Origin of the sequence: Streptomyces sp. NPDC055966, assembly GCF_042269865.1 — a bacterium.
Lineage (GTDB): Bacteria > Actinomycetota > Actinomycetes > Streptomycetales > Streptomycetaceae > Streptomyces.
Window position 1 is genome coordinate 1 of sequence record NZ_JBHJYK010000022.1, and the last position, 110,025, is coordinate 110,025.

The 110,025-nt window shown below is 68.5% G+C and carries 117 protein-coding genes, 5 tRNA genes and 3 pseudogenes (1 of these 125 only partly in view); 39 read left to right on the top strand and 86 right to left on the bottom strand.

What is annotated here, in order from left to right:
* From ACFC8N_RS36645 to ACFC8N_RS36815, 35 genes are all read right to left on the bottom strand, one after another.
* Positions 1 to 476, bottom strand: a 476-nt coding sequence (locus tag ACFC8N_RS36645) for a DNA-directed RNA polymerase subunit alpha (protein WP_376293316.1), incomplete at its 3' end; no start/stop codon positions are given.
* Between the two features lie 128 nt (positions 477 to 604).
* On the bottom strand, positions 605 to 1,009 hold the full coding sequence (gene rpsK, locus ACFC8N_RS36650; protein ID WP_003956432.1) for a 30S ribosomal protein S11: 405 nt from the start codon (positions 1,007 to 1,009) through the stop codon (positions 605 to 607).
* 66 nt (positions 1,010 to 1,075) lie between these two features.
* A complete protein-coding gene (gene rpsM, locus ACFC8N_RS36655) occupies positions 1,076 to 1,456 on the bottom strand; it encodes a 30S ribosomal protein S13 (protein ID WP_020135802.1) in 381 nt (126 codons plus the stop codon).
* A gap of 191 nt (positions 1,457 to 1,647) precedes the next feature.
* A complete protein-coding gene (rpmJ, locus tag ACFC8N_RS36660; RefSeq protein ID WP_003998809.1) occupies positions 1,648 to 1,761 on the bottom strand; it encodes a 50S ribosomal protein L36 in 114 nt (37 codons plus the stop codon).
* A 58-nt stretch (positions 1,762 to 1,819) separates the two neighbouring features.
* Entirely contained in the window at positions 1,820 to 2,041 is a 222-nt protein-coding gene (gene infA, locus ACFC8N_RS36665) for a translation initiation factor IF-1 (RefSeq protein WP_003948620.1), read from the bottom strand.
* A gap of 304 nt (positions 2,042 to 2,345) precedes the next feature.
* Positions 2,346 to 3,182 carry a type I methionyl aminopeptidase gene (gene map / locus ACFC8N_RS36670; protein WP_362823165.1) on the bottom strand — a complete coding sequence of 279 codons (837 nt, stop codon included), beginning with the start codon at positions 3,180 to 3,182 and terminating at the stop codon, positions 2,346 to 2,348.
* Positions 3,183 to 3,288: 106 nt separating this feature from the next.
* Complete coding sequence (locus tag ACFC8N_RS36675) at positions 3,289 to 3,951, bottom strand: adenylate kinase (RefSeq protein WP_356027337.1); 663 nt, start codon at positions 3,949 to 3,951, stop codon at positions 3,289 to 3,291.
* On the bottom strand, positions 3,951 to 5,264 hold the full coding sequence (gene secY, locus ACFC8N_RS36680) for a preprotein translocase subunit SecY (RefSeq protein ID WP_356027340.1): 1,314 nt from the start codon (positions 5,262 to 5,264) through the stop codon (positions 3,951 to 3,953). Before secY ends, ACFC8N_RS36675 begins: the two co-directional genes overlap by 1 nt.
* A 244-nt stretch (positions 5,265 to 5,508) precedes the next feature.
* Positions 5,509 to 5,964 (bottom strand): 50S ribosomal protein L15, encoded by a 456-nt coding sequence (gene rplO / locus ACFC8N_RS36685; RefSeq protein WP_023547373.1) that lies wholly within the window; start codon positions 5,962 to 5,964, stop codon positions 5,509 to 5,511.
* Between the two features lie 2 nt (positions 5,965 to 5,966).
* On the bottom strand, positions 5,967 to 6,149 hold the full coding sequence (gene rpmD, locus ACFC8N_RS36690) for a 50S ribosomal protein L30 (protein WP_003974250.1): 183 nt from the start codon (positions 6,147 to 6,149) through the stop codon (positions 5,967 to 5,969).
* Positions 6,149 to 6,754 (bottom strand): 30S ribosomal protein S5, encoded by a 606-nt coding sequence (gene rpsE / locus ACFC8N_RS36695; protein ID WP_015658456.1) that lies wholly within the window; start codon positions 6,752 to 6,754, stop codon positions 6,149 to 6,151. Before rpsE ends, rpmD begins: the two co-directional genes overlap by 1 nt.
* Positions 6,755 to 6,793: 39 nt before the next feature.
* Entirely contained in the window at positions 6,794 to 7,177 is a 384-nt protein-coding gene (rplR, locus tag ACFC8N_RS36700; RefSeq protein ID WP_071373345.1) for a 50S ribosomal protein L18, read from the bottom strand.
* 3 nt (positions 7,178 to 7,180) lie between these two features.
* Complete coding sequence (rplF, locus tag ACFC8N_RS36705) at positions 7,181 to 7,720, bottom strand: 50S ribosomal protein L6 (RefSeq protein ID WP_067299853.1); 540 nt, start codon at positions 7,718 to 7,720, stop codon at positions 7,181 to 7,183.
* Positions 7,721 to 7,744: 24 nt separating this feature from the next.
* Positions 7,745 to 8,143, bottom strand: a complete 399-nt coding sequence (gene rpsH, locus ACFC8N_RS36710; protein WP_007384075.1) for a 30S ribosomal protein S8 — start codon at positions 8,141 to 8,143, stop codon at positions 7,745 to 7,747.
* 212 nt (positions 8,144 to 8,355) lie between these two features.
* Entirely contained in the window at positions 8,356 to 8,541 is a 186-nt protein-coding gene (locus tag ACFC8N_RS36715; RefSeq protein ID WP_003948630.1) for a type Z 30S ribosomal protein S14, read from the bottom strand.
* Between the two features lie 5 nt (positions 8,542 to 8,546).
* Positions 8,547 to 9,104, bottom strand: a complete 558-nt coding sequence (gene rplE, locus ACFC8N_RS36720; protein WP_015658460.1) for a 50S ribosomal protein L5 — start codon at positions 9,102 to 9,104, stop codon at positions 8,547 to 8,549.
* On the bottom strand, positions 9,104 to 9,427 hold the full coding sequence (rplX, locus tag ACFC8N_RS36725) for a 50S ribosomal protein L24 (RefSeq protein ID WP_030930498.1): 324 nt from the start codon (positions 9,425 to 9,427) through the stop codon (positions 9,104 to 9,106). Before rplX ends, rplE begins: the two co-directional genes overlap by 1 nt.
* 2 nt (positions 9,428 to 9,429) lie before the next feature.
* A complete protein-coding gene (gene rplN, locus ACFC8N_RS36730; protein ID WP_003998823.1) occupies positions 9,430 to 9,798 on the bottom strand; it encodes a 50S ribosomal protein L14 in 369 nt (122 codons plus the stop codon).
* Positions 9,799 to 9,898: 100 nt separating this feature from the next.
* Entirely contained in the window at positions 9,899 to 10,183 is a 285-nt protein-coding gene (rpsQ, locus tag ACFC8N_RS36735) for a 30S ribosomal protein S17 (protein WP_018543912.1), read from the bottom strand.
* The gene (gene rpmC / locus ACFC8N_RS36740) at positions 10,183 to 10,407 is read right to left on the bottom strand and encodes a 50S ribosomal protein L29 (RefSeq protein WP_055632347.1); all 225 of its coding nucleotides are present in this window, start codon (positions 10,405 to 10,407) and stop codon (positions 10,183 to 10,185) included. The genes rpsQ and rpmC overlap by 1 nt, the downstream gene beginning before the upstream one ends.
* Positions 10,407 to 10,826, bottom strand: a complete 420-nt coding sequence (rplP, locus tag ACFC8N_RS36745) for a 50S ribosomal protein L16 (protein WP_030788270.1) — start codon at positions 10,824 to 10,826, stop codon at positions 10,407 to 10,409. Before rplP ends, rpmC begins: the two co-directional genes overlap by 1 nt.
* A gap of 5 nt (positions 10,827 to 10,831) precedes the next feature.
* Positions 10,832 to 11,650, bottom strand: a complete 819-nt coding sequence (gene rpsC / locus ACFC8N_RS36750; protein ID WP_055706471.1) for a 30S ribosomal protein S3 — start codon at positions 11,648 to 11,650, stop codon at positions 10,832 to 10,834.
* On the bottom strand, positions 11,650 to 11,997 hold the full coding sequence (gene rplV, locus ACFC8N_RS36755; protein ID WP_019329637.1) for a 50S ribosomal protein L22: 348 nt from the start codon (positions 11,995 to 11,997) through the stop codon (positions 11,650 to 11,652). Before rplV ends, rpsC begins: the two co-directional genes overlap by 1 nt.
* A gap of 43 nt (positions 11,998 to 12,040) precedes the next feature.
* Entirely contained in the window at positions 12,041 to 12,322 is a 282-nt protein-coding gene (rpsS, locus tag ACFC8N_RS36760) for a 30S ribosomal protein S19 (protein ID WP_023547380.1), read from the bottom strand.
* A 12-nt stretch (positions 12,323 to 12,334) separates the two neighbouring features.
* Positions 12,335 to 13,171, bottom strand: a complete 837-nt coding sequence (gene rplB / locus ACFC8N_RS36765) for a 50S ribosomal protein L2 (RefSeq protein WP_020941674.1) — start codon at positions 13,169 to 13,171, stop codon at positions 12,335 to 12,337.
* A 40-nt stretch (positions 13,172 to 13,211) separates the two neighbouring features.
* Entirely contained in the window at positions 13,212 to 13,631 is a 420-nt protein-coding gene (rplW, locus tag ACFC8N_RS36770) for a 50S ribosomal protein L23 (RefSeq protein WP_356027348.1), read from the bottom strand.
* Positions 13,631 to 14,287 (bottom strand): 50S ribosomal protein L4, encoded by a 657-nt coding sequence (rplD, locus tag ACFC8N_RS36775; protein ID WP_071385019.1) that lies wholly within the window; start codon positions 14,285 to 14,287, stop codon positions 13,631 to 13,633. Before rplD ends, rplW begins: the two co-directional genes overlap by 1 nt.
* A gap of 8 nt (positions 14,288 to 14,295) precedes the next feature.
* Positions 14,296 to 14,940: a 50S ribosomal protein L3 gene (rplC, locus tag ACFC8N_RS36780; protein ID WP_062706771.1), complete on the bottom strand. Its 645-nt coding sequence runs from the start codon at positions 14,938 to 14,940 to the stop codon at positions 14,296 to 14,298.
* A 16-nt stretch (positions 14,941 to 14,956) separates the two neighbouring features.
* Positions 14,957 to 15,265: a 30S ribosomal protein S10 gene (rpsJ, locus tag ACFC8N_RS36785; protein WP_003948644.1), complete on the bottom strand. Its 309-nt coding sequence runs from the start codon at positions 15,263 to 15,265 to the stop codon at positions 14,957 to 14,959.
* Between the two features lie 449 nt (positions 15,266 to 15,714).
* Positions 15,715 to 16,719, bottom strand: coding sequence for a hypothetical protein (locus tag ACFC8N_RS36790; protein ID WP_376293330.1), 1,005 nt, complete (start codon positions 16,717 to 16,719; stop codon positions 15,715 to 15,717).
* 32 nt (positions 16,720 to 16,751) lie between these two features.
* On the bottom strand, positions 16,752 to 19,046 hold the full coding sequence (locus tag ACFC8N_RS36795; protein WP_376293332.1) for a hypothetical protein: 2,295 nt from the start codon (positions 19,044 to 19,046) through the stop codon (positions 16,752 to 16,754).
* Between the two features lie 46 nt (positions 19,047 to 19,092).
* The gene (locus ACFC8N_RS36800; protein ID WP_376293335.1) at positions 19,093 to 19,497 is read right to left on the bottom strand and encodes a hypothetical protein; all 405 of its coding nucleotides are present in this window, start codon (positions 19,495 to 19,497) and stop codon (positions 19,093 to 19,095) included.
* A 168-nt stretch (positions 19,498 to 19,665) separates the two neighbouring features.
* Positions 19,666 to 20,907 (bottom strand): hypothetical protein, encoded by a 1,242-nt coding sequence (locus ACFC8N_RS36805; RefSeq protein ID WP_376293336.1) that lies wholly within the window; start codon positions 20,905 to 20,907, stop codon positions 19,666 to 19,668.
* 119 nt (positions 20,908 to 21,026) lie between these two features.
* Entirely contained in the window at positions 21,027 to 21,206 is a 180-nt protein-coding gene (locus ACFC8N_RS36810; protein WP_376293339.1) for a DUF397 domain-containing protein, read from the bottom strand.
* Entirely contained in the window at positions 21,203 to 22,051 is an 849-nt protein-coding gene (locus ACFC8N_RS36815; protein ID WP_376293341.1) for a helix-turn-helix domain-containing protein, read from the bottom strand. The genes ACFC8N_RS36810 and ACFC8N_RS36815 overlap by 4 nt, the downstream gene beginning before the upstream one ends.
* Before the next feature lie 138 nt (positions 22,052 to 22,189).
* Here ACFC8N_RS36815 and ACFC8N_RS36820 point away from each other — a divergent pair, with 138 nt between their 5' ends.
* From ACFC8N_RS36820 to ACFC8N_RS36830, 3 genes are all read left to right on the top strand, one after another.
* Entirely contained in the window at positions 22,190 to 22,711 is a 522-nt protein-coding gene (locus ACFC8N_RS36820) for an ATP-binding protein (RefSeq protein ID WP_376293343.1), read from the top strand.
* 140 nt (positions 22,712 to 22,851) lie between these two features.
* A complete protein-coding gene (locus ACFC8N_RS36825) occupies positions 22,852 to 23,766 on the top strand; it encodes a helix-turn-helix domain-containing protein (RefSeq protein ID WP_376293346.1) in 915 nt (304 codons plus the stop codon).
* A complete protein-coding gene (locus ACFC8N_RS36830) occupies positions 23,720 to 24,295 on the top strand; it encodes a Uma2 family endonuclease (RefSeq protein ID WP_356027372.1) in 576 nt (191 codons plus the stop codon). The genes ACFC8N_RS36825 and ACFC8N_RS36830 overlap by 47 nt, the downstream gene beginning before the upstream one ends.
* A gap of 142 nt (positions 24,296 to 24,437) precedes the next feature.
* Here ACFC8N_RS36830 and tuf read toward each other — a convergent pair whose 3' ends face one another.
* The 4 genes from tuf to rpsL form a co-directional block, all read right to left on the bottom strand.
* Positions 24,438 to 25,631 (bottom strand): elongation factor Tu, encoded by a 1,194-nt coding sequence (gene tuf, locus ACFC8N_RS36835; protein WP_356027374.1) that lies wholly within the window; start codon positions 25,629 to 25,631, stop codon positions 24,438 to 24,440.
* A gap of 154 nt (positions 25,632 to 25,785) precedes the next feature.
* A complete protein-coding gene (gene fusA / locus ACFC8N_RS36840) occupies positions 25,786 to 27,912 on the bottom strand; it encodes an elongation factor G (RefSeq protein WP_356027376.1) in 2,127 nt (708 codons plus the stop codon).
* A gap of 39 nt (positions 27,913 to 27,951) precedes the next feature.
* Positions 27,952 to 28,422, bottom strand: coding sequence for a 30S ribosomal protein S7 (gene rpsG / locus ACFC8N_RS36845; protein WP_003992340.1), 471 nt, complete (start codon positions 28,420 to 28,422; stop codon positions 27,952 to 27,954).
* A gap of 2 nt (positions 28,423 to 28,424) precedes the next feature.
* On the bottom strand, positions 28,425 to 28,796 hold the full coding sequence (gene rpsL / locus ACFC8N_RS36850) for a 30S ribosomal protein S12 (RefSeq protein ID WP_003948652.1): 372 nt from the start codon (positions 28,794 to 28,796) through the stop codon (positions 28,425 to 28,427).
* Positions 28,797 to 29,250: 454 nt separating this feature from the next.
* Here rpsL and ACFC8N_RS36855 point away from each other — a divergent pair, with 454 nt between their 5' ends.
* From ACFC8N_RS36855 to ACFC8N_RS36880, 6 genes are all read left to right on the top strand, one after another.
* Entirely contained in the window at positions 29,251 to 30,018 is a 768-nt protein-coding gene (locus ACFC8N_RS36855) for a Crp/Fnr family transcriptional regulator (protein WP_356027379.1), read from the top strand.
* A 123-nt stretch (positions 30,019 to 30,141) separates the two neighbouring features.
* Positions 30,142 to 31,044, top strand: coding sequence for a hypothetical protein (locus ACFC8N_RS36860; protein WP_376293351.1), 903 nt, complete (start codon positions 30,142 to 30,144; stop codon positions 31,042 to 31,044).
* Entirely contained in the window at positions 31,041 to 33,293 is a 2,253-nt protein-coding gene (locus tag ACFC8N_RS36865) for a hypothetical protein (protein WP_356027382.1), read from the top strand. Before ACFC8N_RS36860 ends, ACFC8N_RS36865 begins: the two co-directional genes overlap by 4 nt.
* Before the next feature lie 52 nt (positions 33,294 to 33,345).
* The gene (locus tag ACFC8N_RS36870) at positions 33,346 to 34,836 is read left to right on the top strand and encodes a hypothetical protein (RefSeq protein ID WP_376293355.1); all 1,491 of its coding nucleotides are present in this window, start codon (positions 33,346 to 33,348) and stop codon (positions 34,834 to 34,836) included.
* Positions 34,833 to 35,366, top strand: a complete 534-nt coding sequence (locus tag ACFC8N_RS36875) for a Pycsar system effector family protein (protein ID WP_356027387.1) — start codon at positions 34,833 to 34,835, stop codon at positions 35,364 to 35,366. Before ACFC8N_RS36870 ends, ACFC8N_RS36875 begins: the two co-directional genes overlap by 4 nt.
* A gap of 50 nt (positions 35,367 to 35,416) precedes the next feature.
* Positions 35,417 to 36,667 carry a M48 family metalloprotease gene (locus ACFC8N_RS36880; protein ID WP_376293358.1) on the top strand — a complete coding sequence of 417 codons (1,251 nt, stop codon included), beginning with the start codon at positions 35,417 to 35,419 and terminating at the stop codon, positions 36,665 to 36,667.
* 56 nt (positions 36,668 to 36,723) lie between these two features.
* On the opposite strand, the gene ACFC8N_RS36885 is transcribed toward ACFC8N_RS36880, so the two are convergent.
* The 10 genes from ACFC8N_RS36885 to ACFC8N_RS36930 form a co-directional block, all read right to left on the bottom strand.
* The gene (locus ACFC8N_RS36885) at positions 36,724 to 40,623 is read right to left on the bottom strand and encodes a DNA-directed RNA polymerase subunit beta' (RefSeq protein ID WP_356027392.1); all 3,900 of its coding nucleotides are present in this window, start codon (positions 40,621 to 40,623) and stop codon (positions 36,724 to 36,726) included.
* A gap of 102 nt (positions 40,624 to 40,725) precedes the next feature.
* Positions 40,726 to 44,214, bottom strand: coding sequence for a DNA-directed RNA polymerase subunit beta (gene rpoB, locus ACFC8N_RS36890; RefSeq protein WP_356027394.1), 3,489 nt, complete (start codon positions 44,212 to 44,214; stop codon positions 40,726 to 40,728).
* Between the two features lie 612 nt (positions 44,215 to 44,826).
* Positions 44,827 to 45,210, bottom strand: coding sequence for a 50S ribosomal protein L7/L12 (rplL, locus tag ACFC8N_RS36895; RefSeq protein ID WP_107471362.1), 384 nt, complete (start codon positions 45,208 to 45,210; stop codon positions 44,827 to 44,829).
* Between the two features lie 107 nt (positions 45,211 to 45,317).
* The gene (gene rplJ / locus ACFC8N_RS36900) at positions 45,318 to 45,848 is read right to left on the bottom strand and encodes a 50S ribosomal protein L10 (protein ID WP_071385035.1); all 531 of its coding nucleotides are present in this window, start codon (positions 45,846 to 45,848) and stop codon (positions 45,318 to 45,320) included.
* Positions 45,849 to 46,150: 302 nt separating this feature from the next.
* Positions 46,151 to 47,086, bottom strand: coding sequence for a hypothetical protein (locus tag ACFC8N_RS36905; protein ID WP_362823181.1), 936 nt, complete (start codon positions 47,084 to 47,086; stop codon positions 46,151 to 46,153).
* Between the two features lie 164 nt (positions 47,087 to 47,250).
* Positions 47,251 to 47,976, bottom strand: a complete 726-nt coding sequence (gene rplA, locus ACFC8N_RS36910; RefSeq protein ID WP_071385037.1) for a 50S ribosomal protein L1 — start codon at positions 47,974 to 47,976, stop codon at positions 47,251 to 47,253.
* A gap of 100 nt (positions 47,977 to 48,076) precedes the next feature.
* Positions 48,077 to 48,511: a 50S ribosomal protein L11 gene (rplK, locus tag ACFC8N_RS36915; RefSeq protein ID WP_018543896.1), complete on the bottom strand. Its 435-nt coding sequence runs from the start codon at positions 48,509 to 48,511 to the stop codon at positions 48,077 to 48,079.
* A 169-nt stretch (positions 48,512 to 48,680) separates the two neighbouring features.
* Positions 48,681 to 49,550, bottom strand: a complete 870-nt coding sequence (nusG, locus tag ACFC8N_RS36920) for a transcription termination/antitermination protein NusG (protein WP_356027400.1) — start codon at positions 49,548 to 49,550, stop codon at positions 48,681 to 48,683.
* Positions 49,551 to 49,630: 80 nt separating this feature from the next.
* Positions 49,631 to 49,918 (bottom strand): preprotein translocase subunit SecE, encoded by a 288-nt coding sequence (gene secE, locus ACFC8N_RS36925; RefSeq protein WP_356027402.1) that lies wholly within the window; start codon positions 49,916 to 49,918, stop codon positions 49,631 to 49,633.
* A gap of 108 nt (positions 49,919 to 50,026) precedes the next feature.
* Positions 50,027 to 50,099, bottom strand: a tRNA-Trp gene (locus ACFC8N_RS36930).
* A 273-nt stretch (positions 50,100 to 50,372) separates the two neighbouring features.
* On the opposite strand from ACFC8N_RS36930, the gene ACFC8N_RS36935 reads away from it, so the two are divergent.
* Positions 50,373 to 51,599: a pyridoxal phosphate-dependent aminotransferase gene (locus ACFC8N_RS36935; protein WP_356027405.1), complete on the top strand. Its 1,227-nt coding sequence runs from the start codon at positions 50,373 to 50,375 to the stop codon at positions 51,597 to 51,599.
* 127 nt (positions 51,600 to 51,726) lie between these two features.
* The gene (locus ACFC8N_RS36940) at positions 51,727 to 52,767 is read left to right on the top strand and encodes an adenosine deaminase (protein WP_362823183.1); all 1,041 of its coding nucleotides are present in this window, start codon (positions 51,727 to 51,729) and stop codon (positions 52,765 to 52,767) included.
* On the opposite strand, the pseudogene ACFC8N_RS36945 reads toward ACFC8N_RS36940, so the two are convergent.
* Both ACFC8N_RS36945 and ACFC8N_RS36950 read right to left on the bottom strand, forming a co-directional pair.
* A pseudogene (locus ACFC8N_RS36945) lies at positions 52,712 to 53,267 on the bottom strand (hypothetical protein); the annotation flags it as partial. The gene ACFC8N_RS36940 and the pseudogene ACFC8N_RS36945 overlap by 56 nt on opposite strands.
* Before the next feature lie 19 nt (positions 53,268 to 53,286).
* Positions 53,287 to 53,904: a TetR/AcrR family transcriptional regulator gene (locus ACFC8N_RS36950; RefSeq protein WP_356027409.1), complete on the bottom strand. Its 618-nt coding sequence runs from the start codon at positions 53,902 to 53,904 to the stop codon at positions 53,287 to 53,289.
* Between the two features lie 106 nt (positions 53,905 to 54,010).
* Between ACFC8N_RS36950 and ACFC8N_RS36955 the strand changes: the two genes are divergently transcribed.
* Positions 54,011 to 54,652: an NAD(P)H-binding protein gene (locus ACFC8N_RS36955; RefSeq protein WP_356027412.1), complete on the top strand. Its 642-nt coding sequence runs from the start codon at positions 54,011 to 54,013 to the stop codon at positions 54,650 to 54,652.
* Positions 54,653 to 54,661: 9 nt separating this feature from the next.
* Here the strand turns inward: ACFC8N_RS36955 and ACFC8N_RS36960 are convergent, their stop codons facing one another.
* The 8 genes from ACFC8N_RS36960 to ACFC8N_RS36995 form a co-directional block, all read right to left on the bottom strand.
* A complete protein-coding gene (locus ACFC8N_RS36960; RefSeq protein ID WP_356027607.1) occupies positions 54,662 to 55,747 on the bottom strand; it encodes a UDP-N-acetylmuramate dehydrogenase in 1,086 nt (361 codons plus the stop codon).
* 259 nt (positions 55,748 to 56,006) lie between these two features.
* Positions 56,007 to 57,488: a DHA2 family efflux MFS transporter permease subunit gene (locus ACFC8N_RS36965; RefSeq protein WP_356027414.1), complete on the bottom strand. Its 1,482-nt coding sequence runs from the start codon at positions 57,486 to 57,488 to the stop codon at positions 56,007 to 56,009.
* Positions 57,489 to 57,576: 88 nt separating this feature from the next.
* Positions 57,577 to 58,146 carry a TetR/AcrR family transcriptional regulator gene (locus ACFC8N_RS36970; RefSeq protein WP_362823185.1) on the bottom strand — a complete coding sequence of 190 codons (570 nt, stop codon included), beginning with the start codon at positions 58,144 to 58,146 and terminating at the stop codon, positions 57,577 to 57,579.
* Between the two features lie 136 nt (positions 58,147 to 58,282).
* Complete coding sequence (locus ACFC8N_RS36975; protein ID WP_376293366.1) at positions 58,283 to 58,723, bottom strand: MaoC family dehydratase; 441 nt, start codon at positions 58,721 to 58,723, stop codon at positions 58,283 to 58,285.
* Between the two features lie 7 nt (positions 58,724 to 58,730).
* A complete protein-coding gene (locus tag ACFC8N_RS36980) occupies positions 58,731 to 59,183 on the bottom strand; it encodes a MaoC family dehydratase N-terminal domain-containing protein (RefSeq protein WP_071373380.1) in 453 nt (150 codons plus the stop codon).
* A 192-nt stretch (positions 59,184 to 59,375) separates the two neighbouring features.
* Complete coding sequence (gene rpmG / locus ACFC8N_RS36985; protein WP_003948671.1) at positions 59,376 to 59,540, bottom strand: 50S ribosomal protein L33; 165 nt, start codon at positions 59,538 to 59,540, stop codon at positions 59,376 to 59,378.
* 90 nt (positions 59,541 to 59,630) lie between these two features.
* A tRNA-Met gene (locus tag ACFC8N_RS36990) sits at positions 59,631 to 59,703 on the bottom strand.
* Positions 59,704 to 59,749: 46 nt separating this feature from the next.
* Positions 59,750 to 59,822, bottom strand: a tRNA-Thr gene (locus tag ACFC8N_RS36995).
* A gap of 690 nt (positions 59,823 to 60,512) precedes the next feature.
* On the opposite strand from ACFC8N_RS36995, the gene ACFC8N_RS37000 reads away from it, so the two are divergent.
* Complete coding sequence (locus ACFC8N_RS37000; protein WP_376293370.1) at positions 60,513 to 61,778, top strand: hydrolase; 1,266 nt, start codon at positions 60,513 to 60,515, stop codon at positions 61,776 to 61,778.
* 213 nt (positions 61,779 to 61,991) lie between these two features.
* Complete coding sequence (locus ACFC8N_RS37005; protein ID WP_356027422.1) at positions 61,992 to 62,648, top strand: SDR family oxidoreductase; 657 nt, start codon at positions 61,992 to 61,994, stop codon at positions 62,646 to 62,648.
* 99 nt (positions 62,649 to 62,747) lie between these two features.
* Here the strand turns inward: ACFC8N_RS37005 and ACFC8N_RS37010 are convergent, their stop codons facing one another.
* The gene (locus ACFC8N_RS37010; protein ID WP_376293371.1) at positions 62,748 to 62,960 is read right to left on the bottom strand and encodes a hypothetical protein; all 213 of its coding nucleotides are present in this window, start codon (positions 62,958 to 62,960) and stop codon (positions 62,748 to 62,750) included.
* Between the two features lie 42 nt (positions 62,961 to 63,002).
* Positions 63,003 to 63,227, bottom strand: coding sequence for a hypothetical protein (locus ACFC8N_RS37015; protein WP_356027610.1), 225 nt, complete (start codon positions 63,225 to 63,227; stop codon positions 63,003 to 63,005).
* A gap of 170 nt (positions 63,228 to 63,397) precedes the next feature.
* Here ACFC8N_RS37015 and ACFC8N_RS37020 point away from each other — a divergent pair, with 170 nt between their 5' ends.
* Entirely contained in the window at positions 63,398 to 63,628 is a 231-nt protein-coding gene (locus ACFC8N_RS37020; RefSeq protein ID WP_376293373.1) for a hypothetical protein, read from the top strand.
* Between the two features lie 113 nt (positions 63,629 to 63,741).
* Here ACFC8N_RS37020 and ACFC8N_RS37025 read toward each other — a convergent pair.
* Positions 63,742 to 63,818: transfer RNA gene (locus ACFC8N_RS37025), tRNA-Tyr, on the bottom strand.
* A gap of 517 nt (positions 63,819 to 64,335) precedes the next feature.
* Between ACFC8N_RS37025 and ACFC8N_RS37030 the strand changes: the two genes are divergently transcribed.
* Together ACFC8N_RS37030 and ACFC8N_RS37035 are read left to right on the top strand one after the other, a co-directional pair.
* Positions 64,336 to 64,938, top strand: coding sequence for a hypothetical protein (locus ACFC8N_RS37030; RefSeq protein ID WP_376293376.1), 603 nt, complete (start codon positions 64,336 to 64,338; stop codon positions 64,936 to 64,938).
* A 2-nt stretch (positions 64,939 to 64,940) separates the two neighbouring features.
* The gene (locus tag ACFC8N_RS37035; RefSeq protein WP_376293378.1) at positions 64,941 to 66,422 is read left to right on the top strand and encodes a hypothetical protein; all 1,482 of its coding nucleotides are present in this window, start codon (positions 64,941 to 64,943) and stop codon (positions 66,420 to 66,422) included.
* A 131-nt stretch (positions 66,423 to 66,553) separates the two neighbouring features.
* Here the strand turns inward: ACFC8N_RS37035 and ACFC8N_RS37040 are convergent, their stop codons facing one another.
* The 4 genes and pseudogenes from ACFC8N_RS37040 to ACFC8N_RS37055 form a co-directional block, all read right to left on the bottom strand.
* On the bottom strand, positions 66,554 to 66,925 hold the full coding sequence (locus tag ACFC8N_RS37040; RefSeq protein ID WP_376293379.1) for a hypothetical protein: 372 nt from the start codon (positions 66,923 to 66,925) through the stop codon (positions 66,554 to 66,556).
* Positions 66,926 to 67,075: 150 nt separating this feature from the next.
* Positions 67,076 to 67,490 (bottom strand): annotated as a pseudogene (locus tag ACFC8N_RS37045) (NUDIX hydrolase).
* Positions 67,491 to 67,961: 471 nt separating this feature from the next.
* On the bottom strand, positions 67,962 to 69,116 hold the full coding sequence (locus tag ACFC8N_RS37050; RefSeq protein ID WP_376293381.1) for a pentapeptide repeat-containing protein: 1,155 nt from the start codon (positions 69,114 to 69,116) through the stop codon (positions 67,962 to 67,964).
* 29 nt (positions 69,117 to 69,145) lie between these two features.
* Positions 69,146 to 69,637: a YbaK/EbsC family protein gene (locus ACFC8N_RS37055; protein ID WP_376293383.1), complete on the bottom strand. Its 492-nt coding sequence runs from the start codon at positions 69,635 to 69,637 to the stop codon at positions 69,146 to 69,148.
* Between the two features lie 253 nt (positions 69,638 to 69,890).
* Between ACFC8N_RS37055 and ACFC8N_RS37060 the strand changes: the two are divergent.
* A pseudogene (locus ACFC8N_RS37060) lies at positions 69,891 to 70,178 on the top strand (GntR family transcriptional regulator); the annotation flags it as partial.
* A 317-nt stretch (positions 70,179 to 70,495) separates the two neighbouring features.
* Here the strand turns inward: ACFC8N_RS37060 and ACFC8N_RS37065 are convergent.
* The 4 genes from ACFC8N_RS37065 to ACFC8N_RS37080 all read right to left on the bottom strand — a co-directional run bounded on the left by ACFC8N_RS37065 (position 70,496) and on the right by ACFC8N_RS37080 (position 75,472).
* Positions 70,496 to 71,713 carry a NaeI family type II restriction endonuclease gene (locus ACFC8N_RS37065; RefSeq protein ID WP_376293385.1) on the bottom strand — a complete coding sequence of 406 codons (1,218 nt, stop codon included), beginning with the start codon at positions 71,711 to 71,713 and terminating at the stop codon, positions 70,496 to 70,498.
* Between the two features lie 117 nt (positions 71,714 to 71,830).
* On the bottom strand, positions 71,831 to 72,919 hold the full coding sequence (locus tag ACFC8N_RS37070; protein WP_376293388.1) for a DNA cytosine methyltransferase: 1,089 nt from the start codon (positions 72,917 to 72,919) through the stop codon (positions 71,831 to 71,833).
* A gap of 134 nt (positions 72,920 to 73,053) precedes the next feature.
* Positions 73,054 to 73,965 carry an HNH endonuclease gene (locus ACFC8N_RS37075; RefSeq protein ID WP_376293391.1) on the bottom strand — a complete coding sequence of 304 codons (912 nt, stop codon included), beginning with the start codon at positions 73,963 to 73,965 and terminating at the stop codon, positions 73,054 to 73,056.
* Positions 73,966 to 74,239: 274 nt separating this feature from the next.
* Positions 74,240 to 75,472 carry an MrcB family domain-containing protein gene (locus ACFC8N_RS37080; RefSeq protein WP_376293394.1) on the bottom strand — a complete coding sequence of 411 codons (1,233 nt, stop codon included), beginning with the start codon at positions 75,470 to 75,472 and terminating at the stop codon, positions 74,240 to 74,242.
* Between the two features lie 865 nt (positions 75,473 to 76,337).
* On the opposite strand from ACFC8N_RS37080, the gene ACFC8N_RS37085 reads away from it, so the two are divergent.
* Both ACFC8N_RS37085 and ACFC8N_RS37090 read left to right on the top strand, forming a co-directional pair.
* Entirely contained in the window at positions 76,338 to 77,537 is a 1,200-nt protein-coding gene (locus ACFC8N_RS37085; protein WP_376293395.1) for a helix-turn-helix domain-containing protein, read from the top strand.
* A gap of 38 nt (positions 77,538 to 77,575) precedes the next feature.
* Positions 77,576 to 78,226 carry a hypothetical protein gene (locus ACFC8N_RS37090; RefSeq protein ID WP_376293397.1) on the top strand — a complete coding sequence of 217 codons (651 nt, stop codon included), beginning with the start codon at positions 77,576 to 77,578 and terminating at the stop codon, positions 78,224 to 78,226.
* A gap of 568 nt (positions 78,227 to 78,794) precedes the next feature.
* On the opposite strand, the gene ACFC8N_RS37095 is transcribed toward ACFC8N_RS37090, so the two are convergent.
* Together ACFC8N_RS37095 and ACFC8N_RS37100 are read right to left on the bottom strand one after the other, a co-directional pair.
* Positions 78,795 to 79,430, bottom strand: a complete 636-nt coding sequence (locus ACFC8N_RS37095) for an HAD family hydrolase (protein ID WP_376293399.1) — start codon at positions 79,428 to 79,430, stop codon at positions 78,795 to 78,797.
* Between the two features lie 34 nt (positions 79,431 to 79,464).
* Positions 79,465 to 80,331 carry a GntR family transcriptional regulator gene (locus ACFC8N_RS37100; RefSeq protein ID WP_376293402.1) on the bottom strand — a complete coding sequence of 289 codons (867 nt, stop codon included), beginning with the start codon at positions 80,329 to 80,331 and terminating at the stop codon, positions 79,465 to 79,467.
* 767 nt (positions 80,332 to 81,098) lie between these two features.
* Here ACFC8N_RS37100 and ACFC8N_RS37105 point away from each other — a divergent pair.
* The 14 genes from ACFC8N_RS37105 (at position 81,099) to ACFC8N_RS37170 (ending at position 92,246) form a co-directional block, all read left to right on the top strand.
* Positions 81,099 to 81,359, top strand: coding sequence for a DUF6284 family protein (locus ACFC8N_RS37105; protein WP_376293404.1), 261 nt, complete (start codon positions 81,099 to 81,101; stop codon positions 81,357 to 81,359).
* The gene (locus ACFC8N_RS37110; protein WP_376293406.1) at positions 81,356 to 81,688 is read left to right on the top strand and encodes a hypothetical protein; all 333 of its coding nucleotides are present in this window, start codon (positions 81,356 to 81,358) and stop codon (positions 81,686 to 81,688) included. Before ACFC8N_RS37105 ends, ACFC8N_RS37110 begins: the two co-directional genes overlap by 4 nt.
* Positions 81,685 to 82,575, top strand: coding sequence for a DUF2637 domain-containing protein (locus ACFC8N_RS37115; protein WP_376293409.1), 891 nt, complete (start codon positions 81,685 to 81,687; stop codon positions 82,573 to 82,575). The genes ACFC8N_RS37110 and ACFC8N_RS37115 overlap by 4 nt, the downstream gene beginning before the upstream one ends.
* Before the next feature lie 84 nt (positions 82,576 to 82,659).
* Entirely contained in the window at positions 82,660 to 82,998 is a 339-nt protein-coding gene (locus ACFC8N_RS37120; protein ID WP_376293411.1) for an RRQRL motif-containing zinc-binding protein, read from the top strand.
* 52 nt (positions 82,999 to 83,050) lie between these two features.
* Positions 83,051 to 83,548, top strand: a complete 498-nt coding sequence (locus ACFC8N_RS37125) for a hypothetical protein (protein WP_376293414.1) — start codon at positions 83,051 to 83,053, stop codon at positions 83,546 to 83,548.
* A 17-nt stretch (positions 83,549 to 83,565) separates the two neighbouring features.
* Entirely contained in the window at positions 83,566 to 84,159 is a 594-nt protein-coding gene (traA, locus tag ACFC8N_RS37130; RefSeq protein WP_376293417.1) for a plasmid transfer protein TraA, read from the top strand.
* A 16-nt stretch (positions 84,160 to 84,175) separates the two neighbouring features.
* On the top strand, positions 84,176 to 86,227 hold the full coding sequence (gene traB, locus ACFC8N_RS37135; RefSeq protein WP_376293419.1) for a plasmid transfer protein TraB: 2,052 nt from the start codon (positions 84,176 to 84,178) through the stop codon (positions 86,225 to 86,227).
* 171 nt (positions 86,228 to 86,398) lie between these two features.
* Complete coding sequence (locus ACFC8N_RS37140; protein ID WP_376293421.1) at positions 86,399 to 86,851, top strand: hypothetical protein; 453 nt, start codon at positions 86,399 to 86,401, stop codon at positions 86,849 to 86,851.
* 19 nt (positions 86,852 to 86,870) lie between these two features.
* On the top strand, positions 86,871 to 87,011 hold the full coding sequence (locus ACFC8N_RS37145) for a hypothetical protein (protein ID WP_356030954.1): 141 nt from the start codon (positions 86,871 to 86,873) through the stop codon (positions 87,009 to 87,011).
* Between the two features lie 85 nt (positions 87,012 to 87,096).
* The gene (locus ACFC8N_RS37150) at positions 87,097 to 87,825 is read left to right on the top strand and encodes a DNA methylase (RefSeq protein WP_376293424.1); all 729 of its coding nucleotides are present in this window, start codon (positions 87,097 to 87,099) and stop codon (positions 87,823 to 87,825) included.
* The gene (locus ACFC8N_RS37155; protein ID WP_376293426.1) at positions 87,822 to 88,661 is read left to right on the top strand and encodes a DNA primase; all 840 of its coding nucleotides are present in this window, start codon (positions 87,822 to 87,824) and stop codon (positions 88,659 to 88,661) included. Before ACFC8N_RS37150 ends, ACFC8N_RS37155 begins: the two co-directional genes overlap by 4 nt.
* 3 nt (positions 88,662 to 88,664) lie before the next feature.
* Positions 88,665 to 90,149, top strand: a complete 1,485-nt coding sequence (locus ACFC8N_RS37160; protein ID WP_376293428.1) for an ATP-binding protein — start codon at positions 88,665 to 88,667, stop codon at positions 90,147 to 90,149.
* A 526-nt stretch (positions 90,150 to 90,675) separates the two neighbouring features.
* Positions 90,676 to 90,885 carry a helix-turn-helix transcriptional regulator gene (locus ACFC8N_RS37165; RefSeq protein ID WP_376293431.1) on the top strand — a complete coding sequence of 70 codons (210 nt, stop codon included), beginning with the start codon at positions 90,676 to 90,678 and terminating at the stop codon, positions 90,883 to 90,885.
* Positions 90,882 to 92,246: a tyrosine-type recombinase/integrase gene (locus ACFC8N_RS37170; RefSeq protein ID WP_376293433.1), complete on the top strand. Its 1,365-nt coding sequence runs from the start codon at positions 90,882 to 90,884 to the stop codon at positions 92,244 to 92,246. The genes ACFC8N_RS37165 and ACFC8N_RS37170 overlap by 4 nt, the downstream gene beginning before the upstream one ends.
* A gap of 153 nt (positions 92,247 to 92,399) precedes the next feature.
* Here the strand turns inward: ACFC8N_RS37170 and ACFC8N_RS37175 are convergent.
* Positions 92,400 to 92,481 (bottom strand) — tRNA-Tyr (locus ACFC8N_RS37175).
* A gap of 227 nt (positions 92,482 to 92,708) precedes the next feature.
* Between ACFC8N_RS37175 and ACFC8N_RS37180 the strand changes: the two genes are divergently transcribed.
* On the top strand, positions 92,709 to 93,197 hold the full coding sequence (locus ACFC8N_RS37180; RefSeq protein ID WP_356027471.1) for a YajQ family cyclic di-GMP-binding protein: 489 nt from the start codon (positions 92,709 to 92,711) through the stop codon (positions 93,195 to 93,197).
* Positions 93,198 to 93,307: 110 nt separating this feature from the next.
* On the opposite strand, the gene ACFC8N_RS37185 is transcribed toward ACFC8N_RS37180, so the two are convergent.
* A complete protein-coding gene (locus tag ACFC8N_RS37185) occupies positions 93,308 to 93,574 on the bottom strand; it encodes a GlsB/YeaQ/YmgE family stress response membrane protein (protein ID WP_356027474.1) in 267 nt (88 codons plus the stop codon).
* A gap of 164 nt (positions 93,575 to 93,738) precedes the next feature.
* On the opposite strand from ACFC8N_RS37185, the gene ACFC8N_RS37190 reads away from it, so the two are divergent.
* A complete protein-coding gene (locus ACFC8N_RS37190) occupies positions 93,739 to 94,992 on the top strand; it encodes an APC family permease (RefSeq protein WP_376293435.1) in 1,254 nt (417 codons plus the stop codon).
* A 146-nt stretch (positions 94,993 to 95,138) separates the two neighbouring features.
* Here the strand turns inward: ACFC8N_RS37190 and ACFC8N_RS37195 are convergent, their stop codons facing one another.
* The 12 genes from ACFC8N_RS37195 to ACFC8N_RS37250 all read right to left on the bottom strand — a co-directional run bounded on the left by ACFC8N_RS37195 (position 95,139) and on the right by ACFC8N_RS37250 (position 106,699).
* On the bottom strand, positions 95,139 to 95,531 hold the full coding sequence (locus ACFC8N_RS37195; protein ID WP_356027479.1) for a YccF domain-containing protein: 393 nt from the start codon (positions 95,529 to 95,531) through the stop codon (positions 95,139 to 95,141).
* Positions 95,528 to 96,391, bottom strand: a complete 864-nt coding sequence (gene htpX, locus ACFC8N_RS37200; protein ID WP_376293438.1) for a zinc metalloprotease HtpX — start codon at positions 96,389 to 96,391, stop codon at positions 95,528 to 95,530. The genes ACFC8N_RS37195 and htpX overlap by 4 nt, the downstream gene beginning before the upstream one ends.
* Positions 96,392 to 96,582: 191 nt before the next feature.
* A complete protein-coding gene (locus tag ACFC8N_RS37205) occupies positions 96,583 to 98,100 on the bottom strand; it encodes an NADH-quinone oxidoreductase subunit N (RefSeq protein ID WP_356027483.1) in 1,518 nt (505 codons plus the stop codon).
* Positions 98,097 to 99,671 (bottom strand): NADH-quinone oxidoreductase subunit M, encoded by a 1,575-nt coding sequence (locus ACFC8N_RS37210; protein ID WP_356027486.1) that lies wholly within the window; start codon positions 99,669 to 99,671, stop codon positions 98,097 to 98,099. Before ACFC8N_RS37210 ends, ACFC8N_RS37205 begins: the two co-directional genes overlap by 4 nt.
* 6 nt (positions 99,672 to 99,677) lie before the next feature.
* Entirely contained in the window at positions 99,678 to 101,699 is a 2,022-nt protein-coding gene (locus tag ACFC8N_RS37215; protein WP_376293441.1) for an NADH-quinone oxidoreductase subunit L, read from the bottom strand.
* On the bottom strand, positions 101,696 to 102,085 hold the full coding sequence (nuoK, locus tag ACFC8N_RS37220) for an NADH-quinone oxidoreductase subunit NuoK (RefSeq protein ID WP_356027491.1): 390 nt from the start codon (positions 102,083 to 102,085) through the stop codon (positions 101,696 to 101,698). Before nuoK ends, ACFC8N_RS37215 begins: the two co-directional genes overlap by 4 nt.
* Positions 102,085 to 102,753, bottom strand: a complete 669-nt coding sequence (locus tag ACFC8N_RS37225) for an NADH-quinone oxidoreductase subunit J (protein WP_376293442.1) — start codon at positions 102,751 to 102,753, stop codon at positions 102,085 to 102,087. Before ACFC8N_RS37225 ends, nuoK begins: the two co-directional genes overlap by 1 nt.
* Positions 102,750 to 103,301: an NADH-quinone oxidoreductase subunit I gene (locus ACFC8N_RS37230; protein WP_356027493.1), complete on the bottom strand. Its 552-nt coding sequence runs from the start codon at positions 103,299 to 103,301 to the stop codon at positions 102,750 to 102,752. Before ACFC8N_RS37230 ends, ACFC8N_RS37225 begins: the two co-directional genes overlap by 4 nt.
* On the bottom strand, positions 103,301 to 104,269 hold the full coding sequence (locus ACFC8N_RS37235; protein ID WP_356027495.1) for a complex I subunit 1 family protein: 969 nt from the start codon (positions 104,267 to 104,269) through the stop codon (positions 103,301 to 103,303). The genes ACFC8N_RS37230 and ACFC8N_RS37235 overlap by 1 nt, the downstream gene beginning before the upstream one ends.
* Positions 104,266 to 105,651 (bottom strand): NADH-quinone oxidoreductase subunit C, encoded by a 1,386-nt coding sequence (locus tag ACFC8N_RS37240; RefSeq protein WP_376293445.1) that lies wholly within the window; start codon positions 105,649 to 105,651, stop codon positions 104,266 to 104,268. The genes ACFC8N_RS37235 and ACFC8N_RS37240 overlap by 4 nt, the downstream gene beginning before the upstream one ends.
* A complete protein-coding gene (locus ACFC8N_RS37245; protein WP_356027500.1) occupies positions 105,651 to 106,289 on the bottom strand; it encodes an NADH-quinone oxidoreductase subunit B family protein in 639 nt (212 codons plus the stop codon). Before ACFC8N_RS37245 ends, ACFC8N_RS37240 begins: the two co-directional genes overlap by 1 nt.
* On the bottom strand, positions 106,280 to 106,699 hold the full coding sequence (locus tag ACFC8N_RS37250; protein ID WP_356027503.1) for an NADH-quinone oxidoreductase subunit A: 420 nt from the start codon (positions 106,697 to 106,699) through the stop codon (positions 106,280 to 106,282). The genes ACFC8N_RS37245 and ACFC8N_RS37250 overlap by 10 nt, the downstream gene beginning before the upstream one ends.
* Before the next feature lie 243 nt (positions 106,700 to 106,942).
* Here ACFC8N_RS37250 and ACFC8N_RS37255 point away from each other — a divergent pair, with 243 nt between their 5' ends.
* The 3 genes from ACFC8N_RS37255 to ACFC8N_RS37265 form a co-directional block, all read left to right on the top strand.
* Positions 106,943 to 108,124, top strand: a complete 1,182-nt coding sequence (locus tag ACFC8N_RS37255; RefSeq protein WP_376293448.1) for a sensor histidine kinase — start codon at positions 106,943 to 106,945, stop codon at positions 108,122 to 108,124.
* 198 nt (positions 108,125 to 108,322) lie between these two features.
* Positions 108,323 to 109,660, top strand: a complete 1,338-nt coding sequence (locus tag ACFC8N_RS37260; RefSeq protein ID WP_376293451.1) for a sensor histidine kinase — start codon at positions 108,323 to 108,325, stop codon at positions 109,658 to 109,660.
* Positions 109,661 to 109,809: 149 nt separating this feature from the next.
* Positions 109,810 to 110,025 carry the beginning of a response regulator transcription factor gene (locus ACFC8N_RS37265; RefSeq protein WP_356027510.1) on the top strand. The gene runs 474 nt beyond the window's last position, so only the first 216 of its 690 coding nucleotides appear in the window; the start codon lies at positions 109,810 to 109,812; the stop codon falls past the right edge of the window.

Genomic DNA, 110,025 nt, shown 5'->3' on the forward strand with positions numbered 1-110,025 from the left:
ATCTCCTGGCCCACCTGCTTGTTCTGCACGGCCGAGACGTAGCCGCGACCGCGCTCGACGGTCAGCTCCATCTCCAGCTTGCCCTTGCCGTTGAGGGTGGCGAGGACGAGGTCGGGGTTGTGCACCTCGACACCGGCCGGGGGCGCGATGTCGGCGGCGGTGACCAGACCCGGACCCTGCTTGCGCAGGTACATCACGACCGGCTCGTCGTGCTCCGAGGAGACGACCAGCTGCTTGATGTTGAGGATCAGGTCGGTGACGTCCTCCTTGACGCCCGGCACGGTGGTGAACTCGTGCAGGACACCGTCGATGCGGATGCTGGTGACAGCAGCGCCGGGGATCGACGACAGGAGGGTACGGCGCAGGGAGTTGCCGAGGGTGTAGCCGAAGCCCGGCTCCAGCGGCTCGATCACGAACCGGGAGCGGAACTCGTCGACGACCTCTTCGGTCAACGAGGGACGCTGAGCGATCAGCATGGATGAATCCTTCAGTCAGGGGCGCCCGCTATTTGACGCCCGACTCTGTACTGCAAGGGTACGGGCGGTACGGCTTCCTCACAGAGGCCGTACCGCCCGAAACCCCGAAACCTGCGGAGCGCTGTGCGTCAGACGCGGCGGCGCTTCGGCGGGCGGCAGCCGTTGTGCGGGGTCGGGGTGACGTCCTGGATGGAGCCGACCTCGAGGCCCGTGGCCTGCAGGGAGCGGATCGCGGTCTCACGACCGGAACCCGGGCCCTTCACGAACACGTCGACCTTGCGCATGCCGTGCTCCTGGGCGCGGCGGGCAGCCGACTCGGCGGCCATCTGCGCGGCGAACGGCGTGGACTTCCGGGAGCCCTTGAAGCCGACGTGGCCGGCGGAGGCCCAGGAGATCACGTTGCCGGACGGGTCCGTGATGGAGACGATCGTGTTGTTGAACGTGCTCTTGATGTGCGCGTGGCCGTGAGCGACGTTCTTCTTTTCCTTGCGGCGCACCTTCTTGGCAGCGCCCTGACGACCCTTGGGGGGCATCTATAACTCCTACGGGAGGTGGTCGGTCCTACAGCGAAGACCGCTGGACGGCGAGTCCGCTGCGGACTACTTCTTGCCCGGCTTCTTCTTACCGGCGATGGCGCGACGCGGGCCCTTGCGGGTGCGGGCGTTGGTGCTGGTGCGCTGACCGCGGACGGGCAGACCGCGACGGTGACGGAGACCCTGGTAGCAGCCGATCTCGACCTTGCGGCGGATGTCGGCCTGGATCTCGCGACGGAGGTCACCCTCGGTCTTGATGTTGTTGTCGACGTACTCACGAATCGCGACGAGCTGCTCTTCGCTCAGGTCACGAACGCGGGTGTTCGGGTCGATACCGGTCTCGGCCAGCGTCTGCTGCGAGAGCGTCCGGCCGATGCCGAACACGTAGGTGAGGGCGACCTCCACGCGCTTTTCGCGCGGGATGTCAACACCGGAAACGCGTGCCATTCAATGGCTCCTGGTGATCTTTCGGAGGTCTTCCGCAGAACCGGCTCCCGGCCGCCGTACCAGGTACGAACCGGGTCCTCGGCCTCCGAACCGAGGGTGTCGAGCCGACTGGCTCGGGTTCTGCGTATGAACAATTCAGCTCGCGTCGCGCGAATCTCTGCGATAGAGGTGCAGAGGGAGATGGTCGTGCGTCAGCCCTGGCGCTGCTTGTGGCGCGGGTTCTCGCAGATGACCATGACCCGACCGTGACGGCGGATCACCCTGCACTTGTCGCAGATCTTCTTGACGCTCGGCTTGACCTTCATGGTGAGGTTCTCCGGGTCAGTGCCATCACCCCGAGGAGATCCGGGGTGCGGGCAAGATCTACTTGTAGCGGTAGACGATCCGGCCACGCGTCAGGTCGTACGGAGACAGCTCCACCACGACCCGGTCGTCAGGGAGGATGCGGATGTAGTGCATACGCATCTTGCCGCTGATGTGTGCCAGGACCTGGTGGCCGTTCTGGAGCTCGACCTTGAACATGGCGTTCGGCAGAGACTCGACGACAGTGCCCTCGATCTCGATGGCACCTTGCTTCTTGGCCACGCTTCGCCCTTCGAATCGACTACCTTGATCGACCCTCTTGCACGCATGCGGACATGCGGGTGCACGAGAGCCGACGAGTCAGTCTACGTCGGCGCACCCTGAAAGGCGAATCGAGGAAGTCTGCCCTACTCGGGAGATCACTAAGCGAGCGGATCAGGAGCGGCCTGAATGCCGTACTCCGCCAGCTTCGCCCTGCCGCCGACCCGTCCTTGACGCCGCTCTCGCGGGCTCGGCGCCGGGGGCGCCTCACAAGCTTCGAGCGGCTGCGCCGGCCTCCGACCGGCGGTCGTGGCCGGGTCGGTCGTCAGGCGAGCGGATCCGGTGCTGCCGTGATCCCGTACTCCGCCAGCTTCTCCTTGCCGCCGTCGGGGGCCGTCAGGACCAGTGGGCCCTCTGCCGTCAGAGCCACCGAGTGCTCCCAGTGGGAGGACCAGGTGCCGTCCGTCGTGATGACCGTCCAGTCGTCCGACAGGACCTCCGTGCGCGGGGTGCCGAGGGAGACCATCGGCTCGATCGCGAGGCAGAAGCCGGGGACCAGCTTGGGGCCCTTGCCGCGGCGGCGGTCGACGTAGTTCAGCAGGTGCGGGTCCATGTGCATCTCGGTGCCGATGCCGTGGCCGCCGTAGTCCTCGATGATCCCGTACTTGCCGCCGCCCGGCTTCGGCTGGCGGCGGATGTACGTCTCGATCGCCCTGGAGACGTCGACCAGGCGGTTGCCCTGCTTCATCGCCGCGATGCCGGCCCACATGGACTCTTCCGTCACCCGGGACAGCTCGACCAGCTCCGGAGCGTGACCGGAGCCCACGAAGGCCGTGTACGCCGCGTCGCCGTGCCAGCCGTCGATGATCGCGCCGCAGTCGATGGAGATGATGTCGCCGGACTTGAGGACGACGTCGTCGGAGGGGATGCCGTGCACGACGACGTCGTTCACGGAGGTGCAGATGGTCGCGGGGAAGCCGCCGTAGCCGAGGAAGTTCGACTTCGCGCCGTGCTCGGCGAGAACCTTGCGGGCGACCTCGTCCAGGTCCTTGGTGGAGGCGCCGGGCACCGCGGCCTCGCGGGTGGCCGCGTGGATGGCGGCGACGACCAGGCCCGCCGCACGCATCTTGGCGATCTGCTCGGGCGTCTTGATCTGCACCATGGGGGCCTGCGCTCTCCGTCACTCACATCGGCTGGGTTATCTGTACAACACTACGGCCGCGGCGCCCCGGCAGGGCACCGCGGCCGGAAGGCCGGAAACCTTGAGACTACTGCTCGGCCTTCTCGCGCTTGAGAGCCTCCAGCGCCCGCTGCGTGATCTCGTCCACCGGACCCAGGGCGGAGATCGTCACGACCAGACCCTGCGCCTTGTAGTAGTCGATGATCGGCTCGGTCTGCGTGTGGTAGACCTCCAGCCGCGTGCGGACGGTCTCCTCGCTGTCGTCGTCGCGCTGGTACAGCTCACCGCCGCAGACGTCGCACACGCCCTCCTTCTTCGGCGGGCTGTACGTCACGTGGAAGACGTGGGAGGAGTCGTTGCGGCAGATGCGGCGGCCGGCGATGCGCTTGACGACCTCGTCCTCCGGGACCTCCAGGTCCAGGACGGCGTCCAGCTTGAAGTCCTCGGTCTCCAGGAGCCCGTCCAGCGCCTCGGCCTGGTCCACGTTCCGCGGGAAGCCGTCGAGCAGGAAGCCGTCCTCGGCGTCCTGCTGCTCCATGCGGTCCTTGGCCATGTCGATGGTGACGGAGTCCGGCACCAGCTCGCCGCGGTCCATGTAGGACTTCGCGAGCTTGCCCAGCTCCGTCTGCTGGCTGATGTTGGCCCGGAACAGGTCGCCCGTGGAGATGTGCGGAATCTTCAGCTCTGCGGCAAGGCGGACGGCTTGCGTTCCCTTACCGGCACCCGGCGGCCCGACGAGGACGATACGCATCAGCGGAGGAACCCTTCGTAATTGCGCTGCTGGAGCTGGCTCTCGATCTGCTTCACCGTCTCGAGACCGACACCCACGATGATCAGGATGCTGGTACCGCCGAACGGGAAGTTGTTCGTCGCCCCGAACCCGACCAACGCCATTGTTGGCACGAGAGCAATCAGACCCAGATACAGCGAACCCGGCCAGGTGATCCGGTTGAGCACGTAGCTGAGGTACTCAGCGGTCGGTCGGCCAGCCCGGATGCCCGGGATGAAGCCACCATACTTCTTCATGTTGTCGGCGACTTCCTCGGGGTTGAAGGAGATCGCCACGTAGAAGAACGCGAAGAAAACGATGAGCAAGAAGTACAAGGTGATGTAAATCGGGTGGTCGCCCTTGGTCAGGTTCTGCTCGACCCAGGTCTTCCAGCCCGACTTGCCCCCCGCGAACTGCGCCACGAGCGCCGGAATGTAGAGCAGCGAGGAGGCGAAGATGACAGGAATCACACCCGCCTGGTTCACCTTGAGCGGGATGTACGTGGACGTACCGCCGTAGGACCGGCGGCCGATCATGCGCTTCGCGTACTGCACGGGGATGCGGCGCTGGGCCTGCTCGACGAAGACGACGAGCGCGACCATCACCAGACCCACCAGGATCACGGTGCCGAACTCGATCCAGCCGTCGGCCAGGGTGCCCTGCTTCTTGATGGCCCACAGGGCGGACGGGAAGGTCGCGGCGATCGAGATGAACATCAGGATCGACATGCCGTTGCCGATGCCACGGTCGGTGATCAGCTCACCCAGCCACATCACGACACACGTGCCGGCGGTCATGCAGACCACCATCGTGATCGTCGTGAAGATCGCCTGGTCCGGGACGATGCTCGACGCGACCGAGCAGCCGTTGAAGAGCGCGCCGCTGCGGGCGGTGGCGACGAGGCCGGTGCCCTGCAGGATGGCGAGCGCCACGGTCAGGTAACGGGTGTACTGCGTGATCTTCGCCGTGCCGGCCTGGCCCTCCTTCTTCAGGGCCTCCAGGCGCGGGATGACCACGGTCAGCAGCTGAAGGATGATGCTGGCCGTGATGTACGGCATGATGCCGAGCGCGAAGACCGTGATCTGGAGCAGCGCGCCGCCACTGAACATGTTCACGAGGCCGAACAGGCCCTGGTTGGCCCCCGCCTCGCTCACACACTGCTGGACGGCCTTGTAGTTGACGCCGGGGATCGGGATGTGGGTACCGACGCGGTAGACCACGATGATGGCCAGCGTGAAGAGCAGCTTCTTGCGCAGGTCGGGCGTCTTGAACGCCCGGGCGAACGCGGTGAGCACGGTGCCTCCTGCGACCCCCGCGCAACTGCGTCAAGGGTGACGGTCTTGAGGTTCGACGGATACAGACGAATTACTAACGGTCAACTGCCGCTCAGGGTGCCCCATGGGGAGCGCCCAATGAAAGTAGGCAGTGCTGGCCACCTTACCGGCGAGAGCACTTCCCTAGGAACGACCGACCGGGGATACCCCATATGTGGGGTATCCCCGGTCGGGATCGTTCATGTCATCGAGGGACCTGAGGGACTCAGACCAGCTCGGTGACCGTACCGCCGGCGGCGGTGATCTTCTCCTTGGCGGAGCCGGAGACGGCGTCGACCGTCACCTGCAGCGCCACGGAGATCTCGCCCTGGCCGAGGACCTTGACGAGGCTGTTCTTGCGAACCGCACCCTTGGCCACCAGACCCTCGACCGTGACCTCGCCACCCTCGGGGTAGAGCGCGGCCAGCTTGTCGAGGTTCACGACCTGGAACTCGGTCTTGAACGGGTTCTTGAAGCCCTTCAGCTTCGGGAGGCGCATGTGGAGCGGCATCTGGCCACCCTCGAAGCGCTCCGGAACCTGGTAGCGGGCCTTCGTGCCCTTGGTACCACGACCGGCCGTCTTACCCTTCGACGCCTCACCACGACCGACACGGGTCTTGGCGGTCTTGGCGCCCGGGGCGGGACGGAGGTTGTGGATCTTCAGCGGGTTCTGCTCCGCCATGATCAGTCGACCTCCTCGACCGTCACGAGGTGGCGGACGGTGTGCACCATGCCGCGGAACTCGGGGCGGTCCTCCTTGACGACCTGCGTGTTGATGCCCTTGAGACCAAGGGACCGCAGGGTGTCGCGGTGGTTCTGCTTGCTGCCGATGTACGACTTAACCTGCGTGATCTTGAGCTGTGCCATTACGCACCAGCCCCGGCACGCGCACGGAGAAGAGCCGCGGGAGCGACGTCCTCAAGAGGCAGACCGCGGCGGGCCGCGACCTCCTCCGGACGCTGCAGGCCCTTCAGGGCCTCCACGGTCGCGTGCACGATGTTGATCGCGTTGTCGGAGCCGAGCGACTTCGACAGGATGTCGTGGATACCGGCGCACTCCAGCACGGCGCGCACCGGACCACCGGCGATAACACCGGTACCCGGGGACGCGGGCTTGAGCAGCACGACGCCGGCAGCCTTCTCACCCTGGATCGGGTGCGGGATGGTGCCCTGGATACGGGGGACCTTGAAGAAGTGCTTCTTGGCCTCCTCAACGCCCTTGGCGATGGCGGCCGGCACCTCCTTGGCCTTGCCGTAACCGACACCCACGGTGCCGTCACCGTCGCCCACCACGACCAGCGCGGTGAAGCTGAAGCGACGACCACCCTTCACAACCTTGGCGACGCGGTTGATCGCGACGACGCGCTCAACGTACGCGGTCTTCTCGGCGGCAGCAGCGCCGCCGTCACGGCCCTTCCGGTCCCGCCGCTCGCCGCCACCGGCACCGCCACCGCGGCGCTGGGGTCCAGCCATTGGAATTACCTCTCTCTTTTTCCGCTAGCTACGGCAGGCTCAGAACTTGAGCCCGGCTTCGCGGGCGGCGTCCGCCAGGGCGGCGATGCGCCCGGCGTACTGGTTGCCACCACGGTCGAACACGACAGCCTCGACACCGGCGGCCTTGGCACGCTCGGCGACCAGGGCGCCGACCTGCTTGGCCTGCGCGGACTTGTCGCCCTCGCCACCACGGATCGACGTGTCCAGCGTGGACGCCGAAGCCAGGGTGTGGCCCTTGAGGTCGTCGATCACCTGCGCCACGATGTGGCGGTTGGAGCGGGTCACGACCAGACGGGGACGCTCCGCCGTACCGGAAAGGTTCTTGCGAATCCGGATGTGACGGCGCTTGATCGCGGCGCGCTTGTAGGCGTCGCCCTTGAGGATCTTCTGCCCGTATGCCATGGCTTACTTACCCGCCTTTCCGACCTTGCGGCGGATGACTTCGCCCTCGTACTTGACGCCCTTGGCCTTGTACGGGTCGGGCTTGCGCAGCTTGCGGATGTTGGCCGCAACCTCGCCGACCTTCTGCTTGTCGATGCCCTCGACCTGGAAGCGAGTCGGGGTCTCCACCTTGAAGGTGATGCCCTCGGGCGCCTCGACGACGATCGGGTGGCTGTAGCCGAGCGCGAACTCGAGGTTCGAGCCCTTGGCCGTGACGCGGTAACCGACACCGCTGATCTCGAGCTTCTTCACGTAACCCTGGGTCACGCCGGTGATCATGTTCGCCACCAGCGTGCGGGACAGGCCGTGCAGGGCCTTGTTCTGACGCTCGTCGTTCGGACGGGTGACGTTCAGAACGCCGTCCTCACCCTTGACGATGTCGATCGGCGCGACGACGGTGTGGGTCAGCGTGCCCTTGGGGCCCTTGACCGAGACCGTACGGCCGTCGATGGTGACGTCCACGCCGGCGGGAACCGTGATGGGGAGCTTGCCAATACGCGACATAGCTGTTTCCTCCGTTCCCTTCCGCTACCAGACGTAGGCGAGGACTTCCCCACCCACGCCCTTCTTGCCGGCCTGCTTGTCGGTGAGGAGCCCGTGCGACGTGGAGATGATCGCCACGCCGAGGCCGCCGAGCACCTTCGGCAGGTTGGTGGACTTCGCGTACACCCGGAGACCGGGCTTGGAGATCCGCTTGATGCCCGCGATGGAGCGCTCACGGTTCGGGCCGAACTTCAGCTCGAGAACGAGGTTCTTGCCGACCTCGGCGTCCTCGACCTTCCAGCCCGTGATGAAGCCCTCCTGCTGGAGGATCTCCGCGATGTGCGACTTGATCTTCGATGCCGGCATCGTCACGGAGTCGTGGTATGCCGAGTTCGCGTTCCGCAGACGCGTAAGCATGTCTGCGATCGGATCAGTCATGGTCATGAATTGGCCTTCGGCCTCTCTCGCCGGGGTTTCCTGGTGCGCCATCCCTCTCCCCGATCCGAGACGGGGCGGGTGCGGCGCGGTGGACCTACGGCGTAGTAAGTCGTACGGGCGCGACAGGCGCCCAACCCCGCAAGCCTACGGCATGCGGAGAAGGGCCCCTGCCGACCCAGATGCTTACCGAGAGCTTCCGGAATCCCCTATTACAGGGATTACCAGGAGCTCTTGGTCACGCCCGGCAGCTCGCCACGGTGAGCCATCTCACGAAGGCACACGCGGCAGAGGCCGAACTTGCGGTACACGGAGTGCGGACGGCCGCAGCGCTGGCAGCGGGTGTAGCCACGCACACCGAACTTGGGCTTGCGAGCAGCCTTGGCAATCAGAGCCTTCTTCGCCATCTCGCTCACGCCTCCTTGAACGGGAAGCCGAGGTGACGAAGGAGCGCGCGGCCCTCAGCGTCGTTGGTCGCCGTGGTGACCACGGTGATGTCCATGCCCCGGGTACGGTCGATCTTGTCCTGGTCGATCTCGTGGAACATGACCTGCTCCGTGAGACCGAAGGTGTAGTTGCCACGGCCGTCGAACTGCTTGGGGGACAGGCCGCGGAAGTCGCGGATGCGCGGCAGCGCGAGCGACAGGGTGCGGTCCAGGAACTCCCACATGCGGTCGCCACGGAGCGTGACGTGGGCACCGATCGGCTGGCCCTCGCGCAGCTTGAACTGCGCGATGGACTTGCGGGCCTTGGTGACGGCCGGCTTCTGACCGGTGATGGTGGTCAGGTCGCGGATCGCGCCCTCGATCAGCTTCGAGTCACGGGCGGCGTCGCCGACACCCATGTTGACCACGATCTTGACGAGGCCGGGAACCTGCATGACGTTCTCGTACTTGAACTCGTCACGCAGCTTGCCCGCGATCTCCTCGCGGTACTTCGTCTTCAGACGCGGAGTGGTGGTGGTAGCCATCAGATGTCCTCACCCGTCCGCTTGGCAACGCGGATCTTGTTGCCTTCGTCGTCGAAGCGGTAGCCGACACGCGTGACGACCTTGTTGCCGTCCTTCTCAACGACCAGCTGGACGTTGGAGACGTGGATCGGCGCCTCGGTCGTGACGATGCCGCCGGCCTGCGAACCGCTGGCGGTCGGACCGGCCTTGGTGTGCTTCTTGACCCGGTTGACACCCTCGACCAGGACGCGCTCCTCGCGCGGGTAAGCGGCAATGACCTTGCCCTGCTTGCCCTTGTCCTTGCCGGTGATGACCTGGACCAGGTCGCCCTTCTTGATCTTCATGCTTACAGCACCTCCGGCGCGAGCGAGATGATCTTCATGAACTTCTTCTCGCGCAGCTCACGGCCGACCGGGCCGAAGATACGGGTGCCGCGAGGGTCGCCGTCGTTCTTCAGAATGACGGCGGCGTTCTCGTCGAAGCGGATGTACGAGCCGTCCGGACGGCGGCGCTCCTTGACGGTGCGAACGATGACCGCCTTGACGACGTCACCCTTCTTCACGTTGCCACCGGGGATCGCGTCCTTGACGGTGGCGACGATGACGTCACCGATGCCCGCGTAGCGGCGACCGGAGCCACCGAGCACACGGATGCAAAGGATTTCCTTCGCACCAGTGTTGTCGGCGACGCGCAGTCGCGACTCCTGCTGGATCACGTCTATCTCCTGTTTGTCTGCCGGTTCCCCGGGAGCCGCTCAGCGGAGCGGCTCCCGGAGCCTGGCGGAACTGTCCTGCGAGGGATGCCCCGCAGGAGAATTACTTGGCCTTCTCGAGGATCTCGACGACGCGCCAGCGCTTCGTCGCGGACAGCGGCCGGGTCTCCATGAGGAGGACGCGGTCGCCGACACCCGCGGCGTTCTGCTCGTCGTGCGCCTTGAGCTTGTTCGTACGGCGGATGACCTTGCCGTACAGCGCGTGCTTGACGCGGTCCTCGACGGCGACGACGACGGTCTTGTCCATCTTGTCGCTGACGACGAGACCCTCACGGGTCTTGCGGAAGCCGCGGGCCTCTGCGTTCTCAGTCACGTTCTTCTCGCTCATCAGGCGTTCTCCACCGTTTCGATGCCCAGCTCACGCTCGCGCATCAGGGTGTAGATCCGCGCGATGTCCTTGCGGACCGCCTTCAGACGGCCGTGGTTCTCGAGCTGACCGGTCGCCGCCTGGAAGCGGAGGTTGAACAGCTCTTCCTTGGCCTCGCGGAGCTTGCCCAGAAGCTCCTCGTTGCCCAGCTCGCGCAGCTCGGACGCCTTGGTACCGACCGACATCACGCTTCACCTGCCTCGCGCTTGACGATGCGGCACTTCATCGGCAGCTTGTGAGCCGCACGAGTGAGAGCCTCACGCGCAATCTTCTCGTTCGGGTAGGACAGCTCGAACATGACCCGTCCCGGGTGCACGTTCGCGATCCACCACTCCGGCGAACCCTTACCGGAACCCATGCGGGTCTCGGCCGGCTTCTTCGTGAGCGGGCGGTCCGGGTAGATGTTGATCCAGACCTTGCCGCCACGCTTGATGTGGCGGGTCATCGCGATACGGGCCGCCTCGATCTGGCGGTTGGTCACGTACGCCGGCGTGAGGGCCTGGATGCCGTACTCGCCGAACGCGACCGTCGTACCGCCCTTGGCCTCACCGCGACGCTTCGGGTGGTGCTGCTTGCGGTGCTTGACCCTACGGGGGATCAGCATGTCGGTCAGGCCTCCGTTCCGGTGCTCTCAGCCGGAGCGGCGGGGGCCTCGGCCTTGGGGGCCTCGGCGCCGGCAGCCTGCTGCGGCTTGCGACCGCGCCGCTCGCCACCACGGCCACCACGGGCCGGGCGGTCGGCACCACCACGGGCCGGGCGGTTACCCGCACGGGCCGCAGCGTTCTCGGCGCGGACCTCGGCGATGTTCTTGACGTCGCCCTTGTAGATCCAGACCTTCACGCCGATACGGCCGAAGGTCGTCTTGGCCTCGAAGAAGCCGTAGTCCACGTTCGCGCGGAGCGTGTGCAGGGGCACGCGGCCCTCGCGGTAGAACTCCGAGCGGGACATCTCGGCGCCGCCGAGGCGGCCACCGCACTGGATCTTGATGCCCTTGGCGCCGGCCTTCATCGCCGACTGCATGCTCTTGCGCATGGCACGGCGGAAGGAGACGCGGGAGGAGAGCTGCTCGGCAACGGCCTGGGCCACCAGCTGAGCGTCGGTCTCGGGGTTCTTGACCTCGAGGATGTTCAGCTGGACCTGCTTGCCCGTGAGCTTCTCGAGGTCGCCGCGGATGCGGTCGGCCTCGGCGCCACGGCGGCCGATGACGATGCCGGGACGGGCGGTGTGGATGTCCACACGCACGCGGTCACGGGTGCGCTCGATCTCAACCTTCGAGATACCGGCGCGCTCCATGCCGGACGTCATCATCCGACGGATGGCGACGTCTTCCTTGACGTAGTCCTTGTACAGCTTGTCGGCGTACCAACGCGACTTGAAGTCGGTCGTGACACCGAGCCGGAACCCATGCGGGTTTACCTTCTGGCCCATTACCGGGTTCCTTCCTTGCTGCTGACGACCACGGTGATGTGGCTGGTCCGCTTGCGGATCCGGTAGGCACGGCCCTGGGCACGCGGCCGGAACCGCTTCAGGGTCGGACCCTCGTCGACGTACGCCTCGGAGATGTAGAGGCTGTCGGCGTCGGTGTGGTCGTAGTTGTGCGCGGCGTTGGCGATGGCGCTGTCGAGCACCTTGCCGACCGGCACGGAGGCTGCCTGCGGAGCGAATCGCAGAACAGCCTGGGCCTCCGTGGCGTCCATGCCACGGATGAGGTCCACCACGCGGCGGGCCTTCATGGGCGTGACGCGGATGTACCGCGCCTGGGCCCTGGCTTCCATGGTTGTCCCTTCAGTTACTTACGTGTCTGAATGCGATCCGCTACTAGCGGCGCTTCGACTTCCGGTCTTCCTTGACGTGACCCCGGAAGGTGCGCGTCGGCGAGAACTCGCCGAGCTTGTGGCCGACCATCGACTCGGTGACGAACACCGGGATGTGGGTCTTGCCGTTGTGCACCGCGAGCGTGTGGCCCAGCATGGCCGGGACGATCATGGAGCGACGGGACCAGGTCTTGATGACGTTCTTGGTGCCGGCTTCGTTCTGGGCGTCCACCTTCTTGATCAGGTGGTCGTCGACGAAGGGCCCCTTCTTCAGGCTACGAGGCATCTCAACCCGTCCTTAGCGCTTCTTGTTCGTCTTGCGGCGGCGGACGATGTACTTGTTCGACGCCTTCTTGGGCGAACGAGTACGGCCTTCCTTCTTGCCCCACGGGGACACAGGGTGGCGACCACCGGAGGTCCGGCCCTCACCACCACCGTGCGGGTGGTCAACCGGGTTCATCACGACACCACGGACGGTCGGGCGAACGCCCAGCCACCGCTTACGGCCGGCCTTACCCCAGTTGATGTTGGACTGCTCGGCGTTGCCGACCTCGCCGATGGTGGCGCGGCAGCGGACGTCGACCAGACGGATCTCACCGGACGGCATGCGCAGGTGGGCGTAGGCGCCCTCCTTCGCGAGCAGCTGCACGGAGGCACCGGCGGAGCGGGCGAACTTGGCACCGCCACCGGGACGGAGCTCGATCGCGTGGATCGTGGTACCGACCGGGATGTTGCGGAGGGCCAGGTTGTTGCCCGGCTTGATGTCGGCCCCGGGACCGTTCTCGACGCGGTCACCCTGCTGCAGGTTGCGCGGGGCGAGGATGTAGCGCTTCTCGCCGTCGGCGTAGTGCAGCAGCGCGATGCGCGCGGTGCGGTTGGGGTCGTACTCGATGTGCGCGACCTTCGCCGGCACGCCGTCCTTGTCGTGACGACGGAAGTCGATCACTCGGTAGGCGCGCTTGTGTCCGCCACCCTGGTGGCGAACGGTCACACGACCGGCGTTGTTACGGCCGCCCTTGCTGTGCAGGGGGCGGACCAGCGACTTCTCCGGCGTGGACCGCGTGACCTCGACGAAGTCGGCGACGCTGGCGCCACGACGGCCCGGCGTAGTCGGCTTGTACTTGCGGATTCCCATTTCTCAGTCCTCGTCCGATATCGGACGATCCGGACCGCCCTCAGGCGGTCGGACCGCCGAAGATGTCGATACGGTCGCCCTCGGCGAGGGTCACGATCGCGCGCTTGGAGCCCGCGCGCTGACCGAAACCGGTCTTGGTGCGCTTGCGCTTGCCCTGGCGGTTGAGGGTGTTGACCCCGGTGACCTTGACCGAGAAGACCGCCTGGACGGCCTGCTTGATCTGGGTCTTGTTGGCGTCCGGGGCGACGACGAACGTGTACTTGTTCTCGTCCAGGAGCGCGTAGCTCTTCTCCGAGACGACCGGCTTGAGCAGCACGTCACGGGGGTCCGTGTACGACTTGCTCAGCGGGGTCTCGACGGTGTTCTTGCCCTCGGTGGCGTGGCGCTTCGCCTTGGCGAGGCGCGCGGCCTTGGCGGCCTTGGCCGCCTTCGAGGCGATGCTCGGGTGACGGGTAGCCATCAGACCTCGGTCCCTTCGGTGTCGTTGGCCTTCGGGCCGGCGACGAAGGACTCGAAAGCGGCCTGGGTGAAGACCACGTCGTCCGAGACGAGAACGTCGTACGTGTTCAGCTGGCCCGGCTCCAGGATGTGGACCTGGGGCAGGTTGCGGGCGGACAGCCACGCGGCCTCGTCGGCGCGGTCGACGACCAGGAGCAGGTTCTTGCGCTCCGAGATCTTGCCGAACAGCGACCTGGCGGCCTTGGTGCTGGGGTTCTCGCCCTCGACCACGCCGGAGACGACGTGGATGCGGTTGTGACGCGCCCGGTCGGTGAGGGCGTGGCGCAGGGCCGCGGCCTTCATCTTCTTCGGGGTGCGCTGCGAGTAGTCACGCGGCACGGGACCGTGCACGACGCCACCACCGGCGAACTGCGGCGCGCGGGTCGAGCCCTGACGGGCGCGGCCGGTGCCCTTCTGGCGGTACGGCTTCTTGCCACCACCACGGACTTCGCCACGGGTCTTGGTCTTGTGCGTGCCCTGACGGGCCGCGGCCAGCTGCGCGACGACGACCTGGTGGATCAGCGGGATGCTGATCTTCTCCACGTCGAAGATCTCCGCGGGGAGCTCGACGGAACCGGCCTTCTCGCCCGCCGGCGAAAGGATGTCAACAGTGCTCATCGGTTACCTCAGGCCCCCTTGGCCGCGGTGCGGACCAGGACGAGGCCGCCGTTCGGACCGGGAACCGCGCCCTTGATGAGCAGCAGACCCTTCTCCGCGTCAACGGCGTGGACGGTCAGGTTCTGGGTGGTGACCCGCTCGTTGCCCATGCGACCCGCCATGCGGAGGCCCTTGAACACGCGGCCCGGGGTGGCACAGCCACCGATGGAACCGGGAGAGCGGTGCTTGCGCTGGGTGCCGTGTCCGGCGCCGAGGCCCTTGAAGTTGTGACGCTTCATGACACCGGCGAAGCCCTTGCCCTTGCTCTTGCCGGTGACGTCGACCTTCACGCCGGCCTCGAAGACCTCGGCGGTGACTTCCTGGCCGAGGGTGTACTCGGAGGCGTCCGCCGTACGGATCTCGACAAGGTGGCGACGGGGGGTGACGTCGGCCTTCGCGAAGTGGCCCTTGAGGGGCTTGTTCACCTTGCGCGGGTCGATCTCGCCGAAGGCGATCTGGACCGACTCGTAGCCGTCGACGTCGTTCGTACGAACCTGGGTCACGACATTGGGGCCGGCCTTGACGACGGTGACCGGAACAACACGGTTGTTCTCGTCCCACACCTGCGTCATGCCGAGCTTCTCGCCCAGGATGCCCTTGATCTGCTTAGCCATTCTCAGCCCACCAGCCTCAGAGCTTGATCTCGATGTCGACACCGGCCGGGAGGTCGAGTCGCATCAGAGAGTCAACGGTCTTGGGGGTCGGGTCGAGAATGTCGATCAGGCGCTTGTGCGTGCGCATCTCGAAGTGCTCGCGCGAGTCCTTGTACTTGTGCGGCGACTTGATGACGCAGTACACGTTCTTCTCAGTGGGCAGCGGCACCGGGCCCGCGACCGACGCACCAGTGCGGGTCACCGTCTCGACGATCTTCTTCGCCGAGGAGTCGATGACCTCGTGGTCGTAGGCCTTGAGCCGGATGCGGATCTTCTGTCCCGCCATGGCTACTCAGTAGTCCTGTCTCTTCTTACGCTCTGGAACCCGGCGGATTCCTTCTGCTGCCTGCTCGCCTCCGACCCACGCGGTCGGGCGTGTCGCGCTCTCGCTGACACGGATGTCCCTTGTTCGAACATCCCTGCAGGGAATGCGACGGCCCTTCCGGAACCGCGGACCGGGGGCCTCAGGCCCACCGGGTGCCTGGTCGGTACCGCACCGCACTTCCCGGAAGATTCCCGTACGTCCGCCCCAGCGCTGCCCGCAGGCAGTTAGGGCGACGAGTACTGTGGGACTCGCTTCCGGTCCTCCCGGCGGGAGGCGCGCAGCATCAACACTCGACCGAGCAACTCGGACAGTCTGCCATACGGGGCGGGGGCTCCGCCAATCGAGCCGGAGAGAATACCCCGAAGGTGACGGAGGTCAAACCGGGGCGCCGGGCTCCTCGGCCGCCGCGGTCACCGGAGCTTGTCGAGAGCATCGCCGCGGGCCGCGAGGGCACTGTCCCGGGAACCGTACGCCAGAGCGTCCTGGATCCCGCTGTCGGCGCCGAGCGCCTTGCCCCACACACGGCTCATGTCCATGCTCTGGGTCTCCAGCCGCGCGAGCGCGTCCGTGGCGTCGGCACCCTTCAGCTCCTGCTTCCACGAGTCGATCAGATGGCCGGCGGCGTCCTGGCCGTAGGCGGGCGGGGCGGAGGCCTGTGCCGACAGGCGGGCGGCGACGTCCCCGCCCCACTTCCGCGCCCCGGTCCGTCCCATGGTCCCCGTCACCTTTTCCGCCACCCCGTCCAGCGAGCCGAGGACCCGCCCGCAGAGCTTCGCCCGCAGAGTGAGCGTCTCCTTCCCGGCCGTGGCGGGGGTGGCGGCGAGATCGGCGGCGGCCCGCCGGGTGGCGGCGTCACGGACCGTGGCGTAGGCCTCGGGGCTGTCCGACACCGCCCGTACGACATGGAGCACGGTGTCCACCGACACGGACATGTGGACGCCGGTCCGGTCCTGCCAGGGGGAGGTGGACGACGTGTCCGCGCGGATGTAGTCCACGTTCACCGAGGTGAGGATCTGGTCCGTGTCATCCGCGTAGTCGGCCAGCGCCTGGGCGAAGGGAACGGCGAAGGCGGGATCCACCGTCCGGTCGCCGGCCGCGACCGTGTCGTCCACGGCCGTCAGGAGGTTCTGCATGGCTCGTGCCTGACGGAGGGTGTGCTTGCCCCGCGTCGCTCCCATGGCGGCGTGCTTGACGGCCGCGCCCAGTGCCGGGCAGCTGAGATCGCTCCGGTACTCCGCTCCCAGAGCCGACCGCACCCTCTGGTCCGCCAGGAGCTGCTTCTGGCAGGCGCCGGAGTCGTCGGCGGAGCCGGTCCACAGCCAGGCCCCGATCCCTCCGGCCACGGCCAGACAGACCGCGGTGACGGTGAGCTTCAGGCGGAACCGGCGGGTGCGCGGTGCCGAGAGTGACGACATGTACGTCTGCTTCCTGTGGGGCCCGGTGCGTGTCAGTTCGTGGTGTCGACCAGGTAGTTTCTCGCGTTCGTGATACCGCGGGTCTGGCCGTCGAGCGCCGCCGTGGTCAGGTCCGCGATCCGGGTCTGGGCCTTGGGATCGTTCATGTCGATGTCCGACCGCCCCTCCGCCCAGCCGTTGACCATCAGCGGCAGATCCTTGTTCGCGGACAGGAAGGTGTCGGCGACCTTGGCGTTGGCCTCGTTGTCCGCTTGCGCCTTCCACTGGTTGTCCATGTCCCAGGTCACCGTGTCCACGCCGCGCTGCAGGGCGTCGCCGTAGGCGATGCTGGGGCCCTCCGCGCCGGCCGTGAAGTACAAGGGGGTCAGCGCACCGCCGATCACGTGGTAGGCGACCTTGGCCTTCCAGTCGGCGGCCGCGTACTTGGTCATGCGGTCGTCGTTGATGATGTCTTCCTGGATGACGCTGTAGGTTCCGCGCACCGCTCCGAAGTTCTCGAACTTCGCGTTGATGTCCTGGTGGAGGGCGCCCTTCGGCAACTGGTCCATCTCGTAGTTGATGTGCCGGTCCTCGGCCTTCTGGAGCGTCGCGTAGGCGGAGGGGTCGTCGGAGAGCCCGCGCATGACCTGGGTGAGGGTCTTCGGGTCGACGGACAGGTGGACGCCGTGCCCGTCGGTGAAGTAGCCGTGCCCGTCGCTGACCGAGCCGTCGACGGTGCTGCTCGTGATGTAGTGGGAGTCCACTCCGGCCAGGATGTTGTGCGTGTCCGAGGCGTACTCGCCAAGCGCGTCGGCGACCGGCTGCCGCAGATTCGCGGGAACGGGCGCGTTCGTACCGGAGCTCGGCTTGAGCTGGTCGAGGACGTCGGCCATGACGCGGGTCTGGGCCTCGTCATGGTGTGCCTCGGGCCACGGATCCTGGCCCGAGGTGAGCGGCGGATGCCCCGTCGCCGCGGCCTCCAGGGCCGCGCCGAAGCCCGTGCGGCTGTCGCCGTCCTCCGCCATGACCGGCATGCCGACCGTGGTGCCGCCGGGCGGGGTCGCGAAGTGGTCGACGACGGTGTTCCAGTCCCGCCCGTTCATCAGGTAGTTCAGGTTGTCGCTGTGCGCCGGGTCCAGGTAGGACGTGCAGGTCTTCGGGTCCTGGGACATGATCCCGAGCACGCCGTCGAGGGGATCGTTGGCGAACCAGCCCCGGTCCTTGCCGCTGAACTTGTCCCGCAGCGCCCAGACGGACTGCAGGTTGCCCTTGGCCGCGTACGACTCCTCCGCGTGCCGGATGTCGTCGGCGGTGTCCGCCAGGAACTGCCCGTTGTAGCCGTGGCCCTGCTGCATCAGCGTGACGAGGCTCTGGTAGCCGCGGACCTTCTCGTCCGGGATGGGGCTGAGGCCGTCGACCTTGAACTGCTCGGTGCCGGCCTTCTGCATGTCGGCGCGGAAGTTCTTGTAGAAGTCCGAGTGCGGGTCCTGCGTCGCGGTCGCCAGCGTCATGGCGAGGCTCTTCTGGATGTCCAGGTACTGCCCGCTGTGCTGCTTGTCGCTGTGGTAGGCGAGGCCGTCGAGGCTGTTGGAGAGGTCCAGGGTGCCCTTGGCACCCAGGTCGTCCAGCACGGTCTGGCTGAGCACCTTGTCGCCGGCGCTGTCCCGGAAGACACGCTGCAGTTCCTGGTAGTCGGCCGGCGAGGCCGTACCGGAGTTGACGCGCTGGGCGATGTCCTTGGTCTCGTCCGCCTCGTACTTCTCGATGCTCCCCTGCGCCTTGCCGTTGAAGTCGGGGACCTGGCCGAAGCCCAGGTCGGGGCCCTTCACCACGGCGGTGAAGGCGACCTCCACGCCCTTGTCGGCATCGTTCACGTCCTGCACGCACTGGTCGATGCGGCCCTGCCAGGAGGCGACGGACTTGCGGACGCTGTCCTGGTAGTCGGGGTCGTGCGCCAGCTCCTGCTTGTCCCCCTGGCTGAGCTTCCCGGTGTCGTACGAGACCAGGCCCTGGTCCGACACCTTCATGCCGGCGGCGATCGCCTCGTCCCGCGCCGACTCCAGCTTCTTGCGCAGGGCCACGAACTGGGTGTTCGCTTCACGCAGCAGCGCGGCGACGGCCTTGGCCTCGGTCTGGGCGTTCTGGTACTCGGTGAGCCTGATGCCGAAGCGCCCGTTGGCCGCCTGCTGGCTCTCCCCCACGAACAGGGGGCTCAGAGTGATCCCGTGCACGTCCCGCTGGTACGCGGTCTCCTGCTTGTGGAGTTCCCCGGCCATGCCGTCCCAGCGGTCGGCGGCCGTGGTGAGTGTGGACAGGTCGGTCGTCAGGATCTCGTGATACGTCGGCATGGGTCCCCGTTGGTTTTGACGGCGTGCGAAAGGGCTCGGCTGTCTGTCACTGCCCCGGCGGCAGTGAGTACCCGTCGAACACCGACACCTTGCGCGTCGTGTCACCCACTCCGAAGTCCGTGCCGGTCAGAAACGTGTTGTTGGCCCGGAGGGCCGACTCGTCTCCCGACAGTTGGTTCATGAGGTGCTGGACCTGCTCGCCCCAGGTCGTGTGCATCGTGCCGACGGCACCCGAGGTGAGCCAGCCGTGCCCGTCCTTCGCGTCGAACGCCTTCACCACAGCGCCCGTCTCGTCGTCCGCCCAGGCCCCCGCCGTCCGGGTGGCGGGCTCGATGTCGTTGTGCAGGGTGTTCGCCGCGTTCGTCTTCTGGGCGGGTGAGGACGCGAGGTTCGGCCGCCCGCCACCTGCCGGTCCCCCACCACCCGGGTCCGCCACCTGATTGAGCCGCATTCCCACGGCGCCTTCGCCGTCACTTCCCGTCATGCCGCCTACCCCCGTCCGCCGCTCTGGCGTGCCGCGCCAAGCTAACAAACAGCCTGATTCCACAGGACAGTTGAGCGGCGCCCTTGATATTTCCTTTGCTTCGGGGAGTGGCGGGCAGGGCCAGGACTACGTCGATCAGGTACGGGTGACCGTCCCGCACCCCTTGCTGTGGTCGTCCGACACGGACTTGCTGCGGTCGTACGGGTCCGTGGCCGGGCCCGTCGCCGGGGCGCCCGTGGGGGCGGTGTCCGGGAAGACGGGGTGGAAGTAGCCGTCGTGGACGCCGCACTCGGTGTTGTAGAACTCGCTGCCGGACGACCGGACCGTGAGCTTGCCCCCGGTCGCGATCCATGTGCGCGGGTCGAGCAGGTCGAAGGTCAGGTCGCGGCGGATGATCGTCCGTGCCACGGCGGCGTCGGCTCCGCCGGACTTTCCGCCGGCCCGTACCAGCGGGTAGACGAAGGTGTAGTCCGCGTGCACCCGCACCTCGCCCGCAGCGCCCGCGGAGAACGTCGTACGACCGCGCACCTTGACCACGTCACCGGCGAGGACCACCTGTGCCGGGTCGAACCGGGTCACCAGTTGCAGGGGGTCGTACCGGCGGTCCGGGGTGCGCAGCGAGCGCCGCAGGTCGGACAGTTCATCGGGGTGCTTCTGCTCCGGGTCGAGCAGGGCCAGCACCGAGGTGGGCTGCCCGCCGCGCAGCACCGCCGGGTCCAGGTTGGCGCCGACCAGGAACTCCCTGACGCGGCGCAGGGCGACAGCCATGTCCGCCTGGCCCATCCAGCCCACGGCCTTCGCGCTCGGCACCTCGATGGCGTCCGCCCCGTCGGCCCACCGCTGCGCGGGCGAACCGAGGAACGGGTCCTTGCGGGTGGGCGGTCCGGCCTGGTCGACCGCGCCCGGGGCGCTGGTCGGCGGTGCCGTCTCGGCGGGCAGCGTCGAGGCCGAGGTCCGGGAGCCGTGGTCGCGGCCGGGCAGCCGGTCCAGCAGCAGCGACGGCCGTACGGCCACGAGGGCCAGCGCCGCTGCCAGCACCACACCGATCACCGAGCCCACGGTACGGCGCCGGCGGCTCCGCCCGTTCATCTCCCGCCAGGCCGGACCGGTGCGCCATCCCGGCGGCAGCGACGGCTGCGGCTTCGCTGCCCGCTTCCGCCAGCGCCGCCGGCCGTTGCCCTCGGTCGCCTGTTCCCGGACCGCCTCGTCCTGCTCCCGCAGCCGACGGGTCACCATCCGCGCCCGTGCGGACGGCTCCTTCGGCGCATTCCTGCCACCGTCCTCCGCGGCTTCCCGTAGGAACGCCTCCCACTGCTCGTCGGGTATGGAGGACTCGTCGGGGTGTTCGGGCTGTTCGGGAGGCTGGACGGCGGTCACGGGTTCGCTTTCGGTCGTGCAAGATCACTGGCGGGGGCAGTGTTCTTCGCCGACACGGGTATTGCACAGAGGGTGTGTCAGATTTTGTGAAAGCCGTGATCCAACCGGTATGGATCCCGTCAGAGCGTGCGCACGAACTCCGACCAGGCCTCCGGCGCGAGGGTGAGGCGGGGGCCGGTGGGGGTCTTGGAGTCGCGGATGTGGATGGTGGTGGGGGCTTCGGCTACTTCGACGCAGTCGCCGGGTTCGTTGGTGCTGCTGTAGCTGCTCTTGAACCAGTGGAGTTCGGCGGTGCTCATAGTCTCCCCAGCGCTCGCTCGATGAAGGCCTGCGACTCCCTCGGTGTGAGGGCTTGCGCCCGGATCATTCCATAGCGCAGTTCAAGGATCTGGAGGTCCTTGGGGCTTGAGACCGGGCGGCCGTTGAATGCGCCGTCGGAACGTCCGATCGCGGTGCCGTCAGCGAATTTCAGTACCTCGACCAGGCCTGCCGCACCGGCATGCTCCTCCCGGTCGGTTGGCATGACCTGGAGCGTTACGTTCCTCAACTGGGCCACCTCCAAGAGGTGTTCGAGTTGTCGAAGCAGCACCATCTTCCCACCGTAGGGACGTTCGAGCGTCACCTGTTCCTGGACGAAACTGAGCGTCGGAGCCGGATCTCGTCGCTCGAAGACGGCCTTACGAGCCATACGCGCGGCGGTTTCCCGCTCAACGACGTCCTCGGCGAGTGCGGGCTGTCTCATCTCGTACATCGCTCGCGCGTATTCCGGCGTCTGCAACAACCCATGGATGTTGTGATTGCTGTACAGCAGCATCTCCACCGACCTCCCCTCCAGCTCGGCCAGCTCCCGCACCTTCTTCGGATACCGCGCCTTCCGCATGTCCTCCATGAACGCCCTCAGATGCCCCTGCGCCTTCAGGATCTGGTCCGCTCTGTCCAGGGCCTCCGGCCGAGGAATCCGTGCCCCGCGCTCGATCTTGCGGATCATGTCCTCGCCGTACCCGAGGGCGGCCGCCAGATCCGGCACGCTCACCCCGGCCGCCTCCCGGCACACCTTGAGCAGGCGCCCCACCGCCTGCACCACCGGCTCGATCTCGTCCCCCGGCTCGACGTCCCAACCGGCCTCGTCCACACCGTCGTTCATGACTCCTCCTCCGACGCGCACCCTGTACCCGTACAACGCCTGAGACAGCCGAGACAGCCGAGACAAAGCGGGGACAGTCACCGTACGTAAGGGCGTTGACACTCACCCATGGAAGCAAGTCCGGCCACTCTGAGTGACGTGACCCAAGAATCCGTCATCCCCGACTTCACGGTGCTGCTGTCCCCCACCCCGCGCGGCGCCCACCTCGCCAGACTCCTCGCCGTACAGCAACTCCGCGACTGGCAGCTCCCGTTGGACGCCGCGGAGCACATCGTGGCCGAGCTGGCCGCCAACGCCGTGACCCACGGCAAGGTACCCGGACGGGACTTCCGGCTCACGCTCTACGTCGTCGGCGACACACTCCGCATCGAGGTGACCGACACGCGCGGTGACCGCCTGCCCGGCGCCCAGCCCCTCACGGCCGACGCGGAATCCGGGCGCGGACTGCACCTCGTCGACGCACTCGCCGACCGCTGGGGAGTGGCCGAGGGCCCCACCCCGCGCAAGACCGTCTGGGCCGAGATCTCCATTCCGGCACCGGAGCACGGGCGCCCGTGCTCCGGCGTGACGGGCGGTCTTTCCCAAGGACGTACGAGGGTGAAAGAACCCGACCAAGCCCCACCCCTCCCGCCCACGGCGCAAACTCACCCGCGAGGGTGAACATCGCCAACTCAGCTGGATTCGGGGCCTATTGCCTGCCTTACGCTCGGCGCAACACAGCCGCAGACATGCGACGGCCCTCGCCGGGACGGCAATCCCGTTGCGAGGGCCTGACCACCGAGGAAGGTAAGGACTTCCCGATGGACACCCAGCACCTTAGCGCGCCCCCGCACGCCCAGTCCCGCGTTGCAGGCAACAAGCACCCGAACCGGGGCCCTCGTTCCGGCGTCGGGGGGCTCATCCACGAGCACACCCGCCACACCTCCCGCTTCACGGTGATCGGCAACCACCTCGCCCAGCACCCAGAACTGTCGGGGCTCGCCATCGGGCTCGGCGTGCACATCCAGTCGCTGCCGCCGGGCGCCCAGGTCGACATCAAGACCCTCGCCGCCCGGTTCCCCGAGGGCGCGACCCGCGTCGCCGCAGCCCTGCGTGAGCTGGAGACTCACGGCTATCTGCGCCGCGAACGCACCCGCGTGCCCGGCGGCCGTATCGTCACCCGCACGGTCTCCTGCAACCAGCCCGGGTCCCGGAAGGACGCCCACCAGCCCAGGGGCGTCGCACCCGGTACGAAACACAAGAAGCAGGAACGCCGCCGGGCGCTGCCCCCGGTGCCCCGGTCGGCCTGCCCCTCCCCCACGCTCCTCCAGCAGGCCACGGACCTGCTCGCAGGCCTGCGTCGCCACGATCCGCGCCTGCTCCTCTCCGAGCACGACACCACGCACCTGGCCCCGGGCGTCGCGGCCTGGCTGGAACGCGACGTCGGCCCCACCGCCGTACGCCAGGCCCTGACCACCGACCTGCCACCGGAGGCACTACGCCGCCCCGCCGCCCTGCTGGCCCACCGCCTCACCAGCCAACTGCCACCCCCGCCCCCGTTCGCACCGGCCGCCCCACCGCCCGTACGGCACCCCCTGCAGACCTGCGACGTCTGCGACCGGGCCTTCCGCGCACCCCACCCCGGCCACTGCCGCGACTGCCGAACCGATCTCCCGGAGGCCGCCCAGCATGAAAGCGACGATGCTCCGTGCCCCTCGGTACCGGGCCATGCGTGACTTCGTTCAATCCACGGATGACGCGCTCCCAGGCAAGTTTGAGGTCACCCGGGAAGGGGTCGTCCACGACATGATGTCGCCCAACGGGCGGCACGAGCTGACGGTGGTGCGGCTCCGCAAGCTCCTGGAGAAGGTGATGCCGGAAGCGATCGTGGCCCATACCGGGAAGCCCGACGTGGAGTGCGAGCCCGAGCGAATCATGCGCCGCCCTGACGTCATGGTGATTACCTGGGCGGACATGGAAGTTCCTGATTCCTTCGATCCCCGCACCCTCATCGCCGCCATCGAGATCGTCTCCCGCTCCAACCCTGACAACGACTGGGTGGGCAAGGTCCGCGACTACCCCCTGATGGGCATCCCCGTCTACGCGATCTTCGACCCCCGCACCGGCACCGGCGCCGTCTTCACCGACATCCACCCCACCCCGGACGGCCCCCGCTATGCCACCCGCAAGGACTTCGTCTACGGCGAGGACGTCACGATCGCCGACTGGACGATCTCGACCGAGGGTCTGCCGCTCTACGGGTGACCCTTGAGGACACCATGAGCACTCCCGAGATCGCCCGTCGGCCTGCGCCCGGACAGCAGAAAAGGCCCGCACGACCGAAGTCGTACGGGCCTCCCCTCAGGTCGGAAGACCTCAGGTCAGGTGACCTTCAAGCAAGCGGAACTTACTTGTTGATCTTGGTGACCTGGCCGGCGCCCACCGTGCGGCCACCCTCACGGATGGCGAACTTCAGGCCCTCTTCCATGGCGATGGGCTGGATGAGCTGCACCGACATCTCGGTGTTGTCACCCGGCATGACCATCTCGGTGCCCTCGGGGAGGGTCACGACGCCGGTCACGTCCGTCGTACGGAAGTAGAACTGCGGGCGGTAGTTGTTGAAGAACGGCGTGTGGCGGCCACCCTCGTCCTTGGACAGGATGTAGGCCTGCGCCTCGAACTCGGTGTGCGGGGTGACCGAGCCCGGCTTGATGATGACCTGGCCGCGCTCGACGTCCTCGCGCTTGATGCCGCGGAGCAGCAGACCGACGTTCTCACCGGCCTGGCCCTCGTCGAGCAGCTTGCGGAACATCTCGATACCGGTGACCGTGGTGGTGGTCTTCTCGGTCTTGATGCCGATGATGTCGACGGTCTCGTTGACCTTCAGGACACCACGCTCGATACGGCCGGTGACGACCGTACCGCGACCGGTGATCGTGAAGACGTCCTCGATGGGCATGAGGAACGGCTTGTCGACGTCGCGCTCCGGCTCCGGGATGGCGGCGTCGACGGCGTCCATGAGGTCCAGGACGGACTGGCCCCACGTCGCGTCGCCCTCAAGCGCCTTGAGCGCCGAGACCTTGACGACCGGGACGTCGTCGCCCGGGAACTCGTACTCGGAGAGGAGCTCGCGCACCTCAAGCTCGACGAGCTCCAGGATCTCCTCGTCGTCCACCATGTCGGCCTTGTTCAGGGCGACGACGATGTACGGAACGCCGACCTGGCGGGCCAGGAGCACGTGCTCCTTGGTCTGCGGCATCGGGCCGTCGGTGGCGGCGACCACGAGGATGGCGCCGTCCATCTGCGCGGCACCGGTGATCATGTTCTTGATGTAGTCCGCGTGACCCGGGCAGTCGACGTGGGCGTAGTGACGCGCCTCGGTCTGGTACTCGACGTGCGCGATGGAGATGGTGATACCGCGCTGGCGCTCCTCAGGAGCCTTGTCGATCTGGTCGAAGGCCGAGGCCTCGTTCAGGTCCGGGTACTTGTCGTGCAGCACCTTGGTAATGGCGGCCGTGAGGGTCGTCTTACCGTGGTCGATGTGACCGATGGTGCCGATGTTGACGTGGGGCTTAGTCCGCTCGAACTTCGCCTTCGCCACGGGGTCCTCCTGTGGAGTGGTTCTGAACGCCTTGCTTCATCGGCGCCAGGTGATCTTTGCTGGAAAGCCCGGGGCCGGGGGCATTCCCCCACGAATGCGGGTGAATGCCCCTGGCGGCTCCGGAGTCAAGCCTAAAGCGTGTGAACGCGGAGCGTTACTCGCCCTTGGCCTTCGCGATGATCTCCTCGGCGACGTTCCGCGGAACCTCGGCGTAGGAGTCGAACTGCATCGAGTAGCTTGCGCGACCCGACGTCTTGCTGCGGAGGTCGCCGACGTAGCCGAACATCTCCGACAGGGGCACGAGGCCCTTCACGACGCGAGCGCCGGCACGCTCCTCCATGGCCTGGATCTGGCCACGGCGGGAGTTGATGTCGCCGATGACCTCACCCATGTAGTCCTCGGGCGTGGTGACCTCGACGGCCATCATCGGCTCAAGGAGCACGGGGGACGCCTTGCGCGCGGCCTCCTTGAAGGCCTGCGAACCGGCGATCTTGAAGGCGAGCTCGGAGGAGTCGACCTCGTGGTAGGCACCGTCGTGCAGGATCACGCGGACACCGGTCATCTCGTAACCGGCGAGGATGCCGAACTGCATGGCCTCCTGCGCACCGGCGTCCACCGAAGGGATGTACTCCTTCGGGATACGGCCACCGGTCACCTTGTTCACGAACTCGTACGAGGTGTCGCCACCCTCAAGCGGCTCGATGCCGATCTGCACCTTCGCGAACTGACCGGTACCACCGGTCTGCTTCTTGTGGGTGAAGTCGACGCGCTCGACGGCCTTGCGGATCGTCTCGCGGTAGGCCACCTGCGGCTTGCCGACGTTGGCCTCGACCTTGAACTCACGGCGCATACGGTCGACCAGCACCTCAAGGTGCAGCTCGCCCATGCCACCGATGATGGTCTGGCCGGTCTCCTCGTCCGAGTGGACCTGGAAGGACGGGTCCTCCTCGGCCAGGCGCTGGATCGCGACGCCCAGCTTCTCCTGGTCGCCCTTCGACTTGGGCTCGATGGCGACCTGGATGACCGGCGCCGGGAAGTCCATGGACTCCAGGATGACCGGGTTCTTGTCGTCGGACAGCGTCTCACCGGTGGTGGTCTGCTTCAGGCCCATGACGGCGACGATGTCACCGGCGCCCACCGACTCGATCTCCTCACGCTTGTTGGCGTGCATGCGGTAGATCTTGCCGATGCGCTCCTTCTTGCCCTTGACGGAGTTCAGCACCGAAGAGCCGGACTCCAGGCGGCCCGAGTACACCCGGACGAAGGTGAGCTTGCCGAGGTGCGGGTCGCTCATGATCTTGAACGCCAGCGCCGACAGCGGCTCGTCGTCGGACGGCTTGCGCTTGACGACGACCTCGGGGTCCTTGACGTCGTGGCCCTCGATGGCCTCGATGTCGACCGGGGACGGCAGGTAGCGCACGACCGCGTCGAGCAGGGGCTGAACGCCCTTGTTCTTGAACGCGGTGCCGCAGAACACCGGGGTGATCGTCTTGCCGTCGGACTTGCCGGACGCGATGGTGATACGACGGATCGCGGCGTACAGCTGCTCCTCGGAAGGCTCCTCGCCCTCCAGGTACAGCTCCATGATCTCTTCGTCGTTCTCGGCGACGGCCTCGACCAGCTTGCCGCGCCACTCCTCGGCGGCCTCGGTGTGCGTGGCCGGGATGTCGACGACGTCGTACATCTCGCCCTTGGTGGCCTCGGCGGACCAGACCAGGGCCTTCATGCGGACGAGGTCCACGACACCCTGGAAGTCGGCCTCGGCACCGATCGGGAGCTGCATGACGATCGGCTGCGCGCCCAGGCGGTCGACGATCATGTCGACACAGCGGTGGAACTCCGCGCCCGTGCGGTCGAGCTTGTTGACGAAGCAGATACGCGGAACGCCGTAGCGGTCCGCCTGGCGCCACACCGTCTCGGACTGGGGCTCGACGCCGGCGACGCCGTCGAACACCGTCACGGCACCGTCGAGCACACGCAGGGAGCGCTCCACCTCGACGGTGAAGTCGACGTGACCCGGGGTGTCGATGATGTTGATGGTGTGGTCGACGTCTTCCAGCGGCCAGTGGCAGGTGGTGGCAGCAGAGGTGATCGTGATGCCACGCTCCTGCTCCTGCTCCATCCAGTCCATGGTGGCAGCGCCGTCGTGGACCTCACCGATCTTGTACGACACACCGGTGTAGAACAGGATCCGCTCGGTGGTGGTCGTCTTGCCCGCGTCGATGTGGGCCATGATCCCGATGTTGCGGACCTTGGCCAGGTCAAGTGAAGTGGTAGCCATAAGGCTTCAGTCTTCTCTCGGTCTCGATGTGGGTAGCGACTACCAGCGGTAGTGCGCGAAGGCCTTGTTGGACTCGGCCATCTTGTGCGTGTCCTCGCGCTTCTTGACGGCCGCACCGAGGCCGTTCGAAGCGTCGAGAAGCTCGTTGAGCAGACGCTCGGTCATGGTCTTCTCGCGACGGGCGCGGGAGTAACCGACCAGCCAGCGCAGCGCGAGCGTGTTGGCGCGACCGGGCTTGACCTCGATCGGAACCTGGTACGTCGCACCACCGACACGGCGGGACTTGACCTCAAGGGTCGGCTTGATGTTCTCCAGCGCGCGCTTCAGCGTGATGATCGGGTCGTTGCCCGTCTTCTCACGCAGACCCTCCATGGCGCCGTAGACGATGCGCTCGGCGGTGGAGCGCTTGCCGTTCAGCAGCACCTTGTTGATGAGCGACGTGACCAGAGGAGAACCGTAGACCGGGTCGATGATGACCGGGCGCTTCGGGGCGGGGCCCTTACGAGGCATTCTTACTTCTCCTTCTTGGCGCCGTAGCGGGAACGGGCCTGCTTGCGGTTCTTGACACCCTGGGTGTCGAGGGAGCCACGGATGATCTTGTAGCGAACACCCGGCAGGTCCTTCACACGGCCGCCGCGCACGAGCACGATGGAGTGCTCCTGCAGGTTGTGTCCCTCACCCGGAATGTAAGCGGTGACCTCGATCCCGCTGGTCAGACGCACACGCGCGACCTTACGCAGGGCCGAGTTCGGCTTCTTCGGGGTGGTCGTGAACACACGCGTGCAGACGCCACGACGCTGAGGGGAACCCTCAAGTGCGGGCGTCTTGTTCTTCTCGACCTTGTCCTGCCGGCCCTTGCGGACCAGCTGCTGGATCGTAGGCACTACTTCTCCGGTTTCTGTGTGCCGAATGGTGAAGCTAACCTGGTACGTCGCCGACCCACGCGGTCGGGTGTGTCGAATCCCGCAGACCTTGCCGCAAGGGCAAAAGGGCGCAGAGTACGGTGGCCATGTGCGGCTCGCTGTGCGGTTGAAGGCACGCACGAGAGCCAGGGCACACCCCAGGCACAAGGTCTGAGCGTACCTACCTCACGGACTTCGGTCAAAACAAATGGAGCGGGCCCCGACACGCCGGACTTCTCACCTCGTAAGCGAGGTTTCGTCCCACTTGTCCGGCAGCCGCCGGAGGGCCGTCCCGGCACCGCATCGTCCCTGGTCGGAGCGGCCACCGGCGACCTTCGGACATTTATGGCCGATTTACGGTCTTGCCGGGGGTACGGCCGATGCGCTTTCAGTACGTTGATCCGTCCGCTGCGGGTGAACAATTCGGGGGACCGGCATGACGAGCGCGTGGACCACCACCTCGGTACGGGACGACGGCGGCCTGGACGACCGGGTGCCCTTCCTGGCCCGGCTGGAGACGGAGGACCGGGCGGCACTGCTCGCCCTCGGCCGGGAGCTGACGTTCCCCGCCCGCACGGTGCTGATCCGGCAGAGCGAGCCGTCCTCGTACGTGCTCTTCCTCGTGCAGGGCTGGACGAAGGTGACCGCGGCGGCCACCAACGGCTACGAGGCGCTGCTCGCGCTGCGCGGCCCCGGTGACATCGTCGGCGAGTCGTCGGCGATCACCGGACGGCCGCGGTCGGCGACGGTGACCGCGCTGGAGCCGGTGCGCTCGCTGGCCGTGGAGCACGAGCGGTTCCGCGGCTTCCTCCAGCACTCCCCCGCCACGTCCTTCGCACTGCTGGGCCTGACCGCCGACCGCACCCGCGCCGCCGACCGCCGCCGCCTGGAGTTCGCCTCCCTGAACGTGCGCGAGCGCCTCGCCGTCCTCCTGCTGGAGCTGGCCCGCACCCACGGCCGCCGCACCGAGGAGGGCATCGAGCTCTCCGTCCCGCTGAGCAAACAGGAGCTGGCGGGCTCGGTGGGCGCCTCGCGCGAGATGGTCCAGCGCCTGCTGAAGGAGCTCCGCGACAAGCAGGCGGTCACCACGGGCCGCCGCACCCTGCTGATCCGCCGCCCCGACGTGCTCCGGCAGATAGCGGCGGCGACCGTGACGGAGGGAGCACCGGCGATTCCCTCGCCGCCGCGGTCGCCCGAGGGATGACACCGGCCCCCGGATTCACTCTGTGCACACGGTCACACTTCGACTGCGTCATCCGCCCTCACGGTCGGCACCGGCGCGCGGTCACTCTGCTGCTCTGCACGGCGGAACCTCCGAGAGGCGACCATGACCGACCCCGTGAGCCGGACGATCCTGCTGCTGGACATCGAGCGGTTCAGCGACCGAGACGATGTGGAGCAGGCCTATCTGCGGCGCATGCTGTACGACCTCACCGACCGCGCGCTGGAACGCGCGGGCATCGACGAGACCCGGCGCCTGCGCGCCGACCGCGGGGACGCGGTGATGGAGCTGATCGACGCGAACACGTCGGTCACCGCGCTGCTGCGGGTCCTGCTCAGCGAGGTCCCGGCCGAGCTGCGGGCCGTCAACCGCATGGCGTCCCGCTCCGCGCAGATGCGGCTGCGCGGCGTCCTCGCCACCGGCTACGTCGCCGTGGACGAGCACGACGGCTGGGTCGGCTCCGATCTGAACCACGCCTGCCGGCTGCTGGACGCCGCCCTGCTGCGCCGGGCCCTGCGCGAGCGGCCCGACGACTTCGCGCTGTGCGTCTCGGACGCCCTGTACGCCGGGGTGGTGCGCCACGACCACCCGGGTATCCCCGCCGGCGACTTCCGCCCGGTGACGGTGGACAGCAAGAACGGCTCGCTGAAGGCCTGGCTGCACGGGCCGCTGCCGGTCGGCCGGGACGGCCGTGCCGACCGGGATCAGGACCACGGTGACACGGGGGAGGTGCCGGGCGGATCGGGGGACCGCCCGGCACCGCGGCCGCCCGCCGCGCCGGACGGACCGGGGCAGGCCCCGGCGCCGGGCGCGCACACCACCGGGACGTCCATCACCGTCCAGGGCGGCACCTTCAGCGGCGGCGTGCTCGGCGGCAACCAGTACGGCGGCATCAGCGGCGGCCACTTCAGCGGCGACGTCTCCTTCGGCGAACACCGTGGTGAGGGCCGTGGCGACCGCGGCAGGAGAGACGGCCGTGACGGCCGCGGACGGGGTACGGACGCATGAGCACGCCCGAGCCACAGGAACCGCCCCGCCCGGCCGCAGGCCCACCGGCACCCGAGCCGCCGGCCGCGGACGAGCCCCGGCCGGCCGACGCCGCCGCGGACCCGGACGCGGCCGAGGAACGGGACCAGCCGCAGGACGCCTGGTCGGCCCGGCGCGACCTGGTCGACCACAGCCCGCGCTCCATGAACGTCGGCGCCCGGGCCCGCTTCAGCGGCGGCCTGCTCGGCGGCGACCAGCACGGCGGCATCAGCGGCGGCCACTTCAGCGGCGACGTGTTCCTCGGCGGCAAGACGGAGGTCTACCGGTTCGGCGGACCGGGCACCGCGACCCCGGCCTCCGGCGAGGTGCCCGAGGCCACGCTGGCGGAGCTGGAGCGCGGCTTCGCGGCCGACGAGCAGCTGATGGACCGCCTGCTGCGGCGGCTGCGCGAGGACCGGGTCCTGGTGCTGTCCGGGGGCCGCTTCACCGGCCGGCGCACCGCCGCGCTGATGCTGCTGCGCCGCCTCGGCGCCCACCCCGTGCGCACCCTGGCCCGCGACACCACCGCCGGCGGCCTCGCCGACCGGTTCGGTGACGAGCAGGCCGCACCGGACGCGCCGGGCCGGGACAAGGCCCGCGGCCATGTGCTGTGCGACCTCACCCCGCGCCGCGACCAGCCGCTGCGCTGGACCCACCTGCTCGCCGTCCGCGAGCGCCTCGCCGAGCGGGACGCCTACCTCGTCGTCACCCTCGACCCCGGCGCCGCGCTGGACGACGTGACCGCCGAGGAATGGCGGGCGCCGGCCGCCGCCGAGGTGCTCGCCGCCCGGCTGCGTGCCCGCACCGACGAGGAGACGGCCGGCCGGCTGCTCGCCCTGCCGGAGGTCGCCGACTTCCTGCGGCGCAGCCACCAGCCGCGCGAGACGGCCGAGTTCGCCGGGCTGCTCGTCCGGTACGCGTCCGGCGAGGCCGACGCGGCCGACGTGGCACGGTTCTCGCTGGCGTCCCTGGAGAGCCAGGTCCAGGAGTGGTTCGAGGCCCCGGAGTCCGAACTGCACCTGCGCGACAAGGCCTTCCTCGTCGCCCTCGCCGCCTTCGACGGCGGGCCGTACGCGCTCACCGCCGAGCTGAGCGACCTGCTCTACCGCCACCTCCAGGAGACCGAGAACCGCGCCCGGGTCCCCGAGGTCCCCGTCTTCGGCACGCACGTCGGCAAGCGGCTGCACCTGGCCCGCGCGGAGATGAAGTGGGAGCCCGAGCAGACCGAGTGGGGCCCGGTCGACCAGCAGAAGGCCGTGTTCCGCGACGACCGCGCCTCGCTGGTGCTGCTGCGCGAGGTGTGGACGGGCCACCCCTCCGCCCGGCCCGCGCTGATCCGCTGGCTGCGCCAACTGGCCGACGACGGGCGCCCGTTGGTGCGCACCCGGGCCGCCTCCACGGTGGCGGTCCTGGCCCGCACCGATCTGCCGTCCGCGATGGCGCTGGTCATCGAGCCGTGGGGCACCTCCAAGCGGTACCGGCACCGGCTCGTGGCGGTCAACGCGCTCGCCCTGGCCCACCTGGTCGGCACGCCCAACATCCCGCGCATCCTCGACACCTGGTGCGAGGACGGCCCCGCGTCGCTGCGCTGGGTGGCCGTACGGGCGTACGGGCTGATCGGGGCGGAGCGCCCGGCGCAGGCCATGGCCGCCCTGCGCCGCGCCGTACGGCGGCTGTACGAGGACCAGCCCGACGACATCGACGGCGAACTGGGCGAGGAACTGGCCGAGTCCGTCGCGCTGTTGCTGCTGTCGGCCGCGAGCGACAGCGTCCTCGGCGAGCTGTGCGCCCACCTCGACGACGACCGTGCCGTACACGACCTGACGCTGGCCGGCTTCATCGGGGCGTGCGCGCACACCGAGGGCGACGAACGGTACGGCACTCCGCTCGTCCTCGACTGGTTCACCCGCGCGGCCACCGGCCACCCCACCGCCGCCCCCGTGACCGGCGACCGTATGACCGCCGCGCAGGGCGTGCCGTTCCTCTGGCGGGCCGCGCTGGCCGATCTGGGCACCACGCGGCAGGCACTGAAGGTGCTGAGCAACTGGGTGCTGACCGCCGACCGGTCGACGCCCGTCGAGTGGGCCCTGGCCGCGCTGCTGCCGAGGCTCGTCACCACCACCACCGAGTACGAGCGGCTGAGCCACCTGCTGCGCACCATGCCGGGCGAGGACGGCACTCCCCCGCCCGAGGTCGCGGCCCGCCTGCTGACCGTGCTGTCCGCCCACTGACCCACCCGTCCCGCAGACCGACCCATCCGAGACCGACCCGGGAAGACACACCATGCCCTCCTTCCGGCAACCCGAGTGGCAGCAGCCCGCCGACCGGCACACCCAGCTGGTCGACCCGGTGCTCACCGTGCGGCAGCTGTCGCGCTTCGAGTTCAACTTCCGATCCCTGGTCCGCATCGACCACGCGCTCGTCTTCTCCACGCCGAAGGGCTCCTACGAGGCCTATCTGCCGCCCCAGCGGCCCACGCGCGCCGAGATCACGGCCAGGCGCTACTCCGCCGTCTACGAGGTGGACATGGGCGTCCACCCGTACACCTCCACCCTGACGCTGCCGAGCGACAACGACGCCTTCGAGTTCACCGCCGAGATCGACCTGTCCTGGCAGGTGCTGGACCCGGCCCGGTTCGTGGCGAGCGGGCACCGGGACGTGCCCGCGCTGGTGCTCGGCGAGCTCCAGCAGGCGGCCCGGCCGGTCACCCGGCGCTTCCCGGTCGCGCGGAGCGCCTCGGCCGAGCAGGAACTGCTCCAGGCGGTGACCGTGCTGGGGCCGCTCGGGGCGACCGCGGGACTCCAGGTCACCTGGACCCTCCGGGTGCGGCGCGACCAGGCCGACATCGAGCACCAGCAACGGCTGCGGGCCATCGACCACTCCGCCACCGAGCAGTCCTTCGCGGCCCAGCGGGGCATGCAGGTCGACGTGGACATGGACCGCCGACTGCGCCAGCAGGACGCGCTCCAGATCGAGCGGGCCGTCACGTACGGCACACAGCAGCAGGAACTGCTGCTCCAGCAGCAGCGCTGGCAGCACGAGCAGGCCATGCTCGCGAGCGGGCAGCACCATGAGCTCGCCCTCCAACAGGGGCGCCAGCAGGTGGAGTTGCAGCAGATCGAGGCCCAGAAGATCGAGTTCTACCAGTACCACCTCCAGCAGGGCGGCGTGCACTCCTGGGCCCTCCATCTCGCCCAGCACCCCGAGGACTCCCAGCTGGTGATGAGCAGCATGCGCGAGGACCAACTGCGCATGATCCAGGCCCAGATGGACCTGGTGAAGCAGCTGCTGAGCGGCGACACGGCCGAGAACTACGAGCTGGAGGGCCCCAAGCAGCTGGCCCTGCGCACGGTCAGCGACATCCTCAACCAGCGCCTGCCCGGCGTACCGCAGAACCCGCCCCTGCTGCCGCCGGGCCCGCCGCAAGCGGTACCGGCGGATGCGATGCCGGCGGATGCGATGCCGGCGCAGCCCGCGAGCCCTCCGCCGCCCATCGCCCCGGCCGCCCCGCCGGCACCACCAGTACCATCGGCCGCGCCCTACAGCCCGCCGGGGATGCCCGGCCCGTACGCCGCCCCCGGCTTCCCGGCCCCGCCGCCCCCGCCCGCCTACGCCCCGCAGGCACCTGCCTGGCAGCCGCCTCCCGGGTACGGCACGACGCCGACGGTGCCGGATCCGGGTACGGGTGCGGGTGCGGGTACGGGTGCGGCGGCGCAACCGGAGGACACCAAGCCCCCGGCCGCAGCCGACGACAGCGAAGCGAGCGGTACGTGACGACCGCGGACCCCGCCGCGCCGGGGGACCCGGACAGCGCCACCGCCGCCCGGCTCTGCGCACGGCTGCTCGCCGAGACGCGCGGCGAGATCGCCCACGCCGACAACAAGGCCTCCGTCCTCGTCGCCGCGCTCGGGATGACCGCCGGGGTGTTCAGCGCGCTGCTCGCGGGACGGAAGTGGAGCCCGTCCGCGCTCTCCGTGGCCGGCACCGTCGTGTGGTGGGCCGGGGCCCTGTCACTGCTGGTCTCGCTGCTCGCCCTGCTGCTCGCCGTACTGCCCCGCTACCGGCTGGGCGCCTGGACGCCCGGGGAGCCGCTGTCGTACTTCGGCGACATCCAACAGGCCGTCCGGCAGGGCCGCCTGGACGCCGCCCTCGCCGACACCGAGCGGCGTCCCACGGCCGGACTGACCCGCGCGCTCACCGAGAACAGCCGGATCGCCGCGCGCAAGCACCAGTGGATCCGCACCGGGCTCATCGCCTTCTGCGCCGGCACGGTCCTGCTGCCGGCCTCCCTGCTGATCGGCTGATCCGCCGCTCGGCAGCCGTCCCCACGCACCTGAAGGAACGAACGACCGCCATGACCTCACCACCGGACCACCCCGAGCCGTCCGCCCGTCCCCACCCCGAGCCGCCCCCGGCGCCGCCGGCCTACCCGACGGCCTCGCCTACGCCCCCGCCGTACCCGCAGGCAGCCGCCGCTCCCCCGTACCCGCACCCCGCACCCCAGTACCCCGGCCCCCCGCAGGCGGCGGCGCCCGTGCCGCCGCAGTACCCGGGAGCCGCTCCGCAGTACCCGGCGGCGCCGCCGGGTATGGCCCCGGTCGCGCCGCCGGTCCCGCCGGTCCCGCCGGTCCCGCCGCAGCACCCGCACCACATCGACACCGACCGGGGCCGCGTCTTCCTCACCGACAAGCAGCGCCAGACGGACGCCACGGCCTGGGGGAACCTGCTGCTGCACGTGCCCAACTTCCTGTGCAGCCTCTTCGTCGTCGGCCTGATCTCCGCGTTCTTCGGGGGCTTCGGCATCGTCGTCGTGCTCGCCTGGATCGCCAGCGGCGCGCTCGTGTTCCACCGGCCCACCGAGAGCGCCCTCGCGCGCCATGTGTTCCGGCTGCGCCACCCCACTCCGCAGGAACGCGCCACCCTCGAACCGGTCTGGCGGGAGGTCACGGCCCGCGCCGGGGTCGAGGGCCGGAACTACGAGCTGTGGGTGGAGGACAGCGACGCCCTGAACGCCGTCGCGGCCGCCGGGCACATCGTCGGCGTCACCCGCTTCGCCATGAACGGACTGCCCAACGGCGAGCTGGCCGCCGTCATGGCACACGAGCTGGGCCACCACGTCGGCGGCCACGCCTGGTCCTCGCTGCTCGGCTACTGGTACGCCCTGCCCGGCCGGACGGCCTGGCGGGTGCTGAAGGCCGGCTCGGGCTTCATGTTCAAGATCTCGCGCGCCTTCGGCTGCTTCGGCATCGGCTTCCTCTTCCTGGTCGTCGGCAGCATCGGACTCGCCACGATCAGCACGTTCTACGGCCTGCCGCTGCTGCTCCTGGCCGTGCCGTACGCCCTGGCCGCCGTCGGCCGCCGCGCCGAACTGCGGGCCGACGAGCACGCCGCCGCGCTGGGCTTCGCCCCCATGCTGGCGGCCGTCCTCGACAAGATGCACCGGCAGGAGCAGTGGCAGCAGGCCCAGCTGGCCGCGCGGAACGGCGGACGGCACGTCGAGGAGAGCGCACTCGCCCGGCTGCTGTCCTCCCACCCCGACCACCACACCCGGCTGCACCACCTCCAGCCCTACCTGCAACCGCAGGGCCCGGCACAACAGAGGTGAACAACGCCGAAGGGCGGCCACCCCGAAACGGGGTGGCCGCCCTTCATGCTGCTCGCTTACTGGTTGTACGGACCGTAGTCGTAGTCCTCCAGCGGAACGGCCTGGCCGGAGCCGGTGCCGAACGGCGAGTAGTCGATGTCGTCGTAGCCGACGGCCGAGTACATCGCGGCCTTGGCCTCCTCGGTCGGCTCGACCCGGATGTTGCGGTAGCGGGACAGGCCCGTACCGGCCGGGATGAGCTTACCGATGATGACGTTCTCCTTGAGGCCGATGAGGCTGTCGGACTTGGCGTTGATCGCCGCGTCCGTCAGGACTCGGGTCGTCTCCTGGAAGGAGGCGGCCGACAGCCAGGACTCCGTCGCCAGCGAGGCCTTGGTGATACCCATCAGCTGCGGACGACCGGAGGCCGGGTGACCGCCCTCCTGGACCACACGACGGTTCTCGGTCTCGAACTTCGAGCGCTCGACCAGCTCGCCGGGCAGCAGCTCGGCGTCGCCGGACTCGATGATCGTCACGCGGCGGAGCATCTGCCGGATGATGATCTCGATGTGCTTGTCGTGGATCGACACACCCTGCGAGTTGTAGACCTTCTGGACCTCGCCGACCAGGTGGACCTGGACGGCACGCTGACCCAGGATGCGCAGCACGTCGTGCGGGTTGGTGGCACCCACGGTGAGCTGCTGGCCCACCTCGACGTGGTCGCCCTCGCGGACCAGGACCTTGGCACGCTTCGAGATCGGGAACGCCGTCTCGTCGCTGCCGTCGTCCGGGGTGACGATGATCTTCTTGGTCTTCTCGGTCTCCTCGATCCGGACGCGGCCGGAGGCCTCGGAGATCGGGGCGACACCCTTCGGGGTACGGGCCTCGAAGAGCTCGACGACACGCGGCAGACCCTGGGTGATGTCGTCACCGGCCACACCACCGGTGTGGAAGGTACGCATCGTCAGCTGGGTACCGGGCTCACCGATGGACTGGGCGGCGATGATGCCGACCGCCTCGCCGATGTCCACCAGCTTGCCGGTGGCCAGCGAACGGCCGTAGCACATCGCGCAGGTGCCGACGGCGGACTCGCAGGTCAGGACCGAGCGGGTCTTGACCTCCTCGACGCCACGGGCGACCAGCTCGTCCATGAGGACGTCACCGAGGTCGGTGCCGGCCGGGGCCAGGACCTGACCGTCGACCACGATGTCCTCGGCGAGGCAGCGCGCGTACACGGACGTCTCGACGTCGTCCGCCTTGCGCAGCACGCCGTCCGCGCCCCGCTCCGCGATCCGGAGCTTGAGACCGCGCTCGGTGCCGCAGTCCTCCTCGCGGATGATGACGTCCTGCGAGACGTCGACCAGACGACGGGTGAGGTAACCCGAGTCGGCGGTACGCAGGGCGGTGTCCGCCAGACCCTTACGGGCACCGTGCGTGGAGATGAAGTACTCCAGCACGGACAGACCCTCACGGAACGAGGCCTTGATCGGACGCGGGATGGTCTCGTTCTTCGCGTTCGACACCAGACCACGCATACCGGCGATCTGCCGCATCTGCATCATGTTTCCTCGGGCACCCGAGTCAACCATCATGAAGATGGGGTTGGTCTTGGGGAAGTTCTCGTTCATCGCCTCGGCGACCTCGTTGGTCGCCTTGGTCCAGATCGCGATGAGCTCCTGAGTGCGCTCTTCCTTGGTGATCAGACCGCGCTCGTACTGCTTCTGGACCTTCTCGTCCTGCGCCTCGTAGCCCGCGACGATGGCCTTCTTCGCCTCGGGGACGACGACGTCGGAGATGGCCACGGTGACACCGGAACGGGTGCCCCAGTAGAAGCCGGCCGACTTCAGGTTGTCGAGCGTCGCCGCCACGATGACCTTGGGGTAGCGCTCGGCCAGGTCGTTGACGATCTCGCCGAGCTGCTTCTTGCCCACCGAGTAGTCGACGAACGGGTAGTCCTCGGGCAGCAGCTCGTTGAAGAGCGCGCGGCCCAGCGTGGTGCGCAGGCGGAACGAGTCACCCTGCTGCCACTCGGGCTCGCCCTCCTCGCGGGCCGGCGGGGTCCAGCCGCGCGGCGGGATGGTGCCCACCGGGAAGCGGATGTCCACGGCCGACTGGAGCGCCAGCTCGCCGGCGTCGAACGCCATGATCGCCTCGGCCGTGGAGCCGAACGCGCGGCCCTCGCCCTTGACGTCACGCAGCTCGCCGTCGGTGGTGAGGAAGAACAGACCGAGGACCATGTCCTGGGTCGGCATCGTCACCGGGCGGCCGTCGGCCGGCTTGAGGATGTTGTTCGAGGACAGCATCAGGATGCGGGCCTCGGCCTGCGCCTCCGCGGACAGCGGCAGGTGCACGGCCATCTGGTCACCGTCGAAGTCCGCGTTGAACGCGGTGCAGACGAGCGGGTGGATCTGGATGGCCTTGCCCTCGACCAGCTGCGGCTCGAAGGCCTGGATGCCGAGGCGGTGCAGGGTGGGCGCACGGTTCAGCAGCACCGGGTGCTCGGCGATGACCTCTTCGAGGACGTCGTACACGACGGTGCGGCCGCGCTCGACCATGCGCTTGGCCGACTTGATGTTCTGCGCGTGGTTCAGGTCCACCAGGCGCTTCATCACGAACGGCTTGAACAGCTCCAGCGCCATGGCCTTCGGCAGACCGCACTGGTGCAGCTTGAGCTGCGGGCCGACGACGATGACGGAACGCGCCGAGTAGTCGACTCGCTTGCCGAGCAGGTTCTGACGGAAGCGACCCTGCTTGCCCTTGAGCATGTCGGACAGCGACTTCAGCGGACGGTTGCCGGGGCCCGTGACCGGGCGACCACGACGGCCGTTGTCGAAGAGCGCGTCGACGGCCTCCTGGAGCATGCGCTTCTCGTTGTTCACGATGATCTCGGGCGCACCGAGGTCGAGAAGGCGCTTCAGGCGGTTGTTGCGGTTGATGACACGGCGGTACAGGTCGTTCAGGTCGGAGGTCGCGAAGCGGCCACCGTCCAGCTGCACCATCGGACGCAGGTCCGGCGGGATGACCGGGACGCAGTCCAGGACCATGCCCTTGGGGCTGTTGGACGTCTGCAGGAACGCGGAGACGACCTTCAGCCGCTTCAGGGCGCGGGTCTTCTTCTGGCCCTTGCCGGTGCGGATGATCTCGCGGAGCCGCTCGGCCTCCTCCTCCAGGTCGAAGGACTCCAGGCGCTTCTGCAGCGCCGCGGCACCCATCGAGCCGTCGAAGTACGTGCCGAAGCGGTCACGCAGCTCGCGGTAGAGCAGCTCGTCGCCCTCCAGGTCCTGGACCTTGAGGTTCTTGAACCGGGCCCACACCTCGTCGAGGCGGTCGATCTCGCGCTGCGCACGGTCGCGCAGCTGCTTCATCTCGCGCTCGGCACCCTCGCGCACCTTGCGGCGCACGTCGGCCTTGGCGCCCTCGGCCTCCAGCTCGGCCAGGTCGGCCTCAAGCTTCTTGGCGCGGGCCTCCAGGTCGGAGTCGCGGCGGTTCTCGATCTGCTGGCGCTCGACCGAGACGTGCGCCTCCAGGGAGGGCAGGTCGCGGGTACGGCGCTCCTCGTCGACGTACGTGATCATGTACGCCGCGAAGTAGATGACCTTCTCCAGGTCCTTCGGGGCGAGGTCCAGCAGGTAGCCCAGCCGGGACGGGACGCCCTTGAAGTACCAGATGTGGGTGACGGGGGCGGCCAGCTCGATGTGGCCCATCCGCTCACGGCGCACCTTGGCGCGCGTGACCTCGACGCCACAGCGCTCGCAGATGATGCCCTTGAAGCGGACGCGCTTGTACTTGCCGCAGTAGCACTCCCAGTCCCGGGTCGGACCGAAGATCTTCTCGCAGAAGAGTCCGTCCTTTTCGGGCTTCAGGGTGCGGTAGTTGATGGTCTCGGGCTTCTTGACCTCGCCGTGGCTCCACTGACGGATGTCGTCAGCGGTGGCCAGGCCGATCCGGAGCTCGTCGAAGAAGTTGACGTCGAGCACTATGCGTCAATCCCTCTCAGGGTCGTAAGTCTGTGGTCTGAAACGGGGGCCTGGGGGTCGGCGGGGGCCTCACTCATCGGCGAGGCCCCTGCCGGACTCCCGTCAGACCTCTTCGACGCTGCTCGGCTCGCGCCGGGACAGGTCGATACCGAGCTCCTCCGCAGCGCGGAAGACGTCCTCATCGGTGTCGCGCATCTCGATGGACATACCGTCGCTGGACAGCACCTCCACGTTCAGGCAGAGCGACTGCATCTCCTTGATGAGCACCTTGAAGGACTCGGGGATGCCGGGCTCGGGGATGTTCTCACCCTTGACGATGGCCTCGTAGACCTTCACGCGGCCGGTGACGTCGTCGGACTTGATGGTCAGCAGCTCCTGGAGGGCGTACGCGGCGCCGTAAGCCTCCAGCGCCCACACCTCCATCTCACCGAAGCGCTGGCCGCCGAACTGCGCCTTACCACCCAGCGGCTGCTGGGTGATCATCGAGTACGGGCCGGTCGAGCGGGCGTGCAGCTTGTCGTCGACCAGGTGGTGCAGCTTGAGGATGTACATGTAGCCGACCGAGATCGGGTCCGGGAACGGCTCACCGCTACGGCCGTCGAACAGCCGCGCCTTGCCGGACGGGAGCACCATGCGCTCGCCGTCGCGGTTCGGGATGGTGTGCTGCAGCAGACCCGCCAGCTCGTCCTCGCGGGCACCGTCGAAGACCGGGGTCGCGACGTTGGTGCGCGGGGCGACCTGGTCGGCGCCGATGGCCTGGAGGCGCTGGGCCCACTCGTCCGCGAGGCCGGAGACGTCCCAGCCGCGGCTGGCGAGCCAGCCGAGGTGGATCTCCAGGACCTGTCCCGGGTTCATTCGGGACGGGACACCGAGCGGGTTCAGGATGATGTCGACCGGGGTGCCGTCCTCCAGGAACGGCATGTCCTCGATCGGCAGGATCTTGGAGATGACACCCTTGTTGCCGTGCCGGCCGGCGAGCTTGTCACCGTCCGTGATCTTGCGCTTCTGCGCGACGTAGACGCGGACCAGCTGGTTCACGCCCGGCGGCAGCTCGTCGCCCTCCTCGCGGTCGAAGACGCGCACGCCGATGACCTTGCCGGTCTCGCCGTGCGGCACCTTCAGCGAGGTGTCACGGACCTCACGGGCCTTCTCACCGAAGATCGCGCGCAGCAGGCGCTCCTCGGGGGTCAGCTCGGTCTCACCCTTCGGGGTCACCTTGCCGACGAGGATGTCGCCGGCGATGACCTCGGCACCGATGCGGATGATGCCGCGCTCGTCGAGGTCGGCGAGGACCTCCTCGGAGACGTTCGGGATGTCCCGGGTGATCTCCTCGGGGCCGAGCTTGGTGTCACGGGCGTCGACCTCGTGCTCCTCGATGTGGATCGAGGAGAGGACGTCGTCCTGCACGAGGCGCTGCGACAGGATGATCGCGTCCTCGTAGTTGTGACCCTCCCACGGCATGAACGCCACGAGCAGGTTCTTGCCGAGGGCCATCTCGCCGTTCTGGGTGGCCGGACCGTCGGCGAGGACCTGGCCCTCGATGACGCGGTCGCCCTCGTTGACGATGACCTTCTGGTTGACCGAGGTGCCCTGGTTGGACCGGGAGAACTTGGCCAGGCGGTACGTGATGTACGTGCCGTCGTCGTTGGCGGTGGTGATGTAGTCCGCGGAGACCTCCTGGACCACACCGTCCTTCTCGGCCTTGACCACGTCGCCGGCGTCGACGGCGGAGCGGTACTCCATGCCGGTGCCGACGAGCGGGGACTCGGACTTGATCAGCGGTACGGCCTGACGCATCATGTTCGCGCCCATGAGGGCACGGTTGGCGTCGTCGTGCTCCAGGAAGGGGATCATGGCGGTCGCGACCGACACCATCTGGCGCGGCGAGACGTCCATGTAGTCCACGTCCTCGGGGGCGACGTAGTCGACCTCGCCGCCGCGGCGGCGGACCAGGACACGGGCCTCGGCGAACCGCATCTCCTCGTTCAGCGGCGCGTTGGCCTGCGCGATGACGAAGCGGTCCTCCTCGTCGGCGGTCAGGTAGTCCACCTCGTCGGTGACCACACCGTGCTCGTCGACCTTGCGGTACGGGGTCTCGACGAAACCGAACGCGTTGACGCGGCCGTAGGAGGCGAGCGAGCCGATCAGACCGATGTTCGGGCCTTCGGGCGTCTCGATCGGGCACATGCGGCCGTAGTGCGACGGGTGCACGTCACGGACCTCGAAGCCGGCCCGCTCACGGGAGAGACCACCCGGGCCGAGGGCGTTCAGACGACGCTTGTGCGTCAGCCCCGACAGCGGGTTGTTCTGGTCCATGAACTGGGACAGCTGCGACGTACCGAAGAACTCCTTGATCGACGCCACCACCGGGCGGATGTTGATCAGGGTCTGCGGCGTGATCGCCTCGACGTCCTGGGTGGTCATGCGCTCGCGCACGACGCGCTCCATACGGGCGAGACCCGTACGGACCTGGTTCTGGATGAGCTCGCCGACGCTGCGGATACGACGGTTGCCGAAGTGGTCGATGTCGTCGGTCTCGACCATGATCGTGCGGCCGGACTCGCCGGTCGTCTCGGTCTCACCGGCGTGCAGCTTCACCAGGTACTTGATGGTGGCGATGACGTCGTCGGTGGTGAGCACGCCGGCGTCCAGCGGCTCGTCCGCGCCGAGCTTCTTGTTCACCTTGTAGCGGCCGACCTTGGCGAGGTCGTAGCGCTTCGGGTTGAAGTAGAGGTTCTCCAGCAGCGTCTGCGCGGCCTCGCGCGTGGGGGGCTCGCCCGGACGCAGCTTGCGGTAGATGTCGAGCAGCGCGTCGTCCTGGCCCTGGGTGTGGTCCTTCTCCAGGGTGGCGCGCATGGACTCGTACTCGCCGAACTCCTCGAGGATCTGCTCGGTCGTCCAGCCGAGAGCCTTCAGCAGCACGGTGACCGACTGCTTGCGCTTGCGGTCGATACGGACACCGACCATGTCGCGCTTGTCGATCTCCATCTCCAGCCAGGCACCCCGGGACGGGATGATCTTGGCGGAGAAGATGTCCTTGTCGGACGTCTTGTCGATGGAGGAGTCGAAGTAGACACCGGGGGAACGGACCAGCTGGGACACCACGACACGCTCGGTGCCGTTGATGACGAAGGTGCCCTTGTTCGTCATGAGCGGGAAGTCGCCCATGAAGACCGTCTGGGACTTGATCTCACCGGTCTCGTTGTTGGTGAACTCGGCGGTGACGAAGAGCGGGGCGGCGTACGTGAAGTCGCGCTCCTTGCACTCGTCGATGGAGTTCTTCGGCGGCTCGAAGCGGTGGTCCCGGAACGTCAGGGACATCGACCCGGAGAAGTCCTCGATCGGGGAGATCTCCTCGAAGATCTCCTCCAGACCGGACTTGGTGGGGACGTCCTGACCGTTCTCCAGAGCCTCCTCGACCCGACTCTGCCAGGCGGTGTTGCCGAGCAGCCAGTCAAAGCTCTCGGTCTGCAGCGCGAGCAGGTTCGGAACCTCGAGAGGCTCCTTGATCTTTGCAAAGGAGATGCGCAGCGGGGCGGTGCTGGCGCCGTTGTTCGTATTCGCGGTCGAGGCATTGCGCGAGGCGGCCAAGAGGGGGTCCTTCCGAGGGCTCGGACTCACTACGCGCGTGCCGGCCCCTCTCCCACGCATAGAGACAGAAACCCCAGGTCAAGGGTGCTTTTGTCGTCGATGCTCGATTGAGGGCAGACCCCTGGTGACGGGCAGGGGACAGCTAACAGGCAGCGCAAAGGGTCAGTGTAGCCACTTGGCACACTGATGTCCAGTCCCGGGTTGCTGAGACCCTTGCGACTCTCGTTGTTCTCAACGCCTTCGTCAACGCCCTCGGCATGCTGCCCTCAACGCACGTTGATACTGCCCTCTTCGTCGTCGATCCATGCCTCGGATTCGGATCCTTGTGACGACGCGTCCTGAGAATTGCGCGCTGCGTGCGGTTCGTCAAGGCCCCCCAGTCCGAAGCGGGCGGTCCGCGGACGGTCCGGAGACACGACGAAGATCACCATACCCCTCGCCGTCGCGAGTGCAAGGCAACCGTGGTCGGGCCCGCCGGGAACGCCGAAGAGCGACCACCCGGATGGATGATCGCTCTTCGGTGCGTTCGCGTTACAGCCCCAGGGGGCGCTTTTTACGGCGCCACAGGGCTGCGGTCAGCGCGCGTTCGAGTCCTTGAGGACCCGGAAGGTCTTACTTGACCTCGACGGAGGCACCGGCGCCCTTGAGGGCCTCGGCGGCCTTGTCAGCGGCCTCCTTGTTGACCTTCTCGAGGACCGGCTTCGGGGTGCCGTCGACCAGGTCCTTGGCCTCCTTGAGGCCCAGGGAGGTGAGCTCGCGCACGACCTTGATGACCTGGATCTTCTTCTCGCCGGCGCCCGTGAGGATGACGTCGAACTCGTCCTTCTCCTCAGCGGCCTCGGCGGGGGCGGCCGGGCCGGCCGGGCCCGCGACGGCGACCGCGGCGGCGGCGGTGACGTCGAACTTCTCCTCGAACGCCTTCACGAACTCGGAGAGCTGGATGAGGGTCATGCCCTCGAACTCGGCGAGCAGTTCGTCCTGGGTGAGAGCCATGATGGCTTTCCTTCCACTCAATCGGCAGGTGCCGGATGTACATGAATGGCGGGCGTACGTTCGGCCCGCTACGACCGCTGCCTCAGGCGGCGGTCATGATGCGAGCCGAATTACTCGGCACCGCCCTGCTCGTCCTGCTTGGCGCGAAGAGCGTCCACGGTGCGGACGAGCTTCGAGGGAAGCGCCTGGAAGAGCTGAGCAGCCTGGGACTGCTTGCCCTTGAAGGCACCCGCCAGCTTGGAGAGCAGAACCTCGCGGGACTCAAGGTCCGCAAGCTTCTTGATCTCGTCGGCGGACATCGCCTTGCCGTCAAGGACACCGCCCTTGATGACGAGATTCGGGTTGTCCTTGGCGAAGTCACGGAGACCCTTCGCCGACTCCACCGGGTCACCGGTGACGAAGGCGACAGCCGTCGGACCAGCGAAGAGCTGGTCGTCCAGCGTGATCCCGGCCTCGTTGGCCGCAATCTTGGTCAGCGTGTTCTTCACCACGGCGTACTGGGCGTTCTCACCGAGCGACCGGCGCAGCGTCTTGAGCTGCGCCACGGTGAGACCGCGGTACTCGGTCAGCACGGCGGCGTTGGAGCTGCGGAACTTGTCCGTCAGCTCGGCAACCGCGGCAGCCTTGTCGGGCCTCGCCATAGAGCCTCGGCCTCCTTCCGGGTGATTCTGACCGCGCGGACCCGAAGGAGGACTGGGTAAACGAAACGCCCCGGCGCAGGCGCTCGGGGCGGACTCGACCGGCCGCATACGCGCGGGGCGCACACTCCGGGAGTTCTTCCACTGACACCTGCGCGGGTCGTCCACTTTTCAGCGGATCCTTCGGCCACCGCGCCCTCGTGGGAGCGCACGGCAACGACCAGCGGTCTTTGGCTTCGGGAAGAGAGTACGGGAACGGGCCGCACGGGAGCAAATCCGGCGGCCCGCCCGTCCGGTCAGAGGGTTCAGGAGGCGCCGGCGGAGCCGCTCGCCACGTTCCCCGTGCCGGAGGTGCCGAGGGACTTCAGCAGGTCCTTGAAGTCCTTGGTGTCGCCGGCCGGGGGCGCCTCGGCGGAGACCTGCACGCCGTAGTCGCTGTAGTAGGCGGTGTTGGTCAGCGCGCCCTTGGCCGTGTGCGCCTTCTCGGTCTTCTTCACCAGCAGGTTCTGGTCGTTGATCCAGATGTCGATGGTCTCGGTGGTGATCCCCGCCGTGTTGAGCTGGGCCTTCAGGCCCGCCATCTGGTCCGCGGTGAGGTTGCTGCTCCTGCCCGCGAGGTCGGCGACGTTCACCGTGCCCGAGTAGTGCGTGGCGTGGGTGCCGGAGACCGACTCCTCGCCCACCTTCTTCACATCGCCGGAGGCCAGCAGCATCTGCACGGAGGAGTTCGGCGTGGAGGTCCGGATCTGGTCCTTCATGTACGCCCCGGAGGCGCCGCCGAACTTGGCGAGGTCGTCGTACGAGTACCTGAGCCAGTGCTTGCCGCCCATGCGCTGGGCTGACGCGTCGCCCATGTTCACGTAGTAGGCGTCCGGCAGATAGCGGGCCTGCATCGACGGGGCCGCGCCGCTCTTGCGCATGACCTCGGCCAGCTGTCCGCCGGTGTAGGTGATGGTCAGGTCGCCGCGGAGGCCGTCGCCCCAGCGCAGGGACCCGGTCGACGACGCCGACATCACGTCGCCGATGGACATCGTGGAGCGCACCTTGGCCGAGCTCGCCTTGTCGGTGGACTGCTCGGCGGCGCGCAGCACGGCGGCGATGGGGCTGACGTGGATCGTGCCGCCGCCGGACGCCTTGTCGCTCTTGCCCGAGCCGGTGGAGGAGCCGCAGGCCGCCACGGACGTCAGTGCGGCGGCCGCCGCTACGGAAAGGGCCGTACGGCGGACGGTCGTGCTCTTCATCTGGTCCCACCCCTATGAGTCGTGTGCCCTGCACGGTAGCCAAGGGCACTGACAGCCGTGCGACAGGCTGCACAGAGAAAGGACGGGCCCCGCACCTGGAAGGTTGCGGGGCCCGCCCTCTGCTTCACGCGTCCCTGACGCGGCTACCGGGGTGAGCGCAAGGCTCAGACGGCGGCCGGGTCCTCCTCGACGAGGAGGTTGCGGGTGCGGTTCGGGTCGAGCTGGATGCCGGGGCCCATGGTGGTGCTGACCGCGGCCTTCTTGATGTAGCGACCCTTGGCGGCGGACGGCTTCAGACGGAGGATCTCCTCCAGCGCGGCGCCGTAGTTCTCCACCAGCTTGGCGTCGTCGAAGGACGCCTTGCCGATGATGAAGTGCAGGTTCGAGTGCTTGTCGACGCGGAACTCGATCTTGCCGCCCTTGATCTCGGTCACGGCCTTGGCGGTGTCCGGGGTCACGGTGCCGGTCTTCGGGTTCGGCATCAGACCACGCGGGCCGAGGACGCGGCCGAGGCGGCCGACCTTGCCCATGAGGTCCGGGGTGGCGACGACGGCGTCGAAGTCCAGACGGCCCTTCGCCACCTCGTCGATCAGCTCGTCGGCACCGACGATGTCGGCGCCCGCGGCACGCGCGGCCTCGGCACGGTCACCGGTCGCGAAGACCAGGACCCGGGCGGTCTTACCGGTGCCGTGCGGAAGGTTCACGGTGCCACGGACCATCTGGTCGGCCTTGCGCGGGTCGACACCCAGACGGAAGGCGACCTCGACGGTGGCGTCGAACTTGGTCGTGGAGGTCTCCTTGGCGAGACGGACGGCCTCGAGCGGGGCGTACAGCTTCTCCCGGTCGACCTTGGCGTCCGCAGCGCGGAGAGCCTTGCTGCGCTTGCTCACAACTTGCTCCTGTGTGTTCTGAAAGGAGTCGTGGTCCCTGGGCCGAGCAGGCCCTGCCACGTGCGACCGGCTACGGCCGCATGACTGCTGGGGGGTGAGGTCAGCCCTCGACCGTGATGCCCATGGAACGGGCGGTGCCGGCGATGATCTTCGACGCGGCGTCCAGGTCGTTGGCGTTGAGGTCGGGCATCTTGGTCGTGGCGATCTCGCGGACCTGCGCCTCGGTGATCTTGGCGACCTTGGTCTTGTGCGGCTCGCCGGAGCCCTTCTCGACACCAGCGGCCTTGAGGATCATCTTCGCGGCCGGCGGCGTCTTGGTGACGAAGGTGAAGGAGCGGTCCTCGTAGACCGTGATCTCCACCGGGATCACCCAGCCACGCTGCGACTCGGTCGCGGCGTTGTACGCCTTGCAGAACTCCATGATGTTGACGCCGTGCTGACCGAGCGCGGGGCCGACCGGCGGGGCCGGGTTCGCCGCACCGGCGTTGATCTGGAGCTTGATGAGCCCCGTGACCTTCTTCTTCTTGGGAGGCATTACTCTCCGGGTCCTTTCGATTCGGGTCCATGCCCGCGCGCGGACCGAGTCCTGACGCAGGCATACCGCACAACGATAACGGGTATAGATGCGCGGCTTAAAACCGAGCAGGTCAGACGGGCTGAGACAGCCTGCCTGACCTGTTCGGAAGCGGTGGCTCCAGAGGGAACTAGTTCTTCTGGATCTGGTCGAAGGACAGCTCGACCGGCGTCTCGCGACCGAAGATCTCCACCAGACCCTTGACCTTCTTGGAGTCGGGGTTGATCTCGTTGATGGTCGCCTGGAGCGTGGCGAACGGGCCGTCGGTGACGGTGACCGAGTCGCCGACCTCGAAGTCCAGCACCTGGACCTCGACCTTGCGCTGCGGGGCGGGCTTGCCCTCGGCCTCGGCGGCCTCGCGGGCGGCCTTCTCCTCGGCCTCCGGGGCGAGCATCTTGACGATCTCGTCCAGGGTCAGCGGGTACGGGTCGTAGGCGTTGCCGACGAAGCCGGTGACGCCCGGGGTGTTGCGGACGACGCCCCAGGACTCGTTGGTCAGGTCCATGCGGACCAGGACGTAACCCGGCAGCTTGTTCTGCTTGATCGTCTTGCGGTCGCCGTTCTTGATCTGGACGACCTCTTCCTGCGGCACCTCGGCCTGGAAGATGTAGTCCTCGACGTTCAGCGAGACAGCGCGCTGCTCCAGGTTGGTCTTCACGCGGTTCTCGTAACCGGCGTAGGTGTGGATGACGTACCACTCACCGGGCAGGGTGCGCAGCTCCTCGCGCAGGGCCTCGACGGGGTCGACCGGCGCGGCCGGCTCCTCCTCGGCGGCCTCCGCGACAGCCTCTTCGGCGTCCTCCGCCGCTTCGGCGTCCTCGCCGTCCTCGTCCTCGACGTGCAGCGCGGCCTCCTCGGCCGGCTCGCCCGCCTCGTCGTCGGCAGCCTCGACCTCGTCCAGGTCCTCGTCCGCACCTTCGACGATGTCGAGCTCGTCTTCCACGGACTCGGCTTCCTGCCCGTGCGACTCGATGGCGTCGTTCAGGTTCTGGTCAGACACGGTGGCTGCTTCTTCCTGGATACATAGGGGTGGAACATGCGAAAACGGGCGCCGGTACCACGGCGCCCTTCGCTCTTGGCTCAGCCGAAGACGTACTTGGCCGCGTGGTTGAGCCCATAGTCAATCACGGTCACCAGGGCGATCATGATGGCGACGAAGAAGATCACCACAGTGGTGTACGACGTCAGCTGGTTGCGAGTCGGCCAGACGACCTTGCGGAGTTCCGCGACGATCTGGCGGTAGAAGGTGGCGAGGCGCTTCAGCGGGCCCTTCTTGGCGCGCTTGCCGCCCTTGCGGGCCTTCTTCTTGGACTCGGACACCTCGTCCTGGGCGTCAGGCATGTCGATGGAGCCCACGGCGTCCGTCATGCGTCCTCACCTGGTCCCGGGTCATGGCCGTGCCGCACCCGGTTTCTGGAGCCGCACGGCGGTGCATTACTGAACGTACATGCGCACACATCCTGGCGGTGTGTGTAGCAGGGCCGGAGGGACTTGAACCCCCAACCGCCGGTTTTGGAGACCGGTGCTCTACCAATTGAGCTACGACCCTTTGTGTGTCCCCCAACGTACCGCATCCGACCGGGTGCTCGGTGTGCACCGGTGCCGACGGCGGCTGCTGAAGGCCAACGAGGAGAGAGTGTACGTGGTCAACGGCCCGGCGTCGAACAGAAAGTGCCCGTCCGGGGCGGTGCGGCCGAAGATCGTCCTGGCCGGAGAGCGGGCAGGCCCCGGATTCGGATCCGTGTTCACCTGTCGCCCCCTGGCTGTTCAGTCTGTGAAACCCGTGTGCCGGGGACATTTCCGGTCTGGAACGATGGGCCGCATGAGCGCTGCAACCCCTCCCACCGAGCGCCGGGTCTCCGCCCGAGTCGGCGCGATCTCCGAGTCCGCCACCCTCGCCGTGGACGCCAAGGCCAAGGCCCTGAAGGCCGCCGGGCGTCCGGTGATCGGCTTCGGCGCCGGCGAGCCCGACTTCCCGACCCCGGACTACATCGTCGAGGCGGCCGTCGAGGCCTGCAAGAACCCCAAGTACCACCGCTACACGCCGGCCGGCGGCCTGCCCGAGCTGAAGGCCGCCATCGCCGCGAAGACGCTGCGCGACTCCGGCTACGAGCCCGAGGTCTCCGAGATCCTGGTGACCAACGGCGGCAAGCAGGCCATCTACGAGGCGTTCGCGGCGATCCTCGACCCGGGCGACGAGGTCATCGTCCCGGCCCCGTACTGGACGACGTACCCCGAGTCGATCCGCCTCGCGGGCGGTGTCCCGGTCGAGGTCGTGGCCGACGAGACCACCGGCTACCGCGTCGGCGTGGAGCAGCTGGAGGCGGCGCGCACGGAGAAGACCAAGGTCGTCCTCTTCGTCTCGCCGTCCAACCCGACCGGCGCGGTCTACAGCCGCGAGCAGGCCGAGGCGATCGGCCGCTGGGCCCACGAGCACGGCCTGTGGGTACTCACCGACGAGATCTACGAGCACCTCGTCTACGGCGACGCGGAGTTCACCTCCCTGCCGGCGCTCCTGCCCGAGCTGCGCGACAAGTGCATCGTGGTCAACGGCGTCGCGAAGACGTACGCCATGACCGGCTGGCGCGTGGGCTGGGTCATCGGCCCGAAGGACGTCGTCAAGGCCGCGACGAACCTCCAGTCGCACGCCACCTCGAACGTCTCCAACGTGGCCCAGGTGGCCGCGCTGGCCGCCGTCTCCGGTGACCTCACGGCCGTCGCGAAGATGCGCGAGGCCTTCGACCGGCGCCGCAGGACGATCGTGCGGATGCTCAACGAGATCGACGGCGTGCTCTGCCCCGAGCCCGAGGGCGCCTTCTACGCGTACCCGTCGGTCAAGGCCCTCCTCGGCAAGGAGATCCGCGGCAAGCGCCCGCAGAACACGGTCGAGCTGGCCGCGCTGATCCTGGAGGAGGCCGAGGTCGCGGTCGTCCCGGGCGAGGCCTTCGGCACGCCGGGCTACCTGCGGCTGTCGTACGCACTCGGTGACGAGGACCTCGTCGAGGGCGTGAGCCGGCTGCAGAAGCTGCTGGCGGAGGCCCGGGACTAGTTCCTGGTCACTACGCGCGCGTGCGGGCCGTTTCCCTGCGGGGAGACGGCCCGCTTCTGTGTGCGAGCAAGACCACGTTCAGGGAAACGACTTCCGGGAGTTCGGGGACGTACGGCAGGATCCTGGAATGGAGCGTGTACGTGATCTCTCTGAGCTGCCGAAAGCCCATCTGCACCTGCACTTCACCGGCTCGATGCGGCCGGCCACCGTGCTGGAACTGGCCGACAAGCACGGCGTCCGTCTGCCCGACGCCCTGACGGGCGCACTGACCAGCGGCGAGCCGCCGAGACTGCGGGCCACGGACGAGCGCGGCTGGTTCCGTTTCCAGCGGCTGTACGACGCGGCGCGCTCCTGCCTGCGCGAGCCGGAGGACATCCAGCGCCTCGTCCGCGAGGCCGCCGAGGAGGACCTGAAGGACGGCTCGGGCTGGCTGGAGATCCAGGTGGACCCGACGTCGTACGCGCCCCGGATGGGCGGCCTGATCCCGACGCTGGAGATCATCCTGGACGCGGTGGACACCACGGCCCGGGAGACCGGACTCGGCATGCGCGTCCTGGTCGCCGCCAACCGCATGAAGCATCCGCTGGACGCGCGCACCCTGGCCCGGCTGGCGGTGCGGTACGCGGACCGGGGCGTGGTCGGCTTCGGGCTCTCCAACGACGAGCGGCGCGGCATGGCGCGCGACTTCGACCGGGCCTTCCACATCGCGCGCGAGGGCGGCCTGCTGTCGGCCCCGCACGGCGGCGAGCTGACCGGCCCGGCCTCGGTGCGCGACTGCCTGGACGACCTGCACGCCCACCGGATCGGGCACGGCGTCCGCGCGGCGGAGGACCCGCGGCTGCTGAAGCGGCTGGCGGACCGGCAGGTGACCTGCGAGGTGTGCCCGGCGTCCAACGTGGCGCTCGGCGTGTACGAGAAGCCCGAGGACGTGCCGCTGCGCACGTTCTTCGAGGCGGGCGTCCCGATGGCGCTCGGCGCCGACGACCCGCTGCTGTTCGGCTCGCGGCTGGCCGCCCAGTACGAGATCGCCCGGCACGTCCACGGCTTCTCGGACGCCGAACTCGCCGAGCTGGCGCGTCAGTCGGTGCGCGGTTCGGCCGCCCCGAAGGACGTCAAGGCGCGGCTGCTGGCCGGCGTGGACGACTGGCTGGTGCGCCCGGCCGCCTGAAGCGGGCGTAGGGCGGATGGGGCTTGAAGCAGACGAGCACGTCGACGCAGTGTCCGCCGCCGGGCGGCTGGACCGGCGCCGGGGCGGCACCCGTCTGGTGCGGCCCGTTGCCCGCCGCGTGGGCGAACCAGACGGCCGTCCCGGCGAACACGTCCCTGCCGAAGAGCAAGAACGTACGCGCGTGCGTGGCGTGCCGCAGTTCGTCCCGGAAGCCGGCGCGGTCCGGACGCGCGCGCCAGGCGGCGGTGTCCCGCGCGGTGCGGGCCTCGTCGGTGCGGACGGCCGGCGGGGTGCCTCCGCGCAGCTTGCCGCGCGGTTCGGGCCACCGGCTGGGGCGCAGGCCGAGCGTGTGGTGGACCAGGACGAGGTCGACCAGTTCCCGGGCGCCCTCGTCGGGCGGGACGCCGTCGCGCAGCGGCACGTGGACGACGGTGTGCCGGGAGGTGGCGGAGGCGCCCGATGGGCTCGGGGGCGCGCAGCGAGGTGTGGCGCAGGGGGCGGAGGGCCCCGGCGTGCGGCTCACGCGGAGAGCGGCGCGACGGAGATTCCGCCCAGCAGGGTCTTCGCGAGCCGCGCGGCGAAGGCGTCGACCGGCGGCCGCTTCCCGGTGTCGGTGGCGTCGTAGGCGAAGGCGCGCTGCGCGCAGGCGCCCAGCAGCAGGGAGGCGGCCGCGAAGGTGTCGGCGTCGGCGCGGACGCGGCCCGCGGCCTGCTCGGCGCGCAGGTAGGCGTCCAGGTCCCGGATCGGCCGGTGCGGGCCCGAGCCGAGCTCGCGCAGCGCCTCGAAATGGCGCTCCTTGAGCTGCGGTTCGGCGTACAGGGAGGCGGCGATCGGGAAGCTCTGCTCGTAGAAGAGGGCGGCCTGGCGCGCGATCTCGGTGAGGTTGGCCTCCAGGGTGCCCTGTCCCGGTGCGGCGGCGAGGCCGCCGAGCAGCGGCGTGAGACGGGGCAGCCGCTCCTTGAGCACCTGGACGAACAGCTCTTCCTTGCTGTCGAAGTACTTGTAGAGAGCCGCTTCCGAGCAGCCGGCCGCGCGCGCGATCTCCTTGGTGGTGGCGCGGGCGAGCCCGACGGTGAGCATCAGCTCGTGTGCGGCGTCGAGGATGCGCACGCGCGCGGGCTTCGGCTCTGACTCCATGAGACGTCCAATCGGGCTTGACGGGTGGGTGAGTGTTTACCCACTCTAGAGGGAGCAGGGGTGAGTGAACACTCACCCACCCATCCCGAGTACGGGGGCAGCACTCATGAACCTCACCGTTTTCGGCGCCACCGGAGGCATCGGCCGGGAGATCGTCCGCCAGGCGCTCGACGCCGGCCACCGGGTCACCGCCGTCGTCCGCGATCCGTCCCGGTTCGACGTCACAGCCGTCAGGAGTGGCGCGCTGGACGTGTTCCAGGCCGACCTGAGCGACCCGGAGGGCGTGCGTGCCGCCGTCGCGGGCCGGGACGCCGTCCTGTCCGGCCTGGGCGCGCGCAGCCGCAAGGACGCCGGGGTGGCCACCCGGCTGACCCGCACGGTGCTGCGCGCCATGGAGGCCGAGGGCGTACGGCGGCTGCTGGTGGTCAGCGCCGGTCCGGTCGGCCCCGCGCCCGAGGGCGACGGCGCCCTGGACCGGACCGTGCGCGGGGTGGTGAAGGCCGTCCTCAAGGACGTCTACGCCGACCTCACCGAGATGGAGGCCGAGCTGGCCCGCAGCGGCACGGACTGGACCTCCGTGCGGCCCCCGCGCCTCCAGGACAAGCCGCTCACCGGCCGCTACCGCACGGTCGTCCACGGCTTCCCGCGGGCCGGCCGCTTCATCGCGCGCGCGGACGTCGCGCACGCGATGCTGTCGATGATCGACGACGAGCGGACGGTGAAGCAGGGAGTCGGCGTGGCCTACTGAACCGCCGTGCTAGAGGCTGACGCCCACGGTCACCGGTTCGTTGACGAGGGTGATCCCGAAGGCCTCGCGGACACCGGCGACGACCTCGCGGGCCAGCGCCAGCAGGTCCTCGGTGGTGGCCGCGCCCCGGTTGGTGAGGGCCAGGGTGTGCTTGGTGGAGATGCGGGCGGGCCCGGTGCCGTAGCCCTTGGTGAAGCCCGCCTTGTCGATCAGCCAGGCCGCGGAGGTCTTCGTGCGGCCCTCACCCGCCGGATAGGCGGGCGGCTCGACGCCCTCCCCCAGCCGCTCGCACGCGCACGCGTGGAACGCGGCGAACTGCTCGTCGGTGAGGATCGGGTTGGTGAAGAAGGACCCGGCCGACCAGGTGTCGTGGTCCTCGGGGTCGAGCACCATGCCCTTGCCGGCGCGCAGCTTCAGCACGGTCTCGCGGGCGTCGGCCAGCGGCACCCGGTCACCGGGCGCCACGCCGAGCGCCCGCGCCGCCTCCGCGTACTTGACCGGCGCCGACAGCCCGCCCGCGTCCTCCAGCCCGAAGCGGACGCGCAGGACGACGTAACGCGCGGGGTCGGCCTTGAAACGGCTGTGGCGGTACGAGAAGCCGCACTCCTCGTTCGTCAGCGTGACCGTCTCACCCGCGCGCCGGTCGTAGGCGATCACCTCGGTGATGGTGGAGGACACCTCCTGGCCGTAGGCGCCCACGTTCTGGATCGGCGTGGCGCCCGCGGAGCCCGGGATGCCGGCCAGGCACTCGATCCCGGCGAGCCCGGCCTCGACCGTGCGGGCCACGGCGTCCGTCCACACCTCGCCGGCGGCCAGCTCCAGCGTCGTACCGCGCAGTTCGGCGCCGCGCGTGGCGATGCGCAGGGCGGTGCCGTCGAAGCCCTTGTCGCCGATGACCAGGTTCGAGCCGCCGCCGACGATCAGCAGCGGGGTCCCGCTGTCGTCCGCCTCACGGACGGCGTCGATCACCTCGGCGTCGGTCTCGGCGGTCACCAACCGCGTCGCGGGGCCGCCCAGCCGGAACGTGGTCAGCGGGGCAAGGGGGGCGTCGTGGAGTACCTGCACGGCCCCAAGACTACGAGACGCCTCGGACAGCCCGTCACGCGCGCGGTCCCCCGGCCCGCCTCACCGGACGCCGCCCCGTCCGGCACACGGTGGCCCCGCGGATCCGGCCACGGCGCGCGCAGGCAACGCGTGCGTGGCCCTCGTCCGGCTGCGCCACGCCCGGCCGTCGGCCACGCTCTGCGACCGGCACGCACACACACGCACACGCGCGTGCCCGCGGCGGAGCGGTCGCCGGGGTCCGGGGAAGAACGGGCACCACGGGCCGGGCTCCTGTCGGTGAGTTCCCTGATCAGCGGGCGGTGGTCTCCAACGCGGCGGCTTCGCCGGAGGCGGGCCCCTGGGTGCGGTCGAGCGCCCGCTCGTCCTCCGGGCCGGCCGGGACGGCACCGCGGCGCGCCGGGATCACCAGGGCCGCCAATGCGGCGACGGCGACCACCGCCGAGCCGGTGACCAGGGCGGGCCGCAGGCCGTCCACGAAGCTCTGCGCACTCCCGTAACCGCCCCGCGCGGAGAAGATCGACGACATCACGGCGATGCCGAGCGCGCCGCCCACCTCGCGCAGCGCGTTGTTCGCGCCGGAGGCGATGCCCTGCTCCTGCGGGCGGACGCCGGACATCACGAGGTTGGCGGCCGGAGCGAAGTACAGGGCCATGCCGACCCCGCTGACGATCAGGGCGGGCAGCTGGACGGAGTAGGAGGCGTCCGCGGTGGCCACGACGGCCATGTAGCCGAGCCCGACGGCCTGGAGGAAGAGGCCGGCGGCGACGACCGGGCGGCCGCCGATGCGGTCGGACAGGATTCCGGCGACCGGCGCGACGAGCATCGGCATACCGGTCCACGGCAGCATCCGCAGGCCCGCCTCGGTGGGCGAGTAGCCGAGCACGCCCTGCATGTACTGGCTGAGCAGGAAGATCGAGCCGAACATCCCGACGAACATCAGCAGGCTGGCCGCGTTGATCCCGGCGAAGGCGCGGGAGCGGAACAGCCGCATGGGGAGCATCGGGTGCTCCGCGCGAGAGCTGTAGATCACGAAGCCGGCCAGCAGGGCGGCGCCGGAGAACAGCGCGGTGAGCACCACGACGTCGCTCCAGCCGTCGGCCGGCCCGCGGACCAGGCCGTAGACGACCCCGAAGAGCCCGCCGCTGGCCAGCAGCGTGCCGGGGACGTCGAGCGGGGATCCGGTGCCGTAGGACTCGGCGAGCCGCAGCCGGGCGAGCGGCAGCACGGCGAGACCCAGCGGCACGTTCAGCCAGAAGATCCAGTGCCAGGAGACGTGTTCGGTGAGGCTGCCGCCGATGAGCGGCCCGGAGGCGACGGCGAGGCCGTTGACGGCGCCCCAGATGCCGTACATCGTCCCGCGCCGGGCGGCGGGCACGGCCGCGGTCAGCAGGGTCAGCGTGAGCGGCATCATCACGGCCGCGCCGACACCCTGGACCGCGCGGGCGGCGATCAGCGAGCCGATGCCGGGCGCCATGGCCGCGGCGGCGGACGCGCCGGTGAACACGGTGAGTCCGGCGATGAAGAGCCGTCGGCGCCCGAAGCGGTCACCGAGTGCGGCGCCGAACATCAGCAGGACGGCGAAGGTGAGCGTGTAGGCGCTCACGGTCCATTCGAGGTCGTCCAGCGCCCCGCCGAGATCCTTGCGGATGGAGGGCAGGGCGGTGGTGACGACGAGGTTGTCGAGGGCCGCCATGAATCCGGCGACACTGGTGATCACGAGGGCCCAGACGGCTCCCCCGCGGCCTGTGCTCGGTGCGTTCTGCTGTGACATCTCTCCCCCAGAGAGCGATTCGGTTAGTTATTGATGACTAACTTTCGTGGTCATGAAAAAGCGCCGGTCCTCCCGGTCCACGACGCCCCTACTCCTCCAGGCAGCCCTTGGACTCGCCCGACGCGTAGATCCCCTCCCACACCCGGTGCCCGCCCGGGAAGCCCATGGCCACCAGGCAGTTGATGAGCATCCCGTGCGCCATGAAGGCGGTCGTCCCGTCGGCGTCCGCGCCGAGCGCCGCGCGCACGGTGTCCCACAGGCGCATCCAGCCGGCCCGCACCCCCTCGCCGAACTCGCGGTCACCCTCCGCCTCGGCCGCCGCCACGGCGACGTACATCTGCATCTGCATCATCAGCCGCTCGGGCCGCTCCGCGATGACCCTGGTGTACGCGTTCGCCATGGCACTCTGGGCCTCCTGGCCCTCCAGCCCCTTCGCGGCCTCCTCGAAGGTGCGGATGGTGTCCTCCACACAGCGGTCGGCCGCCGCGAGGAAGATCGCCTTCTTGCCCGGGAAGAGCCGGAAGAGATACGGCTGCGAGACCCCGACCCGCCGGGCGATCGCCTCCGTGGTCGCGCCGTGGTAGCCACCGCGCGCGAACTCGGCGGTCGCCGCGCGAATGACGCTCTCGCGCCGCTCCTCCGCACTCATCCTGGGCATGGCGGCTAAGTTAGTACTCAATCACTAACTTAGCAATCGCGACCCGCTCGGAATGCACGGAGCGGAACGTACGTAAGGGGCGCCCTCCAGGAGGACGCCCCTTACCTCAGCACTGCGCGCCGGCCGGCTCAGCGCGTCACGTATGCCGTCCGGCCAGTCGTACGACGGCCCGGGACATCCCCAGCACCTTCTGGCCGCCGCTGGTCGCCGTCAGGTCCACGCGGACGGTGTTGTCGTCCAGCTTGGCCGCGACCTTGCCGCTGACCTCGATCAGGGCGCCCTTGTCGTCGTTCGGCACGACGACCGGCTTGGTGAAGCGGACGCCGTACTCCACGACCGCGCCCGGGTCCCCGGTCCAGTCGGTGACCACGCGGACCGCCTCGGCCATCGTGAACATGCCGTGCGCGATGACGTCCGGCAGCCCGACCTCCTTGGCGAACTTCTCGTTCCAGTGGATCGGGTTGAAGTCCCCGGAGGCGCCCGCGTAACGCACGAGGGTGGCGCGGGTCACGGGGAAGGTCTGCGCCGGAAGCTCGGTGCCGACCTCGACGTCGTCGTACGCGATCTTCGCCGTCATCAGGTCCTCACGCCTCCTCGGCCGCGCGGGCCACGAGCTTGGTCCAGGCGGTCACGACGTGCTCGCCCGCCTCGTCGTGCACCTCACCGCGGATGTCCAGGATGTCGTTGCCCGCGAGGGACTTGATCGCCTCGATGGTGGAGGTGACCGTGAGCCGGTCGCCGGCACGCACCGGGCGGCTGTAGGCGAACTTCTGGTCGCCGTGCACCACGCGGCTGTAGTCGAGGCCGAGCTGCGGGTCCTCGATCACCTGGCCCGCGGCCCGGAACGTGATCGAGAACACGAACGTGGGCGGGGCGATCACATCGGAATACCCGAACGCCTTCGCGGCCTCCGGATCCGTGAACGCCGGGTTGGCCTCTCCCACCGCCTCGGCGAACTCGCGGATCTTCTCCCGGCCCACCTCGTAGGGCGCGGTGGGCGGGTAGGTCCGTCCCACGAAGGACTGGTCGAGCGCCATGGCCCGGCACCTCCTGAAGTCTGCTGTGATGGCCCCAAAACTAGCCGTAACCGGCCAGGGAATACGCGGGGGACGACGTGGACCCGGCAAGCTGGACGCGGCAAGCCGGATTCCGGATCTTCCGGTCGGCGATCCGGTGAAACGACGCGAGGCCGCCCCCTCGAAAGGGGACGGCCTCGCATACGAGCCTGATCAGCGCGTTTCGCGGTGCGCAGTGTGCGCGTTGCAACGCGGGCAGTGCTTCTTCATCTCCAGGCGATCCGGGTTGTTACGCCGGTTCTTCTTGGTGATGTAGTTCCGCTCCTTGCACTCCACGCAGGCCAGCGTGATCTTCGGGCGGACGTCGGTGGCAGCCACGTGAGTGCTCCTAAGACGAACGGATGGACTGATTCAACGCAAGAAAGAGTAGCCGATCGAAGGACCGACCCCGCAATCGGCTACTGTCAGTAGCGGTGACCGGACTTGAACCGGTGACACAGCGATTATGAGCCGCTTGCTCTACCGACTGAGCTACACCGCTGTGATGCGATCGGACCCCGCCTTTCGACGGGAACCTCTCACACCAGAGCCCCAAAACGGAATCGAACCGTTGACCTTCTCCTTACCATGGAGACGCTCTGCCGACTGAGCTATTGGGGCGAGCGATGAAGACATTACACGGTCCGCCGCCGTTCACCCAAATCCGTATCCGGCAGCCCTTCCCAGCCCTCATCTCAGCCCGCGCAGCCGCCTCCTGAGCCGCAGAAGAGGCGCGGCCGCGGACCCGTGCGGGGCCTTTCCACCCCGCGCTTCTCGCGCCTCGGGAGGTGGCGACGGAGGGTGCTCGGGGTCGGAGTCACACGCACGCTTGCGCCCGCCTTCGCGGGCTCGGGTTCGTCGGCCCCGGTCCGCAGGCCCGGGTGTGCCGGCCCAGGTGCGCTGGTTCGAGGTCCCTGCGGCGGGCGCTCGGCGGGGCACGCGCGCGCGGGCGCCACGCAGTTGACGGGTGCGGGTGGCGGTGACGAGGAGGGTCCGGCACACGCGCGTGGGCGTCATCAGCCCGCCTGCGTCTCCGGACGCCTCGCCGTCGGGATGCGGCACGCGCGCGTGGGTGTCGTCGCGCTTGGGCGTCGTCGCGCTTTGCGTCGTCGGGAGAGGCGGGGGGCCACGCGGGCGGGCGACATCTGTACTGCCATGGGCGGACCACACCGGTACGACTATTGCGCTCCTACGCATCCCGCGCGGCTCGCCACCCTAGGCTCGACTCGCTCTGCGTGATCTTGGGGGCAAAGCGCCCCGCAGCCCTCACGCGAGCCCGCCCCGAGCCCCCGGCCCCGACCCTGGAGCGCGATGCCCGACAGTCAGCCGCAGCCCCACCAGCCGTCGAACTTCCCGGGTTCCTCCGGGCCGTCCGACCCTGCCGCCCTGCTGCTGTGCGGGGCGCGGCTCACCGACGGCCGGACCGTGGACGTACGGCTGGGCGGCGGGCGCATCGAGGCGGTGGGCACGACCGGCAGTCTCGCGCCGGGACCGGCCCGTACGGGCGCCACACGCCTGGATCTCAGCGGCTATCTGCTCCTGCCGGCCCCGGCCGAACCGCACGCCCACGGCGACACCGCCCTGTCCGCCGAGCGCCCCGGGCCGGTGTCGTACGCCCCGGACGACGTCCAGCGCCGGGCGACGGAGGCGGCCCTGCTGCAGCTCGGGCACGGGGCGACGGCGGTACGCGCGCACGTGCGCGTGGGTGACGTCCAGGGCCTCGGCGCGTTGGGCGCCGTCCTCCAGGCGCGGCGGTCGCTGCGGGGGCTCGCGGAGCTGACGACGGTGGCGACGCCGCGCCTGCTGACCGGCGCGGCCGGGGCCGACGGGCTCGCGATGCTGCGCGACGCGCTGAAGATGGGCGCCGCCGTGGTGGGCGGCTGCCCCGACCTGGACCCCGACCCCGCCGGCTACGTCGAGGCGGTCCTGGAGATGGCCTCCGAGCACGGCTGCCCGGTGGACCTGCACACGGACGCCGCCGACCCGGCCCGCCTGTCCCGGCTCGCGGCCATGGCGGGGGGCCTGCGCCCCGGCGTGGCGATCGGGCCGTGCGCCGGGCTTTCGCGCCTGCCCTCCGAGGTCGCCTCCCGCGCCGCCGACCAGCTCGCGGCGGCCGGGGTCACCGTGGTGTGCCTGCCTCAGGGCGGCTGCTGCGCCGCCGACCGCCGGGGCACGCCTCCCGTACGGATGCTGCGCTCGGCCGGGGTGCGGGTGGCGGCCGGCAGCGGCGCCCTGCGCGACGTCTCCAACCCGGTCGGCCGCGGCGACCCCCTGGAGGCCGCCTACCTGCTCGCCTCCGCCCACGGCCTGCGCCCGGAGGCGGCCTACGACGCCGTGAGCACCTCGGCCCGCGCGGTCCTGGGTCTGCCGGAGGTGCGCGTGGAGGCGGGCTTCCCCGCCGACCTCCTGGCCGTGCGCGGCGAGCGCCTCCCCGGCGCCCTCTCCCTGGCCTACAGCCGGATCGTGATCCACCGGGGGCGCGTGGTCGCCCGCACGAGCGCGGTCCGCGAGTACTGCAACTCGGCGGCGGCAGCGGAGCTGGGGCTGCCCCGGCAGGGGCGCGGCGACCTGTCGTAGGCGGGCGCACGGCGCTGCCGCCGGGGGGTGGGCGCGAACGGTCCCAGTGCACGCGGGGCGCCGTACGCGCCCGCCAGGCGCATGGCTCCGGACGCGCGCCCCATGCCTCCTGTGCACGCCCGGCGCAGGGCCGGGCGCGCGAGCCCGGCGCGCTCCGGCCATGCCGGTTAACCCGTGCGGCGGATGCGCCTCTTCGGGCGTACGGTCGGATTCATGCGCATTGTCATCGCTGGTGGTCATGGTCAGATCGCGCTGCGGCTGGAGCGTCTGCTCTCCGCGCGCGGGGAAGAGGTCGCGGGGATCATCCGCAAGTCCGAGCAGGGCAACGCTCTGCGGACGGCCGGCGCCGAGCCGGTCCTGCTCGACCTGGAGTCCGCCTCGGTGGAGGAGGTCGCGGCACATCTCCAGGGAGCCGACGCGGCGGTCTTCGCGGCCGGCGCGGGCCCGGGCAGCGGCACGGCCCGCAAGGAGACGGTGGACAAGGGCGCGGCGATGCTGTTCGCGGACGCGGCGGTCCGCGCGGGCGTACGGCGCTTCCTGGTCGTGTCCTCGATGGGCGCGGATCCCGCGCACCAGGGCGACGACGTCTTCGACGCGTACCTGCGGGCCAAGGGCGAGGCCGACGCGTACGTGACCCGCCAGAAGGCCCTGGACTGGACGATCCTGCGCCCCGGCTCGCTGACGAACGACGCCGGTACCGGCCAGGTCCGCCTGGAGGCGCACACCGGGCGCGGGATGATCCCGCGGGACGACGTGGCAGCCGTCCTCGCGGAGTTGGTGGACACTCCGGCGACGACCGGCCTGACGCTGGAGCTGATCAGCGGATCGCAGCCGGTGTCGGTCGCGGTGAAGTCGGTGGCCGGGAACTGAGGCGGGCCACCGGCCGTTGAACGGTCGGAGCCACCACCGACCACCACCTCACCGACCGCTGCCCCGCCGCCCGCTGTCACTCCGTCAGATGTCTCCAGGTCAGAACAGGGGCAGTTGCCCGGGAAACTCCGGTACGGCGTATCCGTCCAACGCCGACTGGACCGCCCCGAGTTGCGCCTGCCGACGCGACCCGGCGCAGGAGACGAGTTCACCGTTCTCCCGCGCCCCGGGCGGGTCGTGCCGCGCGAAACGACCCGCGACGACGGCGATGTCGCGGCGGCAGACGGGGCAGGTTCTGCGTCGGGAGGGCATGCCGCCAGTGTGCCCGTACGCGTGCGCGTGCGACAGCGCCGGTCAGGTGCGGGTCTCGGCCTCCCAGCGGTCGGGCCCCACCCCGCGCCAGTCGATCAGAGGCGAGTCGGCCACCTGCTCCGGCTCCATCTCCAGCCCCGCGCGGCGCAGGAACTCCACCAGGTCCCGCAGGCTGTGCGCCAGGCCGAGGATCTCGCCGTCCACGCGGACGCGACGACCACCGGTCGGGGACGGCAGGTGCACGATGATGGGTCGCTTCCCGGCCATGGCTCCAGCATCGTCCGCGCCGCCGAGCCCCGCACCCTGACCGGTCATCCCGAACTCCCCTTTATCGCTCACACGTTCGATTCTAGTGAAGGATGCCCAGGACGCTCTCCATCAAGCCCCCTGGGTCGCGTTCCGGCACCCGGCCTGGCCTGCCTGGCTACAGTGATGAAATGTTCAAATCACGCAAAGTGCATGAAGAAGACGCCTGGGACGGCATCGTCATCGACAAGACCCGCGAGGCGCCCGACGGTTCGAACCACTACCACTACGTCGAAGTCCGCCTCCAGGACGGCACGACCAAGAAGGCCCGCATCGACAAGGCCCTCTGGGAGTCGCTGGCCACCGGCGATCGACTCGTCAAGGAAGCGGGCACCACGGCCCCGGTCAAGGCGCACCCGTAGCCGGCAGCGAACAGCCGACGACCGGCGGCAGGGCCGGACAGGGCACGCCGATCGGGAGAACGACGAGAGCCCCGTGATCTGCTCTCACAGATCACGGGGCTCTCGTTCCCGTGTGGCGGCGCCAGGATTCGAACCTGGGAAGGCTGAGCCGGCAGATTTACAGTCCTTGCAGGTTCCCACCCCTGAAGCCGCTGTGACCTGCGGAGATGCCACGGCGTCCAGGGGCACACCCACTCGCCGTCCACACCTCGTCCAGGGATGGGACGATGCCGCCGCGCAGGCGTTGCCTGGTGGCGCCCCCAGGCTCGCTCAGTGGTCTCGCCTCACGCTGCCGGAACGGACAGCCCGAGGGTCGACAGCCTCAGACGGTGCGGAGCACTGGTACAACGGCCTTCGCTTTACAAGTTCCTTCCGCGAGCGGCTGGCCCAGGATCACGGCCCGGTTGCCGGGCCTGCGACGTCCAGGGCGGTACCTCGAACCCACGTCGTAGGTTGTCCGGCTTACATGAGCGACACTGCCGTCCCCAAGAACGGCCAACGCAGCCGCGCTCATGCGACTGACCTGCATCTTCACTGCCTCACGGAGGCAAGATGAGCCTCGTTGACTGCTGGGGGCCTTCCACGGGCTAAGCACCCACCGTAGTCGAATGCACTGCAACAGTGACGAACCCCTGTCAGAAGGTGCACGAGGCACGTATGGTCGCTCCATGCCGGGAGAAGATCTGCACGACATCGGCGCCGACGGTGCTAGACGAGCGAAGGAGTGGCTTGAGGCCACTACGCGCGTCAAGGCCTCTTGGACCAACACAGATCCCAAGTGGAGCCGCCGCATGACATTCCGGTGGCCGACAGGAAAGCAAACGCAGTTCTCTCTAGATCTCGGCGGACTGCTCTGTGGTGGCGAATTCGATAACGATATCTTCATGGCCGAGTGCAAAAAGTATTCGACACCCGGAGATCAAGGCACCCACTATCTCAGCTATCTCGCCAAGTGTTACGTGATCGCCAGCAATCCGCAATGCTACGTCGATCACTTCATGTGGATAACCTGGTGCCCATTCAACGTCCAGGACTGGAATAGGCTACTCTCCAAAGAATGGATAGAGAAAGCCCTCCACAAACATAGTACCGACATCTTCGGGGACATCCCGACAGAAGAAGTCGCGTCCCACATTGACAACGAACTTGTGGGATGGGTAGCAGATCGACTTTGGATGATCGTGTTATCCGACAAGCAAGAGCAGCTCGTGATTACTCGCGAGCATCGGGCCCTCATTCAGAGGCATGAGGTACTGGAGGGAGCTCGGTGACTGTGACTGATTTTTCCAGTGCGCTACACGCGGCATTTGACGCTCCAGACCCGCGCGATGCAGTCAATCGGATCAAAAATGTTGTCGCCCACGAACTTTCCCAGACGGATGGTCGCGCAACCGTCAAAAAGACCGACTTCTTCAACCACACCTTTGCTCCGGACCTCGTATTGTCATGGCCGAACGAGCGTGAGCGTTTCGTTTTTCTGAAATCGGATACACGTCCCGCAGTTCTCCGTGACGACGTTGAAGCGATCCGCAAGCATGATCCGATCGTTTTTGCGCTCGACCCTGTGAACGAAAACCCACTTGATGCTGACGAACTGGGTGGCACGCCGCGCGACGACGACACACTCCTCGCCGACTCACGAGGAATGGAGGTGTTAATTCAAAGCCGCCGTAACGAACCAGTTGTGGGTCTCGCATCCAGTGCTGTTCTCCAGGGCGGTCGAGGCCTCCTGACGGGAAGAGAAGCAGAAGCAATGGCCTCCAGCGTTGCGGCCGGCTTCAACGGCGCACAACGACTGGACGCAGGCGCGACAGGGACAGCCGTTGCTCAGATTGCCGGCCACTTCGATCAGCGCCGAACTGCAAGGCTTCTACGCTTCCTCGGTGCGGTCTGGGTGGGATCAGGCGGGACACCCGCCAGCTTCCCTGGAGAGCAAGACGTTACAGGAGATCTTGACGGCGCGGCACTTGAATTCCTGATGGAACTTCCACCGATTGACGATTTTGAGTTTTGGCGTCGAATCGGACGCCCACTGACACTTGAGTCAATCTCACAGCTGAGCGTGGAAGCAGACTCCGACAACCTACAGTACTTGGTAGGCAGCAATCTCGACATACTACTTGCCCGCGCCTGCCGGATTATTGAGCATCAACAAGAGCTAGACGACAGTGAGGACTCGGCTTTCCGCTGGCGACTCGAAAGGCAGATGCTCAGCCTTCGCGGCCCACGATTCACCACCTATTTCGCAAGCAAGGTGGATGAGTTGAGGGTGGAACCTCAGGACGGGGACGGAATCGCGTTGCACGAACTACTTCGCCGCTCCGAGCGACGGAGGATTCCGATCAACGAGCTTGAACTAGCAACGCCCACACGCACAGTCTCGTACGCAACAGTCAATCGAGACGATATTTCGCACGACGAAGAACTTCTGAGGCTTTCAGCGACCTTTAGTTCTACAGCACACGTACAGACAGCAGTCGCCTCACTTCTCGGTTCTCGTCCTCTGGTTTGCGACTTTCCTCACCGGACCGCGAAGGGAAGAACAGCAGCGAGGTTCCCATTGGGCACCTTGGCTCCAGCCGCGTTGAGTCTGCTCACTTCATTGACTACAGATGAGCATCAGGCACTCGATGAGGTAACTCGCCATTACAGGGAGGAGCAGAGGGAAGTGGCACTGTTCGAGATAGACGAAGTTCACGTCCGTCAATCATTGCGGACGCTAAAGCCCCCGGTTAGTGAGCGGGAGGATAACTAGGCGATCGCAGGATGTGGCTCGGAGGACGCGCCGGACGGCCCGGCAGGATGCCGAACCGTCCTGGCCTTTTTGGCTGTTAGAGGTCTCGGCCGCCGTCAGACAGCCCAGCTCCAGCAGCACGAGCCGCTGAGCTAGCGGACCTCCATGGTGAAAGCCGATGTGTCACGCCGCCGCGGAACCTTCTGCTTGGCGTCGTGGTACCGCTCCAACGCATCAACCTTCGGCGCGGAACCCGTGTCGATCGCCCGTAGGGCACGAACGTCAGCTCGGTCATGCGCTCCAGCGCCATCGCGCTGCACGAGGACGACAACCTCGCGCGCATCACACAACTCGTTATCGCAGTAGACCTCCAAACGTCCTGTGTCATCTGGCAGGTCCCCCCAGGAAGTCATCGCGGTCCGCTCACCGCAGAAGTAGCACGGCAGTGCCTTCTGCTCAGCATCGGGCAAGCGTCGAGCCCACGGCGTCGTGCCCGACTCCCAATCGCCCCTGTTGTCGCCCATGTGCACACATCTCCGTCTCGATGAGTTTTGCTACGAGACAGCTTGCCGAACACGGCAACGGGTTGAGAGGGAAACCGTGAAGTGATGGTCCCGGCGATTGCGGGTAACCGTGGATGTGTACTGCTGCCGGCGTACGGCGTGTGGCACGACTCAGGCGGATTCAAGCAGGTGGCGCCCGTCATGGGCACGTACGTAGGGTGCGATCGTGGCGTCCAACGCGTCAAGCACACGCACGGCGTAGACCTCTCCCATCCATTTAGCGGTTTCATCAGGAGTCAGCCACTCGACAGCCGTCGACTCGCTCGACCTGCGCTCCACACCATCGATCGGCCGGCACCACGATGCCCCGGCTCATGCTCTTGTAGACGCCGGTCAGACGCTCAACGGAGACGCGGATACCCGTCTCTTCCAACACTTCCCACACGCCACCGTCTTCGGGGCATTCGTCCAGTTCGAGGACTCCCCCAGGGGGCTCCCACGTGCCGTTGTCCGCACGCCGGATCACGAGGACGCGGCCGTCCCACTCGTTGACTGAGCGACGTGGGCGGCATGGCCGCGAAGCCAAGTATCAGAGCAGACGTGAGCGCATCCCCCACCCCCTTCTTCCCCACCACCGGGACGTCAGCCGTCGACGTAGACTCAAAAGAAGCCGTCAACTCATTGAAGAGATGGGTGCAAGGTCATCCGGGAGGCCCCGCATGAACGACGGAACTCTGCCAAATCCAGCGGATTTCGGTTACGATCCGGCAGATTTTGGCGCCGACGAAATTAGGGTAGTACGCTTGGGTGATTCGGGATATCACTGGACGGCATACAGCCGTCCCGGCGGCCGGAGCGGCGACCAGGGCGGCGGCCAGATAAGCTGGAATACCGATCTTGAGGGAAACTACATCGATTACAGTCCAGATCCACGGTATGGGCCAGTAGTACACATGAGTGACAGAAACATAAAAGGATCTGGTACTAGCGTTTGGCATCTACAGGAGGAATGCACCGAGCCCCACGATGGAAGTGCGGACTGATAAATGACCCCACCCTAAAGCAACTTCGCCCCAGCCGCTTGCCAATCAAACCCTTCATAGGGCGGTTGCGTTCTGCCGCTCACCTTGGCTCCGGCAAGGCGTGCTGATTCGAGTCCACCCGCGTGCGTGAAATCCGTCCCTCGCAGATCCGCCCCAGCGAGGTTAGCTCCCCTAAGGTGCGCATTGGGGAGATCGGCATTACTCAAATCCGCGCCCGGCATTTCGACGCCTTCGAGCCAAACCCCGTCAGCTTTCGCAGATTTTAGAACGGCGCCCCCGAGATCAGCCCCCTTGGACCCTTGCACCCCGAATCGTGCACCCCTTAGGTTGCCACTTTCGAAGCGCGCTCCTTTGGCTATTGCGCCACGCAGATCAGCTCTCTCCAAGTTGATCGGCCTCAATTTCTTGACTTTACTATTGACGCCCTCAAGGTTCGCGTTCCGGAGTATCGACTTATAGAAATGCGCACCCCCCAGATTGGCTAGACTCAATACCGCGTTACTGAGATCGGCCATGCTTAGATCCACATCGGCCAGATAAGCGCCATGCAGGTCTGCTCCTCGTAGATTTATACCTCTAAGGTCAGCATACCGGTGACTCGAATATTTCCAGCCGGAGACGACTTCGGATACACCCAAGCGGTGAATCCTGGCAAGCACGATGAGAGCCATAGCTGCGTCCGGCTCCAAACCCAGGGGTGACGTCCTATTTGCGGAACTGCGCCTTGGACCCGAGGTCGTCACTCTGTCCTTAGAGCGGATATGCACAGCTAGGAGATTGGCGATCGTAGCCCGATCCGCCTTAGACTCGCGTGCGACTCTATCCAGAGATAGGACGGCACCAACACGTACGCTCGCTTCATTTTCCTTGCCTAGCTGATCTACCGCCCGAGAGAAGCGCTCGGTTATCTGCCCCTGCCTACTCAGGCGGAACCCCTTCCAAGTGAAGAGCGCGGTAAACAGAAAGAATGCTCCTGCCAAGGCCTGAACCATAACGGTACGAACATCGTTTTCCGCTTTAAGTTTATCCGTTTGCACCATCCCGGAAAAGGCGTTACTCCCCTCAACCCTTTCCACTACCCACTTGGGTTCAAAGATGGCAAAAAGTAGGGTTCCTATAACAACCAGCGCCAGCGCCGTGAACGCCAGAGTCTCGCGATATTTCCGCATACAAGAACTCCAGAAGCGCGCCTCTTGCATTAATCCCTGGCCACACAGAGCGTGTCGACCTCAATCCGCGGCTCTTTTTGGATCAGCAGATCAAGACCGACCTCAAGCGAGACCGTGGGCTGTCCTGCAGAAAAGAAGATTCTGTCCCGCTTGCATAGATCTGGATCAATATACTCTGGCACTCCAAACAGGCCACCGAGTGCGGGGAAGCAGCCCAGTGAACACCAGATAAATTTATGCTCTATTTCCTCTTCCGTAGCAAGACGGCATTTTTCACCCACGCTTTGGGAAGCCGTACTCAGGTCGAGGCGCTGTTCTGCAGGCAGAACAGCCATGATCCACTTGGTTTTCCCGATCAAGTGATCGCAGCGCAGGAAGAGCACCTTCGCGACGTCCCTGCGGTCAATTCGGTGCTTCCTTTCGAGTGCTTCAGCCCTCGCTACCGCTGTGCATGCCGGAGAATGCGAATAAGATTTCCACGCCACATTCTGCTGCTGCAAGTAATCCTCGACATTAGACACTTCGATCGGCCCCAAAGTTGCTCGAATTATTCCGTCAAGCGCGTTGCGCGCCTCGTCGAGGTGGCCCGTCCTTCTCAGATTGGATCAGAAGGGCATGTGGCGCATCTTGAGGTCTGGGATCCAGGCTGGGAGAGGACGGATCACCCCGCGAGCGATGGACGGCTCAACCAATCCGCTGAGATCGACCGGAGGTAGCGTGCCCCTTGCCCGCTACGCTGGTACGCACCACCTCAGAATGGAGCGTGCCCCGCGGATGGGAGCGAAGACGACCAAGGTCTACGAGACGCTTCGCTCACGGCTCGCCGCCGGCGAGTACGTCCCCGGCGGCAAGTTCCCCTTGGAACGGACGTTGGTCTAAGAACTCGGCATCGGCCGGACCGCGCTCCGGCAGGTGCGCGCTCGCCTCGTTGCCGAAAGTGCGTTGGAGGTTCGGGGGCGCAGCTCGTACCGCGTGCCCGGGGCAGTCAGTGTGAAGGCTCCGGAGGGGCCTGAGCCGTGGCGCATCCACGGCGAACGCGATTTCTACGACAACCGTTGGGTCTGGCAGATCATCTACTTCTGGCCGCTCTACACGGGCACCGCGATCCCCATAGACCAGTGGCGGGCGCGGATGTGGCTGGACACCTGGGTCTAGCTGGGCTGACGCCGTCACGGCGTGACGCGATCCATCACGCCATGACGGTCGTTGTTGGTCGTCAGCGGTCGTCGCCGGTCCCCCTCGGACGGCCCGAGCACGGCCCGAGGCCGGCCCCGCTCGGAAGCCCAGTAGATTTACAGCGGGCCACTTCCGCCGGCGGTGACCTGCGGCTTTCCATATGTCACTCGCTGCTGGGGGATGCCTGGGGGATCAGAGCCGAGCTACCCAGTGAAACCGGACCCGAAGCGGTGCACCCAATCGCTCTCGCGGCCATCAGGTAGGTCGGGCGCTGGAGCGGGATGCAACTGCTCCTCCCCGCAAGCACGCGCCCAGAACTGGCCGTCCAGTGAGAACTTCGGTCGGTCATCGTCAGATGAAACAGGAACGAGGCTGGTGGAGATCCACTCACCCTTGGTCGGTTCCGGCAATCCGAGCGCACGGGCGGCGTGTGGGTGTGATCCTTGGTGGCCCAGCACGACAATGCCCTCCGGGCGCAGCTTTATCCGGGCGTCGCGGGCGCGCTTCGGCGCGTCGTCCTGCTGGCCGACGGTCAACACGGTCTGGCGACTAATGAGCCGGTCTTGCACATCACGGAACAGCTGGTTCACCCGCTGCTGACCCGACGAGGATCGGCGGCGCGGCAGTCGGGCAGTGAGAATCCGCTCGCGTGTTTCGGGATCCAGGTGGCGGAGCAGGTTCGTCGGCAGATCCCTCTGGAGCCCACCCCAGAGCCAGTAGACCTCGGACTTGGCGCCGTCGGAGAGCTTGCGCTTGTTGTCTCGGTTGTATGCGCGGACGAGGTCACCGTTTTCACCCAGCGCTCTCTTCCAACGCAGGCGCTCATCGGTGATCCGCACTACGCCAGCGGCCCACCGGCTCGTGTCGTCGTCTATCCAGGTCACGACTGCAGCATGGTCAGCACGGCCACTCCGCTCGCCGTGGTCGGCGCACAGATACATCTCCATCGGGATCTCCCAGCCACCGAGATCCTTGGAGAACTTGCAGTCGATGTCGAGGCCGGCGATGGACCAGTCGAGGTCTGCGCCGTTGTCAATGGCGAACTCCTTGGTGAGGTTCACCTCGACGGCCGTGCCGAGATACGTCTTCTCGGTCTTCGTCAGGTGCTGGTACGCCCAGCGCCCCGTCCGCTGGCCATCGAGCAACTCGTCGAGGGAGTCGCGGAGCGCCCATCGGAAGCGCTCTCGCGCCTCCGGCTGGCTGTAGAACCACTCCACGAACGGGACAAGGTCATCGGGGACGGGTTGCGTAAGACCGGACTGGATCCGCCATTCACGCGGCACCCTGCTCATGGGCTCGGTCGGGAGATCCCAAGTGCGGTACGAATTGCGGCGCGAGTGCTTCGCCGCCAACGCGCGCGAATCCTGCATGCCAGCCTGAGCAGCATCCTCAGGCAGCCACAGACCCTCTTGTATCGTCACGCGCTCAAGTCTGGCAGCAGGCACTCAACCGGGTTCAACGAGCCCCACCGTGGCGGGCGTTGTCGTCATTCGGCGGGAGACGCATCCTCGACCGGCTTCAAGGGGGACGCAAAAGCGCTAGGCCCCCACCAGCACCTCGTCGTCAGGCGCGGACGCGGCTTGCGTCGGCAGACGGTGCCACCAATCAAGCTTCGCCAGCAGCTCCTCACTCGGAGGAGGCCAGCCGAAGGCGGCGCTCAAGACGTGAAGCGCCAGCCGCGGCGGAACTGCGTTCCCGATCTGCTGCCCGATGTCGCGACCGGACCATGGGTAGTCGGCAGGAAACGTCTGAAGACGTCCGGCCTCGGAGTGGTTGAACCGATCCAGTTCTGCTCCGTCGAGGGAGACGACACGGTTGCGGCGGATCTTGCCAGTCACAGTGGCAGAGGGCTGGGACGAGGTCCTGCGCCCACGCAGCTTTGGGTCACCGCCGGTTCCGTAGTTCGAGATGACCTCGAAGGGCGTTCCTCGCTCGATTACGTCGCCCATGGTGCGCCAGGGCTCCTTCGAGGCGTCTCCAGCATCACGCGGAACCCCCTTGCGGTAGGTCCGGTGGGTAGAGGCAGGCAGCTTCACGTCGTGCTCCCCCCTACGCGCGATCAGTACCGCCCGCTTCCGCGTCTGCGGAACGCCGTAGGCCTCCGTGAGCAGCAGTCCGAAGTCAACCGAGTAACCCTCGTTCCTGAGGGCTCGGGCGTACGCCTCCCATACAGGGAGCACTGCAGGCACCTGCTCCAGGATGATCGCCTCGTAGGGCTTTTTCTGCACGTCGATGGCTTCCAAGATCCATCGGAGGGGTTCCAGTACGAGGCCGGTCCGCTCGTCATCCAGGTTCGCGAGATCGCTAACGATCTGCTCGCGGTTGACGCGAGCAGTCATTTGCTCAACGAATTTGAGGACGTCATCGAGGGCCTTACGGCCCGCCCCAGTGCCTGCGACCGTGAATGTCTGGCAGGGCGGGCCGCCGGCGAGCACGTCTGCGTCCGGAAAGTCGGCCGGACCGTACTGTCGCACGTCGCCCTGGACTGTGCCCAGGCCAGCAGCGCGGCGGGTTTCGCAGGCGTCGGCATCCCATTCAATGCCGACCGTGGGTACTCCCAGTCTTTCAGCAGCCACGTCCACGCCACCAGGTCCGGCGAACAAGTCGACGATCTTGACTGGCTGCACGTGATCTCCAGAGCGTCAGGGTGGTGGTCCAAGCGGCCGCACTTTGTAGTGCAGCGCTCTGGGAGCGTACCTGTGACCACTGACAACCCAGTGCTGTGTCGGTCTCCCGCGGCTAGATGGAACCGTGTGAGGTTCTAGACGTCCCGCAGGTCTGCCTCGTACTCCGGGTTGAGCAACTCATCCTTCGGGGCGCCCCCCATGAGGGCGTGCCGTCCTCCGTGGCACTGAATGCAGAGTGTGATCAGATTCTCTTCGTCGTTCTTGCCGCCCTTGTGCACTGGCAGAACGTGATGAATCTGTAGTGAGGCACCCTGCGCTGGAGTCCGCCCGCAGTCCTGGCAGGTGCGCTTGTCTCTGTCGAGGATCTTGTAGCGAAGCTTGATCGCCTCTCGGACGCGCGGCGGTCGCTTCGCCAGCGTCGGGAGCCTGTACGACCCTGGCGGAAGGGTCGGATCATCGACGTTGGAGATGATCTGCCAGCCGTCTTCTTCCAGCTCACGCAGGCGACGCGGCCACTCTTGAATCTTGGCCACGTAGGCGAGCTGCTCCTTGTCGGCGGGGCGTGGGGAGATCGCCTGGAGGTAGTGGAGGAGCCTGGCGCGGCCAGCTGCGTCCTTGCCTCCGGGCTTCTTGAGCGTTCGTGCTTCCTTGGCCACTCGCCAGCGGTCCGCAAGGTCCTCATCCGGTTCGTCCGCCGTCAGCCGGTAGTGGTCATAGGGAAGGTCATCGCGGGTGACGCCAGATTCGACCGGCCAGCCAAACTCCACTCGCAGTTCCCGCACTCGCCTAGCCCACTCCACAATGCCCGAGACGCCGGCGAGATGATCGGCCGGCACTGGTTCGCCCACATGGCGACACAGGTAGAGCAGTATGGCCTCGCGCGCCGACGCGATACCAAGGCTCTTGTTCGCTTCGTTCAGTCCGTCGCGGAGACGGGCCGACAAGCCCCCCAGCTCTGCAGCAAACTCCAGCCATGCCTCCCTACCGACTGTGGCGTCCTCAGCTCGTTCCAACACCTTCAGGTACTCGCTGGCGGCGACTCGCATGTTCGAGATCGCTTGCACAGAGCGTGCTTCGCCCTTAGATGGCATGTGCCCCCCTGGCATCTTGATCGCTGGCGCAGCGTACGACAGCAGAGCCGGCTCCCAGCGGTCAAAGATGCAGGTGGACATCTGGGCTTGCCCAGCCAGCACGCCACAAGCGCGCGGCGGATAGCTGCGCGCTCGTCGTGGTCATTGGCTACCGCTGCCCTGTCTAGGACAGGCCTGTCCCGTGCCACTGGGCAAGGCCGACGCCAACCCCGTCGGGAGTCCAGCAGACTTACTGCGGGCTCCGCTCACCTTGTGTGGCCTGCGATTCCTCTGGTGCCTCCCGCGGCTGGGGGACGTGTGGGGGAAACAGGGCAGGCGTTTTAGACTCCTCGTCGGCGGCCGTCTTACCGACCGGTGTCCGATAGGCGTAGGAGATGACCGTCAGATCCTCGTCCAGCACGACCCATGGACTCGTGCAGTGCAGGACACCTCCACTGGTCGTGGACTTTGAGCCTGTACGGTCAAGCCTGATCGAGTGAACAACCACCAACGCGTTGTGCGGGTAGTACCGACGCTGCTTCTCCACCTCGGCACGTGTGAGGATCACGTCCGTGCCAGCAGACGTTGTCCCCTTCACCTCGGCGTGGCATCGTTCCTCGCCCCGGGACAGGAGAAGGTCGAAAGACTCTTTCGCACCGACGTCCTTGACCGACCACCCCTGAGCCTTGAAGTGCTCTGTGGCCATGCGCACGCTGTGAAGTTCGACGGCTTTGCGTTCGTCAGCGGTGAGCAAGAAACCCTGCCCCGAGCGACGCGGGCGCGCCCCTCTCGGCGTACGACGGCCAGCAGTCCTGGCCGCGCTCTGCTCGGCTTCCAGCACTTCTGGCGCAGGGTCCCCGGGGATGTGGGGCGCAAGCCGCTCCTCCTTGTACAGAGCTCCGAGGAGCTCTGTCATGAACAGCAGGTCCGCAATGAGCACCTCCTGGTCCGGGACGTGGTCGCGTTCATAGGCGATGGCCGCGACATTGCCCGGACCGTAGCCGCGGCCCAATGAAGTCCGAGCATCCAGCTCAATGACCTCGTTCAGGTCCCGCCGCGCGGCCATCGCCTCAGCCAGGAGGGGCAGGGCCCAACCGACACGCGCTCGAAGATCCTCGGCTTTGCGAGCCTTGAAATCGCCCCCCGTCCAGATGGTCGTTCCCTGGTTCAACGACAGGTAGACCCGCTGGCCCGAGGCGCTGAAGAGGTACACCACGTACCAACCGGTGGTCGCGCTCGGAGACTGCTCGCGCCCGGACACCCGGACCCACGGCACCTCGGTCTTGAGACCCGTCCCATCTCGTCCCTCGATGCACAGCTGATCCGGCGTGGTGCCAAGCGCAGCTGCCAGAGCCGCCTCGTGCCCCCTCAGGAAGCCAGGGATCTCCCGCCGGATGGTGACGCCGCGAGCCTGCATCTCCTCAGTGTTCTTCGACGTCCAACTTGGTTGCAAATCCAGGACTTTGAGCAATAGATCTTCCACGCGAGGCAGGGTAACTCTGATTGCTGACACGGATGCACCCGTCGAGGGAGGGCGTTTGAGACAAGATCGCCAGCAGATGGCGGCGCCCCGCCACCTGCACAACCAAGCTGCCGACGCGTTCGCGACATGTGTTCCGGCCGAAGACTGACCGGAGGATGCGATGTGCTCATCTGTCGCATTCCGCCGGGTCGCCACCCTCATCGCGGGAATGGGTGCCTACAGCCCGGGCCGCGCTTTAGGGGAGCGTTGAGCGACCACGCGCCACCCACGGGTTGCCTACCTTTGCTGGCGCTGGCCCGGTCACGTCCAGGGACGTGACCGCTGGCCCTACTCATTGCCGCAGCCTCTGGCTCCCTGGGAGTCCACCTCCTACTTTCTGGCAAGAGAGTGGCACGCTCGGTTGGCAGCCGTTCAAAGGCCCCTCAATGGGGCCTGTCGAGTCAACGGGAGGCAAGGGATGGCGCTTCGCTGCACCGCAAGACCGCAGCGCGCCGGCCTCCCCCATCCCCAACGCTGCTTGCGCCAGCGACGACGAACGGCCCTGACAGTCCTGCTGCATCGCTGCTCCTAACGTGGGCGCTGGTGCCAGCACCAATGGAGCCAGAGCGAGGACAGTCCGTCTCTGCGGCCAGGTGTCCTGCGTTTTCCAGTGAGGAAGCTGTTGAGTCACCCAGCCGCCCCAAAGGCTCGCGCGAGGTCTTGCAGCCCGAGGCTTTGACGAACGTGCAGGTCAGACGGGAGGTCCCAGGACCGCTCGCCCTGTTGCCCAATGCGGCGGAGGGCGCTCTTGTCAGTGGGTGGTGATACACATACCACTGGCCATCGTGAATCAGGTCAGTAGAATAGATTCAGAAGGAGGTGCTACGTGGATCTCGTGCTTGTGGGGGAGCGGATCCGCCGCGAACGTGAGCGTGCTGGACTCAACCAGCGTGAGCTCGCAACACGCGCCCAGCTCTCCCAACCGACCCTGACTCGCATCGAGAACGGCGCTCGCTCCAACGTAACTCTCGTTGAGCTAGATCGTCTCGCGGTTGCGCTTGACATCCCTGTGCGGCTGCTGACCAGCGGTGACCCTGTGCGCCAGAGGGTGCAGATCGCAGCGAGAATCAACGAAGCGGTTGAGGTGGAGCGCGAGGAAGCGCTTCGGCGCACCCTTGGAGTTCTAGAGCTTGACGCTCGCCTGGACAAGCTTGGGACACAGGCAACACAACAACGGAAGCCCGAGGGCTGCCTGCCCCTGCCGGATGAGGATCTACCGCGGGAGCAGCAAGCCAGGGAGCTAGCTCATCAGGTGCGAGCAGCGCTCAATCTGGGCTGTGCACCCATTGCTGACGTCGATGAGTTGATCGAGCAGCTCACTGGAGTGGACACAGCAGTCCTAAACCTGCCGAAGACAGCAGATGGGTTCACTGCCACGGATCCAGTACGCGAGACGACTCTAATTGCCGTTCGTGTATGTGATGTGCCAGAAAGACAGCGGTTCAGTTTTGCTCACGAGCTTGGGCACCTGCTTTGGAGCGATGGCGCCCAAGTGCATGAGCTAGACGGTGCAAGAACATCAGGCGAGAAGCGAGCTGATGCTTTCGCCCGCCACCTCTTGGCCCCAGAGGAAGGTATCAAAGCGTGGCTCTCCAGTGAGCGTTCCCCCGCAAAGGGCGGGATCAGCGAACGTACAGCTGCCCTCCTGGCTCGGCACTTCCGGGTGAGCTTCCCCGTCATCCTCATTCAGCTGGAATCAATGGGGATGATTACGGCCGAGCGAAAGAAGGAGCTCTGGGGGCCAACGGGGGCTCAGTTGGCTCAGCGCTATGGCTGGGGCCCTGCGTATGAGCAGGAGCAAGAGGCAGCCCAAGCTGTGCGGGCGCCTCGGCGCATCCTTGAGCGCGCCGTCGAGGCGTACCGGCAGAACCTTATTGGGGTCCGCGCCTTGGCTATGCTTGAAGGTCGCAAACCGGAGGAAGCCGAGGAAAAGCTTCGAGAGGCTGGGATAATCCCCAACCCGCCGCGTCCCAAGCGCGCCAATCTTTCCCGGTTGGTTGCGCGCGGTCGGGCGAAGGACGAGTAGAGTAGCCTCGGCGGGGGGACGTCGAAGGGTGGGGGGGCTTGCCCAAGAAGCACGAGGAAGCATCCGAAGAAGCTGCTTCGCCGGAGCAGCAAGAGTCGGTTTGCATCCTGGACGCGGTCATTTGTGTGCACTTCGTCGGGGCCAACCTCCACCGACTGCTCGTGGACGTTCTGGAGAAGGCCGAGTTGACGCTCCTCGTGCCTCAGGAGGTCTGCGACGAAGTGGCTCGCAAGGACCGGAAGTATCGCGGGCTGAAGCTCCGCTGGAGCCGGCTGGAGCGGAGTCAGCACGTCCGGGTCCTCCCTGCCCTTGAGGCCCGGACGGCACCCACCCGCGTGATTGAAGTGTTTGAGGACGTGCGCGGACGTCAGCTCGAAGATGCGCTGCGGGAATCCAAAGATCTGGGCGAAGCGGTCGTGGTGGCGCACGGAGTGAACTTCCAGGATCTGGGTCACGAGGTGCTCGTTGCAATCGACGACCAGGGTGGTCAAGCTCTTGCAGCCGAGCGTGATCTTGAAGTCATCACGGTAGAAGACGTCCTCGTGATGGCCATTGAGTTTGGGCACTTCCCGACTGAGGGGGAGTTGAAAAAGACTTACGAAAAGCTGCGGGGCTTTGGTGACGGCCTTCCCTCGTACGTACGCACCCAGCTGAGCATCTCGTACAAGGAGTGGCGAGAGCGCGGCTAACCAGTGTGAGCGATCACGGGTAGCATTTGGGGATGGCCAGCACCACGCGTGAGACCATCCGATCCCGTATAGGCCAGCGCCGGCGGCGCGCCCCTATACCAGTGCTGGCCGATCCCTCGCCGGAGGCATTGCGTTGACCGGGACCCCGCTATCGCGGTGCTCGACTCATGGACACCGGTCCTACCCATACGTGAGCGCACGTCGGCGTAGCGCGGGCGGAGCGGGCCGGAGGGAGGAGAGACGCCCGCAGCGGAGCCGGGAAGTATGCCCGGCGGAGCGCGAGCGCAGCCAGGTGCCTTGATGAAATAGAGAAAGTTGCCCGCGCCGGGAGCACGACGGTTTTTAAGGGCTTCAATATCACACTTAATTCACCCGACACAATGGTGCAAGTCGCACAGGGGTCGGGCCATAATCAACTGGAGATGAGCGAGAAGCCCCAGGCGCTCTCGCCTCAATCCCGAAGCAGGGACAGACTCTAAATCGAATTCGCCAGCACTCCGGCGTCGACCGTAGGCACCGCCACCCACTCCTCTTGCCGGAGGATAGCGGTCGATCACGGCGCCCGAACTCATCTAAGTGCGTCCGCCAGGACGTCCATGGAACCGATTACCGCATCGGCTCCAGCTTTGGCCAGGGAAAGCTCCTTGCCGGGCCGATTGGCGTAGCCGACAGACCTGGACTCTGCCGCAATTGCAGCCTCGATATCAGTTACCGAGTCTCCCACAAGCGTGCAGCCCTGCGGAGCGGCACCCAAGCGAGCAGCGGACATCAGGAGCATGTAAGGCGACGGCTTCAGTTGGTGCGGCTGGCAAGCGGGGCGCCCGACAATCTCTTCCACCAGAGAGGCTAGATCGTGGTACGCAAGAAATTCCCGGACACACTCTGCGGAATTATTGCTCACGATCGCCACACCTCGACCGGATGCCCTGGCCGCTTCAAGGGAAGCTACGGCTCCAGGTGTGGGATCTCCCGCCGATTTCACTGCCTCAAGTTCAGCTTCAACTAGGCGCTCTTCCACAGCCCGCAGAGCGGCCTCTCCACCTTGGGGAGAAATGCGGATAGCGTCCATGAAGTCCATTCCCTCCATCTCCTCCGAGAGCTCCATATTAAATTCACGCATCACATCGACAAGACTTCTAGCGACTTCTGAAGCGGGAAGCCCGGAGAATACTTCACAGATGGGTCCGTCGAAATCGAAGAGCACGGCTCGCGTGGTCGAAATTACCCCTTCCAGACTCTTACTCACCATCAGGATTGAAGTCCCTTCCAATGGTGGTCCACACACTGTCGAACCACATCCTGGCCTGATCAACCTGCTGGGCCCCGCTGGAGGATTCACCCTCATTTATCGAGTAGTGGAACAAGGTTGCATCCGGCCCGATCAGGTCGAAGATTTCGATGGCCTCTCCTTGCACGACCACCTTGTTGGGCCGGATCGGGTAGTACCCGAAGAATGCGTCCTCCTGGTTAATTACGTAAAGCTTGAAGAACTGCGTCCCGCTATGCAGGCGAACTGACACCTTCGTTTCAGGAACCAATCCGAGCAGACTCAGCTCGTGCACCTGGTTAGCGATCCCCCGAGTAAAGCCGACCATCAAGTCGTGCATGCGCATGCGCAGACGGGGGTCATCTGCCCCGTCGCTCTTCCGCACAGGTGCAGCCTGAGGTACAGACATATCTGGCACCAGAATGCGGATCTTGATGCTGACCGGAGTAAGGCGCCCTACACGAATCTTATCGATTGGATCCTGTAGGGCGGCATGCAGAGTCTCGCTTGAGAAGCCGGCGAAGTCGATAGAGACGTCCCGGCTCGTGAAGGCCTGCTCCACATAAGGGCGAAGACCGGCAGGCCGCTCGGTCCGATTCCTTACATAGACCCCGCTCCCCTTACGGGATACGACCAGACCCTCATCCTCAAGGTCGCGAAGTGCTCGCTGGATCGTCGCTCGGGCGAATCCGTACAGCTCAGTCAGCTTGTTGTGCGAGGGCAGCCTTTCACCGGGGGCCAACCGCTTCGTACGGATGGCCGCACTCAAGCTGCTTGCCACCTGCTCATACGGCGGCCGGCTGTCGTCTGGGTCCAACGGTTCGGGCGTGAAGGTCATGCCCCAATGCTACGGCCCCGCCCCCCGATCAAGACAGCCAGGACAGCCAGGTATTGACATGGCTAGCCAGGCTGACTACGTTGATGTCATCCCGATCGGGCTAGCCAAGTTGGTCAGGTCGGGGGAGGCCCTTCTTTGGGCTGTTCTGACCACGCCCGGCGGGCCCTGTCCGCGAGGGAGAGGAGCCCCTGACCAGGGGTTACCGCGCTCGTCGGGGAGTGGTTCTTCTTTGAGAACTCAATAGGGTGCCAAGTTCGATGGGGTTTGAGTCCCCGTCCCCGCAACGGCCCGGGTGATGGCCGCCCGGCGGCCACTTCTGCGTGCCAGCTCCTGGTTAGAGCCCTGGGGGTCATCCCTCCATTGAGTGGAGGGCATTCCCTGGCATGCGCCGCCCTGCTGGCGTCAGAGCAGTGACGATGACGCGCTCGACTTACCCGGCTCGGGCCGGTGTGCCGTGGCAACGGCGTGCCGGAAAGCCGCGTTCCTGCGACCTGCGGGAGGTCGGTGTGAACCGACGACATACCAGGGCGCCGCCGGTACACGGACCGGCCGGCGGCGCCCGTTCCGCTCTCTGGTCCGCTTTCTGGCTTCGCAGCGCTTCACGCTGCGGCCGGCTGCCTCTCTCGCCCGTACGGGCCGCCTTGTGCGGGACCGGACGGGCGGGAGCGCGGGGAGCCGGATGTTCGACTCCAACGGCGCGCGGCTCCCGGGTGGCACCCCGGGAGCCGCTGTTCGGGCCGTTCCACACTTCGAGAGGAACACGACCCATGAAGATTCTCCCCCTCCCCGTGCCGGCCGCGATCGATGCGGCCGAGCAGGACCGCGAGCCGACGGCCGCGGAGCTGAACGCCATCAGCATCGAGACGCCGCTGATCGATGCGGAGGTTGAGTTGCTGGACGTGCGGATCGCGCTGATGGACCGCATACCGACTGAGCTGGACAAGCGGCGGCTGCGCAAGGCGCTGCACCGGGTGCTGACCGCGCGAGCGGCGCTGGCCAACCGTGCCGTCTCGGGGGAGGCGGCGTGAGCGAGGGACTGACGCTGGACGACCTGTCCGGGCCTCTGCTGGCGCTGCGCCTGCTGGCTTTGGACTTCGGGCACCTGCCGGCGCCGACCGTGAGCATCTCGCCCATCTTCCCGGACCGGTTGGAGCTGTCGCTCCACTCCGGTCTGCCCGGTTTCGAGGCGTGGCGTGAGGCGTTGGGCATCGCTCCCCAGGACGTGGACTTCCACGTGCAGTGCGACGGCCGGACGCGCGTTCTGCGCTCGACGGCCGCCTACGCGTGCGTCGAGCTGGAGCTGATCGGCTACGGCGATGTTGCCGTCCCGGTGGCGGTGGAAGCGGGTGCGGCATGAGTGCCGCGGCCCGCGTCGACGTACGGTCGACGGGCGTCGACGCGCCGTTGACGCCCGTCGGTGTGGAGAGCGCGATTACCGCGCTGGCGAGTGTGCTGACGGTGGTGTTGACCGCGGTGGCGTTCTGGCTGTCGTACGAGCACTTGCAGGAAGTTGCTGCCGCGCACGGCATGGCGGAAGCGGTGGCCCGTTCCTGGGCCTGGCCGGCCACGGTGGACCTGTTCATCGTGATCGGCGAGCTTCTGATTCTGCGTGCCTCGCTCGCTCACCGGGTCGACTGGTGGGCAATTGGGCTGGTCACCGCGGGAGACGGCGCTTCCATCGGGCTGAACGTGGCCGGGGTTGGCCAGGATGCGGGCGCCCTGAACTACGTGGTGGCCGCAGTCCCGCCGGTGGCCGCGCTGCTGGCGTTCGGCGCGCTGATGCGGCAGGTGCACGCCTACCTTGCACGCCGCGCCATGACGGGCGTTGACGTCCCGCCGACGGGCGTCGACGCATCGTCGACGCCCGTCATGGTGAGCGTCGACCGCCCGGCGTCCTCTGCGCCCGTGGAGACTGTGGGCGCGGCTGAGCCGCTGCCTGAGCTCCCGCCGCTGGTGCCCGAAGCCGGGGAACTGTTGACGCCCGTCGCCACGGATCCGGCCCCCGTCACCGCGTCGTCGACGGCCGTCGACCTGTGCACGCCCGTGGTCTACCCCAACCGGGTCGACCAGTTGGTGCGGGCCCTGTACGGGTCGGAGTTCACGCAGCCGAGTACCGCGCGGATGACGCAGGCGATGGCGGCTGCGGGGTTGGGCGCGTCGGAGTCGACGGCGCGCACGGCCCGGGGCCGGGTGAAGGCGCGTGAGCCGTACCTGGCCGGCTTCCCCACCGCGATCGCCGGCTGAGCGGGGGCCGACTATGTCGCACGTCTACGCCGAACACCGCGACCCGGCTGCGGGCGGGGCTGAGCCGGCCACCGCGGGCCGCTGATGGCCGCCATACCCGTCTATCCCTGGCGGCTCGCCCCTGACGGCCTGGCCACCCTGCGCCAACTGCGTGCGAAGGGGCTGCGGCCGGGTGGTCAGGAGGTGGCGGCTCAGATCGAGCGCCCGCGCCACCGGCGCGGCCCGCTGGTGGCCTACCTCTACCGCGTCGACGCCGCGAAGCCGGTGCGGCCGATGACGCCGGCCAAGCGGGCGGCGCTGGCCAAAGCGAACGCCGCGCGGCGCACCTGCCCGCAGTGCAGGCGCGATGCCGGATACGTCATCCCGCCCTCACTCGGCATGTGCAGCCCGTGCGCCTACGCCGAGGAGCAGGCCGGGGCCTGACCTGCACAGCACTTCTCTTTCACCTCTCCTTCTCTGTCCAAGGAGTCTGGCTGTGTCCAGTCGTACCCGTACTCGCGGCATGAAGACGGCCGCGGGCATTCACACCGTCCGCCTGCCGCGCCAGCGCGGACGCCGCTCTGCTCAGCCGTTCATCGTCGTCGTCCCTGAGCGCGACTCCCTGACCCGCGAGGCACTCGGCTTTCTGGGCCGCGTGCTGTGGCGCTTCCGCGGCGCGCTCGCCCCCAGCTTCCTGGCCGTGCTGGCGTGGCCGCTGACCGCGATCCTGCACGCCATCGCCTGGTGGTCCGGTCTGCTGCTCGCGCCCCTGGCCGCGGCCCCGTTGCTGTGGTTCGGCGTCGTGCAGCGCCGCCGACCGGCGCGCACTGCCGCAGTCGTCTGGCGTGCCGGTCTCGCCCTGCTCGCCACGGTCGGGTTCGCGTGGGTGGCGCTGGCGGCCGGGTTCGGGCCGCTGGCGGGCCCGCTGGCGCTGATCTGGCTTCTTGCCTGGCTGGTTGCGCAGACCGCGTGGCTCATCGTTCGTTCCCGCTGACCCGAGGAGATCGCTAGATGGCTGACAACGGATCCGCCAACCGGACCGCCAACCGGCGCTACCGGGAGGCTCAGCACGCAGGCCGGCCGTTCATCGACGGAGCCAACGGCTCCTACGCCAAGGGCGCGGTGAACAGCAAGAACTTCGGCGCATCGTTCGCGCCCGGGTTCACCCTCAACATCAACGCGGGCAACAAGACCAGCAACGGCGCAGGCACCCCCGGCGGCCGTGGCGGCCGCGGTGGTGGCTCGCGCGCTGAATCCCTGCTCCCGGCCCCGGAGTTCGGCTCGCCCGCGCAGGTGCGGCAGTACTGCAACACCCTGCGCGCGGCGGCCGTGACGCTGTCCATCGAGGTGGCCATGGGTGCGGAGATCATGAAGGGCGTGCTGGCCGCGGTCCCGGACCCGGAGGGGCGCGCGTTCGGCTCCAGGGCCCGCGCCGCGAAGGTGGCCCGCAAGATGCAGAAGTCCGCCGACGCGTTGCGGGATGCCGCGAAGAATGCCGCGGCCTGCTACTCGACCTTTCAGCAGCAGTACGAGGAAGAGATCAACCGCGTCCGTCATCGCGCCCGCAGGCCGCAGCAGCCGGTCATGAACTGGGCTCAGCAGTAAGAAGGGGGATCGTTCGATGGTTGAGCGCGACGCGCAGCACCAGCTTGTGGAACTGCTGGAACTTCAGCTTAGGGGCGGCTCCGATGCGGGTGGGGTGGGCAAGTACCTGCTGCACCGGGCCAAGCCGCACATCCCGCCGTGGCTGGGCTGGGCCGGTACCGGCCTGGCTGCGGCGCTGGGTCACCTGCGGTGGGCCGACAGCGCACCGGCGGCCGTGGGCCTGACCCTGAGCTCGGTGGTGCTGACCAGTGCCACCTGGCTGATCGGGAAGAACACCAGCCGGCAGCGGCGCCTGCACTCAGCCATCACCGTGGCCGCGGGCTCTGCCTGGCTGACTGCGGCCTGCCTCGCCGGGCCGACCGCGAATCCGGTCGGTGACCTGTACCTGATGGTCGGGCCTGCCCTGGCCCTGTCCTGGAACGTCCGCCTCGTGCTGCGGCACACTCCGGACGCGGCCGGCGAAGGCTCGGACAAGGGGCTGCTGGAGAAGGTGGGTCTGGCCCGTGCCCAGCTCGGGGCGGCGAAGGTGGAGCCGAACCGGGTCACCGCCCCGCTCGCCGTCGAGGCAGGTGAGCAGACCAACGACGACGTGACCAAGAGCCTGGGGCGGATCGCTTCCGCCCTGGACCTGCCGACGTCCGCCGTGCGCTACAACCCCGACCCCTCCTCCAGCCGCCGCGGCGAACTGATCATCGTCCCCGAGGACATGCTCGCCGAAGTGGTGGAGTGGGAGGGCCCGTCGAACCTGGGCGGCTCGATCGCCGAACCCCTGGTCATCGGCCGCTACGACGACGGCTCCCCGCTCGTGGTCTGGCTCCCCGGTGACCCGGAGGCGGGCCGCAACTCCACCCACGTGCTCGTCGCGGGCGGTACCGGGTCCGGCAAGGGCGAGACCGCCCTGAACCTCCAGACGGAGATCCTCTCCCGCCGGGACGTCATCATCTGGTTCTCCGACCCCAAGGCGTTCCAGGACTTCCGCCCGCTGCTGCCCGGCATCGACTGGGCCGCGGAGGGCGGCACGCCGACAGAGGTCATGGTGGCCGCCGTCGAGGCCGTCATCCCGGCCCGCACGCGGTGGCTGGGTGCCCACGGCTACCGCCAGTGGGTGCCCGAGGCTGCGGAGCAGCAGACCAGCGGCAAGCACACCTGCCGATCCGACGGCCGGCCGTGCAGCTGCCCCGGCATGCCGTTCCTGGTCACCTGGTTCGAGGAGGCCGCGAACACCCTGCGCAAGATGGGCGACGACGCGTTCACCGGCATCGCGCAGGAAGCCCGCTCCGCCGGTGTCTCGCTGATCGTGTCGCTTCAGCGGCCGTCCTACGACCAGATGTCCACCTCCACCCGGGCCTCCCTCCCGTCCGTCATCGCGCTGGGATGCGACCCGCGCGACGAGGGGTTCGTGCTGCCGGACGAGGTGCTGGCCGCGGGGGCGCATCCGGGGGCGTGGGGCAACCGGCGGCCCGGCTACTGCTACACCGTCGCCCCCGGCATCCCCGAGGACCGCTACGCCTCCCCGGGCCGCACCTTCCGCTTCAGCCACCGGGCCACACCGGGCATGGAGGTGCTGGCCCAGTGGGCGCAGCGAAACGGTGCCACCGCCGACCCGGTCACCGCCGGGGCTGCGTCCAGCGTCGCCGGCCGCGCCTACACCGGCCGGACCGCGGCCGGCACCGAGCAGCCCGCGCCGCTGCACGCGGTGAAGGACGAGGAGGACGACGCGATGGAGCCTGCCGGTCTGCTGGTCGATCCCGAGGACGCCGACATCGACCCCGAAGCGGAACTTCCCGGCTCCGAGCAGGGCGACGACACCCCGATCTTCGGACAGGAGACCGGCCGCAAGCCGAAGCCGGAAGAGGCCCGTCGGCTGTTCGCCCAGGCGCTGGAGGAGTTCGAGCGCGAGGGGCGGATGATCGTGGGTCCGGTCGACTTCAAGAACTGGTGCGAGCGCAACAATCTCTCCCGCCCGTGGGTCTCCGGTCAGCTCAAGGAGGCCTACCAGGAGGGCCGTCTGGAGGCGACCAACCAGACCGGCCGGTGGCGCATCGTCCCGGCTCTGACGGCCGCCTGACACCTGACACCGTCAGGCCCGCCTGACACCCAAACCCCTAGGCAAACCCGGTGTCAGAAACGCGTGACGCCCTCCGCCTGACACCCGCCTGACACTCGCACGCGGGCCCGTCCACGCATGCCCACGGGCGGGCGCGCGTGCGGGCCCGCGGCCGTCCCGAAGGGAACCTTCGTGACCTACCCCGAACAGCCCGGAGCCGTCGAAGTCCACCACCCGCAACCGATCACCCTGCACGCGCCCGCCGCGCCCCTCGTGCCGGTGCAACCGGGCCCGCCGGCGGTGCAGAGCATCGTGCTGCCCGACGGCCGGGTCGTCACCGGCTACGCCCTCACCCCCGCACCCGCGCCGGCGCCCATCGAGCAGCGTCCGGCCGTCTCGCGGACCGCGGTGAACATCGCGCTAGGAGGCATCGGGTTCGGCGCGGTGTGCGGGGGTCTGGTCCTGCTCACCTCGTTCATCGCAGCACTCGCCGCGTTCATCCACCAACTGATCATCCTGGCCGCGGTCATCTTCGGCGGCTGGATCGCCGTGCAGGTCTTCGGCACGAGCGGCCACCACGACCACGGCGGGACCACGGTCAACATCCGCAGGGCCGTGATCAAGCGCAACCGCTTCCACGGCTGATCAATCAGAAAGGCATCCCGTGTACGACGACTTCGCCGACGAGTTCAGCGACTGCGAGCTCTGCTACCCCACCGACGACAGCGAGCCCTACCCCTACGCCCACTGCTGCCAGTGCGGCGACACCGGAGCGGGCGACGTCCCGGAGTGCACCTGCGAGTAGCTACGCCTAGGGCGGCCCGCGTCTCGGCAAAGTCCCGGGCCGCCCTGGTCTCCAGTCCTCAACAGACCTGTTGGAGGTCTCCAGCATGACCCAACCCACCGACATTCGGCGAGACGACCGCCGGCCCTTACTGCTGGACCTGTTCTCGTGCGCCGGCGGCGCCGCCATGGGGTACCTGCGCGCCGGCTTCCGCGTCCACGGCTGCGACATCGCCGACCGGCCCAACTACCCCTTCACCTACCACCGCGGTGATGCCCTGGAGTACCTCGCCCACCTCATCGACACCGGCGAGATCCGACGGTTCTCGTTCGCGCACGCTTCGCCGCCCTGCCAGGCCAAGTGCACCCTGAGCATCGGCACCAACCAGGCCAAGGGCTGGGGCGGAACGCACGTCGACCTCGTCGGCCCCACACGGGAACTGCTCGACAGGACGGGCCTGCCGTACGTCATCGAACAGCCCAACGGCCGTGCCGAGATCCGCAAAGACCTCTGGCTGTGCGGCGAGATGTACGGGCTCGGCGTCCTGCGCCACCGCAACTTCGAGTTGGGCGGCTGGACCGCCCCGCAGCCCGTCCACCCGCGCCACCGGGGCCGGGTGCGCGGCTACCGCCACGGTGAGTACCACGAGGGCCCCTACGTCGCCCCGTACGGCAACGGCGGCGGCAAGCCGACCGTCCCGGAACTCCAAGAGGCAATGGGCATCACCTGGACGAACGTGCGCGAGGAACTGACCGAGGCCATCCCGCCCGCGTACACCGAATACATCGGCCGCGCCTTCCGCGCCTCCCGCACTGGTCTGGGAGTGACGGCGTGAACGAGCTCCAGAAAACCGCCCTCGACCTGGCCGCCTCCCGGATTCCGGTCCTGCCCCTGCGGGCGAACAAGGTGCCGTTCGGCAACTGCCGCAGGTGCGCCGACAACGCCTGCGGCGGCCGGCCCAACATGAAGAACGCCGGGCCCTGCGCCTGCCCCGGACCCTGCCACGGCTGGGCCGCCGCAACCACCGACCCGGACGTCATCCAGTCCGGCGTCTGGCGCCGCGCATGGGCGCGGGCGACTGCGGTCGCCTACCACCCGGGCGGGGCGTGGCTGACGGTCGTGGACCTCGACAACGCCGACGCGATCACGTGGGCACGCGAGAACCTGCCGACCACACGAACCGTGCCCACCACCCGTGGTGAGCACTGGGTCTACCTGGGGCCCATGCGGTCCGCCAACGCGGTCCGGCCCGGCGTGGACATCAAGTCCACGATGGCCTACGCCCGGTGGCTCGGCCCCGGCACCGGCACTATGACAGCCCTGCCGGAGATCGTGCGCGCGCTGGCCGTGAAACAGCCCTCCCCGGCCCGGCCGGCGTCGCAGGCCCTCACCGTGCCCGCACCGGGCGGGGACGGGGCGTGCCGTCACCGCACACCTGCCTACCTGGAACGTGGCATCTCCATGGCCGAGCAACGCATCACCGAAGCCCGCAGCGCGGTCCACGCCACGGTCTACCGCACGTTCCTCGCGGTGCTGTCTGCCCATGGCCGGTGCGGCTGTCTCACGGACGCCCATGTTGCGCGTCTGTTCACCGCCGCGCAGGCCAAGGGTGAATCGCCCCGGCACTGCACCGATGCGTGGACCAACGCCCGCACCGCACTGGGGATGTGAGTCATGTCCGAGGACGAGAAGACTCCGGCCCGCCAGATCATCACCGACTACGCCCAAGAGCACTTCCGGTACTTCCGCACCATCGACGGCACCGTCTACGCGCAGAAGAACGGCCACCCCGTCGCCCGCCCGATCCGCTCCCAAGGAACGACCGGGAGCCACCGGCAAGAACTCATGGTCGGCCTCTTCAAGGACGGGATCGGCGTGTTCAACGGCACGGCACTCAAGGAGGCGTTGGACTTGATCGAAGCACTCGCCCTGACCGAGGACGTACAGCCCACCCACATCCGCGTAGCCCCGGGCTTTGACGGCGCGACCTGGCTCGACCTGGGCCGCGACGACGGCCAGTGCGTCCGTATCCACCCCACCGGCTGGGACGTCCTCACCCCCGACCCGCAGGAAGTCTGCTGGCGGCGCACCCAGCTCACCGGCGAACTCCCCCTGCCCGCCCGGGACACCAACGGCAAGGGCATCGATCTCCTGCTCCGCCTGTGCAACTTCGCCGGCGCCGAGACCGAGTGCCTGGCCCTGGCCTGGCTGATCGGTTGCCTTGAGCCGTCCGTGCCCGTCCCCGCGCCGTTCCTCACCGGGCCGCAGGGCGCGGGCAAGTCCACCGGCGGCCGGATGCTGGTGCGGATCATCGAGGGGATGAGCGGTGACCTGCGCCGGGCGCCGAAGGACGAGGAGAACATGATCACGGCCGTGGCCGCGGGGTGGGTCACCGCCCTGGACAACCTCTCGCACCTGCCCCCGGACCTGTCCGACCTCATGTGCTGCATCGTGACCGGCGCCGAGAGCATCAAGCGCGCGCTGTTCACCGATGGCGACGTCGTCCGCTCCCGCTACCGGCGCCCCATGCTCCTGACCGGCATCGACGTCGGCGTCATCCGCCCCGACCTCGCCGAACGCCTCCTCCCGCTCCGCCTCGTACGCCCCCGAGTGCGGCGCACCGAGGCGGAACTCTGGGCCGAGTACGCGGAGATCCTCCCCGTAGTTCTCGGCTCCCTGCTGGACCTGACGGTGAAGGTGCGGGCCGCGCAGGCGGACACCCCCACCGACCTGCGGATGGCGGACTTCGCCCATCTGTGCGCGCAGCTCGATGCGGCGACCGGCTTCGGCGCGCTCAGTGCCTACCGGGCCAGCCTCGATGACCTCAACGACGACGTCATCGAAGGTGACCTGCTGGCTCAGACGGTCCTGCAGCACGCCGCCGGGCTCGACGCGGGCGCGGAAGTCCGTAAGACGTCATCGGAGTGGCTGCACTGCCTCACCACCCTCTACAGCGGCGAGGAGTGCCGTCCCCTGCCCAAGGGGTGGCCCACCACGGGCAAGGTGCTCTCCGACCGGCTCAAGCGGCTCCAACCGACCCTCGCCGCACGCGGCGTCCTCATCGACTGGGGCCGCACCAGCGCCGCCCGCTACATCGAAATGACCCACTGCCCCGCGACAACGCTCCCGCCCCCGCACGAGCAGGAAGCGGCGTTCTGACCCGCGCCACCACGCCGGTGCCGCACCGAACAAGCAAGAGGAGCACCCCGCGCCCGCGAGGTGCTCCTCTTGCTGTTCCGGCGGCGTGCCGCCGCTGCACAAGACGCGCCGCAAGGCGGCTCCTTCTTCACGTCCTGAGCCGCACCACACCACCACAGACACCACCCCCTCTCTTTTTCCTAAGAGAAGAGACGCTGCGTCACCCACGTCACCACGGACCAGAAAACAGCCCCCGACCTGCGGCTAGACCGGTGACGCAGACGGCCGACACCTGCGTCATCGCGCGTCACACGCGTCACGGATGACAGAACCCCGCGACGCCCTGTGACACGCCCCGAACGGCCCGCGTCACCGCATAACCGCAGGTCAGAGGCGCAAATGACGTGCCTGACGCGATGACGCAGAAATCCGCACCTCGGACAGACGCGGGCTCCAACTCCATTCGCTGGCCCGACCCCGCGACCCATCACATTACGACGCCAACCACACCCCGCCCGGTCCTCTCACCCCGAGGAGAGATCACCGCATGAGCACCCCGACCCGTAAGCGCCACACGCCGAAGGACGAACTGGTGCCCCTGAGTGAGGCACTGGAAGAACTCCGGATCAGCCGCGCCACTTGGTACCGGTGGCGCAACCACGGCTACGCGCCCGAGGCCCGGCGCACGCCGTCCGGCCGCATCTGCGTACGCCGAAGTGTCCTGGACGCCTTCAAGGATGAATTGGAAGCCGCGTGACCGAATGGAGCTACACCGTCAGGATCTGGGCTATCCGCAAGCGTGACTACCGGAAGCCCTATCAACTCCGCTGGAAGGTGGGCATCCGCCCACACTCGGAGTCGTTCCTCACCTCAGGCCTGGCGGAGAGCCGCCGGGCCCAGCTCATTACGGCGGCCCGTGAGGGCGAGCCGTTCGACGTGGACAGCGGGTTACCGAAGTCCATGGTCATGAAGGAGCGGGACATCTCTTGGTACGACCACGCCCGCAACTACATCGACATGAAGTGGGCCCACTCCCCCGCCTCCACGCGCCGCACGCTGGCCGAAGCGATGGCGACCGTGACTCCCGTGTTCGTGAAGGACACCAAGGGCATGCCGGACGCCAGAATCGTGCGACGGGCCCTGTATAGCTGGGCGTTCAACAAGAACCGCTGGGACGACGAGACCCCCGCCGACGTGGCCAAGGTGCTGGAGTGGTTCAAGCGCAAGTCGCTGCCCACGTCGGCTCTGTCGGATCTCCTGCTGGCACGGGCCGCTCTCAACGCTGTGTCCCTGAAGCTGGACGGGACAACCGCAGCGGCGGGAACCATCAGCCGAAAGCGCGCGATCTTTTACAACTCGCTGGAGTACGCCGTAGAGGCCGAACTCCTTGCCGACAACCCGCTCATCCGCCTCAAGTGGAAGGCGCCGGAGCAGGTGGTAGAGGAAGTCGACCCCGAGTGCGTACCGAACCCCGAGCAGGCGGCCAAGCTGCTGGCCGCCGTACGGGACCAGAGCCCGCGCGGCCGTCGGCTGGTGGCGTTCTTCGGCTGCATCTACTACGCCGCAGCGCGGCCGGCCGAAGTCATCGGTCTGCGGCGCCGTGACTGTGACCTACCTCGACGCGGGTGGGGGCTACTCCGACTGAGGGAAACCCGTCCACGCTCCGGTACGGCCTGGACGGACAGCGGTGAGGCGCACGACAAGCGGGGGCTGAAGCACCGTCCGCGGCGAGCCGTCCGTCACGTGCCGATCCCGCCCGAACTGGTCGCCCTGCTGCGGTGGCATCTCACCGCCTACGGCACCGCCCCGGACGGCCGCGTGTTCCAGACCATGCGGGGTGGGCTGGTGCAGGACACCGGCTATGGGGAGGTCTGGACAGAGGCCCGGTCACGGGCCCTGACTCCAGGAGAGTTCGAGTCGGTGTTGGCCAAGCGCCCGTATGACCTTCGCCACGCTGCGGTATCCACCTGGCTCAGCTCCGGGGTGGAACCTCAGCTCGTGGCGGAGCGCGCCGGCCACAGCGTGGCGGTGCTCTTCCGGGTGTACGCCAAGTTCCTCAAGGACGGAGACGAGGCGGCGAACGCCAAGATCTCCGCCCGCCTCAGGCAGGCCGGGTGACGGGCCAGAAATCCCGTCCACACTCCGTCCACGCACACCGAGACAGGGCGTTCGAACGCGAGACAGCGTGAGACAGTCCGCTGATCATCCGAGGATACGACAAGGGTCCCGTGACCTGCTGTTCTCGCAGGTCACGGGACCCTTGTTCCCGTGTGGCGGCGCCAGGATTCGAACCTGGGAAGGCTGAGCCGGCAGATTTACAGTCTGCTCCCTTTGGCCGCTCGGGCACACCGCCGGGTTTTGCTGCCGTCGAAGACCGCTTCTCGGCGGTGCTCCCTGGCAACGACGTAAACAATACCTGATGCAGGGGGGTGCTTCGCCACCCGGTTGATCTCCGCCTCTCGGCTCCCGGGGTGGCTAGGCTGGTGCGGATGCGGCCCGGTGACTCGCCGGGCCCGGCGGCCGCCGCCGCGCACGCCGGCACGCACCCGATTCGCACCCCGATACAAGGAGCCACAGGACATGGCCGACTCCAGTTTCGACATCGTCTCGAAGGTCGAGCGGCAGGAGGTCGACAACGCCCTCAACCAGGCCGCCAAGGAGATCTCGCAGCGCTACGACTTCAAGGGCGTGGGCGCCTCGATCTCGTGGTCCGGTGAGAAGATCCTCATGGAGGCGAACTCCGAGGACCGGGTGAACGCTGTCCTCGACGTCTTCCAGTCCAAGCTGATCAAGCGCGGCATCTCGCTGAAGGCGCTGGACGCCGGCGAACCCCAGCTGTCCGGCAAGGAGTACAAGATCTTCGCGTCGATCCAGGAGGGCATCTCCCAGGAGAACGCGAAGAAGGTGGCGAAGATCATCCGCGACGAGGGCCCGAAGGGCGTCAAGGCGCAGGTCCAGGGCGAGGAACTGCGCGTCACCTCCAAGAGCCGCGACGACCTCCAGGCCGTGATCGCGCTCCTGAAGGGCAAGGACTTCGACTTCGCGCTCCAGTTCGTGAACTACCGCTAGGACACCGGCGGGAACAGCGACAGCGAGCGCAACGGCAGGGGTGGGCCGCCCGGTTCCGGGCGGCCCACCCCTGCCGTGTCCCACGTGTCAGGGTCGCGTCCCACGGGGGCTCAGTCGCGTGAGTTTCCGAACAGGATGCGGTAGACGATCAGCAGCACCAGCGAGCCGCCGACGGCCGCGGCCCAGGTGGCACCGTCGTAGAAGCTCTTGGTGATCGGGTGGTCCAGCCAGCGGGCCGAGATCCAGCCGCCGATGAACGCCCCCGCGATGCCGATGAGGGTCGTACCGATGAAGCCGCCGGGGTCACGCCCCGGCAGGAGGACCTTGGCGATGACTCCGGCCGCCAGGCCCAGGATGATCCAAGCGATGATGCTCATGCCGTGAACCTGCCCTTCCCAGCTGTCCTCGCACGGTCCCGCTGCTGAGGATCCGGTGAGGACTCGCTGTCCACGCGCGCGTGTTCGTGTCGCGTCGATGGAGAGGACGTCACGGGTCCCTCACCTGGTTGCGACGGTCGGCAGGGTGCGGCAGGGTGCGGCGCATGACCACATCCGGCACGGGCCTGCGGCGCACGCTGGGCGTACGCGACGCCGTGGTCGTCGGTCTCGGCTCGATGATCGGCGCCGGTGTCTTCTCGGCCCTGGGCCCGGCCGCCCGCGCGGCAGGGTCGGGTCTGCTGCCCGGGCTGGCGCTCGCGGCCGTGGTGGCCTACTGCAACGCCATGTCCTCGGCCCGTCTCGCCGCCTGCCATCCGGCCTCCGGCGGGACGTACGTGTACGGCAGGGAGCGGCTCGGCGCCTTCTGGGGGTACCTGGCCGGCTGGGCGTTCGTGGTCGGCAAGACGGCGTCCTGTGCGGCCATGGCACTCACCCTGGGCGCCTACGTCTGGCCGGGACAGGCGCACGCGCCGGCGGTCGCGGCGGTGGTGGCGCTGACGGCCGTGAACTACGGCGGGATCCAGAAGTCGGCGTGGCTGACCCGGGCGATCGTGGCCGTCGTGCTGGCCGTCCTCGCGGCCGTGGTCGTCGTGTGCCTCGCCTCGGGGCGGGCCGGCGCCGAACGGCTGGACATAGGGCTGTCGTCGGGCGCGAACGGGGTGCTCCAGGCGGCCGGGCTGCTGTTCTTCGCGTTCGCCGGGTACGCGCGGATCGCGACTCTCGGCGAGGAGGTGCGGGATCCGGCACGGACGATCCCGCGCGCCGTCCCGCTGGCCCTCGGGATCACCTTGTTGGTGTACGCGTGCGTGGCCGTCGCGGTGCTCGCCGTCCTCGGCCCGGCCCTGCTCGGGCAGGCGGCGGCGCCGCTGGCCGACGCAGTGCGGGCTGCCGGGGCGCCGGGCCTCGTGCCGGTGGTGCGCGCGGGGGCCGCGGTGGCCGCGCTGGGTTCGCTGCTCGCGCTGATCCTCGGGGTGTCCCGTACGACGCTCGCCATGGCCCGGGACGGGCATCTGCCCGCGGCGCTCGCGGCCGTACATCCGCGGTTCCGGGTGCCGCACCGGGCGGAGCTGGCCGTGGGCTCGGTGGTCGCCGTACTGGCCGCGACGGTGGACGTGCGCGGCGCGATCGGCTTCTCGTCCTTCGGTGTGCTGGCCTACTACGCCGTCGCCAACGCCTCCGCGTGGACGCTGAGTCCGGCCCCGCGGTCCCGCGTCGTACCCGTGGCGGGCCTGCTGGGTTGCGCCACGCTGGCGTTCGCGCTGCCCGCCGGTTCGGTCGCGGCGGGAGCGGGCGTGCTCGTGGCGGGCGCGGCGGCCTACGGTGTACGACGGTGGTGGGCGGACCGGCGTCGCCCGTGACGCGCTGCCGGAGCGCCGGTTACGGCACGCGCGCGTGAGCCGTCGTCGGTACCGGGGCGAGGCCCGGCGCGCCGGCGGGAGAAGCCGCCAGTGGCGGTACGCACGCGTGACGCCCTGTCAGTGACCTGGTGGCTGTGACCGCCTGCTCAGCGGCTCGCGAACGGCTGGTCCGTGGGGACGATCTCGCGGCCCAGCGGCAGCAGGGAGACCGGGATCAGCTTGAAGTTGGCGATGCCGAACGGGATGCCGATGATCGTGACGCACAGGGCGATGCCGGTGACGATGTGAGCGATCGCCAGCCACCAGCCGGCCAGGATCAGCCACAGGACGTTGCCGATGCAGGAGGGGGCGCCCGCGTCCCGGCGCTCGACCGTGGTGTACCCGAAGGGCCACAGGGCGTAGAGGCCGATACGGAAAGCCGCTATGCCGAAGGGGATGCCGATGACGGTGATGCACAGCAGGACGCCTGCGAACAGGTAGCCCAGGAACAGCCAGAAGCCGCTCAGGACGAGCCAAATGACGTTCAGGATGGTCTTCACCGGGTGCGTCCTGCCATCTTCTCGAGCCGGGCGATGCGGTCCGCCATCGGCGGGTGCGTGGAGAACATCTTCGTCAGTCCCTGGCCCGCACGGAAGGGGTTCGCGATCATCATGTGGCTGGCGGTCTCGATCCGGGGCTCCGGCGGCAGCGGAAGCTGCTGCGTGCCCACCTCCAGCTTGCGCAGGGCGCCGGCGAGGGCGAGCGGGTCGCCGGTGAGCTGCGCGCCGGAAGCGTCCGCCTCGTACTCGCGGGAGCGGCTGATGGCCAGCTGGATGAGGGTGGCGGCGAGCGGGCCGAGGATCATGATCAGGAGCATGCCGAGCAGGCCGGGGCCGTCGTCGTCGTCCGAGCGGCCGATCGGGATGAGCCAGGCGAAGTTCACCAGGAACATGATCACCGAGGCGAGGGCGCCGGCGACCGAGGAGATGAGGATGTCCCGGTTGTAGACGTGGCTCAGCTCGTGCCCGATCACGCCTCGCAGCTCGCGCTCGTCCAGCAGGCGCAGGATGCCCTCGGTGCAGCACACCGCGGCGTTGCGCGGGTTGCGGCCCGTGGCGAAGGCGTTGGGGGCCTCCGTGGGCGAGATGTACAGGCGGGGCATGGGCTGGCGGGCCTGCGTGGACAGCTCGCGGACCATCCGGTAGAGCGCGGGAGCCTCGAACTCGCTCACCGGGCGGGCGCGCATCGCGCGCAGCGCCAGCTTGTCGCTGTTCCAGTACGCGTACGCGTTCGTGCCGAGCGCGATCAGGACGGCGACGACGAGGCCGGTGCGGCCGAAGAAGCTGCCGATGACGATGATGAGTGCGGACAGTCCCCCGAGGAGTACTGCGGTCCTGAGCCCGTTGTGCCGGCGGTGCACCGTACGTCCTCCAAATCCGTGCAGCTGGGGAACACTTTGGTCCAGTGGACCCTCCCGTCTGTGACAACGCCAGGCGGCGGTCACGAGTTCCCTGTGTCCGTGCGGGCGTCGCTCGGCTGTACGGGTGACGTGCTGTTTCTTCCTCCCGCGCGCGTGGGGGTACGGATGCGGCACGCGCGCGGGGCGGTGTGTCAGAACAGTCCGGTGGAGGCGAACCGGAGGACCACCTGGGGTGCTCCGGACAGGGCGACGCCGAGGACTCCGGTGAGGGCGATGGCGGCCGTGAGAGGGGCCGGAACGCGGTGCCGCGCGGGCTCGCCCTCGGGGGCGCGGAACAGCAGGGCCGTCCACTGGAGGTAGTAGAAGAGGGCGATCACCACGTTGACGGCCATGACGACGGCGAGCCAGCCGAGGCCCGCGTCGACGGCCGCCGAGAACACGGTGACCTTGGCGAACAGGCCGATGACGCCCGGCGGGAGCCCGGCCAGGCACAGCAGGAAGAAGGCCAGGAGGAGCGCGGTGAGCGGGTTGGTGGCGTACAGCCCCCGGTAGTCGCTGATCCGGTTCAGGGCCCGGCTGCGGCCCACCAGGGCGGCCACCGCGAACGCGCCGAGGTTCACGGCCGCGTACATCAGCGCGTAGGCGACCGTGGAGCCGATCGCTTTCTGCGGGTCCTTGGCGTACCCGGCGGCGGCGATCGGCACCAGCAGATAGCCGGCCTGGCCGACGGAGGACCAGGCGAGCAGTCGTACGGCGCTGTACGCGCGCGTGGCCTGCTGGCGCAGGGCTCCGACGTTGCCGACGGTCATGGTGAGGGCGGCCAGGGCGGCGAGCGCGGGCCCCCAGACGTCGGCGTACGACGGGAACGCGACGACGGTGACGAGGATCAGGCCGGAGAAGCCGACCGCCTTGCCGACCACCGACAGATAGGCGGCGACGGGCAGCGGCGCACCCACGTAGGTGTCGGGCACCCAGAAGTGGAACGGGACGGCGGCGGTCTTGAAGGCGAAGCCGACGAGGGTGAGGACGACCCCGGTCTGGGCGAGGGTGTGCAGCTGTCCGTCGACGTGGGGCAGGCGCTGCGCGACCTGGGTGAGGTACAGGGTGCCGGTGGAGGCGTAGACGAAGCTGACGCCCATCAGGCTGACCGCGGTGGCCGTGACCGAGGACAGGAAGAACTTCAGCGCGGCCTCGGAGGAGCGCTTGTCGCCGTGCCGGATGCCGACGAGAGCGAAGGCGGGCAGGGAGGCGACCTCCAGGGCGACGATCAGGGTGGCCAGGTCGCGGGAGGCGGGCAGCAGGGCGGCGCCGGCCGCGGAGGACAGCAGCAGGAACCAGAACTCCCCCGCGGGGACCCGCTGCTCGTCGTCCTTGAGGTTCGTGACCGACAGCAGGGCCGCCAGCAGCGCGCCGCCGAGGACCAGGAACTGGATGACGAGCGTGAAGTGGTCGGCGGTGTAGCTGCACGCGCGCGTGGCGCGGTCCACGCAGAAGGTGCTGCGGTGCCCGTCCAGGAGAGGCAGCAGCATCAGCGCGGCCAGGGCCAGGCCGGCGACCGAGACCCAGCCCAGGACGGCCTTGCGGGCCTCGGGCAGGAACAGGTCGGCGACCAGCACCGCGAGCGCGACCGCGGCGGCGACGAGCGGCGGGGCGACGGCGAGCCAGTCGACGGACTGGACCAGCGACTCGGCGAGGGGCTGGGCGCTCATCGGGGGCCTCCTGCGAGGAGCTGGTGCACGGCCGGGTCGGTCAGGCCGAGCAGGGCCTTGGGCCACAGCCCGGCGCCGACGGTGAGGGCGACGAGCGGGGTCCAGGCGGCGAACTCGTAGCCGTGGACGTCGGCGAGCTTCGGGACCTCCTGTTCCGCGCCGCCCATACAGACGCGGCGGACCACGATCAGCATGTACGCGGCCGTCAGCAGGGTGCCGAACGCGCCGATCGCCATGAACGTGAGGAACGCGGGCCGACTGAGATCGGCGGCAGGCTTGAACGCGCCGAACAGGGCCAGCATCTCGCCCCAGAACCCGGCGAGCCCGGGCAGCCCGAGCGAGGCGACGGCGGCGAAGGCGAGCAGGCCGCCGAGGCGTGGGGCCCTGCCGTACAGGGCCGCGCCGCTCTCCTCGGCGAGGGTGTCCAGGTCGGTCGTGCCGGTGCGGTCCTTCAGGCCGCCGACCAGGAAGAACAGCAGCCCTGTGATGAGGCCGTGGGCGATGTTGGCGAACAGGGCGCCGTTCACGCCGGTCGGGGTCATGGTGGCGATGCCCAGCAGGACGAAGCCCATGTGGCCGACTGAGGAGTAGGCGATCAGCCGCTTCAGATCGCCCTTCGCGCCGCGCTTGGCCAGGGCCAGGCAGGCCAGGGATCCGTAGATGATCCCGACGACGGCGAAGGCGGCGAGGTACGGCGCGAAGGTGTGGAAGCCGTGCGGCGCGATCGGCAGCAGGATCCGGACGAACCCGTACGTACCCATCTTCAGCAGGACACCGGCCAGCAGGACCGAGCCGACGGTCGGGGCAGCGGTGTGGGCTTCGGGAAGCCAGCTGTGCAGCGGCCACATCGGGGACTTGACCGCGAGTCCGATCCCGATCGCCAGAACGGCGATGACCTGCACGGATGCGGTGAGCGACCGGCCGTTGTCAGTGGCGAGTGCCACCATGTCGAACGTGCCCGCCTTGATTCCGATCAGGAGCAGGCCGAGCAGCATGACGACGGAGCCGAGCAGCGTGAACAGGATGAACTTCCACGCGGCCCGGGTCCGCCCCTCGCCGCCCCAGCGGGCGATGAGGAAGTACATCGGAATGAGCACCGTCTCGAACGCGAGGAAGAACAGCAACAGGTCGAGGACGGCGAAGGTGGCGAGGGTGCCGGACTCAAGCAGGAGCAGCAGCGCGACGAACGCCTTGGGGGAGCCGCCCGTCGGCGGCTTGAAGTAGGAGTACAGCGCGCAGAGGAAGGTCAGCAGCGCGGTAAGGACCAGAAGGGGGAGGGAGATGCCGTCGATGCCGAGGTGGATCCGCACGTCGAGCGCGGGGATCCAGCTGATGTCGGTCGTGGCCTGCATCTTCGACGGGTGGTCGCTGTCGAAGCCGAGCGCGAGGACGATCGCGGCGATGAGGATCGCGCCGGTCACGGTGACGCCGTGGCGCAGCACGGCCTGCTCGGGCGACCTCCCCTTCAGCCCGGGCGGGGCGGGCAGGAGAGCGGCGACGGCGCCGAGGAGCGGGCCGACGACGACGAACGCCAGAAGGAACTGCATCACGGACTCGTTGATATCGATCACGCCTGCTCACGCTCCGGTGGCGACGAGGACGACGGCGACCGTCAGGACGACGGTGCCGGCGAGCAGCGCGCTCACGTAGGTCTGCACATTGCCGGTCTGCGCCCGCCGCACGGCGGCCCCGAGCACGCGGGGCAGGGCGGCCGCGCCGCGTACGTAGGTGTCGACGACCTCGCGGTCGAGGAATCGCACGAGGCTCGCCCCGGCCTGGACCGGGCGGACGAACAGGGCCGTGTACACGCCGTCCAGGTGGAAGCCGGTGGCCGCGTGCCGGTACAGCGGGCCGAGCAGCAGCCGCCCGGGGTCGGGCGCGTGGGCGAGGTCGCGGTCGGCCGGGCCCTGGCTGGCGAGGGCGTGTGCCTCGACGAGGCTCGCATCGCCCTCCGGATGCGCGGCGGCCTCGCCCTGGAGGTGCTCCCACTCGAAGGAGGGCGCGGGCGCCGCCGGGGTACGGGCGGCGATCGCACTGGTGCGCTGCCAGGCGCCGTAGGTGAGAAGGCCGCCCACCAGGGCGAGGCCGGTGCCGAGGATCGAGGTGAGGAGGGTGGGGGTCAGGTCGCGGCCGTCGAACCAGCCGGGCAGCGCGCGGTAGGCGAGCCCGCCGAAGGCCAGGGACGGCACGGCCAGGACCCACAGCACCGCGTTCATCGTCAGCGGCTGGCGGCCGTGGTCGGGCGCCTCGGTGCCCCGGCCGCGGAAGGCCAGCAGCCACAGGCGGGTCGCGTAGGCGGCGGTGAGCAGGGCCGTGAGCAGACCGGCGACGAGGACGATCCAGCCCGCCGCTCCTGGAGCGTGGCCGGTGTTCCCTGTGGCCACGTGCTCGGCGGCGCCGAGCACGGACTCCTTGGAGAAGAAGCCGCTGAACGGCGGGATCGCGGCGAGCGCGAGCAGCGCCACGGTCATCGTCCAGTAGGCGTCCGGGACGCGCTCGCGCAGGCCGTGCATGCGGGACATGGCCGCCAGCGAGTTGGTGCCGGCGGCGTGGATGATCACGCCGGCCGCGAGGAACAGCAGCGCCTTGAAGGCGCCGTGGGACAAGAGGTGGAAGACGGCGGCACCGCGGTCGCCGACGGCGAGGGCGCCGGTCATGTAGCCGAGCTGGCCGATCGTCGAGTAGGCGAGGACGCGCTTGATGTCGTCCTGGGCGAGCGCGGCGAGCGCCGAGCCGGCCATCGTGACGGCGGCCATGACGGCGAGGACGACCATCGCGGCCCGGGAGGCCTCGAACACCGGAAGGAGACGGGCGATGAAGTAGACACCGGCGGCGACCATCGTCGCGGCGTGGATCAGTGCCGAGACGGGCGTGGGGCCCGCCATCGCGTCCGGGAGCCAGGTGTGCAGCGGGAACTGCGCCGACTTGCCGGCCACGCCCGCCAGGAGCAGCAGGGCGGTCACGGTCGGGTGGTCGAGACCGCCGCTCGTCACCGCGCCGAGGATCCGGGTGATGCGGAACGATCCGGCGTCGGTGCCGAGGGCGAACAGGCCGATGAGGAACGGCACGTCGCCGAGCTTGGTGACCAGGAAGGCCTTCAGGGAGGCGGCGCGGGCCTCGGGGGTCTCCCAGTAGTGGCCGACCAGGAAGTAGGAGCAGATGCCCATGACTTCCCAGCCGACCAGCAGCACGATCAGGTCGCCGGAGTAGACGACCAGGAGCATCGCGGAGGTGAACAGGGAGACGAGAGCGGCGTAGGACGGGTAGCGCGGGTCGTCGCGCAGATAGCCGGTCGAGTAGATCTGCACGCAGGACGCGACGAACGCGACCAGGATCGCGACGAGTGCGGCGAAGCCGTCGATGTGCAGGGCCAGCTCGATCGGGACCGAGCCGGTGGGTGTCAGTTCCGTGTGGGCGTCGACGGCCCGGCCGCCGCCCTGGTCGGCGGCGACCAGCGCGGCGAGGACGAGCGAGACCAGCGGCGGCAGCACGGCGAGCGGGCGGACGAACCGGGGGGCGGTGCGGCCGAGCAGCAGGCCGGCCACGGCACCCAGGAACGGCAGGAGGGGGACGAGGACGGCGAGGTGGATCGTGGTCACGCGGTGGCCTCAGCCTTCTCGGCCGCGGAGGTGCCGGGGCCCTCGGTGCCGGGGCCGCCGGCCTCGGGGCCCTCGGCGGTGTCGCGGAGCTTGTCGATGTCGGAGGTGCCGCGGTTGCGGTAGACGGCGAGCACGATCGCCAGGCCGATGCCGATCTCGGCGGCGGCGATGGCGATGGTGAACAGGGTCAGCGCCTGGCCGGAGTGCAGGGTGTCCCTGGCGGCCCGGCTGAGCCAGACGTCGAAGGCGACCAGGTTGAGGTTGACGGCGTTGAGCATCAGCTCGACCGACATGAGGACCAGGATCGCGTTGCGGCGGGCCAGGACGCCGTACAGGCCGGTGCAGAACAGGAGGGCGGAGAGGACGGCGGGATAGGCGAGATGCATCAGTGGGCGCCTTCCGGCTCGGCCGGGTGAATTCCGGAATCCGTGCCCGAATCCGTGACGGACGGGGAACTCTCGGTGACCGCTCGGGAGTTCACAGGGGGAGGGCCCGACTCCGCCTTCGCCTTGCGGGACAGGACGATCGCGCCGACCAGGGCCGCGAGGAGGAGGACGGACAGGGCCTCGAAGGGCAGCACCCAGTGCCGGAACAGGCTCTCGCCGGTGACGCGGGTGGTGCCGGCGGCGGGGCCGGTCAGGTCGATCCACGTGGTGCGGAAGGCGTCGACCACCACCCACACCAGCGCCGCGGCGGCGACGGCCGCGACGGCGAGGGCGACCCAGCGGTTGCCGGAGTCGGCGTCCGGGGACCGGCCGATCGGCGCCTTGGTGAGCATCAGACCGAACAGGAGGAGGACGACGACGGAACCGACGTAGATGAGGACCTGCACCCAGGCGATGAACTCGGCGGTGAGCAGGAGGTACTCGACGGCGAGGCCGCCGAGCGCGACCACCAGCCACAGGGCGGCGTGCACCAGTTGACGGGTGGTGACCGTGATCAGGGCCGCGCCGAAGGTGGCGAGGCCGACGAGCAGGAAGGCGATCTCGACGCCGGTCGGGGACAGGAACCCGTGCGGGGCTGCCGCCAGGCTCACGGCTGCGGCGGGGCTCACGACTGGCCCTCCCCCGGTTCGGCCTGCGCGGCCGCCAGCTTCTCGGCGGTCTTGCGGGCGGCGGCGATCTCCTTGGGCTCCTCGGCGCACGGGTCGAGGGCGGGCGGGGCCGGGACGGTCCACATCCACTCGCGGAGCTTGTCCCGCTCGTGGGTGAGGTCGTGGATGTCGGTCTCGGCGTACTCGAACTCCGGGGACCAGAACAGCGCGTCGAAAGGACAGACCTCGATGCAGATACCGCAGTACATGCACAGGGAGAAGTCGATCGCGAACCGGTCGAGGACGTTGCGGCTGCGCTCGCGGCCGCCGGGCGCGGCGGGCGGGACGGTCTCCTTGTGGGAGTCGATGTAGATGCACCAGTCCGGGCACTCGCGGGCGCAGAGCATGCAGACCGTGCAGTTCTCCTCGAACAGGCCGATCACGCCACGGGTGCGCGGCGGCAGTTCGGGCTGGGCGTCCGGGTACTGCTCGGTGACGGACTTGCGCGTCATCGTGCGGAGCGTGACGGCCAGGCCCTTGGCGAGGCCGCTGCCAGGAATGGGGGCCATCAGCTGATCACCACCTTGACGATGCCGGTGAGGGCGATCTGGGCGAGGGAGAGGGGGACGAGGAGGGTCCAGGAGAGCTTCTGGAGCTGGTCCTCGCGCAGGCGGGGATAGGTGACACGGAGCCAGATGACGACGAAGGCGAGGATCGCGGTCTTCAACAGGGTCCACAGCCAGCCCAGGCCGGCGGCGCCCCAGGGACCGTGCCAGCCGCCCAGGAAGAGGACGGTGGTCAGACCGCACAGGACGACGATGCCGGCGTACTCGGCGAGGAGGAACAGTGCGAAACGCAGTCCGGTGTACTCGGTGTACGCGCCGAAGATGATCTCCGAGTCGGCGACGGGCATGTCGAACGGCGGGCGTTGCAGCTCGGCGAGTCCGGCCACGAAGAAGACGAGCGCGCCGACGATCTGCCAGGGCACCCACCACCAGTGGAAGGCGTGCAGGATGCCGGGCAGGGAGACCGTGCCCGCGGCCATCGCGACCGAGGCGGCGGCCAGCAGCATCGGCAGTTCGTAGGCGAGGAGTTGCGCGGCGGTGCGCAGGCCGCCGAGGAGGGAGAACTTGTTCGCGCTGGCCCAGCCGGCCATCAGCGAGCCGAGCACGCCGACACCCATCACCGCGAGCACGAAGAAGACGCCCGCGTCGACGACCTGGCCGACCGCGCCCTCGCTCGGGCCGATCGGGACGGCGAGCAGCACGAGGAGGTACGGCAGCAGGGCGACGGCGGGGGCGAGCTGGAAGACGCGGCGGTCGGCGCCGGCCGGGACCACGTCCTCCTTCTGCGCGAACTTCACGCCGTCCGCGATGAGCTGGGCCCAGCCGTGAAAGCCGCCCGCGTACATCGGGCCGAGGCGGCCCTGCATGTGGGCCATCACCTTGTGCTCGGTCTGGCCGACGATCAGCGGGAAGGTGAGGAAGACGACGAACACGACCAGGAGTCGCAGGGCGACGTCCAGCGTGTCGTTCACTGCGGGCCTCCTGTGGGGTCGCCGCCGGGGGTGCGGTCGGGAGTGCTGGGGGGTTCGGGGCGCTCGGGCGGTTCGGCGGTTGCGGAGCCGGCCGGCCCTTCGGCTTGCCCGCTCTCCGGCTCGCGTTCCGGCCCGCTCTCGGGTTCGGTCTCGGGTTCGCGCTCCGGCTCGGGCCGGGACGTCGGCCCGGACGCCGCCTCCGGCTCGTCGAAGGCCGGGCGGGCGTGGTGCCAGGGGGCGTCCGAGCTGTGCGGGGCCGTGCTGCGCCGGGCCGGGCGGGACGCGCCCTCCGGTTCCGCCGGTGCCTGCTCCTGGCCCGGAGCCCGGCCTTGCTCCTGCTGCTGCGCCTGCTCCGGCATCGGTGCGTCGGCCCGCTGGGAGGCGGAGCCCTGGGAAGCGCTGCGCGAGCGGCGTGGGCCGGTCGGTGTCGCAGCAGCCGACGGCTCCGCCGAGGCGGCCTCGCCGGCCCCGGCCTCCGGCACCGGCCGGCCCGTCTCGCCTCCGCCCTCGCCCTCGCGCTCGCCCTCGGCCGGGGCCGGCGTCTGGCTCGCCGAGCCCTGGCTCGCGCTCCGCATCCGGCGCGGCCGGGCACCCGCACCGGTATCGGCGGCCGGAGCTCCCGCCACGGTCCCGGCGGCCTCCGTCGCGGCGCCGGAGGTCTGGCTCGCGGAGCCCTCGGTGGCTGTGCGGGTGCGCCGTACCGGGCGGTCCCCGGCGGCGGGCGCGCCCGCGCGGGCCGGGCGGTCGCCCGCCGCGCGGCCTGCCGCCGCGCCGCGTGCCGGGCGGGCCGGAGCCGGGGGGAGCTGGCCCTTCAGCGGGCCCCACTCGTTGGGGTCGGGGACGCCCGGGGGCAGCATCTGGCGGCGCTTGGGCCCGGCGTGTGCCGCACCCGCCGCAGGTTCCCCCGGCTCCTTCGCGCCCGGCCAGGCCTTGGCCACGCGGGCGGCGAGGACGAAGTCCTTGCGCAGGGGGTGGCCCTCGAAGGTCTCGGGGAGGAGGAGGTGGTCGAGCCCCGGGTGGCCCGTGAAGCGGACGCCGAACATCTCGTGGGTCTCGCGCTCGTGCCAGGCGGCGCCCGCGTACACGCCGACGGCGCTGGGCAGTTCCGGCGCCTCGTGCGGGAGTGTCGTACGGACGAGGAGGCGGCGGACCGGGCCGAGGGCGACGACGTGGGCCGAGACACGGAAGCCCGTGCCCGGTTCGTCGACGGCGCTCAGCCAGTCGAAGTAGGTGCAGCCCAGGGTCGTACGGGCCGTCTCCAGGGCGGTGAGCCAGGTGGACGGCGGTACGTCCACGGTCAGGACGTCGTACGACTCCTCGGCCGTGGCGTCCGTGCCGAAGAGGTCCTCGACCGGGGCGGGCAGCCAGCCGACCGTGCTCATCACGCGCCCCCCTCGGCAGCGGGCGCCGGCGGCTTCACCAGGTCGCTGGTCAGGGCGGCCACCGACGGCCGGGCGGACCCGGTGCCGTAGCGCTCCTCCAGCGACTCGCGGGCGATCTTCTCCTGGAGTTTGAGGATGCCCTGGAGCAGCGCCTCGGGGCGCGGCGGGCAGCCGGGGACGTAGACGTCCACGGGGATGATCTGGTCGACGCCCTTGGTGACGGAGTAGGAGTCCCAGTAGGGGCCGCCGCAGTTGGAGCAGGCGCCGAAGGAGATGACGTACTTCGGCTCGGGCATCTGCTCGTACAGGCGCTTGACCGCCGGGGCCATCTTGTCCGTGACCGTGCCCGACACCACCATCAGGTCGGCCTGGCGGGGGCCCGGCGCGAAGGGGATGACGCCGAGGCGGATGAAGTCGTGCCGGGCCATCGACGCGGCGATGAACTCGATCGCGCAGCAGGCGAGGCCGAAGTTGAAGACCCAGAGCGAGTAGCGGCGGCCCCAGTTCAGGATCACCTTCATCGGCTCGGGGGCCAGCCGGGCCAGCGCGCCCAGACGCTTCGGTTCCGGCAGCAGCACGGGCTCGGAGACGGACTCGGTCGCCGACGGGTTCCCGTCCACCGAGTGGTTCACGTCCATGTCAGGACGCCCTTCTTGTATGCGTACAGCAGGCCCACGGCGAGGAAGCCCAGGAAGACGAACATCTCCACGAGGGTGGTCGCGCCGTAGCCGGGGGCGGCGAAGACCGTCGCCCAGGGGAACAGGAAGATCGAGTCGACCGCGAAGATCACGTACAGGAAAGCGTAGACGTAGTAGCGGACCTGGGTGTGGGCCCAGCCCTCGCCGACCGGGTCGACGCCGCACTCGTAGGTCAGGAGCTTCTCGGGGGTGGGGACGACGGGGCGCAGCAGACGGCCCGCGCCGAAGGCGACGGCGACGAACAGCACGCCGACGAGCGCGAGCAGGCCCACCACCGAGTAGGACCGGAAGTAGCCGGCCGCGATGACGTGCGCCGTGGCGACCCCACCGTCCCCCAACGTCTCCCGCACCGTCCGTCCCTCATTCCCTGACGTCGTGGCCTGCATGACCCGAGTGAATTCGGTGATCCCATGTGATTCGAGGATCTGTACGCACGGGAGTCTAGGCCCTGATAAAGAGACGGTAAGCAGCCCGTCATCGGGTGAGACGGCTGGCGGCGGGCCGGGGTTCGACGGGGGTGGGGTTTTCCCCCGCGAGCGGAGGGCGGCGTACCGCATGGCGCCGGGGGCTGCGCGCACGGCAGGCTGGCTGCTATGACCGCTCCCAGCTCAGCCGTCGGCGCGGCAGACGGCACCGACCGCCTGCCGCCGCCGCGGCCGGCCTACGACGCGCACACCTGGAAGGAGATCGCGTATCTCCTGCTGAACCTGCCGCTGGCGGTGTTCGGCTTCGTGTACGCGCTCACCGCGCTGTCCGTCGGCGGGTCGCTCTCGATCACGGTGATCGGCCTGCCGCTGCTGGCGCTGAGCCTGCTGGGTTCCCGGCAGCTGGGGAAGCTGCAGCGGGCCCGCGCCCGCCGGCTGCTCGGGGTGCGGGTGGAGGAGCCGACCCCGCTGCCGTTCGCCAGGGCCGGGAGCCTGACGCAGCGGCTGTGGCTGGCGCTGAAGGACCCGGTGGGCTGGCGGACGATGCTGTACGACCTGGTCCGGCTGCCCTGGGGCGTCCTCACCTTCTGCGCCACGCTGATCTCGTTGATCGCGCTGTGGCCGGTGCTGCCGTATCTGGCCCGGGGCCTCTCGAACGTGGACCGGGCGCTGGTGCGCGGGCTGCTGTCGCCCTCGGACGAGCTGGAGCGCCGTATCGCCGAGCTGGAGTCGGACCGGGGGATCGTGGTCGACACGGCCGCCGCCGACCTGCGCCGCATCGAGCGCGACCTGCACGACGGGGCGCAGGCCCGGCTGGTGAACCTGGCCATGGGGCTCGGCCTGGCCAAGGAGAAGCTGCTGGAGGACCCCGACTCGGCGGCGGCGATGGTGGAGGAGGCGCACGGCGAGGTGAAGCTGGCCCTTCAGGAGCTGCGCGATCTCGCCCGCGGCATCCACCCGGCCGTCCTGACCGACCGCGGCCTGGACGCGGCCCTGTCCTCGGTGGCCACGCGCTGCACGGTGCCGGTGAAGGTCACCGTGGACCTGGCCACCCGCCCGGCGCCCGCCATCGAGGGCATCGCCTACTTCACGGTCTCCGAACTGCTCCAGAACATCAGCAAGCACAGCGGCGCCCGGGGCGCCTCCGTCGACGTCTGGCGCGCCGAGGAGCGGCTGCTGATCCAGGTCCGTGACGACGGCCGGGGCGGCGCGCGCCTGGACGGCGGCACGGGGATGCGGGGGCTCGCCGAGCGGCTGGGCGCGGTGGACGGCCTGTTCGTCCTCGACTCCCCGGCCGGCGGTCCGACGGTGGTCACGGCGGAACTGCCGTGGCGGGACCGGACCGAGTAGCCACGCCCACGCCCGCGCGCAGACGCGCCCCCGTGCGGTGCGGGGCGGGGGTGGGGAAAACCCCCGGGTGGAGACGCCGACGGCCTCCATGGCCCGCGGAGCCGCGACGCACGACCGTAGAAGCACAGCCTCACAGGACAGCCGCAGAGGCGCGGCCGCAGAGACACGGCCGACACGACGAGAACGGAACGAGAATCGATGGCCATGGAGTACGGACACGGGTATGAGCGGGGGCAGGGGCGGCCCGCCGGAACCGGCCACCGGCTGCCCGCCGGACTGCGGGCGCCGTTCGAGGCGCGCAGCTGGCGTGAGTTCGGGTACGTCCTGCTGAGCCTGCCGGTCTCGACCGTGCTGTTCGCCTGGACGGTGACGATGGTGTCGCTCGGGGCGGGCCTGCTCGTCACCTTCCTCGGGGTCCCGGTCCTCGCGGCGGCGCTCGCCGGCTGCCGGGGCTTCGGCGCACTGGAGCGGGCGCGGGCGCGCGCGCTGCTCGGGGTGGAGGTGGCCGCGCCGGAGCCGCTGCGGGTGCGCAAGCCGGGCGTGCCGGCCTGGGTGGGCGCGGTCCTCAAGAGCGGCGCCTCCTGGCGGAGCACGCTGTACGCGCTGGTGCAGTTCCCCTGGGCGGTGTTCTCGTTCGTGGTGGCGGTGATCCTGTGGCCCCTGGGCTGGTCGCTGCTGACCTACCCGCTGTGGTTCTGGGTCTTCCCGGCCTACGTCGGCCAGGGCGGCCTTCAGCTGTACGGCGACGAGCACCACAGCGTGTACCTGGACAACCCGTTCGAGATCACCGTGACCGCGCTGGTCGGGCTGCTGGTCACGCTGGCCACGCCGTGGATCGTCCGGGCCCTGACGACGGTCGACGGGCTGCTGGTGCGCGGGCTGCTGGGGCCGTCGCCGCTGTCGGCGCGCGTGGTGGAGCTGGAGTCGGACCGGGGCGTCGTGGTCGACACGGCCGCCGCCGACCTGCGGCGCATCGAGCGCGACCTGCACGACGGGGCGCAGGCCCGGCTGGTGAGCCTGGCGATGGACCTGGGGCTGGCGAAGGAGAAGCTCCAGGAGGACCCGAAGGCCGCGGCGCAGATGGTGGAGGAGGCGCACGGCGAGGTGAAGACCGCGCTCCAGGAGCTGCGCGACCTCGCCCGCGGCATCCACCCGGCCGTCCTGACCGACCGCGGCCTGGACGCGGCCCTGTCGGCGGTCGCCTCGCGCTGCACGGTGCCGGTGCGGGTCGAGGTCGACCTGCCGGGCCGCCCGGCGGCCGCCATCGAGGGCATCGCCTACTTCACGGTCTCCGAACTGCTCCAGAACATCAGCAAGCACAGCCGGGCCCGGTCCGCGTCGGTGGACGTGTGGCGGGCGGAGGACCGGCTGATGCTCCAGGTGATCGACGACGGGGTCGGCGGCGCGGACGTCTCGCGCGGCTCGGGTCTGGCCGGCCTCGCCGGACGCCTGGACGCGGTGGACGGCGTCCTCGTGGTGGACTCCCCCGCGGGCGGCCCCACCCGGGTCATCGCGGAACTGCCCTGGCGGGCCTGAGGCACACCCCCCCCCGCCCCGGCACCGCACTCCCCTGGAACCCCCTTCTCCGAGGGCGGGGTTCCCAGGTGGGGCGGCGGGCCGGGGCGATTGCTGGAATGCTTGACCTCCGTACGGACCGTAGGGACGAACACCGTCGGAGAGCGGGCATGGGGGGCCGGGAGATCGTGGAGAACAGGGTGCGGGTGGTCATCGCCGAGGATTCGGTGCTGCTCAGAGAGGGTCTGACCCGGCTGCTGACCGACCGCGGGCACGATGTCGTGGCCGGTGTCGGGGACGCGGAGGCGCTGGTGAAGACCATCGCCGACCTCGACGGACAGGGCGCGCTGCCCGACGTGGTGGTGGCGGACGTACGGATGCCGCCG

What these genes read in the sequence shown, in the direction of transcription:
- rplC (WP_062706771.1), bottom strand. Translation starts at nt 14,940, where the DNA reads ATGGCTAAGCAGATCAAGGGCATCCTGGGCGAGAAGCTCGGCATGACG.
- traA (WP_376293417.1), top strand. Translation starts at nt 83,566, where the DNA reads ATGGCTGACAACGGATCCGCCAACCGGACCGCCAACCGGCGCTACCGG.
- ACFC8N_RS37100 (WP_376293402.1), bottom strand. Translation starts at nt 80,331, where the DNA reads ATGACCTTCACGCCCGAACCGTTGGACCCAGACGACAGCCGGCCGCCG.
- rpmC (WP_055632347.1), bottom strand. Translation starts at nt 10,407, where the DNA reads ATGTCGGTCGGTACCAAGGCGTCCGAGCTGCGCGAGCTGGGCAACGAG.
- ACFC8N_RS37030 (WP_376293376.1), top strand. Translation starts at nt 64,336, where the DNA reads ATGCCGGGAGAAGATCTGCACGACATCGGCGCCGACGGTGCTAGACGA.
- ACFC8N_RS37230 (WP_356027493.1), bottom strand. Translation starts at nt 103,301, where the DNA reads ATGGCCCCCATTCCTGGCAGCGGCCTCGCCAAGGGCCTGGCCGTCACG.
- traB (WP_376293419.1), top strand. Translation starts at nt 84,176, where the DNA reads ATGGTTGAGCGCGACGCGCAGCACCAGCTTGTGGAACTGCTGGAACTT.
- ACFC8N_RS37020 (WP_376293373.1), top strand. Translation starts at nt 63,398, where the DNA reads ATGTTCAAATCACGCAAAGTGCATGAAGAAGACGCCTGGGACGGCATC.
- ACFC8N_RS37115 (WP_376293409.1), top strand. Translation starts at nt 81,685, where the DNA reads ATGAGTGCCGCGGCCCGCGTCGACGTACGGTCGACGGGCGTCGACGCG.
- ACFC8N_RS36795 (WP_376293332.1), bottom strand. Translation starts at nt 19,046, where the DNA reads ATGCCGACGTATCACGAGATCCTGACGACCGACCTGTCCACACTCACC.
- ACFC8N_RS37120 (WP_376293411.1), top strand. Translation starts at nt 82,660, where the DNA reads ATGGCCGCCATACCCGTCTATCCCTGGCGGCTCGCCCCTGACGGCCTG.
- ACFC8N_RS37005 (WP_356027422.1), top strand. Translation starts at nt 61,992, where the DNA reads ATGCGCATTGTCATCGCTGGTGGTCATGGTCAGATCGCGCTGCGGCTG.
- ACFC8N_RS36800 (WP_376293335.1), bottom strand. Translation starts at nt 19,497, where the DNA reads ATGCGGCTCAATCAGGTGGCGGACCCGGGTGGTGGGGGACCGGCAGGT.
- ACFC8N_RS36970 (WP_362823185.1), bottom strand. Translation starts at nt 58,146, where the DNA reads ATGCCCAGGATGAGTGCGGAGGAGCGGCGCGAGAGCGTCATTCGCGCG.
- rplP (WP_030788270.1), bottom strand. Translation starts at nt 10,826, where the DNA reads ATGCTGATCCCCCGTAGGGTCAAGCACCGCAAGCAGCACCACCCGAAG.
- rpmJ (WP_003998809.1), bottom strand. Translation starts at nt 1,761, where the DNA reads ATGAAGGTCAAGCCGAGCGTCAAGAAGATCTGCGACAAGTGCAGGGTG.
- fusA (WP_356027376.1), bottom strand. Translation starts at nt 27,912, where the DNA reads ATGGCTACCACTTCACTTGACCTGGCCAAGGTCCGCAACATCGGGATC.
- ACFC8N_RS37190 (WP_376293435.1), top strand. Translation starts at nt 93,739, where the DNA reads ATGACCACATCCGGCACGGGCCTGCGGCGCACGCTGGGCGTACGCGAC.
- ACFC8N_RS36905 (WP_362823181.1), bottom strand. Translation starts at nt 47,086, where the DNA reads ATGAAGAGCACGACCGTCCGCCGTACGGCCCTTTCCGTAGCGGCGGCC.
- ACFC8N_RS36860 (WP_376293351.1), top strand. Translation starts at nt 30,142, where the DNA reads ATGACCGACCCCGTGAGCCGGACGATCCTGCTGCTGGACATCGAGCGG.
- ACFC8N_RS36865 (WP_356027382.1), top strand. Translation starts at nt 31,041, where the DNA reads ATGAGCACGCCCGAGCCACAGGAACCGCCCCGCCCGGCCGCAGGCCCA.
- ACFC8N_RS36965 (WP_356027414.1), bottom strand. Translation starts at nt 57,488, where the DNA reads ATGTCACAGCAGAACGCACCGAGCACAGGCCGCGGGGGAGCCGTCTGG.
- ACFC8N_RS36870 (WP_376293355.1), top strand. Translation starts at nt 33,346, where the DNA reads ATGCCCTCCTTCCGGCAACCCGAGTGGCAGCAGCCCGCCGACCGGCAC.
- ACFC8N_RS36940 (WP_362823183.1), top strand. Translation starts at nt 51,727, where the DNA reads ATGGAGCGTGTACGTGATCTCTCTGAGCTGCCGAAAGCCCATCTGCAC.
- rpsC (WP_055706471.1), bottom strand. Translation starts at nt 11,650, where the DNA reads ATGGGCCAGAAGGTAAACCCGCATGGGTTCCGGCTCGGTGTCACGACC.
- ACFC8N_RS37255 (WP_376293448.1), top strand. Translation starts at nt 106,943, where the DNA reads ATGACCGCTCCCAGCTCAGCCGTCGGCGCGGCAGACGGCACCGACCGC.
- ACFC8N_RS36855 (WP_356027379.1), top strand. Translation starts at nt 29,251, where the DNA reads ATGACGAGCGCGTGGACCACCACCTCGGTACGGGACGACGGCGGCCTG.
- ACFC8N_RS37205 (WP_356027483.1), bottom strand. Translation starts at nt 98,100, where the DNA reads ATGAGCGCCCAGCCCCTCGCCGAGTCGCTGGTCCAGTCCGTCGACTGG.
- ACFC8N_RS37185 (WP_356027474.1), bottom strand. Translation starts at nt 93,574, where the DNA reads ATGAGCATCATCGCTTGGATCATCCTGGGCCTGGCGGCCGGAGTCATC.
- ACFC8N_RS36810 (WP_376293339.1), bottom strand. Translation starts at nt 21,206, where the DNA reads ATGAGCACCGCCGAACTCCACTGGTTCAAGAGCAGCTACAGCAGCACC.
- rplD (WP_071385019.1), bottom strand. Translation starts at nt 14,287, where the DNA reads ATGAGCACTGTTGACATCCTTTCGCCGGCGGGCGAGAAGGCCGGTTCC.
- ACFC8N_RS36980 (WP_071373380.1), bottom strand. Translation starts at nt 59,183, where the DNA reads ATGGCGCTCGACCAGTCCTTCGTGGGACGGACCTACCCGCCCACCGCG.
- ACFC8N_RS36715 (WP_003948630.1), bottom strand. Translation starts at nt 8,541, where the DNA reads ATGGCGAAGAAGGCTCTGATTGCCAAGGCTGCTCGCAAGCCCAAGTTC.
- ACFC8N_RS37105 (WP_376293404.1), top strand. Translation starts at nt 81,099, where the DNA reads ATGAAGATTCTCCCCCTCCCCGTGCCGGCCGCGATCGATGCGGCCGAG.
- ACFC8N_RS37000 (WP_376293370.1), top strand. Translation starts at nt 60,513, where the DNA reads ATGCCCGACAGTCAGCCGCAGCCCCACCAGCCGTCGAACTTCCCGGGT.
- rplE (WP_015658460.1), bottom strand. Translation starts at nt 9,104, where the DNA reads ATGGCTACCACCACCACTCCGCGTCTGAAGACGAAGTACCGCGAGGAG.
- rplO (WP_023547373.1), bottom strand. Translation starts at nt 5,964, where the DNA reads ATGGCGGAGCAGAACCCGCTGAAGATCCACAACCTCCGTCCCGCCCCG.
- ACFC8N_RS37010 (WP_376293371.1), bottom strand. Translation starts at nt 62,960, where the DNA reads ATGCCCTCCCGACGCAGAACCTGCCCCGTCTGCCGCCGCGACATCGCC.
- ACFC8N_RS37040 (WP_376293379.1), bottom strand. Translation starts at nt 66,925, where the DNA reads ATGGGCGACAACAGGGGCGATTGGGAGTCGGGCACGACGCCGTGGGCT.
- ACFC8N_RS37160 (WP_376293428.1), top strand. Translation starts at nt 88,665, where the DNA reads ATGTCCGAGGACGAGAAGACTCCGGCCCGCCAGATCATCACCGACTAC.
- ACFC8N_RS36675 (WP_356027337.1), bottom strand. Translation starts at nt 3,951, where the DNA reads ATGCGTATCGTCCTCGTCGGGCCGCCGGGTGCCGGTAAGGGAACGCAA.
- rpsJ (WP_003948644.1), bottom strand. Translation starts at nt 15,265, where the DNA reads ATGGCGGGACAGAAGATCCGCATCCGGCTCAAGGCCTACGACCACGAG.
- rpsG (WP_003992340.1), bottom strand. Translation starts at nt 28,422, where the DNA reads ATGCCTCGTAAGGGCCCCGCCCCGAAGCGCCCGGTCATCATCGACCCG.
- map (WP_362823165.1), bottom strand. Translation starts at nt 3,182, where the DNA reads ATGGTGCAGATCAAGACGCCCGAGCAGATCGCCAAGATGCGTGCGGCG.
- rplX (WP_030930498.1), bottom strand. Translation starts at nt 9,427, where the DNA reads ATGAAGATCAAGAAGGGCGACCTGGTCCAGGTCATCACCGGCAAGGAC.
- rpsM (WP_020135802.1), bottom strand. Translation starts at nt 1,456, where the DNA reads ATGGCACGCGTTTCCGGTGTTGACATCCCGCGCGAAAAGCGCGTGGAG.
- ACFC8N_RS37180 (WP_356027471.1), top strand. Translation starts at nt 92,709, where the DNA reads ATGGCCGACTCCAGTTTCGACATCGTCTCGAAGGTCGAGCGGCAGGAG.
- ACFC8N_RS36975 (WP_376293366.1), bottom strand. Translation starts at nt 58,723, where the DNA reads ATGACGGCGAAGATCGCGTACGACGACGTCGAGGTCGGCACCGAGCTT.
- rpmD (WP_003974250.1), bottom strand. Translation starts at nt 6,149, where the DNA reads ATGGCACAGCTCAAGATCACGCAGGTTAAGTCGTACATCGGCAGCAAG.
- rpsK (WP_003956432.1), bottom strand. Translation starts at nt 1,009, where the DNA reads ATGCCCCCCAAGGGTCGTCAGGGCGCTGCCAAGAAGGTGCGCCGCAAG.
- rplJ (WP_071385035.1), bottom strand. Translation starts at nt 45,848, where the DNA reads ATGGCGAGGCCCGACAAGGCTGCCGCGGTTGCCGAGCTGACGGACAAG.
- ACFC8N_RS36950 (WP_356027409.1), bottom strand. Translation starts at nt 53,904, where the DNA reads ATGGAGTCAGAGCCGAAGCCCGCGCGCGTGCGCATCCTCGACGCCGCA.
- rpsS (WP_023547380.1), bottom strand. Translation starts at nt 12,322, where the DNA reads ATGCCTCGTAGCCTGAAGAAGGGGCCCTTCGTCGACGACCACCTGATC.
- rplK (WP_018543896.1), bottom strand. Translation starts at nt 48,511, where the DNA reads ATGCCTCCCAAGAAGAAGAAGGTCACGGGGCTCATCAAGCTCCAGATC.
- ACFC8N_RS36830 (WP_356027372.1), top strand. Translation starts at nt 23,720, where the DNA reads ATGAAAGCGACGATGCTCCGTGCCCCTCGGTACCGGGCCATGCGTGAC.
- rpsE (WP_015658456.1), bottom strand. Translation starts at nt 6,754, where the DNA reads ATGGCTGGACCCCAGCGCCGCGGTGGCGGTGCCGGTGGCGGCGAGCGG.
- ACFC8N_RS37050 (WP_376293381.1), bottom strand. Translation starts at nt 69,116, where the DNA reads ATGCGGAAATATCGCGAGACTCTGGCGTTCACGGCGCTGGCGCTGGTT.
- ACFC8N_RS37075 (WP_376293391.1), bottom strand. Translation starts at nt 73,965, where the DNA reads ATGCGAGTCGCCGCCAGCGAGTACCTGAAGGTGTTGGAACGAGCTGAG.
- ACFC8N_RS36880 (WP_376293358.1), top strand. Translation starts at nt 35,417, where the DNA reads ATGACCTCACCACCGGACCACCCCGAGCCGTCCGCCCGTCCCCACCCC.
- ACFC8N_RS37015 (WP_356027610.1), bottom strand. Translation starts at nt 63,227, where the DNA reads ATGGCCGGGAAGCGACCCATCATCGTGCACCTGCCGTCCCCGACCGGT.
- ACFC8N_RS37260 (WP_376293451.1), top strand. Translation starts at nt 108,323, where the DNA reads ATGGCCATGGAGTACGGACACGGGTATGAGCGGGGGCAGGGGCGGCCC.
- rplW (WP_356027348.1), bottom strand. Translation starts at nt 13,631, where the DNA reads ATGGCTACCCGTCACCCGAGCATCGCCTCGAAGGCGGCCAAGGCCGCC.
- rplV (WP_019329637.1), bottom strand. Translation starts at nt 11,997, where the DNA reads ATGGAAGCCAGGGCCCAGGCGCGGTACATCCGCGTCACGCCCATGAAG.
- rpsH (WP_007384075.1), bottom strand. Translation starts at nt 8,143, where the DNA reads ATGACCATGACTGATCCGATCGCAGACATGCTTACGCGTCTGCGGAAC.
- ACFC8N_RS37165 (WP_376293431.1), top strand. Translation starts at nt 90,676, where the DNA reads ATGAGCACCCCGACCCGTAAGCGCCACACGCCGAAGGACGAACTGGTG.
- rpsQ (WP_018543912.1), bottom strand. Translation starts at nt 10,183, where the DNA reads ATGAGCGAGAAGAACGTGACTGAGAACGCAGAGGCCCGCGGCTTCCGC.
- ACFC8N_RS36935 (WP_356027405.1), top strand. Translation starts at nt 50,373, where the DNA reads ATGAGCGCTGCAACCCCTCCCACCGAGCGCCGGGTCTCCGCCCGAGTC.
- ACFC8N_RS36790 (WP_376293330.1), bottom strand. Translation starts at nt 16,719, where the DNA reads ATGTCGTCACTCTCGGCACCGCGCACCCGCCGGTTCCGCCTGAAGCTC.
- ACFC8N_RS37150 (WP_376293424.1), top strand. Translation starts at nt 87,097, where the DNA reads ATGACCCAACCCACCGACATTCGGCGAGACGACCGCCGGCCCTTACTG.
- rplF (WP_067299853.1), bottom strand. Translation starts at nt 7,720, where the DNA reads ATGTCGCGTATTGGCAAGCTCCCCATCACGGTTCCCGCCGGCGTGGAC.
- nuoK (WP_356027491.1), bottom strand. Translation starts at nt 102,085, where the DNA reads ATGCATCTCGCCTATCCCGCCGTCCTCTCCGCCCTCCTGTTCTGCACC.
- secE (WP_356027402.1), bottom strand. Translation starts at nt 49,918, where the DNA reads ATGACGGACGCCGTGGGCTCCATCGACATGCCTGACGCCCAGGACGAG.
- rplR (WP_071373345.1), bottom strand. Translation starts at nt 7,177, where the DNA reads ATGGCATACGGGCAGAAGATCCTCAAGGGCGACGCCTACAAGCGCGCC.
- ACFC8N_RS36815 (WP_376293341.1), bottom strand. Translation starts at nt 22,051, where the DNA reads ATGAACGACGGTGTGGACGAGGCCGGTTGGGACGTCGAGCCGGGGGAC.
- ACFC8N_RS37245 (WP_356027500.1), bottom strand. Translation starts at nt 106,289, where the DNA reads ATGGACGTGAACCACTCGGTGGACGGGAACCCGTCGGCGACCGAGTCC.
- rplB (WP_020941674.1), bottom strand. Translation starts at nt 13,171, where the DNA reads ATGGGAATCCGCAAGTACAAGCCGACTACGCCGGGCCGTCGTGGCGCC.
- ACFC8N_RS36955 (WP_356027412.1), top strand. Translation starts at nt 54,011, where the DNA reads ATGAACCTCACCGTTTTCGGCGCCACCGGAGGCATCGGCCGGGAGATC.
- ACFC8N_RS37240 (WP_376293445.1), bottom strand. Translation starts at nt 105,651, where the DNA reads ATGAGCACGGTCGGCTGGCTGCCCGCCCCGGTCGAGGACCTCTTCGGC.
- ACFC8N_RS36825 (WP_376293346.1), top strand. Translation starts at nt 22,852, where the DNA reads ATGGACACCCAGCACCTTAGCGCGCCCCCGCACGCCCAGTCCCGCGTT.